This window comes from Geodermatophilus sp. SYSU D00867, assembly GCF_054050315.1.
In genome coordinates this window covers 335992-431354 of the sequence record NZ_JBJGZC010000001.1, presented here as the reverse complement: position 1 = coordinate 431354, position 95363 = coordinate 335992, and the positions used below count along the sequence as shown (strand labels likewise).

Below are 95363 nucleotides of genomic sequence, written 5' to 3'. Positions count from 1 at the left end.
AGCCCGGCCGCGCCCGATCCCCCCCACCCCGCCCCCAAGCGCGGCCACCCGCACCCAGCCCCCCCCGCGCCCGGGGGGGGGGCCCCCCCCCCCCCCCCCCCCCGGGGGGGGGGGGGGCCCCCGGTGCCGTTCGGAGTAGCGGGGGGACCGGCCGGACCACCGCTCTCGCTGTAGCGCCTCGGCCGTTCCCGGAGGTCACCAGCACCTGCCCACGCAGCTGCACACCCCCGGCGTGGTCCGGCTCCCGACCTGCCGTCCTGGAACGCCGGGACGCGGCGGTGACCACGACACCGCTGGCGGACAGTGCGATCTCGCCGGTGCGGCGGCACGTCCACCTGCCTCGCCGCCCCGTCGCGTCGTGTGGCGGTGCGGCTGCGGCCCCCGGCTACGGCTGGGCGACTCCGTGCCGGTAGGCCCATCGGACTGCCTGGGCGCGGTCGCGCGCACCGGTCTTGGCGAAGACCCGGTTGATGTGCGTCTTGACCGTCGCCTCGGAGACCACCAGCCGCGCTGCGATCTCCGTGTTGGAGAGCCCGCCGGCGATGAGCGCCAGCACCTCGGTCTCCCGGTCGGTGAGCGGGCCGCCGGGACGGCGCTCGCCGGCGAGGCCCTGCAGCAACCGGGCCTGCACCTGCGGGTCCAGCAGCGCCTGCCCGGCATCGGCAGCGGCGACGGCGCGGGCGATCTCGGCCATCCCGGCGTCCTTCGTCAGGTAGCCGCGGGCGCCGGCGCGGAGGGCGGCGAGAACGGAGTCGTCGTCGGCGTGCGTGGTGAGCACCACGACCTCGACGTCGGGGTGGTCCCGGCGGATCCGGCGGGTGGCCTCGACCCCGTCCATCACCGGCATCCGCAGGTCCATCAGGACGACGTCGGGCTGCTGTTCGGCGACCTGGTCGAGCGCCTGCGCGCCGTGCTCGGCGACGCCGACGAGCTCGAGGTCCTCGACCAGCTCGAGCAGCGCCGTCAGCCCCTCGCGCACCAGGCGCTGGTCGTCGACGACCAGGACGCGGATCACGCCGGGACCTCGAGGTGGACGTGGAACCCGCCGTCGACCGGCCCGGCGTGCAGCCGCCCGCCGAGCAGGGCCGCGCGCTCGGCCAGGCCGGACAGGCCGTGCCCGCCGCCGGTCCCGTGCAGCGCGGCCCGCTCGCGGCCGCCGCCGTCGTGGACCTCGACCACCACGCCGTCGGGCCGCCAGTCCAGCCGGACGCGCACCGGCGCGCCGGCCGCGTGCTTGCGGGCGTTGGTCAGCGCCTCCTGCACGGTGCGGTAGACGGCGAGGGACGCCTCGGGAGCCAGCGGCACCGGTTCGCCGCGGACGTCGAGCGCGCACGGCGTCCCGGTGGCCGCCTGGTGCTGCGCGAGCAGCTCCGCCAGCGCGTCGGGTCCGGGCACGACGCCCCCTCGCAGCGTGGACACCGCCCGCCGGGCCTCGACCAGCCCGCCGCGCGCCAGCTGGTGCGCGCGGGCCAGGCCGCCGGCCAGCGGGTCGGCCGCGCGCTCGGCCCGGACGGCGAGGGCCTCCAGCTGCAGGACCAGCGCGGACAGCGTGTGCGCGAGGACGTCGTGCATCTCCCGCGAGATGCGGGTGCGCTCGGCCAGCGCTGCGGAGGCCTTCTCCGCCTCCCGGCTGCGCTCGAGCTGCACGACCAGCTGATCGGCCCGCGCGCGCTGCTCCTGCTCGCTGCGCAGCAGCAGGCCGAACAGGAAGAACAGCGCCGCACCGCCGGTCACCACGGTGATGAAGACCCCGGCGTTCGGCGCCTCCAACGCCAGCACGACGTCGAAGAGGACCACGCTGACCGCGGCGACCGTCGCGGCCGTTCGGCGCGGCAGCCGCAGCGGCGCGTAGGCCACGCCCAGGTAGAGCCCGATGCCGCCGGTGCCGGTCGGGTCGCCGTGCCGGGCGGCGGCCGAGGCCACGGCCATCACCAGCAGCAGCACCACGGTGGTCCGGACCGGCGCGTCGAACCAGAGCAGGAAGACCAGGGCCGCCGCGGCGTAGACCGCCACCGACAACGTGACGACCAGCGCGTCGCCGGAGGTCCCGAGCCCGACGCTGCTGCCGGCGTTGGCGACCACCACCAGCGCGACGACGGCGAGCCCCACCGGGAGGACCCACCGCCGCTGCCCGTGCACGGGCGACAGTCTCCACCCACGGGTGGACGCCGGAGACCAACCCGCGCGCCGACGATCCGACGGCCCGACGGCGGCACCGTTTCCGCATGCTCACCGCAGCGCAGGACCTCAACCTCGCCGTCCGCTTCGGACTGGAGCTGGGACTGCTGGCCCTCGTCGCCGTCGCCGCCTGGCGAGGCGCCCGGTCGCCCGCCGCCCGGCTGGCCGCCGTCGTGCTGGTCCCCGGTGCCGTGGCGGTCGGCTGGGTGCTGCTCGTGCACGGCGGGTCCGTGCCGCAGCCGGTACGGGTGGCCGCCCAGCTGGGCGCCCTCGCCCTCGGCCTCACCGCCCTGCGGCGGCTCGGTGCCCGCCTGCCCGCCACCGCTGCGGTGGCCGCGCTCGCCGTCGGCAACGCCGCGCTGCTCGCCGTCTGGAACCAGTGACCATCCCGTCCCGGAGGAGATCCGCCGTGTCCACCACCGTCCCCGTCCCCGTCCCCGTCGCCGTGCGCTCGCCCAACGCCCCCGCGGTCGCCGCTGCCGCCTACGTGCTGTCCTGGATCGCCGGGCTGCTGCTGGCGCCGGCTGCGCCGGAGCGCGACGCGCCACCTGCGGAGATCGCCGGCTTCTACGCCGATTCCGGACCGGCCGTCGTGTCGTCCGCGCTGCTCGTGCACGGCACCGCCGGCCTCGCCCTCGCCGGACTCACGATCGGGCTCGCCCGGGTCACCGGCGTCCGCGGCGGACTGCGCCGGGCCGTGGTCGGCATCGGCATCACCGCCGCAGCGCTGTCCCTCCTGCAGTTCGCCCTCGCCGTCACCGCGGTCGTCGGCGAGCACGCCGCCACGACCAGCCGCACGCTGCTGCTCGCCATCGACTTCGTCGACGTGCTCAAGATCGCCCTGCTCGCCGCCTTCGCCGCGGTCGCGACCACCGCCGCCGCTCGAGCCGGCGCCGCGGCCCGCTGGCTGCAGGTCACCGCGGCCGTCCTGGTTCTGCTGCTGCTGGTGGGCAGCGCGGCGCTGGTCGGCGTCGACGCCCTGGTGCCGGTGCTCGAGATCTCCCTGCTGCTCCTGCTCGCCTGGGCGGCCGCGGTCGGCTACCTCGTCGCCCGCTCCGCCCGCTCGCAGACCCGGCCCCAACCGGCCCCCGGCGCCTGACCTGACCGCGGCACACGAGGAGGACCCCATGAGCCCCGGGACCCTGATCAACTGCTTCGAGGTCACCCCCGAGCGAGACGAGCGCTTCCTGCAGCCGTGGCGGCAGGCCGACGACCTGCTCCGCAGCACGGGCGGCTACCGCACCACCCGCCTGCACGAGGCGCTCGGACCGCAGGCCCGCTCCCGCCACGTCCACGTGGCCGAACTCGCCTCGGTCGAGACCTGGCGGTCCGCCGTCGCCGGCCCCGAGTTCGCCGCGCTCGCCGCCCGGATGACCGACCTCTCCCCCACTCCCGGCTTCCACACGGTGGAGATCGCCCGCAGCACCGCAGGTCCGGAGCAGGACCGGTGAGGACCGCGTCGGCCACGCTGCAGGGAGCGGTGGGGCCGGCCGCGCCCGCCGATCAGGGCACCCTCCCCGAGACAGTTCACCGCTGCGTCGACGTCGGCAGTCACATGGTGGCGGTCACCGTCCGCGGTACCCGTCCTACGCCGGCCTCGGCGGCCGCGGTCATCGTCACCGGGGCCGGTGACTGCCAGGCATCGTGGACACCGGCCGCCGACCTGCTGGCGAACCACACCCGCGTGATCACCTACGACCGGGCCGGCCTGGGCCGCGGCCGACCTGGCCCGGCTCCGACCGTGCAGGGCTACCTCGACGAGCTGCAGGCCGTGCTCGACGCCTGCCTGCCCGAGGGCCCCTACGTGCTGGTCGGGCACTCCCTCGGGGGCCTGATCGCACGCCTGCACGCGCAGCAGCACCCCGACCGGCTGGCCGGCCTCGTGCAGGTCGACGCCACCCCGGAGCAGATCGCGGACGACCGCGCGGTGCAGGTCGGCTTCGCCGTCTCCGGCGTGCTCGCCCACCTGCTGCGAGGCCTCGCGCCGTTCGGCGTGGTGCGGGCACTCCTGCGCCTGCGGGCGTTGCCCCTCTACCCGGAGCAACGCACGTTCGAGGCGCGGCTCAGCGCCGGCCAGCGCCGCGAGTGGGTCACCTCGGTCGCCCGCAGCTTCGGCCTCCGGGGTGCGGCCGGAGCGGAACTGCGCTCAGTCCTGTCCTGCGCCCGCGAGGCGCGGCGGCGCACCGCCGGTGTGGGACGGCCCCAGTTCGGCGACCTGCCGCTCGTGGTGCTGACCAGCCGCGCGTGGGGCGAGGAGTGGGTGGCGATGCACCGCGAACTGGCCACCCGATCCACGTGCAGCATCCACCGCGTCTTCGACGACCGCCGGCACAACATCCACATGGCCCATCCCGACGCAGTCGCCGAGGCAGTGACCTCCCTCCTCCGGCCCACGTCGCTCCGACCGAACGCTGGTCCCCCACCGCAGTGACCGCCTCGGCTGCGGCTACGCGGTTCCGGGCGTGCTGACCCGGCTCCAGCAACATGAGCGACGACCGCTCGGGCAGGCGGTGCTGGGCCGGGGCGGTGCCGCTCGTTCGGCGGAGACGCGTTGGCGGATCATGAACTGCTCGCGCTGGGACCGGGCCGCCGGATCGGCCTCTGACCTCGGCGACGACGTCCAGCACGGCGCCGGCGACCGTGTCGGGCGCGTCGGCGTGGGCGTCGCGCCCGGTGTCGGCCAGGAGGAGCCGGCCGTGGCCCGGGAGCGCCGCGAGTGCCCGTTGCGAGCCCTGCGTCAGGTCCTCGAGTCGGGCGGCCTCCATGCCGGCGAACTCGGCCGCTGCCGTGTGGAGGCTGCCGTGGCGCGCACCGAGCCGACGGGCCTGGGCGCGGTACGGCTGAGGCAGTCGGTCGACCGCTCCCAGCGGCACGGAGGGCAGCCGGGCCAGCAGTTGGGGAACGCCCCGACGGAGGCGGTGGCCAGCGCCGTCGACGTGCGGGAGGCGAGGGCGAGCGCGCGGGTGGACGCGGCCACCCGCGCGCGGACCGGTCCCCAGGTGATCGCCGGACCGCCAGCCCCGCCGATGAACACGACGGCGGGCGCGCCGGAGCCGCTGTCGACGCAGCTCACCGGCCCCGTCCGGGTCTGCAGCCGGCGACGACGGCTCCCGGTGGTGGACCCGGCCACGTGGCTCGCCTCCGCTTCCCTCCGGTGGTCGGGGCCGACGGCCACGGATCGCTCAGGCCGGCAGCGGCTCTGCGGCCGGGAGGCCACGGCCGAGGAAGCCCAGCAGCCGCAGGTGCACCGGGGCAGCAGCGGGTACGGGCACCGCAGGTCCGAACACCCCGGGCAACCGGAACGCATCGAACCCCATGCCCTCCATCAACGCGAGCAGCCACTCGGCCCGCGCCTGGTCGATCTGTTCGAGACGGTCGGTGGCGACGGCGAGGTCGAGTCCGTGGACGACGACCTCGGTCAGCTCGATGACCGCGCCCAGCGGCGCCGGCACCGGGCCGAGGGAGATCGTCAGCGTTCGCGCCACGGCGCCCGGGGCCCGCCAGGCGGCCAGGACGGCGTCGGCGGCGTCGCGGTAGGCGGCGGACGGGTGCCCGTGGAGCCAGTCGTCCGCTCCCCGGCGCCCTCCAGGACGGCCAGTGCATCGAGCGCCCGCCTGCCGTCGTCGGCCTCGCCGACCACCGTCATCCCCGGCTCGGTCGCCAGGTAGGCCGCCAGCCCGGTGCGGACCACCTTGTGGTCGTCGACCAGGAAGACCCGCGCCGGCCCTGCGTCGTCAGGCTGTGCTGCCACGGCCACGCATGCTGCCCGACGTCCGGCGGACGGGGGCGGGACCCCGCCCCTGTGTGGCGAGCATCCCCGGTGCGCCCGCGGTGAGGTGCATGCACATGCGACAGGGGCCCTCACAGTCATTGTGAGGGCCCCTGTCGTCTGGTAGCGGGGGCAGGATTCGAACCTGCGACCTCTGGGTTATGAGCCCAGCGAGCTACCGAGCTGCTCCACCCCGCGTCGGTGAGACCACCCTACACCCGGTCGCGGGGCGGGGGTGCACCGGGTCGGCACACCCCCGCCCGCGCGGCTCAGCCGGTCGGCGTGGCCGGCGCCGCGGCCGCGCCCTGGGCCGCCTCGTAGGCCTCGACCGCCCGCTGCAGGTCGGCCAGCGCCTGGCCCTGCGCGGCGAAGTCGCCGCTGCGCTGGGCCTCGGCCAGCCGCTGCAGCGCCGCGTCGAGGTCGGCGACCGCCTGGTCCAGCGCCGTGTCCGACCCGTCGGCCGGCGGCGTCGTCGGCTCGGCCGGCGTGGTCGGCTCCGCGGGCGTGGTCGGCTCGGCCGGCGTCGGCTCCTCGGTGTCCGGGGTGGTCCCGGCGTCGTCGGAGTCGGTCGCGGTGTCCCCCGCCCCGGCCCCGAAGACCTGGTCCAGCGCGTCGGAGAGGGTGTCGGCGTAGCCGACCCGTCCGCCGTAGTTGACCAGCACCTTGCGCAGCAGCGGGAACGAGTTCTGCCCGGTCCCCTCCACGTACAGCGGCTGCACGTAGAGCAGGCCGTTCTCCCCGATGGGCAGCGTCAGCAGGTTCCCGAACACCGCCTGCGAGTCCTCGCTGTTGAACAGCGTCAGGTCCCGGGCGACCTCGTCGTTGGTGTTGAACGACTGCTGCACCTGCTGGGGCCCGCGGAAGGGCGTGTTGCCGGGCAGCCGGAGCACCTGGATCGAGCCGTAGGTGTCCGGGTCGCTGGAGGCGGAGATGAACGCCGAGAGGTTCTGCCTGCGGAAGGCGTTCAGCGCGCTGGTCAGCTGGAACGTCGCGTCCGGCTCGCCCGGCCGCGCGGCGAGGATGTAGTACGGCGGCTGCGCCTCCTCGGTCTGCGTGTCCTGCGTCGGGTCGGCCGGCACCGCCCAGCGGTCGTTCTGGCTGTAGAAGTCGCCCGGGTCGCTCACGTGGTAGCGGGTGAGGACGTCCCGCTGCAGCTTGAACAGGTCCTCCGGGTAGCGGACGTGGCCGATGAGCTCGTCGCTCATCTCCGACCGCTCCTCGATCACGCCCGGGAACGCGGCCATGTAGGCCTTCAGCACCGGGTCGTCCTCGTCCCACTCGTAGAGCCGGACGGTGCCGTCGTAGGCGTCCACGGTGGCCTTGACCGAGTTGCGGATGTAGTTGAACTGCTCGTTCGGCAGCGCCGCGGTCCCCTGGCCGGTGAGCGCGTCCTGCGCCGCCTCGCCGAGCTCCATCCGCTCGGAGTACGGGTAGGCGTCCGACGTCGTGTAGCCGTCGAGGATCCACTGCACGCGGCCGTCGATCACCGCCGGGTAGGGGTCGCCGTCGACGGTGAGGAACGGCGCGGCCTTCTCCACCCGCTCGCGCGGATCGCGGACGTAGAGCACCTTCGAGGCGTCGTTGACCGCACCGGAGAGCAGGAAGTTGCGCTCGCGGTAGTAGATGGCGAACGTCAGCTGCCGGAAGAAGCTGCCGATCGCGACGCCGCCCTCGCCGTCGTAGGTGTTGTTGACCTCGCCCTCGGAGCCGTCCTCGGGCCGGTCGAACTCGCGGGCGTCGGCCCCCTCGGGCGCCCCGACGACGGAGTAGTCGTCGATCAGCTCGCCGTAGTAGATCCGGCCCTGCTCGACCTCGATGTCACCGGTGGTGGGCAGGTCGCGGCTGGTGAAGTTCGGCTCGCCGCCCTCCTGCCCGGTGACCACCTGGTTGGCCGGCGCGGCGACGAACCCGTTGCCGTGCGTGTAGACGGTGTGCCGGTTGATCCAGGTGTCCTGGTTCTCCGACAGGCTGCCGCTGTCGAGCTCGCGGACGGCGACGACGTAGTCGCGGGTCTCGCCGTCGATCGTGTACCGGTCGATGTCGAGCTTCTCGGGGAAGCCGTACACGTTGCGGATCTGCTGGCGCGCGGTGAACGTCCCGGCCAGCACGTTCGGGTCGAGCAGGCGGGCGTTCGGGATCGTCGCGTCGTCGTTGCGCAGCTCGGCCAGCGCGGCGTCGGTGTCGACGTCCTCCCCGGTGTTCTCCTGGGCGAAGTCCGTGTACTCGACCTCGGTGAGGTCGTAGGCCTCGCGGGTGGAGGCGATCGCCCGCTCGATGTAGTCGGCCTCGCGCTCGTTGGCGCTCGGGCGGACGACGAACTGCTGCACGATCGCCGGGTAGGCCACGCCGATCACCAGGCTGGACAGCAGCAGCAGGACCAGCGCGGCGGCCGGCAGCCGGAAGTTGCGGACGACCACGTTGGCGAAGAACGCGACGGCGCAGAACGCCGCCGCGAACACCAGGATCGTCTTGGCCGGCAGCAGCGCGTTGACGTCGGTGTAGCTCGCGCCGCTGAACAGCTCGCCGCGGTCGGAGTAGACCAGCCCGTAGCGGTCGAACCAGTAGGCGACCGCCTTGAGCGCCACGAACAGGCCGAGCAGCACCGACAGCTGCACCATCGCCGCGCCGGTGAGCTTCTGCCCCGGCGTCTGCAGCCGCAGGCCGCCGAACACGTAGTGGGTGAGCAGCGAACCGATCAGCGCCAGCAGCACGATGGCGAAGCCGAAGCTCAGCAGCAGCCGGTAGAAGGGGTACTCGAAGACGAAGAACGACAGGTCGAGGCCGAACTGCGGGTCGACGTCGCCGAACGGCGTCGAGTTGCGGAAGGTCAGCCAGGTCTCCCAGCTGCCCTGCGCGGTGAACCCGGCGAACAGGCCGACGACGACCGCGACCGCCGACAGCACCAGGGTGCGGCGGGGCTCGAGCGACTGCCGGTAGCGCTCCAGGTTCTGCTGCTCCAGCGACATCGGCCGGAACGCCGGGCGGAACCGGTAGGCCAGGTAGACCGCCAGCGCGGTGAGCCCGCCGGTGGCCACGCCGGCCACGGCGAACAGCAGGGCCCGGGTCTGGAGCTCGGTCCAGAAGACCTCGGTGTACCCGGTCTCGTCGAACCAGAGGTAGTCGACGTAGACGTTGGTCAACGTCCCGATGGCCGTGAACAGCACCAGCAGCACGGCGATGGACCCGATGACCACCTTCGCGCGCCGCGACAGCGTCGGCACGGACACGGGGGGCCGCATGGCCACGAGCGGTCTCCTTCAGTTGCAGGTGCGGCGGGCCCCGGGGGGCGCCGTCGCGGTGTGGCGACCGCGTGCGGTCGGACGTGTGGGGCGCCGGTCGGCACGGGCGCCGGGCTGGCGCACGAGCGGCCGGTGTCGCCCCTGACCAACGCTCGGCGCGGCACCGGGTTCCCCGGGGAGCCCGTGCTGGCCGACAGCATCCCCCACGCGGGCCGTCCCGGGACGGGTGGCGGTCAGCAGCCGGCGGGAGTGCGCCCCTCCCGCACGTCCTCGAGGGCGGTCAGGGCGTCGTCGAGGGTGGCCACCCGGGCCAGGGTGAGGCCGGTGGCCGGGGACCCGAGCGCGTCCGGGCAGTTGTCGGCCGGGACGAGGAACAGCTCGGCGCCGATCTCCTGGGCGGCGACCATCTTCAGCTGGATGCCGCCGATCGGGCCGACGGTCCCCTGGGCGTCGATCGTGCCGCTGCCGGCCACCACGGCGCCCTCGGTGAGGTCGGTGTCGCCGACCAGGTCGAGGATGCCGAGGGTGAGCATCAGGCCCGCCGACGGGCCGCCGACGTCGGCGACGTCGATGTCGACGTCGAACGGCGCCGAGGGCTGCTCGCCCACCACCACGCCGAGCACCGAGCCCTCGCGGTCGGAGGACCCGCCCGTGGTGACCGTGGCCGTGCCCGCCCGGCCGAGCCGGGTGTAGGCGACCTCCACGGTCGTGCCGGCCGGGATGGCGGCGAGGACGGCGGCCAGCGCGTCGGAGTCCGGCGTCGGCCGCCCGTCGACGGCCTCGATCGCGTCGCCCTCCTCGAGCAGCCCGTCCGACGGGGAGTCGTCGCCGGAGAGTCCCCGGACGACGACCTTCACCGGGTACCCGAGGTGGCCGAGCGCCGCGGCCTCGGCGGACTCCTCGGAGGTGAGGAAGGCCTGCCGGTTGGCCTGCTCGATCTCGTCCTCGGTCTGGTCCGGCGGGTACACCGACTCCTCGGGCACGACGCTGATCTCGTCGTCGAACCAGCCGCGGACAGCCTCGACCAGGCTCAGGCCCGCCCGGCCGACGCCGACGGTGGTGAGGTTGAGGTTGCCGGTGACGTCGTTGCGGTCGCGGCCGCGGACGGAGATGACCGGGTCGCCGTCGATGTCGCCGAGGGTGTTGAAGGTCGGGCCGGGCACCTGGGCGACGTAGGGCACCGGCAGGGCCGCGCCGAGGACGCCGGCGACCAGCAGCAGCACCACACCGACGGCGAGGACGGCGATCCGACGGGTCACGACCGGCCAGCGTAGAACCTCGGGCTGGCAGCGTCCGCCGAGAGCGGACGCCGGAGCCCGCGCTCGGGCTCCGGCGGGGTGATCACGCGTCTACCGTGGGGGCATGAGTGACGTGCCGTTCGGATTCGGGCTCCCCGACCGCGACCCCGAGCGCCGGGACCAGCCCGGTGCCGGCGACCCGTTCGGCTTCGGCGCCCTGTTCGGGTTCGGCGGACCGGGCGGTGCCGGGGGCGGCACCCCGGAGGAGCTGCTGGGCAAGATGCCGCTGTTCGCCGAGCTGCAGAAGCTCATGAACTGGTCGGGCGGGCCGGTCAACTGGGACCTCGCCCGGCAGGGCGCGATCAGCTCCCTGGCCACCGGCACCCAGCCGACGTCGGAGGCCGAGCGGGCCGCCGTCACCGAGGCGGTGCGCCTGGCCGACCTGTGGCTGGACCAGGTCACCGACCTGCCCTCGGGCGCCGACCGGGCGCTGGCGTGGTCCCGGGTGGAGTGGGTCGAGCAGACGCTGCCGGCCTGGGGCGCGCTCATCGACCCACTGGCCGAGAAGGTCGTGGCCGCCATGACCTCCGCGCTGCCGCAGGAGGCCATGGCCGTGGCCGGCCCGCTCGCCGGGATCATGGGGCGGATGGGCGGCCTGATGTTCGGCGCCCAGGTCGGGCAGGCCCTCGGCCGGCTCGCCGGCGAGGTGCTCACCGGCACCGAGGTCGGCCTGCCGCTGGCCCCGGCCGGCTCGGCGGTGCTCGTCCCGCAGAACGTCGCGGCGTTCGCCGAGGGCCTGGACCGCCCGGCCGACGAGGTCCGCCTGTTCCTCGCGCTGCGCGAGGCCGCGTCGCTGCGGCTGTTCGCCCACGTGCCGTGGCTGCGCCAGCAGCTGCACGACGCCGTCCACGCCTACGCCCGTGGCATCACCATCGACCGCGAGGCCATCGAGCGCGGGCTCAACGACGCGATGGGCTCGATGGGCGGCGGCTTCGACCCGTCCGACCCCGAGGCGCTGCAGGAGCTGCTGGGCAGCGGGCTGCTCGAGCCGGAGGAGACGCCGGAGCAGCAGATGGCGCTGCGCCGGCTGGAGACGCTGCTGGCTCTGGTCGAGGGCTGGGTCGACGCCGTCGTCGCGGCCGCGGCCGGCGAGCGGCTGCCCGGGCACGGGGCGCTGGCCGAGACGATGCGCCGCCGCCGCGCCTCGGGCGGCCCGGCCGAGCAGACCTTCGCCACGCTGGTCGGCCTGCAGCTGCGGCCGCGCCGGCTGCGCGACGCCGCCACCGTCTGGGGCGCCATGGCGCAGCAGCACGGCACCGGGGCCCGCGACCGGCTCTGGTCGCACCCGGACCTGCTGCCCACCTCCGACGACCTCGACGAGCCGCTGGACTTCGTCGCCCGCCAGGGCCTCGACGACGAGCTGCGCGCGCTGACCGACCCGGCCGAGGACACCGACGGCGGCAGCGGCGACAGCGGCGACGGCGGCGACAGCGGCGAGGGCCCGGACGGGGACTCCGCCACCCGCTGAGGACACCCCGCGAGGAGTGGGGGCCGGAGGCTCCCGCGATCGCGTGGCGGTCGGCCCCCCTCGCAGGTCGCCGCCGCGAGCCTGCCAGCGGCGGGGGGCGAGGGGTCCTCCGTCAGTCGACCAGGTCGCCGTGGTCCTCGCGGGCGCCGTCGGCCCGGGCCGACTCGACGCCCTCGAGGAAACCGCGGGCCCGCTCGGCCTGCGGGTAGCGGGCCACCAGCGCCCAGAAGCGCGCGTCGTGGGCGGCCTCGAGCAGGTGCGCCAGCTCGTGCACCAGCACGTAGTCGACGACGTACTCCGGCATCGACCGCAGCCGGCTCGACAGCCGGATGCTGCCGTCGGCGGGGGTGCACGAGCCCCAGCGGCGCTGCTGGTTGTCCACCCACCGCACGCTGGTCGGCTGCGGCACGCCGTCGAGGTGCGCGGCCGACAGCGCGCGGGCGCGGCTCATGAGCTCGTCGTCGCCGCCCAGGGAGCGGCGGCGGCGCTCCTCCCGGGTCTGCAGCTTGGCCACCATCTGGGCCACCCAGCGCCGCTCCTCGGCCGGCGTGAACGCCGCCGGGATGAGCACGATCGTCCGCCCCGACTCGCGGTAGGCGGTCACCGTCCGACGGCGGCGCGCGCTGCGGCGCACCTCGACCGGCCCGTCCGTGGACAGGGGGCCGCGCGAGGGGGCGGGGGTCGATCCGGGCACGGGAGGACGGTAGCCACCGGCCGCCGGCGACGCGCGGAGGGGCGCCACCCGCTCGGGTACGAGTCGCACGGACGGTGGACAGCCGGAGCCCGTCGGCGACGCGCCCCGTCCACAGCGGCGCCAGACGTGTCCGCGCAGGTGACGGGCGTGGAACGGGCCGGCGACGGGCGGGTGGGCACCGGCCCCTCCCCCGGCTGCACACAGCGACACGCCGCGGGGTCCCCACCGTCTCCACAGTGCTGTCCACAGGCTGTGGGCACCGCGGCGGGACGGGCTCCCCGGCCGGACGGGTCGGACGGGACCGCCCGGGTAGCGTTCGCGGAGGCGGCGCCCGGACGGGTGCCGAGCAGCTGGAAGAGGAGGCACCGTGGCGGAGAGCTACAACGGCTACTGCGTGAAGTGCAAGGAGAAGCGGGACTTCGACGGCGAGGTCAAGGTCAGCGAGTCCGGCCGCCGGATGGCCCAGGGCACCTGCCCGGTCTGCGGCACCAAGATGAACCGGATCCTCGGCAAGGCCTAGGCACTGCCTCCTGACGGCGGCGTCCCGCACCGCGGGCGCCGCCGTCGTCGTCCCCGGACCCTGTGGACGACGGCAGCGGGAGCCGGGCCGGTCCTGCCACCCTGCGCGGGTGTCCGACACCGCCCACCCCCTGCTGCCCCCGGGCACGCCGCTGCTGCGCCGCTCCCCCGACGCCGTCCAGGTCGGCGGGGTCGAGCGCGACGGCGTGCTGGTCGGCTCCGCCCCGGCCGCGGTGACCGCCCTGCTGCGCGGCCTCGACGGCCGGCGCCCCCAGCGGACCGTGCTGGCCGACGCCGCCGGCGACGGTCTCGACCCCCGCGCGGTCGCCGCCCTGCTCGACCACCTGCGCGCCACCGGCACGCTGGTCGACCTCGAGGCCGCGGACCTGCTGGCCTCCGACGCCGGCCCGGCCGCCGCGGCCCGCACCGCCGCGGAGCTGCCCGCCGCGCGGGACCCCGACGGCGCGGTGCGCTGGCACGCCCGGCGCGCCGCGACGGTCGTGGTCGAGGGCGCGACCCGGGTCGGCGTCCCCCTGGCGACGCTGCTGGCGGCCAGCGGCGTGGGCCGGGTCGACGTCCGCGACGACGGCGTCGCCACCGCGGCCGACGCGGTCGCCGGCGGGCTGACCGCGGCCGACGAGGGGCGGGCCCGCTCGCTCGCCGCCGCGGACGCCGTCCGCCGCGCCAGTCCGCTCACCGACCTGCGCCCGCTGCCGCCGGGCGCCGTCCCCGACCTCGTCGTCCTCGCCCGGCCGTGGGCGGCCTCCGACCCGCTGGTCGCCGGGTTGCGGGACGCCGGCGTCGCGCACCTGGTCGCCGCCGTCCGCGGCGAGACCGGCGTCGTCGGGCCGCTGGTGGTCCCCGGCGTCACCGGCTGCCTGCGGTGCGCCGACCTGCGCCGTCGCGACGCCGATCCGCACTGGCCGGTGCTCGCCGCCCAGCTCACCGCCGCCGACGTCCCCGGCGGGTCCACCCTCGCCTGCTGGGCGACCGCGCTGGCCGCGGCGCAGACGGCGCTGGCCTACCTCGAGGGCAGCGGCAGCCCGGCGGCGCTGGCCGGCACGGTCGAGCTGGCGCCCCCGGGGTTCGTGCCGCGGCTGCGCCGCTGGTCGCCGCACCCGTCCTGCGGGTGCGGCGACGTCCGCCCCTCCGGGTGACGCCCACCGCGGCTCCGTCAGCGGCCCGGGCTCCGCGTCGGGGACAATGGCACGGTGACCGACGACGCACGGGGGATCCCCAGGGGCTCGATCTCGCGCACCGCGCGGCTGGCCTCGCTCCCCCTGGGTGCGGCCGGCCGCGCCACGCTGGGGATCGGCAAGCGGCTGTCGGGGCAGTCGTCCGAGGCGGTCGCCGCGGAGCTGCAGCAGCGCACCGCCGAGCAGCTGTTCGCCGTCCTGGGCCAGCTCAAGGGCGGGGCGATGAAGCTCGGCCAGACGCTGTCGGTGTTCGAGGCCGCCGTCCCCGAGGAGGTGGCCGCCCCCTACCGCGAGGCGCTGGTCAAGCTCCAGGAGGCGGCACCGCCGATGCCGGTGCGCACCGTGCACGCGGTGCTCGCCCAGCAGCTCGGCGGCACGTGGCGCACCCGCTTCCGCGAGTTCGACGACCAGCCGGCCGCGGCCGCCAGCATCGGCCAGGTGCACCGCGCCACCTGGCGCGACGGCCGCGACGTCGCCGTGAAGATCCAGTACCCGGGTGCGGCCACCGCGCTGATGGCCGACCTCAACCAGCTGTCCCGCTTCGCCCGGCTGTTCGCCGCGCTGTTCCCCGGCATGGACGTCAAGCCGCTGATCGCCGAACTGCGCGCCCGGGTGATCGAGGAGCTCGACTACGGGCTCGAGGCCGACGCGCAGCGGCAGTTCGCCGCCGCCTACGCGGGCGACCCGGAGATCGTCGTCCCGCGGGTGGTGGCCAGCGCGCCGAAGGTGATCGTGTCGGAGTGGCTGGAGGGGCTGCCGCTGTCACGGGTCATCACCGAGGGCACCCGCGAGCAGCGCGACCGCGCCGGCCACCTCATGGCGGTGCTGCACTTCTCCGCCCCGCAACGGGCCGGACTGCTGCACGCCGACCCGCACCCGGGCAACTTCCGGCTCGTCGACGGCGGCCGCCTCGGGGTCATCGACTTCGGCGCCACCGCCCGGCTGCCCGACGGGCTGCCCGAGCCGATCGGCCGCCTGGTGCGCTGGGCGCTGGAGGGCCGCGCCGAGGAGGTGCTCACCGACCTGCGCGCCGAGGGGTTCGTGCGGCCGGGGATCGAGGTCGACGCCCAGGCCGTGCTGGACTACCTGCGGCCGATGCTCGAGCCGGTCGAGAGTCCGGGCTTCCGCTTCACCCGGGCCTGGATGCAGGAGCAGGCCGCCCGCCTCGCCGACCCCCGCAGCGAGGCGAACAAGCTGGGCCGCCAGCTCAACCTGCCGCCGGCCTACCTGCTCATCCACCGGGTGACGATCGGCTCGATCGGCGTGCTCTGCCAGCTCGACGCCGCCGCCGACTACCGCGGCGTCCTCGAGGAGTGGCTGCCCGGCTTCAAGGCCTGACCGGGGCCCGACGGTCCCCGACCGGGCCCGGGACGACGAGAGGCCGGGCTCCCGACGCACCGGGAGCGTCGGGAGCCCGGCCTCGACCGGGAGGGCCCGGCGTGCTGCCGGGCCCCTGAGGGGGCGCCGCCGTTCAGCGGACGGCGGCGCTGGCCCGCGCGGCACGCCGGCTGGCGTACTCCGCGCGGCGGGCCCACCGGCGGGCGGCCCGCAGCCGGCGCACGCGGCCGGCGGCGTCGGCCTCGGCGCGCAGCTCGCGCAGCCGCGTGGTGGCCAGGTCGTACTCGTACGTGGTCATCTCGGGTCCTCGGTGCTCGTCGGGCGTCGGTGCCCGATCGGATGGCTGTCGCTGTCGGCTGTCGCCGTCACGGCTCACGCCGCGACGACCTTGCGGGGACGGCCCCGCGGGCGCTTGCGCGGGATGACCACACCCCGCTCGAAGATCTCGCCGCCCCAGACGCCCCACGGCTCGCCGCGGTCCAGGGCGCCGGCCAGGCAGGCGTCGCGGACCGGGCACTCCCCGCACAGGACCTTGGCCTGCTCGAGCAGCGCGGGGCTCTCGGCGAACCACAGGTCCGGGTCGTCGGTCCCGCGGCACGGCAGGGGGCGCCGCACCGGAGCCGGGGCCAGGGGGACGTGCGGCGTCCTCGGGGTGGCGCCGCCGGTCCGGGGGAGCCCGGGTCGGCGGTGGGACGTCGGGCGGTCGATCGTCTGCTGCACTGCCGCTCCTCCTCGTACTCGTCGTCTGCGCGGCCGGCGGGGGCCCGCCGACCGGGTGGTCGGGGCCGGGTGCCGCGGAGGAAAGACGAAGGCCGCGGATCCCGGGGTTCGGGTTCCGCGGCCTCGAGGAGGACCGGTCGAGCGGCTAGCTCTGCGGTCTCCCCGGGGAGTGGATCCCGAGGGTGTGGCGCTGCTTGGAGATGTGGGTGCGGAGGGCATCGGTGCCGCCGACGCCGGGGCCGAACTCGCCGCCGGTGGGCAGACCGGTCCCCTGGACCGGAGCGGTGGGCGCAGCGACGGCGGTGCCGGTCAGGTCGAACGGCGTCATCGACCGGACCACGGCGTAGCGCGGCCGCGCGGACGGGACGGCGCCGGTCAGGGCCGGACGCACGTCGAGGGCGCCCCAGGCGGAGACCCCGGCGGGGGCGAGGACGCAGCGCATGTCGATCATCGGTACCCCTCCTCCCGGGGTCGGAGTCCGGCGGTCGGGCCGGGCTCGGTCTGGCGCGCCCGCGGTCGTCCGTCGGGCGCAGGCAGGACAGTAGGGAAGGTCACCGCAGCGGCGCAACGCAATTAACGGGCGCGTCCTCCGATGGCGTGGGACGCGCCGGTCCGGCCGTGCGGTGGGCACGGCCGGTGACCGGTCAGCCGCCGACGGTGGCGAGGACGTCCTCGCCGTACATCTCCAGCTTGCGGGCGCCGATGCCGGGGAGCCCGGACAGCTCGCGGATGCTGGTCGGCTTCGCCTCGGCGATGGCCTGCAGGGTGGCGTCGGTGAACACGACGTAGGCGGGCACCGAGGCGGCCTGCGCGGTGCTGCTGCGCCAGGCGCGCAGCCGCTCGAAGATCTCCCCGGCCTCCCCCTCGAGCACGACCTTGGCCCGCTTGGTCCTCCGGGGCGGCGGCGGGGCCGACGGCGTGGAGCCGGGCACCAGGCCGTCGAGGAAGCGGCTGCGCGGCCGGGCCCGCTTGGCACCGGGGTTGCGCGCCAGCGACCAGGAGAGGGTGAGCTGCTCGCGGGCGCGGGTGACCGCGACGTAGAGCAGCCGGCGCTCCTCCTCCACCGCCTCCGGCCGCGACAGCGACTGAGAGATGGGCAGCACGCCGTCGACCAGGCCGACCACGAAGACGGCGTCCCACTCCAGGCCCTTGGCCGCGTGCATCGACGCCAGCGTCACGCCCTGGACGGTCGGCGCGTGCTGGGCGTCGGCCCGTTCGGCGAGGTGGGCGACGAAGCGCGGGAGGTCGGTGGTCGGGTCCTCGGCCACCAGGTCGACGGCGAGGTCGACCAGCGCGGCCAGCGACTGCCAGCGGTCGCGGGCCGCTCCCCCGGCCGGCGGGCGGTGCTCCACCCAGCCGGTCGAGGCGAGCACGTCGCGCACCGTGGGCACCAGCGCGCCGGGCTCGTGGCCGCCGGCGGCCGCGCCGCGCAGCAGGACGACCGCCTCGCGGACCTCGGGCCGCTCGAAGAACCGCTCCCCGCCCTTGAGGACGTAGGGCACGCCGGCGTCGGCCAGCGCCGACTCGTAGACCTGGGACTGGGCGTTGATGCGGAACAGCACCGCGATCTCCGACGCCGGCGTCCCGCTCTCGACGAGCGCGCGGCAGGCCTGGGCGACCGCGGCGGCCTCGGCGGGCTCGTCGGTGTGCTCGAAGAAGCGCGGCTCGGGGCCCTCGGCCCGCTGGCCGAGGAGCTTGAGCCGGAAGATGCTCTTGCGTTCCGGCGCCTGCCCGATGAGCTTGTTCGCCAGCCCCACCACCTGCGGTGTCGAGCGGTAGTCGCGCTCGAGCTTGACCACCGCGGCGTCGGGATAGCGGTCGGCGAAGCCCAGGAGGTAGTCGGGGTCGGCCCCGGTGAAGGAGTAGATGGTCTGGTTGGGGTCGCCGACGACGCAGACGTCGGCCCGCCCGCCCAGCCAGGCGTCGAGCAGCCGCTGCTGCAGCGGGTTGACGTCCTGGTACTCGTCGACGACGAAGTGGCGGTACTGCGCGCGCACCTGCCGGGCGACGTCGGGGTGCTCCTCCAGCGCGAACGCGGTGACCAGGAGCAGGTCCTCGAAGTCCAGTGCGCCGTCGCGCTGCTTGGCCGACTCGTAGGAGGCGTACACGCGGGCGACGGCGGCGGCGTCGAACGGCGGCTCGCGCCCGGCGGCCGCGGCCCGGGCCGGGTAGTCCTCCGGGGTGGCCAGCGTGGTCTTGGCCCACTCGATCTCGCTGGCGAGGTCGCGCAGGCTGGTCCGGTCGGTGGTCAGCCGGTTGCGGGTGGCCGCCGAGGCGACGACCCGCAGCTTGTTCTCGATCAGCGGCGGCAGCGGGCCGCCGAGCACGCGCGGCGCGAAGTAGCGCAGCTGGCGCATCGCCGCCGCGTGGAAGGTGCGGGCCTGCACCCCGCCGACGCCGAGACCGGCCAGCCGGGTGCGCAGCTCCCCGGCCGCACGGGCGGTGAAGGTCACCGCGAGCACCTGCTCGGGGACGAACGCGCCGGTGTGCACGCCGTAGGCGATGCGGTGGGTGATCGTGCGGGTCTTGCCCGTCCCCGCACCGGCGAGGATGCACACCGGGCCGGTGACCGCCGAGGCGGCCTCGCGCTGCTCCTCGTCGAGCCCGGCCAGGACCGCCTCGGCGCCGGCGGAGGTCCCCGCGGACCCGGGGGTCGCCAGGGGCGCGTCGGCTGTCCGGGGCATGCGGCGGTTCCTCCGAGGGCACAGGGGACGGCGGCCGGCGGACCGCTCCTGCGAGTGTCCCAGCCCGGGACGACAGACGGCGGGGACACCCCGGCGCCTGGGGACGGCCGGTGCGCCCGGGGACGGGGAGGCCGGGAAGAGGCGACGGGCCCGCGGTGTTGGCCCCCTGGGACGTCGTCGCGTCCCCGCCCCGATCCCTGGAGGACCCCGAGTGACTGCCGCGCCCGCCGCCGTGACGATGTACACCACCACCTGGTGCGGGTACTGCGTGCGGCTCAAGAAGCTCATGCAGGTCGAGGGCATCGGCTACGCCGAGGTCGACATCGAGCGCGACGCCGCCGCGGCGGAGGTCGTCATGAACGCCAACGGCGGCAACCGCACCGTCCCGACCCTGGTCTTCGCCGACGGCAGCGCGCTGACCAACCCGAGCATCGACCAGGTCAAGGCGCGGCTCGCGCAGCAGTCGGACGCCTGATCGGCGGGTGCTGCAGGGGCCGCGGCCCCCGGCGGTGCATCATCGTCCCCCGGCGGGTCGCGACCGTGGCACGCCGACGTCCCCCCGGCCCACCGGCCGAGCACCCGCGGGAGCCGCTGTCGTGACCTCGGACGCCGTGCACCTCCCCGTGTCCGCAGCGACCTCGGAGGAGCCGCCCGCCGACCAGCCCTCCGTCGTGCTCGCCCGGACCGGCCGCGGCTGGAGCGTCCTGTCCCCCGGCCGCGCCGACGACGTCGCCGACCTGCTGGAGGGGCTGTCGCTGGCCGACCTCGTCGCCGAGGAGCTCGACGGCCCGGCCGATCCCGACCGCGCGACGCGCCGCGCCGCCCGGGGGACGGCCGACGCCGGGCCGGACGGCGACCCCCGGGACGCCCGGATCGCCGCGCTCGAGCGGACCGTCGCCCAGCTGGAGCACGCGCTGGCCTCCCGGGTCGCCACCGAGCGGGCCATCGGCGTGCTCGCCGAGCGGCAGGGCACCACGCCACGGGCGGCGTTCGAGGCGCTGCGCACCCAGGCCCGGTCGCTCGGGCGGCCGGTGCACGAGCTCGCCCGCGAGGTGCTCGAGCCCCTCGACGGGGTGGCCGCCGAGCCGGCCGCGGCCCTGCCGCCGGTCCCCCGCCGCCCGCCGGGCCGGCGGGTCCCGCACGCGCCGGGCCGCCCCGGCCCCGCCGTGCCCGCGGACGGCCGCCGCTGAGCGGTCCGCAGCCGCTGACCCCGGGCGCGCTGGCCGACCGGCTGGCCGCCCTCCTCGCCGACGTCGGACCGGAGCCGGGCGCGGCCGCCCTGCGCGTCGCCGTCGACGGGCCCGACGTCGCCGAGCCGGAGGGCCTGGCCCGGGCGGTCGCCGAGCGGCTGCCCGCGCTCGGCCGGCCGGCCGTCGTCGTCCCGGCCGCCGGGTTCCTCCGGCCGGCCTCCCTGCGGTTCGAGCACGGCCGCACCGATCCCGACGCCCGCTACACCGACTGGCTCGACGCCGGCGCGCTGGCCCGCGAGGTGCTCGACCGGGTGGGTCCCGGCGGGCCGGCCGAGTACCTGCCGGTCCTGTGGGACGTCGACCGCGACCGCGCCGCGCGGGCCGGCTACCGCCCGATGCCGTCGCGGGGGGTGCTGCTGGTCCCCGGCCCGCTGCTGCAGGGCGTGGGGCTCGCCTTCGACGTCGTCGTGCACCTGCGGGTGGCGCCGGCCGCGCGCAGGCGGCGCTTCCCCGCGGAGCAGGCGTGGGAGCTGCCCGCCTTCGACCGCTACGACGACGAGGTCGACCCCGTGCTGCTCGCCGACGCCGTGGTGCTGGCCGACCGCCCCGAGCACCCCGCGCTGGTCCTGCAGGGCCGCTTCGCCTGACTCAGTCGAGCTCGCCGGCCACCCAGCGGTCGATGATGTGCCGGGCGATCGAGACCGGCGGCGGCAGCGCGGCGGGCCCGCGGCCCGAGCGCAGCTCCTCGCGGGTCCACCAGCGGGCCTCCTCGATCTCGGTCGGGTCCAGCCGCAGCTCCAGGTCCCCCTCGGCGCGCGCCACGAAGCCGAGCATCAGCGACTGCGGGAACGGCCAGGGCTGGCTGCTCACGTAGCGGACGTCGGTGACCGCCAGCCCGACCTCCTCGGCGACCTCGCGGGCCACCGCGCCCTCGGCGGACTCCCCCGGCTCGACGAACCCGGCGAGGATCGAGAACCGCCCGGGCGGCCACACCGCCTGCCGGCCCAGCACGCAGCGGTCGCCGCCGTCGTGGACCAGCATGATCACCGCGGGGTCGGTGCGGGGGAACAGCTCGGTGCCGGTGACCGGGTCGCGCTGCACCCAGCCGGCCCGCTCGATCGTCGTCGCGGCACCGGACAGCGGGCTGAACCGGGCCCGCTCGTGCCACTCCAGGATGCCGACGGCCTCCGCGAGCAGGCCGGCGTCGAGGTCGCCGAGGTCGGCGCCCACCTCGCGCAGCCCGGTCCACAGGTCCACCGGGCGGCCGTTGACCGTCAGCGCCCGCTCGCCGCGGACCGCCGCGTAGGGGACGCCGCCGGCCTCGCCGAGGTACACCGCGCCCGCCGGCAGGGCCGGCTGCTCGTCCCACACCAGCTCGGGGCCGCCGTCGGTCTCGCGCACCGGGACGGCGCGGCGCTCGTCGACGGTGAGCACCCGCACCGGCCGCCCGCGGCTGGGGTCCTCCAGCGACCGGCCGAGGTGGTCGCGGTCGTGCGCCGAGCGGGACAGCACCGGCACCGTGCCCGTCGTGTCGGGCGTGCCGGCCGGCCAGAACCCGCGCACGGCCTCCGGCGAGGCGACGTCGTCGGGCGTGCTGCCGCCCGGCGGGACGCTCACGCCGGGTCCGGCGCGGCTGCGGCGCTGGCGGTGACGTCGACCGGGCCGAGGGCCCGCAGCGCGTCGGTGACCCGCTCGGCGTCCCCGACGACGACGGCGGTCAGCGCGGCCGGCGCCAGGTGGCGGCGGGAGGCCTCCTGCACCTGCTCGACGGTGACCTCGGCCAGCGCCCGCTGGTGCTCGGCCAGCCACTCCGCGGACAGGCCCGACCCGGCCAGCGCGGACAGCGTGCCGGCCAGCCCGGCGTGCGTGGCGGTCGACAGCGCCATGCTGCCGAGCACGTAGCGGCGGGCGGCGTCCAGCTCGGCCTCGGTGACCGGCGCCAGCGCCATCCGGCCCAGCTCGGCCCACGTCTCGAGGAACGCGGCGCCGGTGACCTCGGTGGCGACGTCGGCCTCGACGAGGAACGACGAGGCCGCGGCCAGGTGGTCGACGGCGCTGCGCGGGCTGTACGAGTAGCCGCGCCGCTCCCGGATGTTCTCGACCAGCCGCGAGGAGAAGTAGCCGCCGAACACCGTGCTCGCCAGCCGGACGGCGGGCAGGTCGGGGTCGGTGCGGCCGGGCGCCGGCCCGCCGAGGCGGATGTTGGACTGCACCGCGCCCGGCCGGTCGACCACCTCGAGGTGGCCCGGGGCGAGCGTCGGGGCGGGCTTGGCGCCGGCCGCGGCGCCCTCCCCCGTCCAGCCGCCGAGCGCCTCGGCGACGGCGTCGGTGGCCGCGGCGACGTCGAGGTCGCCGACGAGCACCAGCGTGCTGCCGGCGGGCAGCAGCCGCTCGCGGTGCAGCTTGCGCAGCGCGGGGGCGGTCACCTTGCCGACCAGCTCGGGCGCGGGGAGCTGCGCGGCGTAGGGGTGGGTGCCGTAGCGGCGGGCGGCCAGCGCGGTGCGGGCGATGACGCCGGGCTGGGAGCGGGCGATGGCGATCCGCTCGGCCACCCGGTCGCGCTCGGCCTCGACCTGGTCGCCCGGGTAGGCGGCGTCGGTGAGCACCTCGGCGAGCACCCCGAGGACCGGGGCCAGCCCCTCGGACAGCAGCGTGGTGGAGAACAGCAGCCGGTCGGGGTCGGCGGCCACGGTCAGCTCGGCGCCGTGGCCCTGCAGCGCCTCGGCGACGGCGGTGGCGTCGCGCCGCCCGGTGCCGAGCAGCACCGCGCCGGAGAGCACCGAGGACCGGGCGGCGTGCTGGAGGGCGCCGCGCGGGGAGGTCGCGGCGAACGGCACGCGCAGCCGCAGCTCGACCAGCGGCACGCCGGGCCGCGGCACGACGACGACGGCCAGCCCGTTGGGCAGCGTCGTCGTCGCGACCTCGGGGACCGGCTGCGGGCGCGGCTCGCCCAGCGGCGGGATCAGGCCCAGGTCGAGGACGGGGGCGCTCATCGGGCTCCTCCGGTGGCGCGCAGCTCGAGGATCGCGGCGGTGCCGGGATCGAGTCCCTTGGCGGCGACCTGCACCGCGTCGGGGGTGACCGCGGCCAGCCGGGCGGCGAGCTCGCCGGCCAGCTCGGCGCGGCCGTGGACGAGCTCGGCGCCGGCGAAGGCCAGGGTGCGGCCGAGCACCGAGTCGGCCTGGCGCAGCAGCTGCGCGCTGGTGCGGGCCTGCACCCGGGCCAGCTCCTCGGCGCTCACGCCCTCGGTGGCGACCCGGCCGATCTCCTCGTGCACCGCGGCCAGGACGTCCTCGACCGGGACGGCGGCCGGGTGGTGCACCTGGGTGGTGAGCAGCGTGGCGTCGCGGACGTCGAAGGGGTCGCCGAACAGGCCCACGTAGCTGCTCTGCGCCACGGCCAGGCGGTCGTCGTGCACCAGCCGGCGCTCCAGCCGGGAGGCGTCGCCCTCGCTGAGCAGCTCGGCGAGCAGCACGGTGCCCAGGTAGGTGTCGAGGTCGCCGACCGGGTCGGGCACCCGCCAGCCCAGGGCGACGGCGGGCGCGGGGGCCAGCCGGTCCTCGACGACGTCGCGGCGCACCGTCGTCGGCGAGGGCTCGCCGGTGTAGGGGATGGGCGGCACCTCGCGGGCCTCCACCGGGCCGAACCAGCGGCGGACCAGCCGTTCGGTCTCGCCGACGTCGAGGTCGCCGCCGATGCACAGCACCGCGTTGCCCGGTGCGTAGTAGCGGGAGAAGAAGTCCTCGGCGTCGGCGACCGTGGAGCTCTCCAGGTCGACGAAGGAGCCGTAGCCGTCGTGGGTGTTGGCGAAGCTCTCGAACGCGATCTGCGGCAGCTGCAGCCACGGGAAGGCGCCGTAGGGCCGGTTGAGCACGTTGACCCGGATCTCCTCCTTGACCACGTCGATCTGGTTGCGGAGGTTCTCCTCGGTGATGGCCGGGGCGGCCATCCGGTCGGCCTCGAGGAACAGCGCGCGCTCGAGCGCCTCGGCCGGCAGCGCCTCGTAGTAGTTCGTGTAGTCCTGGTGGGTCGAGCCGTTGAACGTGCCGCCGGCGGCCTGCACCAGACGGGCGTGCTCCATCTTCGGCACGTGTGCCGAGCCCTGGAACATGACGTGCTCGAAGAGGTGGGCGAAGCCGGTGCGGCCCTCCGGCTCGTTGCGCATGCCCACGTCGTAGGAGACGGTCACGGCGACGACCGGCACGCTGCGGTCGGGCGCGAGGACCACTCGCAGCCCGTTGTCGAGCGTGAAGCGCTCCACCGGGTGCCGCAGTGTCAGGTCGGCTCCCGCTGCTGTCACGGACCGACAGTAACCACGCGGGACGACGCCGCGCCGGGCGCCTACAGCACGTCGATGTCGGCGACGACCCGGTCGATGGTCCCGTACAGCTCGGCGTGCGTGTTGGGGATCGAGACGTAGAGCAGCGCGGGGTCGGGCCGGCCGACGTCGACGACCAGCAGCGCCGCCCGCTCACCGGTGGAGTCGTAGCCCTCGACGTCCCAGGTGAGCTGGAACTCGACCAGGTGCGCCGCGTGGCCGTCGACGGTCAGCGCCTCGTCGCGCAGCACCTCCCGCTCGTTCGGGTACGGGTAGTAGGCCGCGCGCACGCTGTCGGCCAGCGCCGTCACCGTCGCCTGCTCGCTGCCCGGGCCGGTCCAGCCGTAGCCGTCGGAGACCGGTCCCGACGTGCACTGGGCGATGAAGTTGCCGCCGTCGGGGGTCTGCTCCTGGGTGATGAAGTACTGCCCGGCGATGGTGCGGGTCTCGGGCATGGAGCCGAGGTCGTACTCGTACCAGCCGTTGCCGAGGAAGGGGTAGGAGATGCCCGCCTCCTCGTCGATGATCCGCACGGTGCCGGGCGGGAACGTCGGGCCGGCCGGCGGGGAGCCGGCGACCGGCGGGTCGGTCTCGGTGCCCTGCCCGGTGGCGCTGCCCCCGGACAGGCCGACGACCAGCGCGACGACGACCACGGCGACGACGGCCAGCAGCGATCCCCCGACCCACCAGGCCGTGCGGGGCCGCCGGACCGGCTCCGACGACGGGCCCGGCTGCCAGGACCCGCCGTCCCGGGGCGACGGGGGCGCGGCCACCGGCGGCGCCTGGACGGCGACCCCGGGTCCGGCCGGCGTCGTGACGTCGGACCACGTCTCCCCGTTCCACCAGCGCACCACCCCGGGAGCGCCGTCGGGGTCGGGGTACCACCCCGCGGGTGCGCGCGTCAGCCCAGGTCCGGTCACGGGGGGCAGCGTAGGGCGGGAGGCGCGCCGTCCCGGGCTGCCGCGGCGTGCAGGTCAGTCGTGGCCGCGGTCGGCGTCGTCGTCCCACCAGCCGCGCAGGGTGGAGAGGCCGTCCACGCCGCCGCCGCGCAGCTCGGCCACGGCGTAGGTCCCGAGGTCGTCCCACGTCCAGGCGAACACGGTGTCCCCCTCGTCGTCCACCCAGCAGGCCGCCCGGCCGACCTCGGTGCCGTCGTCGTCGAGGACGGGGAACCAGCCGGTGGGCCCGGGGGCGCCCTCGTACTCCGGTCCGCAGTCGAAGCGGTCGTCGAGCCGGTCGAGCCCCCGGGTGTCGGCGGCGAGGGCCCGTGCGGCGCCGTCGCCGTCGTGCGCCGCGTAGGTGACCGCGGACGGCCCGTCCTCCTCCGGGTCGCCCGGGCAGCTGAGCTCCCGGAGGACGCCGTCGGCGGGCTCCTCCGCGGTGCACGCCGCGGGGTCGGTGCCGGCCGCCAGTGCGGTGGCGACCAGCCGCTGGCCGGCCGCCCGGGCGTCCTCGCGGGCGTCGTCGAGCCGGAGGACCACCGCGGCCAGCGCCCCGGCGAGCGCGAGAGCGAGGACCGCGCCGAGCCCGGCGAGCACCCACGGCAGGCGGGCGGGCCGCCGCGGGACCGGTGGGCGCGGCCCGACGGGAGTGGGCGGCGCGGCCGGGTGGCCCGTCTCCTGCTGCCGGGTGACCGCGCGGGCCGGGGCGCCGTCGGCGGCCGGGCCCACCGCCGTCCCGGCGTCGCTCCCGGGGACGGGGACGCCGCTCTCGGCCAGCGCGGCGCGCGCGGCGGCGGCCATGGCCCCGGCCGTGGGCCAGCGCCGGTCGCGGTCCTTGGCCAGGCCCCGCAGGACCACCGCGTCCAGCGCCGGCGGGACACCCGGGGCCAGGGACGACGGCGGGGGCGGCGGCTCGTGGACGTGCGCGGCCATCAGCGCCACCGGGTCGTCGCCGGCGAACGGCCGCCTCCCGGTGAGCGCCTCGAACAGCACGCACGCCAGCGAGTAGACGTCGGCGCGGGCGTCGAGCGGGCCGGAGCCGAACCGCTCGGGCGCCATGTACTCGGTGCTGCCCACGGCCATGCCGGTGCCGGTCAGCGCCGGGCCGGTGGCGTCGGCCGAGGTGCGGGCGATGCCGAAGTCGGCGAGGTAGCAGAAGTCCTCACCGGGCGCCGACGCCGCCAGGTCGCCGCCGTCGGCGCGGGCGACCAGCAGCACGTTGGAGGGCTTGACGTCGCGGTGCACCAGGCCGCCGGCGTGCGCGGCGTCGAGCGCGCGGGCCACCTGGCCGACGACGTCGACCGCGCGGGCCGGGGACAGCCGCCCGGCGCGGCGCAGCAGCGAGGCGAGGTCCTCCCCCTCGACCAGCCGCATGTCGAGGAACAGCTGGCCGTCGACCTCGCCGTACCGGTGGATGGGGACGACGTGCGGCTCGTTCAGCCGCGCGGCGATGCGGGCCTCGCGGCGGAACCGCTCGCGGTAGCTCTCGTCGGCGGCCCACTGCGGGTGCAGCACCTTGAGGGCGACGTCGCGCTCGTGCTCGCCGTCGTGGGCGCGCAGCACCTGGCCCATGCCGCCGCGGCCGAGCACGCCGAGCACCCGGTAGGGGCCGAAGCGCCCGCCGCCCGCCGGCGCGGTCACCGCGCGGCCAGCTCCCGCCACAGGTGGGCCGCGGCCTCGGCGCCGCGGTGCAGCATCGGCAGCAGCACCCGCTCGTTCGGTGAGTGGATGCGGTCGGTGGGCAGGCCGGCGCCGAGGGAGACCAGCGGCGCGCCCAGCACCTCGACGAGGTCGGCCTCCGGGCCGCTGCCGCCCTCGCGGGTGAACAGCACGTCGTCCGGGGCGGTGTCGAAGGCCTGGCCGATGGCGCGCAGCAGGGCGCCCGTGTGGGGCGAGTCGAGGTCGCTCGCGCACGGGGCGACGCCGCCGGGCGGGGTGTGCACCTCGGCCGTGATCCCCTCGGGCAGGTGCTGCTCGACCCACGCGCGCAGCATCGGGCCGACGTCCTCGGGCCGCTGGTCGGCGACCAGCCGGAAGGTCAGCTTGGCGTGCGCCTCGGCCGGGACGATGGTCTTGTGGCCGGGGCCGGTGTAGCCGCCCCACATGCCGTTGACCTCGGCGGTCGGGCGGGCGCCGATCCGTTCCAGCGTGCTGAACCCGGCCTCGCCGGCGGTGGCGCGGGAGGCGGCCGGCCCGGCCAGCCAGGCGGCCTCGTCGAAGGGCACGCGGGCCATGAGCTCGCGCTCGCGGTCGGTCAGCTCCCGGACCTCCGCGTAGAAGCCGGGGAGGGTGACCCGGCCCTGCTCGTCGTGCAGCGCCGCGAGCAGGGACGCCATCGCGTGCAGCGGGTTGGGCACGCCGCCGCCGAAGGACCCGGAGTGCAGGTCGACGGCGGGGCCGCGCAGGGTGATCTCGGCGTCGGCCAGGCCGCGCATGGCGACGACGGCGCTGGGCACGTCGGGGGCGGCCATGCCGGTGTCGCTGACGACGACGACGTCGCAGGCCAGCCGGTCGGCGCGCTCGCGCAGCAGGTCGGCGAAGTGCGGCGAGCCGGACTCCTCCTCGCCCTCGACGAGCAGCTTCACCGTGACGGCCGGGGTGTCGCGGCCGGTGGCGGCCAGGTGCGCGCGGATGCCGAGCAGGTGGAAGGCGACGTTGCCCTTGTCGTCGATGGCGCCGCGCGCGTGCAGCTCGGGGCCGGCCGGGGTCTCGACGCGGGTCGGCTCGAACGGCGGGTGGTCCCACAGCTCCAGGGGGTCGACCGGCTGCACGTCGTGGTGGCCGTAGACCAGCGCGACCGGCGCGTCGTCGTCGGCGCTGGGCCACTCGGCGTAGACGGCGGGGGCGCCCGGCGTCGGCCAGATCTCGACGACGGGGAACCCGGTGCGGCGCAGCGCCCCGGCCAGCCACTCCGCGCTCGCCGCGACGTCGCCGGCGTGCGCCGGGTCGGCCGAGACGGAGGGGATGCGCAGCCAGGCGTCGAGGTCGGCGTGGAGGTCGTCGAGGTGGGCCTGCACGAAGTCGCGTTCCGGGCTCGTCACGAGCGCGACGGTAGCGGCGCACCGGCACCGGATACGTTGCGACCCATGGCCGGAGAACTGCTGCGGGTGGACGTCGGTGACCTGACCTTCGACGTGCGGGCCGACGGCCCCGGGGACGGGCGGCCGGTGGTGCTGCTGCACGGCTTCCCCGAGACCTCGGCGTCGTGGGCCGCGGTGACGCCGCGGCTGGCCGAGGCGGGGCTGCGCACCTACGCCGTCGACCAGCTCGGCTACTCCCCCGGCGCGCGGCCGCTCGACGTCGACTCGTATGCGCTGCCCCACCTCGTGCAGGTCACCGCCGACCTCATGACGGCGATGGACGTCCCGGTCGCCGACGTCGTCGGGCACGACTGGGGCGCCAACGTGGCCTGGGCGCTGGCCGGCTGGCACCCCGACCGGGTGCGGTCGCTGACCGCCGTCTCGGTGCCGCACCCGACGGCGTTCACCGCGGCGTACCGCTCCGACCCGGAGCAGAGGGAGCGCTCGTCCTACATCCGGCTGTTCTGGCAGGAGGGCAAGGCCGAGGAGGTGCTGCTGGCCGACGGCGCCCGCCGGCTGCGGCGGATGTACGGGGACGCGGTCGCCCCCGAGGCGGTCGACGAGTACGTGGCCGTGCTGTCCGCGCCGGGGGCGCTCACCGCCGCGCTCAACTGGTACCGGGCGATGAGCTCGTCGACACCGGTGGACGACGTGACGGTGCCGACCACCTTCGTGTGGAGCGACGCCGACATCGCCATCGGCCGGATCGCCGCCGAGGGCTGCGGGTCCTTCGTCGCCGGCGACTACCGCTTCGTGGAGCTGCCCGGCGTGAGCCACTGGATCCCCGAGCAGGCGCCCGACCAGCTCGCCGCCGCGATCCTGGACCGCATCGCCTCCTCGTGACCGTGCGGCTGCGCGTCCCCACCGCCGAGGACGCCGACGCCTGGACCGACCTGTTCGACGACGCGGAGGTCATGCGGTACGTCGGCAGCGGCGAGGTGCGGGACCGGGCGTGGTACGCGGCGTTCGTGGCACGGCAGCAGGCGCTGGCGGTGAGCACCGGCCTCTGCCTGTTCTCCGTGCTCGTCGGGGACGAGGTCGTCGGCTTCACCGGCGTCCAGCCCTGGGCGCAGCCGTGGGGACCGACCGGGGTGCCCGAGGTCGGCTGGCGGCTGGGCCGCCGGTTCTGGGGGCGCGGCCTCGCGACGGAGGCGGCGGCGATCGCGCTGGACCGGGCTCGGGTGCTCGGGGTGCCGCGGGTCGTCGCGATGGTGCACGCGGACAACGCCGCATCGCTGGCGGTCGCCCGGAAGGTCGGTCTCACCGAGGAGGCGGTCCTCCGGGCGCCGTCCGGGGTGCCCGTGCTGCAGTACGGCACGGCACCGGCCTCGGTGAGCACCGACACCCCGGACGCCGCCCCCGACGCCTGATGCCCGCCTGAGCCGTCCGTTCCCCGTCCACGGGCCCTGCCGCGCCACGCACCCGATCGCAGGGTCCGGTGCGCACCGGCCGGGCCCGCGTCCGCTCGGGGCACGTCGCCGTGGAACGGGCGGGGAGTCAGAGCAGCCGGTAGTAGCGGACCAGCGGGAGTGCGGTGAAACCGGCGGCCTCGTAGGTCCGCCGGGCCGGCGCGTGCCCCGGGTCGCCGCCGGTGCCGATCGCGACGATCCGGACACCGGCGCGACGCAACTGGTCGACGCCGTCGTCGAGGAGCGCACGCCCGATGCCGCGCCGCTGGACCACCGGGTCGACGGCGAGCATCTCGACCTCCCCGCCGTCCGGCTCGTCGTGCGTCTCGTCGTGCACCACGACGGCGACGAAGCCGACCGGCCGGCCGTCGTCGACCGCCACCCGCACGCGCATCCCCGCGTCGCGCAGCACCCGGGCGACGGCGGCCGCCTGGGAGGCCCGCCAGTCGGGGTACAGGTGCCGGTACACCGCCCGGCCGAGGACCGCCTCGAAGGACGCGAAGACCGGCGCCCACGCGCGCAGCGACAGGGCGACGACGCCGTCGACGTCGGCGTCCTCGAGGTCCCGGATCACGACGGTCACCCCGTCAGGCTGGCCCGCACGTCAACCGGGTCCCCGGACGGCAGGACCGGGCCGGCGACCCGGTCGGTCCCCGTCGAGGTCGAGGAACTCCCCGGACTGCGGGAGGTGCCGGCGCAGCTCCTCGACGGTCAGCGGCACCGACCAGCACCGGCGTCCCGGCGCGACGAGGTGCCGAGGAGCCGCTGCAGCAGCTCGCGGGCGGGCGGGCGGGCAGCCGATCGAGCACAGCCGGTGGCCCGTCCCGGTGCGGACCTCCTCGGCGACGTACCCGACGGCGAACGCCCGGAACGGCGTCTCCAGGACCTCCGGCCGGACGCCGCCGCGGTGGTACGGGATCGCGGTCTGAACACGGCGTCTCCTCCCCCGTGCGCCCCGCCCCGGGGCCGTCACGGGTTCCGGCGTCCGCTCACGTCTCCTCCTCGGGCGGCGGGGGCAGCTCCTCGTCGTCGGGCTCCGGCGGCGGGGGCAGCTCGTCGTCGGGCTCCGGCGGCAGCTCCTCGTGGGTGGCCTCCCCCGTGACCAGGGCGAGCAGGCCGGCCTCGTCGAGCAGGTCGACCGGGCGCACGGTGACGCCGGCGGCGACGTGGTGGAAGCCCGCGCTCACCTTCTCCACCGGGACGCCGGTCAGCCGCGACCAGCCCAGCCGGTAGGCGGCCAGCTGCACCGCTGCCGCCGAGAGCTCCGCGCCCGACGGCGGCGGGCCGGTCTTCCAGTCGACGACCTCGAAGCCGCCGTCGCCGTCGGCGAAGACGGCGTCGATGCGCCCGCGCAGGGTGAGCGGACCCAGCGGCGTCTCGAACGGCACCTCCACCTCGACCGGCTGCCGGTCGGCCCAGGGGCCGGCGAGGAACGCCGCCTGCAGGGCGCCCAGCGCGCCGTCGGGCGCCGCGGACCCGTCGCCGGAGCCGGGCAGCTCGTCGAGGTCGAGCAGCCGGGAGACGCCGAAGCGCTCCTCCAGCCAGGCGTGGAACGCCGTCCCCCGGCGGGCCAGCGGCGCGGGCGCCGACGGCATCGGCCGGCGCAGCCGGCGGGCCAGCTCGGCCGGGTCGCGACGCAGCGCGACCAGCTCCGACACCGACAGGTGGCTGGGCAGCGGCACCTCGACGGTCGGCCGCGCGGTTCGGCGGCGCTCGCGCAGCAGCAGGTCGGCCTCGCGCACCCACTGCTCGACCACCGGGTCGGACGTGCCCAGCGCGGCCGCCGGGTCCAGCGGGTGCGGGGCGGCGCCCGTGACCAGCTCCGCGGCGGCGGTGAGCGCGCGGCGGCGCGGCGGGGACAGCGGGTCGGCCGGCCACACCCCGACCGGCCACTCCTCCAGCGCGGGGTTGGTCGCGTCCTCCTCCGGCCGCTCGGCCCAGGCGACGACCACGCCCGCGCCGGCGGTGCACGCCCGCCGGACGGTGTCGAGCAGCACCGAGGGCCCGTTGGGCTTCACGCCCTCGCGCCACCAGCTGCCCGAGCACAGCAGCAGGTGCTTGGCGCGGGTGACCGCGACGTAGCCCAGCCGGATCTCCTCGGCCTCGCCGAAGGCCTTCCACTCCTCCACGTAGTCCTCGAGCGCCGCGCGCACCGCCGCCTGGTCGCCGGAGCCGGGCACCGGCAGCCGGAGCTGCGGCAGCTCGGCGCGGTCGGTGGTGCGCAGGTCGACCGGGATCGCGCCGGGGTCCTTGACCCAGGAGTCGCTGGTGTCGGTGCGCGAGGGGAACTGGTCGGCGGTCATGCCGGGCACGGCGACGACGTCCCACTCCAGGCCCTTGGCCGAGTGCACGGTGAGCAGCTGCACCGACTCGGGGTCGACCGCCACCTCGCCGGGCTCCAGGCCGCGCTCGCGCTCCTCGGCGTCGCGCAGGTAGCCGAGGAACGCCGGCAGCGAGGGCAGCTCGGCCAGCTCGGTGAACTCGGCGGCGACGGCGTGCAGCGCGTCCAGGTGCGCCCGCGCCGCCCCGGGGCTCACGCCGGGCGTGCTGGCCAGCTCGGTCTCCAGGCCGAGGGTCCGGGCGACCTCGTCGACCAGGTCCGGCAGCGACTCCCCCAGCCGCCCGCGCAGGTGGGCGAGCTCCCCCGCGAGCCGGCGCAGCCGGCGGTACGCCGCGCGCGAGTAGGCGCCGGGGTCGCCGAGGTCGTCGAGCGCCTCGACGATGCTGCCCCGCTCGGAGCGCCGGACCGGCTCGTCGTCGTCCCCGTCCGGCCTGCGCGCGTGCACCAGCGCGCGGGCGCGGGCCTCCAGCGCCGCGAGGTCGCGCGGGCCGATCCGCCACCGGGCGCCGGTGAGCAGCCGGCCCAGGGCGTCGCCGGCGGAGGGGTCGACCAGGACGGTGAGGGTGGCGACGACGTCGGACACCTCGGGCACCTCGAGCAGCCCGCCGAGCCCGACGACGGTCACCGGCAGCCCGCGGGCGCGCAGCGCGGCGGCGATGCCGGGCAGCTGCTTGCGGGTGCGGACGAGCACCGCCGTCGTCGGCGGGCGGCCGCCGGGCCGGGGCGGCAGCGCGGGGTCCTCGCCGCGCCAGCAGGCGGCCAGCCGGTCGGCGAGCGCCTCGGTCTCCTCGGCCACCGTCGCGTACAGCCCGGCGAGGACGGTGCCGGGCCCGGCGGCGGGCCGGGCGGTGAGGTCCGGCAGCGCCACGACCGGCGCGGGCAGGAGCCCGGCGACGGCGTTGGCGACGTCGAGCACCGCGCCGTCGTTGCGCCAGCTCGTGGCCAGCGTGAGCCGCTGCGCACCCTTCCCGCGGGCGCCGGGGAAGGTGCGGTCGAAGCGCTCGATCGTCCCGGACGAGGCGCCGCGCCAGCCGTAGATCGACTGGCGCGGGTCGCCGACGGCGAGCACCGCGTGCCCGGTGGCCCGCCCGAACAGCGCCTCGAGCATCCGCAGCTGGCCGACGCTGGTGTCCTGGTACTCGTCGAGGAGCACGATCCGCCAGCGCGCCCGCTCGCGGCGGCCCACCTCGGGCGCGGAGACGGCGATCCGCGCGGCCAGCGCGACCTGGTCGGAGTGGTCGATCGCCCCGGCGGCGCGCTTGCGCCCCTCGAACGCCTCGACCAGCGGCAGCAGCGCCACCCGGGCGCGCTGCCGGGCGAGCATCTCGACCACCGGCTTGTAGGGGCCGCGCTTGCCCTTCGCGTCGGGGTAGCCGGCCACCTGCGCCTCCAGGCGCGCGGTCCAGGTCCGCAGCGCCGCGGGGCTGACGTCGTGCTCGCCGAGCTCGGCGGCCAGCGCCAGCACGTCCTCGGTGGTGGTCAGCGGGCTCAGCGGGACGTCGTCCATGTCGCCGGTCCAGCCGGACACGACGGCGGCCGCCTGCCCCCAGCACATGGCGGGGCCGAGCACGCCGGCGCCGGGCTCGACGCCGATCCGCAGCCCGTGCTCGGAGACCAGCGAGGCGGCGTACCCGTGGTAGGTCGACACCGTCGGCACCGCGACGGCCAGCCGCTCCCTGAGCTGCGGGTCGGTCTCGGGGTGGCGGGCGAGGGCACCCAGCCGCAGCCGGATCCGCTCGTTGAGCTCGCTGGCCGCCTTGCGGGTGAACGTGAGCCCGAGGATCTCCTCCGGCGCGACCAGCTCGTTGGCGACCAGCCAGCACACCCGGGCGGCCATCGTCTCGGTCTTGCCCGATCCCGCCCCGGCGACGACGACCAGCGGCCGGTCGGCGGGCGCGGACACCACCCCGGCCTGCTCCGGCGAGGGCGCGTACGACAGCCCGCAGCGGGCCGCCACCTCGGCCGGGTCGAGCAGCCGCCTCGGCTTCACCGGCTCGGCGACCGCCGGGCCCAGGAGGTCGTCGAAGGAGAGCTGCTCGTCGGGCGTGGGCGCGCGCCGGCTCACCGGCGTCCCCGCCGGGTCACGCGGTGACCTGCCGGCCGCGCTCGTGCAGCGGGCAGCTGCGCCGCGCCGGGCACCGCCCGCAGTGGCTGCCGGTGCGCACCTCGAAGGTGGCCGCGCCCATGCCCTCGCCGACCTCGGCGACCAGTTGCCCCGCCCACGTCTCCCCCAGCGGCACGTTCGGCGGCAGCGCGTCCTGCGCCTGCTCCTTCGCCCTCGTCCCGGTACCCACCTGCAGCAGCGAGGCCCCGCCCGGGGCGCTGCCGTGGTCGCCGAACGCGCCGGCGGCCACCGCCACCTGGTAGGCGGCCAGCTGCCCGTGGGTGTCGACCTCCTTGGCGTGCGTGCGGCCGGTCTTGAGGTCGACGACGACCAGCCGGCCCGCGGCGTCGCGCTCCAGCCGGTCCACCTGGCCGCGGATGCGCGCCCGCCCGACGGTGACGTCGAAGTCGGCCTCGGCGGCGAGCAGCTCGCGGCGGTTGGCGGTGTGCCAGCCGAGGAAGCGCTCGAGCATGTCGCGGGCGGCGACCCGCTGCCGCTGGTCGGCCCAGCCGGGGCCGAGGTCGAGGGCGTCGAGCTCCTCGGCCAGCGCGGCCCGCGCCTCGGCGGGCGGCAGCCCCTCGGCCACCTTCTGCGCGACCGCGTGCACCGCCGAGCCGACCGTGCGGTGCGACTCCGGGGCGGCCTCGGCGCCGACCGCGCCGAGCACCCACTTCAGCGGGCAGCGCTGGAAGGTCTCGATCGCCGAGGGGCGCACCCGCACCACCTGGTCGTCGGGCACCAGCGGGGCGTCGTCGGACAGCGGCGCCAGGCCCCACCAGTCCTCCGGGGAGGCGCCGGGCACGCCCTCGGCGGCCAGCCGGCGCAGCACCGCCGCGGCCGCCGAGCGGCGGGCCGGGTCGGTCTGCGGGTCGCTGACCGCGCGGCGCAGCTCGGCCACCAGCGCCGGCAGCGTGAGCGAACGCGGCAGCGGCGTGAGCGGCCGGCCGTCGTCCGGCGGGGCGACGACGAGGTCGAGGAAGCGGGAGGCGGTGGCCCCGGCGTCGGGACCGTCCAGCGCGCCCTCGACGGCGGTGACCACCAGCCGCTTCCGGGCGCGGGTGGCGGCGACGTAGAACAGCCGCCGCTCCTCGGCGAGCATCTGCGTGCGCCGGTCCACCGACGTGCCGTCGATGCCGGCCACCCGCTCCACCAGCAGCTCGGTGCCGAGCAGCGTGCCGCGGTCGCGCAGGTCGGGCCAGATGCCCTCCTGCACACCGGTGACGCACACGACGTCCCACTCCAGACCCTTGGACGCGTGCGCGGTGAGCAGCCGGACGGCGTCGGTGGCGGCGTCGCGCTCGGCGCCGGTGAGGCCCGGCAGCTCCTGGGCCGACAGGTGCTCGACGAACGCGCCGACGGTGGCCGACGGCAGCCGGTCGACGAACCCGGCCGCGGCGTCGAACAGCGCGACGACGGCGTCGAGGTCGCGGTCGGCGGCGGCGCCGGCGGCTCCCCCGGCGGCGCTGGCCCGCGCCCACCGGCCCGCCAGGCCGCTGCGCTGCCACATCGCCCACAGCACGTCCTCGGCGGACCCGTCGCGGGCGAGCGCGACCCGGCCGGCGGCGAGCACCGCGGCCACCCGGCGGGCCGGGCGGGCCACCGCCTCGGGCAGCTCCTCCAGCAGCGGCGCGTCGGCCAGCGCGGTGGCCAGCGGGGTGCCGCGCTCGTCGGCGTCCACGCCGCGCTGGGCCTGCGCGATCCGCACCGCCCGGCGCAGCCGGCGCAGGTCGAGGACCGTGGCGCCGCCGAGCGGGGACGCCAGCAGCGCCTCGGCGCCGGGCTCGTCGAGGGCCAGCGCCCCGGGCTCGTCGCCGGGCCGGGGCAGCAGCGCGGTCAGCGCCGCCAGCAGCGGCGCGACGGCCGGCTGCGCGGCCAGCGGCAGGTCGTCGGTGGACACCTCGACCGGCACGCCCGCCGACGTCAGCGCGCGCCGCAGCGGGCCGATGGCCAGCACGGTGCGGACGACGACGGCCATGTCCGACCACGGGACGCCGTCGACGAGGTGGGCGCGGCGCAGGGTGTCGGCGACGTAGGCGGCCTCGACGGCGGCCGAGCCGAACACGTGCACCTCGGCGCGGCCCGCGTCGGCGCCCTCGACCGCCTGCAGGCGGCGGTGCTCCCACGGGCCGGGGAGCGCCTCGGCGACCCGGCGGCTGACCTCCAGCAGCGCCGGACCCGAGCGGCGGCTGACGCCGAGCGAGAGCCGCTGCGCGGGCCGGCCGTCGACGGTGCGGAACCGGTCGGGGAACTCGACGATGCCGCGCGGCTCGGCGCCGCGGAACGCGTAGATCGCCTGGTCGGGGTCGCCGACGACGACCAGGTCGCCGCCGCCCCCGGCGAGCAGCTCCAGCAGCTCGACCTGCGCGGGGTCGGTGTCCTGGTACTCGTCGACGAACAGCCAGCGGGCCCGCGCGCGCTCCTGGCGCAGCAGCTCGGGGTCGTCCTCCAGCTCGGCGATCGCGGCCCGGACCAGCTCGGCGGGGTCGTAGCCGGAGGCGTCGCCGCCGCCGGCCGTGGAGAAGGCGGTGACCGCCTCGTACTGCTCCTGGAACGCCGCGGCGTGCAGCCACGCGTCGGTGCCGGTCTCGCGGCCCCACGCGGCCAGCAGCTCGGGGTCCACGCCGCGCTCGGTGGCCCGCAGCAGCAGCTCGCGCAGCTCGCCGCGGAACCCGGCGGTGGCCAGCGCCGGCAGCAGCGACGCCGGCCAGCGGACCGCACCCTCCCCGGCGAGGTCACCGCGCAGCAGCTCGGCGACGACGGCGTCCTGCTCGGCGGCGGTGAGCAGCCGGGGCGGGGCCTCGCCGCGCAGCAGCGCCGCCCGCCGCAGCACGCCGTACGCGTAGGAGTGGAAGGTGCGGGCCAGCGGCTCGCGGATGGTGCGGGCGACCCGCGCGGTGATGCGGGTGCGCAGCTCGGCGGCGGCCTTGCGGCTGAAGGTCAGGACGAGGACCTGCTCGGGGTCGACGCCGCGGTCGATGCGGGCGGCGACGGCCTCGACGATCGTCGTCGTCTTGCCGGTGCCGGGGCCGGCGAGCACCAGCAGCGGGCCGCCGGCGTGGTCGACGACGGCCTGCTGGGTGGGGTCCAGCCGCGGCGGCGCCACCGGTTCCCGGTGCGGCTGCACGAGCCGGTAGACCGGCGCACCCTCGTCCCCCCGCAGTGCCACCCTCCGATGACACCACGACTCACCGACAGCGCCGCAGAGCGCTTCGTCACGCGGGCGGGTCCCCGACCCGGTACCGGTGCCCGGTCTGGCCGGGGAGGCGGTCCGGCAGCACCTCCTCCACCGGCCGCCGGAGGCGCCCTCCTGCCCGGTGCCCCGGTTCCGGTCGTCGCCGCCGAGGGTGCGGGCGCCGACCGGCACCGCGCCGGCGCGGGCCACGAGCCGGCCCGCCGTCGGGTCCGGGGCGGCCAGCTGCGGGGTCGGCCAGGCCGTGTCGCCGCCCGGGCCGGCGATGGAGCCGCCCGGCCTCAGGGCCAGGCGACGGCGGCCAGGTCGACCCGGCCGTCGCGTACCGGCACGCCCTCCCCGGCCAGGAGCTGCAGCTGGCGCACCCGCACCGGCTCGGCGCAGGTGCCGTCGGCGCGGACCACCCGGTACCAGGGCACCGCCGCCCCGCCGCCGCCACCGGACAGCGCGCGGGCCACCCGCCGGGGCCCGACGCCGACCAGCCGGCCGATCGCCCCGTAGGTGCTCACCCGGCCCGGCGGGATCGACTCGACGGCGTCGTACACCGCCTCGTCGACGTCGGCGGCGTCCACCGCGGACGGGCGGCGCGGCTCCCCGGGCGGCCGGGGGCTCACAGTCGGTAGTCGCTGTGCGCCTGCCACCAGGCGTAGAGCGCGGCGAGGTCGGCCTGCGTGCCACCCGGCGCCCCGACGATGCCCTCGACGAGGGCCGCGTCGTCGGTCCAGGTGATGACCACCGCGTTGTTCTCGGTGTCGATGGCGCACGCCACCAGGCCGCTGTTGCTCCCGCCGCCCCACGAGCCGATGCCGGTCGTCGCGGTGCAGTCCTGACCCTCGGGGAGCTGCGCCAGCCCCTGGTTCGAGGCGTCGTCCGTGAACACCGCGTCCATCGTCGCCTTGTCGGGGTACTGGAAGAACTCGGCCTGCTGCGGACCGGGCTGGGTGGTGCTCGCGCCGCACGACGCGTGGGCGACGTCGCCGTCGCCGGCGAGCGCGGCCTCCGTGCAGTCGGTGAAGTCGACCGGGAGGATCGCCAGCAGGTCCCCGCCGGGCCCGGACCCACCCGTCGTCGGGGCCGCGCTGGTCGACGACGACGGCGCACTCGGGGACGGGCGTGACGACGTGCCGGCCGACGACTCGGCCGAGGTGGTCGTGGCGCCGGCCGCGGGGGCCGGGTCGTCGTCCCGGAGGACGACGAACAGGACGACCGCGGCGGCGACCACGAGGACCAGAGCGGCGACGAGGCCGATGACCAGCCCGCGCCGGTTGCGTCCCGGTCCCGGGCCCCCGGGCTGCCCGTACGGGGCCGGCTGCCCGTACTGACCGGGCTGGCCGTACTGGCCCGGCGGCCCGTACGGACCGGGCTGGCCGTACTGGCCCGGCTGGCCCTGGCCGTACTGACCCGGCTGGCCGTACTGACCCGGCTGGCCCTGGCCGTACTGGCCCGGCTGGCCCTGACCGTACGGATCCGGCTGACCGGACGGGCCGTAGGGCGGCTGACTCATGGGGACCTCCCGCTGACGTGCCCCGGAGGATAGGGAGACGTCGGGTGCGGCGGACCCCTCCGACGCGTCGCGGCGGGCTAGGCCCGGCGGCCGAAGCGGGCCAGCAGGCGCCGCTGCGGGGCGGCGCCGTCGGGCAGCTCGACCTCCGGCGCGAACAGGCCGGGCACGCCGTCGGCGGGCAGCCGCGCGGCCATCGCCTCCGCCGCACGGACCAGTGCCGGGTCCAGCGCCTCGTCCCCGCCGGTGGCGCGCGCGAGGTCCCAGGCGTGCACGGTGAGGTCGGCGGTGAGCTCCTCGACGTACTCGCGGGCCGGCGTCGGGCCGCGGGACAGGTGCACGGTGCCGGCCGCCAGGTCGGCGGTGGCGACGGCGGCCAGCGCCTCGTCCGCGACGGTCTCCCACGCCGTGAGCGGGTCGTCGCCGAGCAGGGCGTCGGTCCCGGCCGGCACGCGCGCGGCGACGGCGTCGAGGGGCTCGCCGGCCAGCAGCCCGGGCACCCAGTGCGCCTCGCCGACCAGGTGCGCGACCAGGTCGGCCACCGTCCAGCCGGGCAGCGCCTCGAGGTCCCACTGCCCCGGCTCGACGGCGTCGACGCGGTCGGTGAACGTGGCCTGGGCGCGCTGGAAGAGCTCCAGCAGCTCGGTCGGTGACGTCGGCTCGGGCACCGGACCAGTCAACACGGACGCCGAGGGCCCGGCACCCGTGACGGGTGCCGGGCCCTGGCGAGGCGCTGGAACGGCCTCGTCCCCGGGTCCCGCGGCGCGCGCAGCGTGTCGTGGGGAGGGACGAGGTCCTCCTAGTAGGTGGGCAGCGCCTTGTCGATCCGCGTGGCCCACGCCGTCACGCCGCCCTGGACGTGCACGGCGTCCTTGAAGCCGGCGTTCTTGACCGCGGCGAGCACCTCGGCCGAGCGGACGCCGGTCTTGCAGTGCAGCACGATCGGCTTGTCGTTCGGCAGCCGCGACAGGGCGCGGCCGGAGAGGATCTCGTCCTTGGGGATGAGCGTCGCGCCCGGGATCGAGACGATCTCGTACTCGTTGGGCTCGCGGACGTCGATCAGCTCGAAGTCCTTGCCCGCGTCCATCATGTCCTTGAGCTCGTCGACGGTGATGGTCGAACCGGCCGCGGCCTCCTGGGCCTCGACCGACACGACGCCGCAGAAGGCCTCGTAGTCGATGAGCCCGGTGATCGGCTCGGCCTCGGGGTCCTTGCGCACCTTGATCGTGCGGAAGGTCATCTCCAGGGCGTCGTAGACCATGAGCCGGCCGAGCAGCGTCTCGCCGATGCCGGTGATCAGCTTGACCGCCTCGGTGGCCTGGATGGCGCCGATGGTCGCGCACAGCACGCCGAGCACGCCGCCCTCGGCGCAGGAGGGGACCATCCCGGGCGGCGGCGGGACCGGGTACAGGTCGCGGTAGTTGGGCCCGTGCTCGTTCCAGAACACCGAGACCTGGCCGTCGAAGCGGTAGATCGAGCCCCACACGTAGGGCTTGCCCAGCAGCACGCACGCGTCGTTGACCAGGTAGCGCGTGGCAAAGTTGTCGGTGCCGTCGACGATGAGGTCGTACTGGCTGAAGATGTCGAGGACGTTGTCGCTGTCCAGGCGCGTCTCGTGCAGCCGGACGTCGACCAGCGGGTTGATCTCCTTGATGGAGTCGCGCGCGCTCTCCGCCTTCGACCGGCCGACGTCGGACTGCCCGTGGATGATCTGGCGCTGCAGGTTCGACTCGTCGACGACGTCGAACTCGACGATGCCGAGCGTGCCGACGCCCGCGGCGGCCAGGTACATCAGCACCGGCGAGCCCAGGCCACCGGCGCCGACGGCGAGCACCTTGGCGTTCTTGAGCCGCTTCTGCCCGTCCATCCCGACGTCCGGGATGATCAGGTGGCGGCTGTAGCGGCGGACCTCGTCGATCGACAGGTCGGCGGCGGGCTCCACCAGGGGTGGCAGGGACACGCTTGCTCCTCGGGTCTCGACCAGCGGCCCCAGGACGGCGGGGCCTGCGTTCGACGGTCCAACAGGGTGGCACGCGGGTCTGTTCCCGCCCTCCCCGCCCCGGCGTCCGGGGCGGGCCGGGTCAGGGGTACGGCCAGGCGTTCTTGGCGCACCCCTCGAGGCCGAGGGTCTGCTGCTGCATCACGGGGGCGACCTGGCCGGGACCGGGGCAGTCCTGGTGGCCGTTGCCCAGCGCGTGCCCGACCTCGTGGTTGACGACGTACTGGCGGTACGTGGCGACGTCGCCCTGGTAGTCGGGGACGGCGGTCTCCCAGCGGGCCAGGTTGACGACCGCGCGCTCGCCGTAGCGGCAGGAGGTGTAGCCGCCGGTGCCCACGCCCGGGCAGTAGCGCTCCATGCTGCCGGGGCTGACGAGGCTGACCCGGAAGTCGTAGGAACCGGCGTCGGTGGTGTCCACGCGCTGGAAGGACATCCGGCCGCCGTTCCCCCACGAGCGGGGGTCGCCGAGGGTGGCCTCCACCGCGGCCGCGAACGCCGCCCCGTCGACGCCGATCCCGTCCTCGACCTCGACGACGAAGCGCTGCAGCGGCCCGGTGCCGTAGACCCCCGAGCTGCCGGGGACGACCGCCACGGTGCCCGCGCCCTGCTCCACGTACGTGCCGGCCGCGGGCGCCGGGAGGCCGGTCGGGCCGGCGTCGCCCTCCGCGGGCGCGGTGGGCGCGGGGGTGTCCGTCGGGGTCGCGCTCGGCGGCGAGGAGGCCGCCGACGTGGGGGTCGCCGTCGAGGAGGTCACCGACCCCGTGCTGCCGGCGGTCGCGCCCACCCGGGCCGGCGTGCCCGGACCGAGCAGGTCGAGCACCGTCAGCACGGTGGCGACGACGAGCAGCGGGATCGCGTAGGCGCGCCAGCCCCACCGGGCCACGAACCGGCCCACCGGGCCTCGCCGGCGCCGCTGCGGCCGCGCGGCCCGGCGACCGGCGGCCGGAGGCGCGCCCGGCTCCGCGGGCCGCGGGGGACGGGGCCGCGCCGGCGGGTCGCGGCGGTCGGCTGCCGGCGACGGGGGGCGCGAGGACGGCGGGCGGGCGGGCAGCGGCGGGAGCGGCGGGAGGCCGCGGGCCGCCTCCCGCCCCGTCCGGGCCCCGGGGGGCCGGCCGGGCGGAGGACCTGCCACGGTGCCGCCTCCTCGCCGTGTCGGGCCTCGCGGCCGCCGGGCTGCCGGTCGTCCTTCCGGTCACGCAGTGTCGCGGGCGGCGTCACCGCGCGTCCAGGTCAGGTTCTCACGCGTCACACGAGACCCGTGCGACCCGCTGGTGGCGCGTCGCGCGGTCCCGGCTCAGCCGGCCCGCGCCTCCGGCTCGTCGTCGTCCCCGGCCTCCGCGGCGCCGTGGCGGTCCCCCGCGTCGAGGTCCTCGAGCAGGCCGAGCACCGCCCGGGCGGTCTCCTCCGGCGCCTCGAGCATCGCCACGTGGCCGACGGTCTCCAGCACCAGCAGCCGCGCGTCGGGGACGGCCGCCGCCAGCCGCGGGGCCAGCCGCGGGTCGACCAGCCGGTCGCGGTCGCCCCAGACGACCAGCGTCGGCATCCGCAGCGCGCGGGCCAGCCGCCAGGCGTTGGCCCGGCCGACCCGCAGGTAGGAGGTGATCAGGCCGCGCATGCTGCGGGTCAGCGCCCGATTGGCCCACTCCTGCCGCGCCCGCTCGCGGGTCTCCGCGACGGCGGCGTCGATCCGCTCCGGCGGCACCCGCCCGGGCTCGCCGAAGCACATCTGCAGCATGCCGCGCACCGACTGCTCCGGCGTCACGCCGGCCAGCCGCCGCTCGGCGACGCCCGGCACGCCCGGCAGCAGGAGCAGCAGCAGCGCGCGGCTGAACGCCTGCGGCACGCGGTAGACCGGCATCGCCGGGGAGACCAGCGTCAGCGACGCGACGAGGTCCGGCCGGCGGGCGGCGACCAGCAGGCTGACCAGGCCGCCGAGGCTGTTGCCGAGCAGGTGCACCGGCCCGCCCTGCCCGTCGCCGGGCTGGTCCCGGACGTGCTCGAGGACCTCGACGACGGCGCGCACGTGGCCGCGGATGGAGTACGACCCGCCGGTCGGCGGCTGCGAGCGGCCGAACCCCGGCAGGTCCACCGCCCACCCCGCGCAGCGGACGGCGAGCAGCGCCGCCAGGTCGGTCCAGTTGGTGGACGCGCCGCCGAGGCCGTGGACGTACAGCGCGCGCTCGCGCGGCGCCCCGGGCGGACCGGCCCACGGGGTGGTGCGGACGTACACGGTGCCGCCGCTGACCGGCAGCTCCTCGCCGGGCCAGGCGTCCGGCGGCGCGCCGGGGACGGGCAGGGGCGCCGTCGACAGCCGGGCGGTGGACGACGGGGCGATCGACGGGGGCGCCGGCGGGCGGCGGCGCGCACGACGGACCTCGGGCACGCGGCGAACGGTATGCCAGCCGGAGGTGTCGCGTGTGGCGGGTGACCCGCCGGTAACATCCCCGGGACCATGCAGTCCTCCCGACCGGCCCCCGTCCGCCGCACGTCGCGGCTGCCCCGCGGCGCCCGGCGGCTGCAGCTGCTGCAGGCCGCCCAGGAGGTCTTCGTCGCGCACGGCTTCCACGCCGCCGCGATGGACGACATCGCCGACCGCGCCGGCGTCAGCAAGCCCGTCCTCTACCAGCACTTCCCGGGCAAGCGGGAGCTCTACCTGGCGCTGCTCGAGCAGCAGGTCACCGAGCTCACCGACCGGGTGCGCGAGGCGATGGCCGGCACCGAGGACAACCGGCAGCGCGTGCACGGCGCCGTCGGCGCCTACTTCGACTTCATCGACGCCGAGGGCGGCGCGTTCCGGCTGGTCTTCGAGTCCGACCTGCGCAACGACGACGACGTGCGGGCGCTGGTCGACCGCGGCAACCGGGCGTGCGTCGAGGCGATCGCCGAGGTGATCGCCGGCGACACCGGCAGCTCGCCGGAGCAGGCGCACCTGCTGGCCTCGGGACTGACCGGCCTGGCCGAGACCAGCGCCCGGTGGTGGCTGGCGCAGAAGGGCACGGTGTCCCGCGACGAGGCCGTGTCGCTGATGTCCGCGCTGGCGTGGCGGGGCATCTCCCGCTTCCCCCGGGTCGAGGGCGAGCCGGCCGCGGGCTGATCCGGTCCCGCGCCGTGCCTGTTCGCTGAGGGCACAGGCGCACGCCGGGGCCGGGCACCCGGCGCTGGACTAGCGTGGTCGGCAGCCGTGCAACCCGAGGAGGCATCCCCCGTGGAAGTCAAGATCGGTGTCCAGCACTCCCCCCGGGAGCTGGTCGTCGACAGCCCGAAGACCCCTGACGAGATCGCCGCCGACGTGGCCGCCGCCGTGTCCGGCGGCACGAAGGACGGGCTGTTGACCCTGGAGGACGAGCGGGGCCGCCGTGTCCTCGTCCCGGTCGACCGGATCGCCTACGTCGAGATCGCCCAGGCCGACCAGCGCCGGGTGGGCTTCGTCGCCGGCGCCTGAGACCCGCACGTCCCGACGGGGCGTCCCCGCACTGCGCGGGGGCGCCCCGTCGACGTGTCGCGGGACTCCACGACGTGAGCCGCCCCGCGAGGGTCGTGCCCGGTGGCGGGCCCGGAGGGTCCCCGCGGGTGCGACGGAACGGCTCAGCGCGACTGGGGAACGGCACGTGGCCGCGGTGCGATCCGGGAGGATCGCAGTGTCACGGTGTCAGGGGTTGAGGCCCAGGGTCTTCATGCGCTCGGTGTGCGCGGCGGTGATGCGGTCCACCAGCCGGACGACGCCGGTCAGGTCGCCGGTGCCGCCGATGATCAGCCGGGCCAGGCCGTCCCGCTCGGCGATGACCGCCTGCGACTGGGAGATCGCCTCCCCCACCAGCCGGCGCCCCCACAGCGCGAGCCGGCCGGCCAGCGTCCGCTGCGCGGCGATCGCGGCCCGGACCTCGCGGACGGCGAAGTCGGCGTGGCCGGTGTCGGCGAGCACCTCGAGGATCAGCGACCGGTCCGGCTCGGGCAGGGAGCCCGCGATCTCGCGGTAGAAGTCGGCGGCCAGGCCGTCGCCGACGTAGGCCTTCACCAGCCCCTCGAGCCAGGTGCGGGGCCGGGTGCCCTCGTGGAAGCCGTCGAGCGCGGCCACGAACGGGCGCATCGCCTCGGTCGGCTCCGCGCCCAGCTCGGTCAGCCGCTGCGCCAGCCGGTCGTGGTGGCCCATCTCCGCGGCGGCCATGCGCGCCAGCGCGGCGCGGCCGGCCAGGGTGGGCGCCATCCGCGCGTCCTCGGCCAGCCGGTCGAACGCGGTCAGCTCCGCGTAGGCGAGCACGCCGAGCAGGTCGACGACGGCTCGGGTGTCGACCGTGGTCACGTGCCACCTCCGGGTGGTGTCGGGGCGGACGGGGCCGCGCGGCGACCGAGGCTAGCCGCTGTCCGCGCTAGCATGGGGAACAGGCGGGCCGCCAGGCGCGCTGGTATCTGTGCGCTGACGAACGTCGGACGACGCCCTGAGGAGCCCCCACCGGGCACCGGGTGCGTCCCGGTCCTCCCCGGTCCGCTGGCCGCGTCGGCGCTGGAACGCATCCCGCGACACCCGACCGCGGAGCGCCCGGGCGACGACGCCGTCGCCCCCGGCAGCTCCCCCAGCCGACCAGAGGCGAGAGCACTGACCTCCACCGAGAACACCCCCACCGAGAACACCCCCACCGAGAACAGCCCCACCGGGACCGGCACCCCGAGCACCGAGCTCGAGCACGCCGAGACCGGCGCGCCGGCCCCCGAGCAGGTCGAGCAGACCGTCGAGGCGCTCGGCGGCGCTCCCGTCGAGGAGACCGCGCCGCTGTTCAGCGACTTCGACGTCCACCCCGACGTCGTCGCGGCGCTGGCCGAGGCCGGCATCACCCGGACCTTCGCGATCCAGGAGCTCACCCTCCCGCTGGCGCTGGCGGGCAACGACCTCATCGGGCAGGCCCGCACCGGCACCGGCAAGACCCTCGGCTTCGGCGTCCCGCTGCTGCAGCGCGTCGTCCCCGCCGCGGAGGGCGGCGACGGCGTCCCGCAGGCGCTGGTCGTCGTCCCCACCCGCGAGCTGTGCGTCCAGGTGGCCCGCGACCTCGGCACCGCCGGCGCCAGGCGCGGCATCCGCGTGCAGGCCATCTACGGCGGCCGTGCGTTCGAGCCGCAGGTGTCCGCGCTGCAGGCCGGCGTCGAGGTCGTCGTCGGCACCCCCGGCCGGCTGCTGGACCTGGCCGAGCAGGGCCACCTGATCCTCGGCAAGGTCCGCGTGCTGGTCCTCGACGAGGCCGACGAGATGCTCGACCTGGGCTTCCTGCCCGACATCGAGCGGATCCTCGGCATGGTCCCGGCCCAGCGGCAGACGATGCTGTTCTCGGCCACCATGCCCGGCCCGATCGTCACGCTGTCGCGGTCGTTCATGACCCAGCCGACGCACATCCGGGCGCACGGCAACGACGAGGGCTCGACCGTCCCGCAGACGACGCAGTTCGTGTACCGGGCGCACAACCTCGACAAGCCCGAGCTGCTCGCCCGCGTGCTGCAGGCCCGCGGCCGCGGCCTGGCGATGGTCTTCTGCCGCACCAAGCGCACCGCGCAGAAGGTCGCCGACGAGCTGGTCGACCGCGGGTTCGCGGCCGCCGCCGTGCACGGCGACCTCGGCCAGGGCGCCCGCGAGCAGGCGCTGCGCGCGTTCCGGAGCGGCAAGGTCGACGTCCTGGTCGCCACCGACGTCGCCGCCCGCGGCATCGACGTCACCGGCGTCAGCCACGTCGTCAACTACCAGTGCCCCGAGGACGAGAAGACCTACGTGCACCGGATCGGCCGCACCGGCCGCGCCGGGCGCGAGGGCGTCGCCGTCACGCTGGTCGACTGGGACGACATCCCGCGCTGGCAGCTGATCAACAAGGCGCTGGACCTGCCGTTCGTGGACCCGCCGGAGACCTACTCCACCTCGCCGTGGGTCTACACCGACCTCGACGTCCCCGAGGGCGCCAAGGGCCGGCTGCCGCGCGCGCAGCGGACCCGCGAGGGCCTCGACGCGGAGGTGCTCGAGGACCTCGGCGAGACGGGCAAGAAGACCAGGGGCGCCGGCCGCGGTCCCGCGCGGGAGGAGTCCCGCACCGAGGGCGAGCGCCCGGCCCGGTCCCGCTCGCGCCCCCCACGCGGGGCCGCCCCCGCGGCCGTGCCCGTGGCCGCCGCCCCCGCCCACCACGCTTCGGGTGAGGCGGGGTCCGGCGAGCCCCCCCCGACCCCGGCGGGGGCCGCGACCGACGGGTCCGGCGAGGGCGCGGCCAGGCCGCGCCGCCGTCGCCGCCGCGGCGGCCGGGGTCGCTCCGGCGCCTCCGCGGCCTCCGGCGCCGAGGGCCAGGACGGCGACGGCGGCGACTCCGAGTCCGCCGCGTAAGACGCCGCGTGGCGCTGCGTCCCCCGCCGCTGCGGGTGTGGGTCTGGACGGCGGCCGCGCTCGCGCTGGCCGTCGTCGCCACCCTGCTGTGGCGGGGGTCGAGCGTCGCCGCGACCGACAGCACCACCGCCGGCGAGCCGCCGGTCCCCTCGACCGCGCCGGCCGGTGAGCTCGCGCCCGCCTGGTCGGCCGACGTCGACGTCCCGCTGCCGGACGCCGTCGTCGAGGGCGGGCGGGTGGTCGTGCCCGTCGCCGACGGCGTCACGGCGCTGGACCCGGCCACGGGCGAGGAGGCCTGGCACTACCGGCGCACCGACGCCGCGCTGTGCGGGCTCTCCGCCGGCGACGGGCTGGTCGTCGCCGTCTTCCGCACCGCGGACCGCTGCGACGAGGCGCTGGCGCTCACCGCGGCCACCGGCGTGCGCGCCTGGACCCGCAACCTGAGCCTGCGCGGCGACGCCACCATCACCGGCGCCGACCAGGTGGTCCTCGCCAGCAGCGACACCGGCGTCGTCGTCCTCGACCCGGTCGGGGACAACGTCCGCTGGCGGGCGGGCGCGGAGTCCGGCTGCACGCTGCTCGACACCGCCGCGGGCAGCGCCGGCGTCGCGGTGCTGCAGCGCTGCACCGGCTCGGCCGCCGTCCAGCTGCGGCTGTTCGACTCCTTCTCCGGCGAGGCCCGCTGGACCCGCGACCTGGCCGCCACGGGCGGCGCCGACGTGCGGCTGGCCGGCGTGGACCGGCTGGTCGCCGTCGTCACCGGCGACGCCCTGCTGGTCCACCGCCCCGACGACGGCACGCAGCTGCAGGAGCTCGCGCTCCCGGCCGCGACCGACGGCGGCGCGGAGGGCGATCCCGTGCTGCAGTCCGGGACCGGCGACGTCGCGCTGGTGTGGGCGCGCGGCACCGTCCGGGCGCTGGACGGCACGAGCGGCGCCACCCTGTGGTCGCTGCCCGCCCTCGGCCTGCCCACCGCCTCCGCCGCCGGCAAGGGCGAGGCCGGGCAGGCCGGCGTCTGGGTGCCCGAGCCCGACGGCCTCGTCCTGCGCGACCCGGCCACCGGCGCCGAGCTCTCCCGGGTGGCGCTGCAGGACCCGCCGGCGCCCGGCGGGCGCGCCGCCGTCGCCGGGCCGGTGCTCGTCTACGCGCTCCCCGACCGGGTGCTCGGGTACGCGTAGTCCCCGCGTAGTCCCCGCGCGGCCCCCGCGCGGCGGCGCGGCCGCCGACGGCGGGGTTCACTGGGGACCATGGTCCTGCCCGGCACCTCGCACAGCCCCGACCTCGCCATCGCCGCCGACGACCTGCGCCAGCTCGCCGACCACGACGCGACGGCGCGCACCCTCCCCGGGCGGGCCGGGCCCCTGGCCGCGCTGGACACCGGCGGCGACGGGCCCAGCGGCACGGTGCTGCTGGTCGCCGGGTACACCGGCAGCAAGGAGGACTTCGCCCCGCTGCTCGCGCCGCTGGCCGCCGACGGCTACCGGGTGGTGGCGATCGACCAGCGCGGGCAGTACGAGTCCCCCGGCCCCGACGACCCCGCCGCCTACTCGGTCGCCGAGCTCGCCGCCGACGTCGTCGCCGTGGCCTCCCTGCTGCGCGAGGAGACCGGCACCCCGCACCTGCTCGGGCACAGCTTCGGCGGGCTGGTCGGCCGCGGCGCCGTCCTCGCCGACCCCGCCGCCTTCCGCTCGCTGACGCTGCTCGGGTCGGGCCCCGCCCGGCTGGGCGGCCGGCGCGCCGAGCTGCTCGAGCACCTCGGCCCGCTGCTGGACTCCGGCGGCGTCCCCGCCGTGCACGCCACGCTCGAGCAGCTGGCGATGACCGACGAGCGCGCCCAGGCGGTGCCCGCCCCCACCCGCGCGTTCTACGCCCGCCGGTTCCTCCGCAACACCGCGGCGGGGCTGCGCGGCATGGCCGACGCGATGACCACCGAGCCCGACCGCGTGGCCGAGCTGGCCGCCACCGGCGTGCCGGTGCTGGTCGCCCACGGCGTGGCCGACGACGCCTGGCCGCCGGACGTCCAGGCGGACATGGCCCGCCGGCTGGGCGCCCGGCACGAGGTCATCGACGGCGCGATCCACTCCCCCGCCGTCGAGAACCCGCGCCGCACGCTCGAGGTGCTCGAGGCGTTCTGGTCCTCGGTGCCGGAGGGGACCCGGTGAGCGCCGCCCGGCCCTCGGCGCGCGACTGGACGGCGGAGGAGGACCTGCTGGGGTTCTTCGGGCCCGACAGCGTCACCTGGCGGGTGCACGCCGACCCGGTCTACGGCGTCGGCGGGCTGCGCGCGCTGCTGCTGCAGGCGCTGCACCCGGTCGCGATGGACGGCGTGGCCCGCAACTCGGTCTTCCGCGCGTCGCCGTGGCAGCGGCTGGTGCGCACCGCCGAGTACGTCGACACGCTGACCTTCGGCACCCGCCGTGAGGCGATCCGCGCGGTGCGGCGGGTCCGCGGCGTGCACCGGCGCCTGGGCGGCACCGAGGAGACCACCGGCCGCACCTACCGCGTCGACGACCCCGACCTGCTGCTGTGGGTGCACAACTGCGAGGTCGACTCGCTGCTCGACGTCGCCCGCCGCGTCGGCGTCGTCACCCCCGCGGAGGCCGACCGCTACGTGGCCGAGCAGGTGACCGCCGCCGAGCTCATCGGGATCGACCGCGCCGACGTCCCCGACTCGGTGGCCGCGCTCGCCGGCTACTTCGAGCGGCTCCGGCCCGAGCTCACGCTCACCGCGGCCGGGCGGGAGGCGTGGCGCTTCCTCGTCGTCCCGCCGATGCCGCGCTGGGTGCAGTTCCTGACCCCGGCCCGGCCGGCCTGGGGGTCGCTGGCGTCGCTGGCGGTGGCCACCCTGCCGCCGTGGGCCCGCCGGATGGCCTCGCTGCCCGGGCTGACGCTGACCGACACGGCGGCGACGGCGGCGCTGCGGGCGTTCCGCACCGGGATGCTCGCGCTGCCCGAGCGGGCCCGGCACTCCCCGATCCGGCGCGCCGCCTTCGAGCGGACGGCGGGCGCGGTCGAGGTCGGCGCCTAGCCTCCACTCCCCGACCTCCACTCCCCGACCTCCACTCCCCGACCTCCACTCCCCGACCTCCACTCCCCGACCTCCGGTCCCCGACCTCCGGTCCCGGGCCCCCGGTCCTAGGCCCCCGCCGGGTCCCCGTCGGCGGGCAGGAAGCTCCAGGTCTCCCGCGGCGGCGTCGCCGCCTGCCCCACCGGGCAGCTGGGCCGGAAGTCGCACCAGCCGCACTGCCGGCCGGGGACGGCGGGGAACGCCTCGTCCGGCGGCACGCCGTCCTCCACCCGCCGGGTGGCGACGGCGATGTCCTCCGCGACGTCCTCGGCCCGGCGCACGAAATTGGCCAGCGACCGCTCGGTGTGCTCGAAGGAGGCGACCGTCCCGGTGGGCAGGTGGTGCAGCTCGACCCGGCTGCACGGCCGGCGCAGCGTGCGCCGCACGCCGAGCACGTAGGCCGCCAGCGCGGCCGACCCGCGCGCCTCGTCGTCGGTGCTGGGCACCCGGCCGGTCTTGTAGTCGACGACGACCAGCTCGTCGCCGCGCTGGTCGATGCGGTCGACCCGCCCGGTCAGCGCCAGCCGCTCGGTGGTGCACGAGACCTGCCGCTCCAGCCCGACCGGCTCCTCGGCGGGGTCCAGCGCCTCGACGTAGCCGGTGACCCAGCCGGCCGCGGTGGCGCGCCAGCGGGCGGCCTGCTCGTCGTCGCGGAAGCCGTTGGCCGACCAGACGCCGTAGAGCAGCTGCCGGGCGGCGACGGCGGTGCGGCGTGCCCGCGGCAGGTCCCACCACGAGCGCAGCGCGGCGTGGACGGCGGAGCCGACCGTGTTGTGCGCCCACGGCGGGCCCTTGGGCGGCGTCGGCCGGTCGACGTAGGCGAAGCGGTAGCGGCGCGGGCAGTCGGCGAAGGTGGCCAGCTTGCTCGGCGTCGCGGGGAACAGCCGGCGCGGCATGCCGGGCATCTCGAGCTGTGCGCCGTCGGACTGCCTCACCCGGCCACGCTAACCGGCGACGGCGCCCCTGTCGGCCAGGGGCACGCTGCCGGTGGACGCGGCCACCAGCGCCTCGTACTGCTCCGGGTCGGTGGTGCACGCGCCGAGCGGCGTCGCCTTGTTCGCGCCGTGGTGGTCGCTGGACCCGGTCACCAGCAGCCCGAGGTCGGCGGCCAGGCCGCGCAGGTGCTCGCGCTGGGCCGGGTCGTGGTCGGGGTGGTCGACCTCCAGGCCGACCAGCCCGGCGTCGGCCATCGCGGCGATCGCGGCGTCGTCGACCACCCGGCCGCGCCGGGTCGCCAGGCCGTGGGCGAACACCGGCACGCCGCCGGCCGCCCGGACCAGCCGGATGCCCTCGAGCACGTCGGTGTCGGCCTTGGTCACGTGGTACGGGCCGCCCTGGTGCAGCAGCGTGGTGAAGGCCTGCTCGACCGACGCGACGACGCCCGCCTCGACCAGCGCCCGGGCCACGTGCGGGCGGCCCACCACCGCGCCGCCGCTGGAGTCCAGGACCCGCTGCCACTCCACCGGGTAGCCGGCCGCGGCGAGCGCGGCGACCATCCGCTGGCCGCGGGTCAGCCGCTCCTCGCGCAGCCGCCGCAGCTCGCCGGCCAGCTCCGGGTGGTCCGGGTCGAACAGGTAGGCCAGCAGGTGCACGCTGACCGGCCGCCCCTCGGCGGGGAACCACCGCGCGGACAGCTCCAGGCCCGGGACGACGGTCAGCCCCTCCGGGCGGGCCGCGGCGGCCGCCGCCCACCCGTCGGTCGTGTCGTGGTCGGTGAGCGCGACGACGTCGAGGCCGGCGGCGCGGGCAGCGGCCAGGAGCCGGGCCGGGGTGTCGGTGCCGTCGGAGACCGACGAGTGGGTGTGCAGGTCGATGCGCATCGGCGTCCAGCCTCCCCCAGGCGGGCGCGCGCTGCTCAGGCCCCCGGCAGGCGCGGGATCGGCTGGGTGTCGTGCCGGGGCGGCGCCGCGGCGGGGCGCCCGTTGTCGTCCGGGTTGCCCTCGTCGTCGCCGGCCGCGGCGCCGCCCCCGTCACTGCCGAACAGCAGCTCGCTCACCTCGCGGTAGAGCAGGTCCGCGCGCGGCAGGTGGGTGATCTGCGACAGCGCCTGCTGCGAGCCGGCCGACTCGAACCGGAAGGTGCCGTAGCCGAGCAGCTGGCCGGGGACGGTCTCCTTCCAGGTCAGGTCGGTGATCCGGCGCAGCGGCAGCAGGCTGACCGTGCGGGCGACGATCCCCGAGGTCAGCAGCACGCGGCGGCGGGTGACGATGAAGTGCCGCATCCACCACTCGCCGGCCCGCAGCGCGAACCAGCCGAGGGCGCCGAGGACGACGAGCAGCCCGACGCTCGCGCTGACCCGGTTGCCGGGGTCGAGGGTGAGCACCCACAGCCCGGCGAGCAGGACGGCGACCGCCTTCGCGCCCGGCCAGAGCAGCACCGCCCAGTGCCGGCGGGTCGCCACGACCGCCTGCTCACCGGGGAGCAGGTACTTGGCGGCGTCCTTGGCCCACCGCGGCGGGCGGCCGCCGGCCGGGCCGCTCACGGCAGGGTCAGACGAGCGAGCCGACGAAGGCCGCGATCGACGACGCGGCGCTGCCGAGCGCCTCCCCGGCGCCGCGCACCACGTCGGCCGAGGCCTCGGGGCGCTGGATGACGTAGAACACGACGAAGGCCACCGCCAGCCAGACGAGCACCTTCTTCAGGTTCACCGCCACCCCCGGGGGATCCGCTCGGACCGGCGGACGACGTGCCCGCGCGGGTCGGCCCCGAGGGCCGGCCCCATGGGTAACACAGGCCCCAGTGCCCTCCGCCGGGACACGCCGGGCGGCGGACGGACGGGTCAGTCCCCCGGCAGCAGGTGCTCGCTCGGCGGGCCGAGCGGGAGGTCCGGGTAGAGCCGTTCGCGGAGGTCGAGCAGGCGCATCTCCTCCGCCAGCAGCCAGGCCGCCGACATCGGCCACATCACCAACCACAGCCACACGCCGAACGCCTCGCCGACGAAGGCGGCCCGGTCGTCGGAGGTGGGCACCGCCCACAGCGGCGCGTGCTGGCCGGCGGCCTCCACCGACGCCGACGAGGGGCCGGTGATGACGTCGCCGGGGTCCAGGCCCGGCAGGCCGGCGTAGCCGCAGCCCACGCCCATGCCCGGCTCCTCGGCGACCAGCACCAGCTCCGCCGACCCGCCCAGCGGCGCCGGGCCGGCGCAGCCGACGACGATCGCCCGCGCCCCGGGTTCCCCGCCCCAGGCCAGGCCGGTCACCGACCAGCCCGGCGGCACCGGGTCGGGCACCCACGCCGGCACCCGGGCGTCGGCGGTCACCGCCGCGATCGCGTCGTGGGCGATGAGCGTGGTGTGGTGCAGCGGGGTGACCGCGCCGTGCACGTGGCACCAGGCCACCGCCGAGTCCCCGGGGCGCACCACCAGTGGTTCGCCACAGCGGGGACAGACCGGGGAGGCGCTCATCGCAAGACACCGTCCTGTCACTCGGGGCTGACGTCAAGCGCTGGCGGACGGCGCCGTGCCGCCCGGCCGGGCCGTCCCGCCGCGGGCCCGGCCGTAGCCTGCCGTCGTGGCTCCCGACTCCCCCGGCGACCGGCTGCCGGTGCAGGCCTGCGTCGGCGCCGTGGTCCTCGACGGGGAGGGCCGGCTGCTGCTGGTCCGCCGGCGCAACGCCCCCGGTCGGGGGCTGTGGTCGGTGCCCGGCGGGCGGGTGGAGCCGGGTGAGACGCTGCCCGCGGCGGTCGCCCGCGAGGTGCGCGAGGAGACCGGGCTGGCGGTCCGGGTCGGCGCGGAGGTCGGCCGGGTGACCGTCCCCGGCGACGGCGTCGTCTACGACGTCGTGGACTTCGCCTGCACCCTCGAGGCCCTGGCCGCGACGCCGGTCCCGGGCGACGACGCCGACGCGGTCACCTGGGCCGGCGCCGCCGACCTCGGCCGGCTGGCCTGCACGCCGGGACTGGTCGCGACGCTGCGCGGCTGGGGTGCGCTGCCGTCCTGACCGGTCCGGCAGCGCACCCGCCCCTCAGGAGCGCGGCTTCGGCTCCGGGCGGCCGGGCTGCTCGCCGCCGCGGGCCTCGCCGTAGGAGCGCTTGGGCACCATGACCTTGCGCCGGAAGACGCAGACGACGGTGCCGTCCTGCTTGTAGCCGATCGTCTCGACGTACACGACGCCGCGGTCGTCCTTCGACTTCGACTCCGTCTTGTCCAGGACGGTGGTCTCGCCGTAGACGGTGTCGCCGTGGAAGGTCGGCGCCACGTGCCGCAGCGACTCGATCTCCAGGTTGGCGATGGCCTTGCCCGACACGTCGGGCACGCTCATGCCGAGCAGCAGCGAGTAGACGTAGTTGCCGACGACGACGTTCTTGCCGAAGTCCGTGGTCTCCGCCGCGTAGTGGGTGTCCAGGTGCAGCGGGTGGTGGTTCATCGTGATGAGGCAGAACAGGTGGTCGTCGTACTCGGTGACGGTCTTCCCGGGCCAGTGCTTGTAGACCGCCCCGACCTCGAACTCCTCGTAGTACCGACCGAACTGCATGTGCGCTCCTCCGACGTCGTCGTGCGGTGGACGGTGCCGACGTCGTGCGCGGGCGCAGGGGCCGTCCCGGGCCGGGCAGGCCAGTTGCCCACCACGCGGCGTCGGTGACCCATCTGGACGGGCGCCGATCCTACGATGCCCGGGTGGTCCAGCCGTCCCGCGCCGGCGACCCCGCGGAGGCGGACGTCGTCAGGCTCTCCACCGGCGGGCGCCGCGTCCGCCTCGCTGCCTCCCTGGCCGTCCTCGCGCTGCTGCTCGCCGGGACGGTCTGGGGCACCGACGCCTCGTTCCCGTTCGGCCCGTTCAAGATGTACTCGACCCGCGCCGAGGTGAACGCGCCGGTGGTCTCCACCCGCGTGGTCGGCCTGACCGGCGAGGGCGAGGAAGTGCGCCTGTCCGGCGGCGAGGTGGGGCTGCGCCGGGCCGAGTTCGAGGGGCAGCTCCCGCGGCTGGTCGACGACCCCGCGCTGCTGGTGACGCTGGCCGAGACCTACGGGCGCCGGCACCCGGACGCCCCCGACCTCGTCGAGGTGCAGGTGGTGCAGCGTCACTTCGAGCTCGCCGACGGGCAGCCGACCGGCGCGTGGACCGACCGCGTCCTCGTCGAGCAGGACCTGGGGGCCGGCGCGTGAGCTCCTCACCGGTCACCTCCCTCGTCTCCGCGGTCCGCGGCCTGCGCGGCTTCTGGACCCGCCCGGTCCCGCTGGCCCGCATCGCGGTGTTCCGCACCATCGCCTACCTGTTCGTGCCGGTCGACGTCTTCCTCACCACCGCCTGGGTGCGCGCGCACGCCGAGGTGCCGACCGTCTGGTACCAGCCCCTCGAGATCGCCCGCGTGCTGCACCTGCCCACGCCGACGTCGACCGTCGTCCACGTCGTGCAGTGGGCGCTGGTCCTCACCGCTCTCGCCGCGGCCACCGGCCGCGCCCCCCGTCTGCTCGGCACGGCCGTGTTCGTGCTGTACCTCGAGTGGATGGTCATCGCGATGAGCTACGGCAAGGTCGACCACGACCGCATCGCCTACCTCGTCGCGCTCGCCGTGCTGCCCACCATCGGCCGGGTCCGCTGGCGCGACCGCCGCCGGTCCGAGGCCGCCGGATGGGCGATGGCCGCCGTGATGGTGACGGTGATGCTCACCTACTTCCTCGCGGCCTGGGCGAAGATGCGCTTCGGCGGCTGGGACTGGGCGACCGGCTCGACCATCACCCGCGCGGTGATCCGCCGGGGCACCGCCCTGTCGGACTGGACGCTCGACGTCCCCGGCCTGCTGGTGACCGTGCAGTGGGTGATGCTCGTCTTCGAGTTCGCCGCGCCGCTGATGCTGCTCGTCCGGTCCGACCGGGCCCGCGTCACCCTCGTCGTGTTCCTGCTGGGCTTCCACCTCATGGTGTTCGGCGGGCTGCGGATCATCTTCCTGCCGCACTGCGTGGCGATCCTGTCGATCCTGCCGTGGGAGCGGGCACCCGAGGCCGTCGCCGCGGTGCGCCGGCGCCTGCAGCCCGGGCGGGCCGCCACGCTGTCCGCCGCGGCACCACCCGGCTGACCCGGCGTCAGATCAGCGCACCGATGCGGGCGGCCACGTCCGCCTCGTGCTGCTGGTAGGACGCGGCGACCGCGGTGAGCAGCCCGCCCATGCCGGTGAGCGCGTCGCTCACCCCCTGGGCCGAGACCCGCCACTGCTCGTAGAGCGCGCTGAACTGCACCGCGGCCTGGCTGTCGGTCCAGCCGTCGAGCACCGAGCTCGTGACCGTGCTCGACAGCGTCGCGTGCCGCGCGGCGGTCTCGGCCGCCTCCGCCTGGCACCGCCCGGCCATCGACTGCAGCGTCCCGATGTCGACCCTCATGGCTCCTCCTGTCCGTCCCGGGTCCCTCCCGGGTGGCTGCGGACGCTAGGCCGCACCCGTCCCGGAGGCGCCGACGCCGTCCACAGCCCCGGCCCCGTCCACAACCCCGGCCGGCGGGCACCGCGGCCGGCCCGCGGCCGGGAGCGTCGCGCCCGTGTCCGCTCCCCTCCCCGCCGGCGCCGAGGCCCGCTGCTGGACGGTGGTCGGCCCCGACGGCGCCGTCGACGTCGAGGTCCGCGCCTCCGACGACGCCCGGCTCGACACCGTGCTGGTCCCGCTGGCCGCCGCCCTCGGCACCGCGGCGGCGGGGCTGTGGTCCGGCAGCACCCGGCTGCCCGGGGAGCTCCTCCTCAGCGACGACCGCCTGGTCCACGGCGCGGTCCTGGGCCTGGGCCGCCCGGTCCCCCCGTCCGGCGAGCCGGCCGCCAGCCCGCTGGAGCTGCACGTGGTCGGCGGGCCCGCCGCGGGCACCGCCGTCCCGCTGGCCACCGGCCGGCACGTGCTCGGCCGCGGCGCCGGCGCCACGCTGTCCCTCCCCGATCCCGGGGTCTCCCGCCGGCACGTCGCGCTGGACGTCGGCGCCGGCGGCATCACCGTGACCGACCTCGGCTCGACCAACGGCAGCCGGCTCGACGACGCCGACCTCGACGGCGCGGCGCACCCGTGGCGCCCCGGGGCGGTGCTGCGGCTGGGCGCGAGCTCGGTGACCGTCACCGGACCACGGGACGGGCGCGCGGCGCTGCGGCCCGAGCCGGGCGGCCGCCGGCTCGTCCGCCCGGGCGTCCCGCCGCCCGCGCACCGCCCGGAGGTGGAGGTGGCGTGGCCGGACCCGCCCGCTGCCGCACCGCGGCGCCGGTTGGGCTGGGTGGCCGTCGTGCTGCCGGCGGTCGCCGGGGTCGCGCTCGCGCTGGTGCTGTCGGCACCGACCTTCCTGTTCTTCGCGCTGCTCGGCCCGCTGGTGGCGGTGGGCAGCTGGGCGTCGGACCGGTGGAGCGGGTCGCGCACCGGCCGGCGGGCGGCCGCGGCGCACGCCGGGGAGGTGCGGGAGACCCGCGCCCGGCTGGCCGAGGCGGTCCGGGCCGACGTCCGGGCGGCGTGGGCGGCCGCTCCCGACCTGGCGGCGCTGACCGCCGCGGCGCGCCGGCGGACCACCCTGCTGTGGTCCCGCCGCCCCGGGGACGCGGCGGCGCTGACCGTGCGGGTGGGGACCGGCGCGGGCCCCACGCGGGTGGTCCGCGTCGAGGCGGGCCGGCGGCTGCCCGAGGCGGCGGCCGACCTGCCGGTGACCGTCGACCTGCGCCGGACCGGGGGCCTGGCCGTGACCGGCCCGCGGGAGCCGGCGCTGGGGGTGGTGCGGGGGCTGCTGGCGCAGCTGGTCGCCCTGTCCGCACCCGGCGACGTCGACGTCGCGGTCCTCGCCTCCGCCGGGCGTGCGGCCGACTGGTCCTGGGCGCGGTGGCTGCCGCACCTGCCGGCGGGCGCGGTCTCGGTCCACCTCCCGGGGCCCGGAGCCGACCCGGCGCTGCCCTCGTGGCTGACCGGCCTGGCCGACGGGTGCGGGGACGCCGAGGGGACGCCGGTCCTCGTCGTCGACCGGCCGGTCGACCCGGCGCTCGCGGAGCTCCTGCGCCGGTGCCGCGAGCGGGGCGCGGTGCTGCTGGCACTCGCCCGCCGCGGCGAGGACCTCGGCGGCTGCGTCCCGGCCGTCCTCGAGGTCGGGGGCGAGACCGGCGACACCGGGCGGCTCGGCCTCGGCGACGGTGCCCTTTCCGCCGAGGTCGTCGTCGACCGCCTGCCCCTCGCCGCCGCGGCACGGCTCGCCCGCGCCCTGGCTCCCCTGGCGCCCGCCCGGCAGGGCGCGGGGCTGCCGCGCACCGTGCGCCTGCTCGACCTGCTCGCGGACGGCCGGGACCTGCCCGCCGGGGAGGTGCCGGTCGCGTGGTCGGCCACGCGGTCGTCGCTCACCGCCCGGCTGGGCGTGACCGCGGACGGCGCAGCCGAGGTCGACCTGGTGCGGGACGGGCCGCACGCCCTGGTGGCGGGGACGACCGGATCGGGGAAGTCCGAGCTGCTGCAAACGCTGGTCGCCGGGCTCGCGCTGGCGCACCCGCCCGACCGGTGCTCGTTCCTGCTGGTCGACTACAAGGGCGGCGCCGCCTTCGCCGAGGCCGTCGCGCTGCCGCACACCGTCGGCCTGGTGACCGACCTGGACGGCGCGGCCACCGCCCGGGCGTTGCGGTCGCTGACCGCGGAGCTCTCCCGCCGCGAGGCGCTGCTGGCCGCGGCGCGGGTCCCCGACCTCGCGGCGCTCCCGCCGGAGGTGGAGCTGGCGCGGCTGGTGATCGTCGTCGACGAGTTCGCGGGCCTGGCCGAGGAGCTGCCGGAGTTCGTCGCCGGCCTGGTCGGCATCGCCCAGCGGGGCCGCTCCCTCGGCGTGCACCTGGTGCTCGCGACCCAGCGCCCCGGCGGCGTGGTGTCCCCCGAGATCCGGGCCAACTGCTCGCTGCGGCTGTGCCTGCGCACCACCGACGAGGCCGACTCGCGCGACGTGCTCGGCAGCGGGGTCGCCGCGACGGTGCCGGCCGACCGTCCCGGCCGCGGGTACCTGCGCACCGGCAGCGGCCGCCCGGTCCCGTTCCAGGCGGCACGGGTGTCGCTCGGCCCCGCGGCGGCTGCCGGCCCGACGGTGACCCGCTGGTCCTGGCCGGCACCCCCGGCGGGGACCGCGCCCGGGAGGCCCGCCGGCCCGACCGACCTCGCCCGGGTCACCGCAGCGACCACCGGCCACGCCGCGGCGTCGGGCGCGCGGCGGCCGCACCGGCCCTGGCAGCCGGCGCTCCCGGAGGAGCTGAGGACGACCGACCTCCCCGTCGCGGGCGGCCCTCCGACGCGGCTGGTGGTGGGGCTCGTCGACCGCCCCGACCGGCAGGCGCGGGAGCCGCTGCTGCTCGACCTCGACCGCGGCGGCGGCTGGCTGGCCGTGGGCGGTCCACGCAGCGGCCGCACCACCCTGCTCCGCACGGTGCTCGCCGAGGCCGTGGAGCGGCTGTCCCCCGGCCGCCTGCACGTGCACGTCCTCGACCACGCCGGTGGCGCGCTGGCCGCCGAGGCCGCCGGCCTGCCGCACAGCGGGACGGTGGTCGGCGGCGGCGACGCGCTGCGCACCGTCCGGCTGGTGTCCCGGCTGGCCGCGGAGGTCGCCGGGCGGCGGGCCGGAGGAGGTGCGGACTCCCCGGCGGTCCTGCTCCTGGTCGACGGGGTGGACGCACTGCTGGCGCAGCTGGACGAGGCGGTCCCGGGGCAGGGCGCGGCCGAGTTCCTCCGGCTGGTCCGCGACGGCGGCGCCGCCGCGCTGACCTGCGTCCTGACCGCCGACCGCGCCGTGCCCGGGGGCCGGCTGGCCGCGGCCGCGGGGACCCGCCTGGTCCTCCCCCTGCCCGACCGCGCCGACTACGCCGTGGCCGGCGTGCCGGTCCGCGCGGTCCCCGGCGCGCGCCCGCCGGGCCGGGCGCTGCTGGGCGAGGAGGCGCTCGAGTGCCAGCTCGCGCTGCCCCGGCCGCTGTGCCGCACCGCGCCGGCCGCCCCACCGGGCGCCGGGCCGCTGGTCGTCCCCGAGCTGCCGCCGGACCCGCCGCCGGTGCAGCCGCCTCCCGGGGAGGGCACCGACCTGCTCCGCCGCGTGCCGCTGGGTCCCGGCGGCGACGAGGGCGAGCTGCTCACCGTCGACCTGCTGCGCACCGGCGGGCTGCTCGTCGTCGGCCCGCCCGGCAGCGGCCGCACCAGCACCCTGGCGGCGCTGGGAACGACGCTGACGGCGGTCGGCGTCCCCGTCGTGCGGGTGGCCCGGGGCGGCCGGTCCGCGCCGGACGGGCTGCCGGTGCTCCCCGCCGACGACGTCGCGGGCTGGCGGGCGTGGTGCGCGGGCCTGGGCGGGCGCCCGGGCGCGGTGCTGCTGGACGACGCCGGGACGCTCGCCGACTCACCCGTGGGCACCGCCCTCACCGGCGGCGACCGCACCGACGGCGACCGCACCGACGGCGAGGTGCTCGTGCTCGCCGCCGGGACGGCCGGGGAGCTCTCCCCCGCCTTCCGCGGCCCGGTCGCCGAGCTGCGCCGCGGCCGCAGCGGCCTGCTGCTGTGCCCGGGCCCCGGCGACGCGGACCTGCTGGGCACCCGCCTGCCCCGGACGCCGGTGCCGGTCCGGCCGGGGTCGGGCTGGCTGGTCACCGCCGGGACCCCGCAGCGGGTCCAGGTCGCCCGCGCGCGGCGGGCGGGCCGGTGACCGGCCGGTCAGAGCAGGTCGAGCGCCGGGCCGATCTCCTGCGTGGCGTACCAGGCCAGCTCGTGCCCCTCGGCCTGGTCGACGACGAACTGCGCCTCCTCGCTGCCGAGGTCGGCCTCGAGCACCACGGCGACCGCGGCGCGCACGTCCTCCTCGGCCTCGGCGCCGTCGACGTGCGCGCTGGCCACGTCGGCGAGCGCGACGTCGGCGGTGACCCGCACGGCGCCGGGGTCGGTGTCCGGGTCGTCGATCTCGGTGACCGCGCCGTCGGGGACGTCGGCGGCGAGCACCACGCGGCGGCGGGCGGCCGTGGGGTCGACGTCGACCAGCCGCAGGCTGGCCCGGGCGGCGGCGAGCAGCGCCGCGTACTCCAGCTCCTCGACGTCGGCCGCGGCGTCGCTGAGCGCGTAGTGGTCGCGCAGCCGCGGGGTGACCGCGAAGCCGGTGTGCGGCCCGCTCAGCCGGCCCTCGTCCACGAGCGTGCGGAGGACGCTCGTGGTCGCCGGCAGGTAGATCCGCACCCGGCCGCTCCTCTCCTGTCGGGGAAGGCGACCGTATCCCGCACCCCCGGCGCGGGTCCGCCGCCGGGTCAGCGCACGGAGTCGGCGAGCGCCCCGACCTCCTGCTCGACGAGGTCGGCCAGCACGTCCACGTCCCCGACGCCGTCCCGGTCGGCGTTGAGCCCGACGTAGACGTGCCCGTCGTAGCTGGTCATGCCGACCGCCAGGCCCTGCCCGCCGACGAGCGGGACCACGGGGAACACCTCGAGCATCCGGCTGCCGGCGGCGTACAGCGGCACCTGCGGGCCCGGGACGTTGGTGACGACGAGGTTGAACATCCGCCGCGACAGCCCCCGGGCCGCGCGCGCACCGAGCGCGTGCAGCGTCGGCGGGGCGAAACCGGTCAGCGCGACGAGCGTGTCGGCGCGGACCGAGCGGCCCGAGCCGGTCACCCCGCGCATCGCGTAGCTGAGGCGGGCCAGCCGCACCCACGGGTTGGGCTCCCCGACCGGCAGGTCGACCAGGTAGGCCGCCACGCTGCTGCCCGGCGCGTCCTGCTCCTCGCCCTGCACCGACACCGGCACCAGCGCGCGGACGGCGGTCGAGCCGAGCACCGGCTCGCCGCGGGACAGCAGCCAGTCGCGCAGGGCGCCGCTGAGCACGGTCAGCAGGACGTCGTTGATCGTGCCGCCGTGCGCCTTGCGGATTACCTTGAGGTCCTCGAGGTCGGCGCGCGCGACGGCGACCCGCCGCTGGTTGCCCAGCGTGCGGGCGAGCGGGCCGTGCGGTGCCGGGACGACCGCCGAGCGGGCCGCCCGCACCAGCCCTCCGGCCACGCCCCGCACCCGCGCCGCGGTGGAGCGCAGGTCACCGACCGCCGACCGTGCGGTCTCGAGCACCGCCGTCGGGCGCTGCACGTAGTCCCCGAGCGCGTCGCGGACCAGCTCGACCGGGCCGGGCACCCGCCGCGGCGCCCAGTCGTCGGCCGACGGGACCGGCGCGTCCGGCGAGGGGTCGAGCAGGACCTGCGCGATGTCCACGGCGCCCAGGCCGTCGACCAGCGCGGGGTGGGTCTTGGTGACCACCGCGACCCGGCCGCCGGACAGGCCCTCGACCAGGTAGACCTCCCACAGCGGCCGGCCGCGGTCCAGCGGGCGCGAGGTCACCCGGGAGACCAGGTCGAGCAGCTGCGCCTCGGTGCCCGGGCGCGGCACCGCCGACCGCCGGACGTGGTAGGCGACGTCGAAGTCGGGGTCGTCGGCCCACACCGGGTTGGCCAGGTGGCCCGGCACCGGCACGATCCGCTGCCGGTAGCGCGGCACCAGCGGCAGCCGCGCCTCGACCAGCTCGGCGAGGGTGTCGAGACCGCCCTCGACCGGCTCCAGGACCAGGACTCCGGCGACGTGGATCGGCACCCCGTCGTCCTCCAGGTAGAGGAACGACGCGTCCAGGGTGCTCAGCCGCTCGGCCATCGTCCTCCTCCGGATCGGGAGCCCACCGTACGTCGCGGGCGGAGGCCGGCACACCTGCAGGACGGGGAGGCGCCGGGCCGGGACGGCGGCGTCACCCGGCCCTCCGGCGGAGGCGGCCGCGCCGGCCCGCGGAGGGCTCGGGCACCCGTGCGAGCCCGGCGGCGAGCGACCGCAGGGCGGCGCGCAGCGGGGAGCCGGGGGCCACCTCGGCGAGCGTCCGGCCGGAGGCGAGGGCGGCGTCGGTGGCGCGGCGGTCGGCCGGCAGGAACGCGCGGACCCCGCGGCCGGAGAAGCGCTCGAGGGCGCCCGCGATCTCCTCGCGCGGGTCCCCGGGGACCGGCCCGCGGCGCACCTGGTTGACCACGACCGCCGGCTCCACCTCCGGCAGCAGGTCGCGCAGCTGGCCGAGGGCGCGGACGGTGCGCTGCAGCGCCACCGGGTCGGCGCCGCTGACGCAGAGGACGTCGTCGGCGGACTCGAGCACGGTCACCGTGGCGCCGTTGCGCCGGGGCGCGGCGGTGTCGAAGGACAGCTCCTCGTCCTCCTCGAGGTTGAACGCGCAGTCCACGACGACGAGGTCGGCCGCCCGCCGCGCCTCCGTGAGCACCGCGGCGACCGCGGCGGGCCGCAGCTCGGGCCAGCGGTCGGCGCGCGCCAGCCCGGTCAGCACGGCCAGGTGCGGGCGGACCGACCAGGCCAGCCGGGTGAGCGCGGCGCCGTCGAGCGTGCCGGCCGCCGCCTGCCGCGCCGCCCCGGCCAGCCCCGGCGACTCGTCGAGCAGCCCGAGCACCTGGGCGACCACGCCGCCGTAGACGTCGGCGTCGACCAGCAGCGTGGGGACGCCGAGGCGGGCGGTCTCGTCGGCGACACCGACCGCGACGGTGGTCCGGCCGGGCGCGCCGGTCGGGCCCCACACCGCCACGACCCGGCCGCGCGGGGGCCGCTGCTCCTCCGGCTCCGGCCCGGACAGCGCCGGGGCGGGCAGCGCCGCGCGCGGGTCGGCGACGTCGCGCCCGGCCGCCGGCCCGCCCGCGACGGCGTCCCGCAGCGCGCGCACGACGTCCTCGGCCGGGGCGTCGGCCGGCAGCACCGTCCCCACGCCGAGGGCGCGCAGCCGGTCGCCGGCGCGCTCGTCCCCGGGATCGGCCAGCCCGACGACGGCCACCCCCGCGGCGGCCAGCCGGGCGACCGCGTCGCCGTCGAGCCGGTGCAGGTCGGCCGACAGCAGGGCGGCCTGGGCGGTGCCGGTGGCCGCGGTGGCCAGCAGGTCCGAGGCGTCGACGCAGCGCCGCACGACGGTGACGCCGTGGTCGGCGCGGTCGAGCGCACCGACCAGCGCCGCCTCCCACGGCGCGCCGGTGACCGCGGTGACGACCTGCAGCGCCATCAGGCGGCGGGCGCGGCGGGGGCACCGGCCGCGGGGTCGACGGCCACCGGCGGGGCCACGGGCGCCACCGGCGCGGGCGCGGGCTGCACCGGCGGGACGGGCACGGGAGCCGGACTCGGGCCCGGCGTCGGGGTCGCAGGCGGCGACGAGGAGGTCGGCACCGACGACGAGGTGGCGGCCGACGACGAGGTGGCGGCCGACGACGAGGTGGCGGCCGGGGACCGGGGGACCGCGGGCGCACGGGTGTCGTCGACGGACCCGTGCACCACGACCACCAGCGGCCGGCCGCCGATCGCGGCCAGCACGTCGGGCGCCTCGTCGGCGGCCACGCCGACCACCACCTGCACGGTCGTGGTCGTCGTCGAGAGGACGCCCTCCGCCCGGCCGCTGACCGCCTGCACCGGTGCCGAGCCGACCACGAGCACGACGCCCTCCCCCGTCGCGGTGCCCGCCGGGTCGGTGACGCCGTAGACGTCGACGACCGAGCCGCGGACCAGGCCCGGCGGCACGTAGCCGGCCTGCACCGGCAGCGCGACCTGCACGAGGTCCTCCGGCTCCTCCAGCACGGTCCGGGGCAGCAGCTCGCCGGTCCGGACCGCCCGGGCGAGGGTCCGGCCCGCGGGGTCGGTGCCGGTGGACAGGTAGGCGCCGGCGGCGTCGCCGAGCCGGACGTCGACGGCGGCCAGGTCCTCGGGGCCGAGCACGGTGCCGGCGGCGAGGTCGGCGGTCACCGACCACACGGGCACGGTGGCGTCGGCGGCGGTGAGCACGCGGGCTCCCAGCAGCACCGAGCCCAGGACGAGCAGCACGCCGAGCACCAGGCGCAGGTCCAGCCAGCGGGGCGGGCGCACGCGGCGCGGCACCGGCCCGGCCGGCGTCTCCGCGGCGGGGCCCGCCGGCACCGTGCGCGTCGCAGCGCTCACCGGGCGCTCCTCCCTCCGCTGGCCGGGCATCCCCCGGCGGCCCGCCGACCGGCGGGCGTCCGTCCCGACCGGCACGGCGAGGCTCGGTCGGACGCAGATGATGCGGTACGGATGCGGATGCGTGCACCGGTTGTCCACACGTTCGGGTGTGGACGGGAAGCGTGCGGGTGAGTGCGTTCCTGACAGACTGGCGGGGACCGGACGGAGAGCCCCATGCCCACACCGCGCTTCCTGACCCTCGACGACGTCGCCGAGACGCTCAACGTCTCGTGGTCGCAGGCCTACGCCCTCGTGCGGCGGCGGGAGCTGATCGCCATCCAGATCGGCGGCCGCGGCCAGTGGCGGGTCGAGGTCGACGAGCTGGAGCGCTTCATCCAGCAGAAGTACGCCGAGGCCCGCGCCGGCGCGGTGCCCCCCGCCGACGAGGTCGCGGCCGACGGCGCGGAGGCCACCGGGGACGAGGTCCCGGCCGGCGAGGCGCCCGCCCGGGGACGGCGCCGCACCCGCTGAGGTCAGGCGGCGCCGGGTGCGAGCGTCCGCACCACGGCGACCGCCGAGAGCACCACCGCCCGCACGCCGCGCACCGCGCCGGCCCGGCGGAAGTCGTCGGCCGCGTGCTCGGCGAGCTCCACGAAGTCGGCCCCCACCCGGTCCACCGTCCCGGTCAGCACCCCGCCGTCGTCGAGGACGACGGCCACGGTGCTGCGGTCGCGCGCCAGCCCGCGCAGCGCCCGGCGCAGGTCCATCGCGGCCCGGACGGCCGACGGCGGCGCGGCGGCGGCCGTGGTCCGCACCAGCCCGGACACCGCGACGACGGCCGGCAGTGCCACCAGCACCTCGCGCCCGGAACCGTCGTCGAGCAGCGCCCAGTCCGGCCCCAGCCCGGTGAGCAGGCCGGCCACCTCCCCGGCGCCGCGGCAGCGCAGCGACACGTGTCCGCCCACGGCCCCGCCGAGCCGGTCCGCCAGCCGCAGCGCCCCGACCTCCGCGCGGGACCGGGACGGGAGCTCGGCCCGTTCCTCGGCCACCGCGGCCGCCTCGAACTCCGCCTGCAGGTCGGCGAACAGCTGCTGCCAGCGCACGTCGCCGAGCCTAGATCCACAAGGACTCTTGCGTTTGATCGCATTTGCTTGCTTCAGTACGCCGACGTCAACGCAAGGAGGGCTCGTGTCGGCACGTCGACTCGTCATCACGACGGCGGTCATGGCCGCGTTGGCCGCCGGGCTGCGTGCGCTCACCCCGGACCTCGCCGCTCTCCTGCGCAGCGGCGGCGACCTGCAGGCCCTCGTCGACACCGCCGGCCCCGAGGCGTTGCTGCTCGACGCGGTCGCGGCCGCCGCCTGGGCCGTCTGGGCCTGGGGCGCGCTGGGGCTGGTGCTCACCGCGCTGTCGGCGCTGCCCGGCCTGGCCGGAGCCGCCGCCGGCGTCCTCCTGCGGCGGGTGGTCCCGGCGTCCGGCCGGCGGGCCGCCGCGCTCGCCCTCGGCGTCGGCCTGGTCACGGCGCCGGTGCTGACCGGGTGCGCGACCGCGGAGCCCGTCGTCGTCGCGACCACCGGCGCGCCGGCCCCGCTGGCCGTCCCCGACTGGCCGGCGCCCATCCCCGACTGGCCGGCGCCCGTCCCCGCCCCCGCGGCGCCCGTCCCCGCCCCCGCGGCGCCCGTCCCCGCCCCCGCGGTGCCCGACTGGCCGATGCCTGCCCCCGGCGAGCACGTCGTGCTGCGCGGCGAGTGCCTGTGGACCATCGCCGCCGCCGACCTGCGCGCCCGCACCGGCGTCGAGCCCCCCGACTCCGCGACCGCCGCCGCCGTCGGCCGCTGGTGGGCGGCGAACGCGGCCGTCATCGGCCCCGATCCCGACCTGCTGCTGCCCGGTCAGGTGCTGCGCCCGCCGCCGTGAGGGCCGCACCCCGCCGAACCCGTCCGGCCGCTCCCCCGGCCCCCGTCGCCCCCACCCCGACCCGACCCCGGGAGCCCCCGTGACCGCGTCCACCCAGCCCGTCCCGCCGACCGCCGCGCCGCTGCGGACCCTGCGGCTGAGCCTCGTCCCGCCGCTGCACCCGCCGCTGACCGGACCGGCCGTCGCCCTGGTCGACCCCACCACGCCGCCGCCCCGTCCGCCGCACCGGCCCGGTCCGCGGCCGGCGCCGGAGGGACCCCGCCGCCGCAGGCCGGACCTCTTCGGCCCGGCCTGGTCGGTACGGGTCGACCTCCCCGACCCCCGCGCCACCGGGCGGCTGCTGTTCACGACCGTGCTCGAGGCGCTGGCCGGCCGCCGGCCGCTGGCCCAGGTGCAGCGGCTCGCCTCCCCCGGCGTGCACGCCGCGCTCGTCGCGGGACGGCGACCGGTCTGGTGCGCCGCCGGCACCGCGCCGCTGCTGCTCGGCCCGGTGCACGTGTGCGAGCCGGTCGACGGCGTGGCGGAGGTCAGCGCGGTGGCGCGGCGGGCCGGCCGCGCGCACGCGGTGGCCGCCCGGCTGGAGGGCATCGACGGCCGCTGGCGGTGCACCGCCCTGTCGATCGGCTGACGGTCAGGTCCGCACCCGCGTCGGGTGGGCCGCCGCGCCCGGACGGACCACGAGGACCCAGCGGAGACCGACGAACCGGGCGAGGCCCACCACGCCGCTGACCGCGATGACCGCGAGCGCCGACGCCAGCGGACCGGCGGAGACCGTCCAGGCGTCGAGCGCGGCCAGCGTGAGGCTGGAGGTCGCCAGCCCGGCCACGGCGATCCCCCCTCCGGCCCACTGCGCCGTCGCCCAGCCGACCCGGTCGCCGGCGCGGAAGGTCAGCCGGCGGTGCAGCTCGTTGGCCACGGCCGTCGAGGCGACCACCGCGACGAGGTTGGCCGGCTGGTCCCCGAGCCCGGACAACGCCAGGAACAGACAGGCGTAGACGACGTTCGCCGAGCCGCCGACCAGCACGAACCGGACGAACTGCGCCGGCACGCGGTCACTGCGGAGCCGGTCGAGCAGCGTCGGCGCCGGGGCCGCGGGGGTCCGCGTCCCCACCCGGTCGGGTGGAGGGGCGAGGACGGTCCCGGGCATGCGGCCAGGCTCCTCGCTCCCCGGCTCCGGCACATCAGGGAAGACCCTCATCCCGCACCTGATCCCGGGACGACGGCGCCCCGCCGACCACGGAGGTCGGCGGGGCGCCGGGGTGTGCGCGGGAGCGGTCAGCGACCGGCAGCCCCGTGGCAGACCTTGTACTTCTTGCCCGAGCCGCAGGGGCACGGCGCGTTGCGGGCCGGCTCCTTGGTCCCGGTGACCGTGGCGGTCTTGGCCGCCTTGGCCGGGCCGCTCTCCTTCGGCGAGGCGTCGAGCGAGGGCGCCGAGTAGCTCAGGTCCTCCTGCCGGCGCGGCTCGTCGAGGCCCTTGACCGCCAGCTGCGGCCCGGTGCCCGACGGCGCCGGGGCCTCCGCCTCGGGCGTCGCCGGGGCCGCGGGCCGGGTGCCGCTCTTGCGGGCGGTGGGCCGCCCGGCCGGGGCGCCGGTCGAGCGGCGGGCCGCCGGCCCGCCGGACGGCTTGGCCATCGACACGGGCGCGGCCCCGTCGTCGGCGGCGGAGGCAGCGGCCGGAGCGGGGGCAGGAGCAGGAGCAGGAGCGGGCGCAGCGGCGCCGTCGGCGGCCGGGGCGGGCGCGGCAGCCGCGCGGGCCGCGGCCTCCTGTGCCGCCCGCTGCCGGGCGAGCACGCGGGCGGTGCCCTCCTGCGCGGCGGCCAGCGCCTTGGCCTCGGCCTCGGCCTGCTGGGCCCGGGCCTCGGCCTCCTGCTGCTCCCTGGTCTTGACCTCCAGGTTGAACAGGAAGCCGACCGACTCCTCCTTGATGCCGTCGAGCATCGCGGTGAACATGTCGTAGCCCTCGCGCTGGTACTCCACGACCGGGTCGCGGTTGGCCATCGCGCGCAGGTGGATGCCGGCCCGCAGGTAGTCCATCTCGTAGAGGTGCTCGCGCCACTTGCGGTCGAGCACGGAGAGCAGCACCCGCCGCTCGAGCTCGCGCATGACCTCCGAGCCCAGCGCCGCCTCGCGCTCCGCGTAGGCGCGGTGCACGTCCTCGAGCAGCTCGGTGCGCAGCACGTCGGCGGTCAGGGCCGCCTGCTCGCCGTCGGCCACCCGGTCGATCAGCTCCTGGCGGTCCAGGCCCACCGGGTAGAGCGACTTGAGGCCGGTCCACAGCTGCTCGAGGTCCCAGTCCTCGGCGTAGCCGGTCTCGGTGGCGCCGTCGACGTAGGCGCGGACGACGTCGTCGAGCATGTGCTGCACCTGCTCGTGCAGGTCCTCCCCGTCGAGCACCTTGCGGCGCTCGTCGTAGATGACCGTGCGCTGCCGGTTGAGCACCTCGTCGTACTTGAGGACGTCCTTGCGGACCTCGAAGTTCTGCTGCTCGACCTGCGTCTGCGCCGAGCGGATGGCCCGGGAGACCATCTTCGACTCGATCGGCTGGTCCTCGGGGACCCGCAGCGTGGTCATCATCGACTCGAGCATCGGGCCGTTGAACCGGCGCATGAGGTCGTCGCCGAGGGAGAGGTAGAACCGCGACTCCCCCGGGTCGCCCTGCCGGCCCGACCGGCCGCGCAGCTGGTTGTCGATGCGGCGGCTCTCGTGCCGCTCGGTGCCCAGCACGTAGAGACCGCCGGCCTCGGCGACCTCCTCGTGCTCGGCCTTGACCTGGTCCTTGGCCGCGGAGAGCGCCTCGTCCCAGGCGGCCTCGTACTCCTCCGGGGTCTCCGACGGCGACAGGCCGCGGGCGCGCAGCTCCTCGTCGGCGATGAACTCGGGGTTGCCGCCGAGCTGGATGTCGGTGCCACGGCCGGCCATGTTGGTGGCCACGGTGACCGCGCCGAGCCGCCCGGCCTGGGCGACGATCGCCGCCTCCCGCGCGTGGTTCTTCGCGTTGAGGACCTCGTGCGGGATGCCGCGGCGCAGCAGCAGCTTGGACAGGACCTCGGACTTCTCGACGCTCGCGGTGCCGACGAGGACCGGCTGACCCTTCTCGTGCCGGTCGGCGATGTCGTCGATGACCGCCTCGAACTTGGCCTTCTCGGTCTTGTAGACGACGTCGGAGCGGTCCTCACGGACCATCGGCCGGTTGGTCGGGATCGGGACGACGCCCAGCTTGTAGGTCTGGGAGAGCTCGGCCGCCTCGGTCTGGGCGGTGCCGGTCATCCCGGAGAGCTTGTCGTAGAGCCGGAAGTAGTTCTGCAGCGTGATCGTGGCGAGGGTCTGGTTCTCGTCCTTGATCTGCACCTTCTCCTTGGCCTCGATGGCCTGGTGCATGCCCTCGTTGTAGCGGCGGCCGGCCAGCACGCGGCCGGTGAACTCGTCGACGATGAGCACCTCGCCGTTGCTGACGATGTACTGCTGGTCGCGGTGGAAGAGCTCCTTGGCCTTCAGCGCGTTGTTGAGGTAGCCGATCAGCGGGGTGTTGACCGCCTCGTAGAGGTTGTCGATGCCGAGCTGGTCCTCGACGAACTCGACGCCCTCCTCGGTGACGGCGACCGTGCGCTTGGCCTCCTCCACCTCGTAGTGCTCGTCCCGCTTCATCAGCGGCACGATGCGCGCGAACTCCACGTACCACTTGCCGGCGGACTCGGCCGGGCCGCTGATGATCAGCGGCGTGCGGGCCTCGTCGATGAGGATCGAGTCGACCTCGTCGACGATCGCGTAGTGGTGGCCGCGCTGCACGAGGTCGGCCTTGGACCAGGCCATGTTGTCGCGCAGGTAGTCGAAGCCGAACTCGTTGTTCGTGCCGTAGGTGATGTCGCAGGCGTACTGCTCGCGGCGGTGCGCGGGCTTCTCGCCGGACAGGATCGTGCCCACCGACAGGCCGAGGAAGCGGTGCACCCGGCCCATCCACTCGGCGTCGCGCTTGGCCAGGTAGTCGTTGACCGTGACCACGTGCACGCCCTCGCCGGTCAGGGCGTTGAGGTAGGCCGGCAGCACGCCGGTCAGGGTCTTGCCCTCACCGGTGCGCATCTCGGCGATGTTGCCCAGGTGCAGCGCGGCGCCGCCCATCAGCTGGACGCGGAAGTGCCGCTGGCCCAGCGTGCGGGTGGCCGCCTCCCGGACGACGGCGAACGCCTCCGGGAGCAGCTGGTCGAGGGTCTCGCCGTCCTCGTACCGCTGCTTGAACTCGTCGGTCTTCGCCCGGAGCTCCGCGTCGGTGAGGTCGGCGACGTCGCCCTCCAGGGACTCGATCGCGTCGGCGATCCGGTCCAGTCGTCGGAGGATCTTGCCCTCACCGGCTCGCAGGATTCTCGAGAACACCACGACACCAGCGTAGGCGGCCCGGCCAGCACCCCGGGGACGCCGCACGTACCCTCCGCCGGGTGGCCACCGACCCCGCCGCCCTCGGGCCCGGCGCGCTCGCCTTCCTGACCGAGCGCCACCTGGCCACGCTGACCACGCTGCGCGCCGACGGGAGCCCGCACGTGGTCCCCGTCGGCGTCACCTACGACCCGGACACCCGCACCGCGCGCGTCATCACCTCCGGCGGCTCGGCCAAGGCCCGGCACGTCCGCGCCGGGCAGACGCGGGTCGCCGTCTGCCAGGTCGACGGGCGCCGGTGGCTGACCCTCGAGGGGACGGCGGTCGTGCGCGACGACGCGGCCGCGGTAGCCGACGCCGAGGCCCGCTACGCGCGGCGGTACCGGCAGCCGCGGGAGAACCCGGCGCGGGTCGTCGTCGAGATCTCGGTCGACCGGGTGCTCGGCAACGCCTGAGGAAGGACCCCGTCCTCCCCACCCCTCGCAGGCCCGGCAGACGGACCCCTGCCCCCCACCGCTCGCACGCTCGCGGCGGACCCCTGCAGGGGGCCGGGGACGGGGCCGAGACAGACCACCGGACATGCACGACCCTGATCCCGTGGAGCTCACCGGCATCGACCTGACCACCGAGGTGGTCCGCACCGCCCGGCTGGTCCTCCGGCCGTTCACCCCCGACGACGCCGGCGCGGTGCACCGCGCCACCCAGGACCCGGAGACGCAGCGCTGGATCAGCGCCGCGCCGGTGCCCTACACGCTCGCCGACGCCCGCGCGTTCGTGGACACGGTGGTGCGCCAGCGCGCCGAGGGCACCGGACTGCCGGTGGTGATCGAGGCCGACGGCGAGTTCGTCGGCACGGCGGGTCTGGTGTTCGGCGGGCGGCACCTCGGCCCGGAGATCGGTTACTCGGTGGCGCCGTGGGCGCGGCGGCGCGGCTACGCCACCGAGGTCACCGACGGCCTGGCCGGCTGGGCCTTCGCCCACGGGGCGCCCCGGGTGCACCTGGTGGTCGACGTGGACAACCCCGCCTCGCAGGCGGTGGCGCTGCGGGCCCGGTTCACCCGCGAGGGCGTCGTCCGCTCGGCCCTGCCGCGGCGCGACGGCACCCGCGCCGACGCCGTGCTGTTCGGCCGGCTGGCCGCCGACTGAGGACCGGCCCTCCCCGACGGGCACCGCGGCCGCGGGGCGGACCGGCCGGGCGCGGCTCCCGGGGCCCGGACACGGCGGAGGGGCCGCGCCGGCACGGCACGGCCCCTCCGGGACGGTCAGCGCGGGACGGCGGCGGGCTCGGCCGGTGCCGCGACGTGGGAGGACCCGGTGCCCAGCGGCGGCTCCACCAGCCGGATCAGGCCGTAGTCGAACGCGTGCCGCCGGTAGACGACGGTCGGCTGGCCGGTGTCGGCGCACTGGAAGAGGAAGAAGTCGTGGCCCACGAGCTCCATCTCGTGCAGGGCCTGGTCGACGGTCATGGGCACGGCCGGGTGGTGCTTCTCCCGCACGATCCGGCCGGGCAGGTGCTCGTCGAGGTCGGTGACGAGGGGCTCCCCGGCGAACTGCTGCTCGACGTCGGGGATGCCGAGCGCCGGGGTCTCCAGCGGCGCGGCGGTGGGACCGGCGACCCGCACGCTGGGCGGGGTGCGCCGGCCGTGGTGCACGCGGCGGCGGTCGTTCGCCCGCCGCAGCCGGTTGTCGAGCTTGCCGCAGCACAGGTCGAGGGCGGCGTAGAAGTCCGGCGCCGCGGCCTCGGCGCGGACCACGGGTCCCTTGCCGCGCAGGGTGATCTCCACGCGCTGGCAGTTGGAGGACTGGCGGGGGTTCTTCTCGTGGAACAACTCGACGTCGATGCGCGAGAGCTTGCCGTCGAACCGTTCGAGCTGACCGACCTTGTCCTCCACGTGCTGCCGATAGTGCTCGGGCACCTCGACGTTGCGACCACGGACCACGATCTCCATCAGACCTCCCGGTCATCGGGTGTGATCGATGCAACGCTAGTCGCTGTCACGTGGGCCGGACAGTCGATCAGCGGGACTCCCGCGACGCCCTCGGGGAGCCGTCCGGGAAGCACCCAGGTGGCGCCGCGCGGACCGGCCGGGGGCCGGGACGGGGCGTCGCGGCGACGACGGCGGCCAGCACCGGCGTGTCACCGTCCGGGCGTGTCGCGGCCAGCGCGGCGGCCGCCTCGGTGAGCGTCGCGCCGCTGGTGACGACGTCGTCGACGACCACGAGCACCGCCCCGGCCGGGAGCCGGACCGGGCGGACGGCGAAGGTGCCGGCGAGGTTGGCCCGCCGCTGCGCCACCGACAGCCCCGCGGAGTCCCGCACCCGCCCGGTCCGGGTCAGCAGCCGGACGCACCCGGCGGGCACCCCCGCGGCGCGCAGGTCGCCGGCGGCGGCCGCGGCCAGCTCCCGGACGCAGTCGCGGCCGCGCGCCCGCAGCGCCGCCCGGGTCGGCGGGAGCGGGACCAGCAGCACCGGCCGGCCGGGCAGCAGCACCGCGTGCACGCCGACGGCCAGGGCCAGCGCCGCCCCGAGCGGGCCGGCGAGCTCCGCGCGGCCGTGCTCCTTGAACGCGGCGACCGCGGGGCGGACCGGCCCGGCGTAGGCGCCGGCGGCCACGGTGGGCGGCATGCCCGGCGGGAGCCGGCGCGGCGTCGCCTCGCGCGGTGCGCCGAGCAGGGCCGCGCACCGCCGGCACAGCGCCGGGCCGGGCACGCCGCAGCCCGCGCAGGTGCGCGGGAGCACGAGGTCGGCGAGCGCCGCGCCGAGACCTCCCACCACCCCAGCCTGCGGCTCCTGGCTCCCCGGCACCCGGGTCCGACCACATCTGTGGAGAGCGGCCCCTCTGCGGGCAGAAGGACCTCGTCCTCCTCCCCGCTCGCGAGCTCGCGGCGAGCCTCTGCACGAGGTCTGGCGCGAGCCTGCGAGTGGCGGGGGCAGAGGGGTCCTCCCGCTACACCGGGTAGAAGGGCTCGGTGCCCGGTACCGGCTGCTGGCCCCGCAGCAGCGTCACCCAGGTGCCGCCGACCAGCAGCCACATCGTCCCGCCGGCGCTGACCAGCGGCAGCTGGCCCGGCGCCGTCGCCAGCGCCGTCGGCGCGCTCGGCAGGCCGGCGGTGGGCACCGTCGCCAGCCCCCACCCGTCGACGCCGACGACGTAGGGCACCACGCCCTCCTCGCCGTCGGCGAGCACCATCAGGCTGCCGGCGGTGCGCCAGCCGACGTCGACCACGGCGGTCAGCGACGGCGCCACCTCGCGCAGGTCGCGCAGCGCCACCTGGCCCTCGTCGGAGCGCACGACCGTGCCGACCAGCAGCACGGCGTCGTCCCCGCGGGTGACCACCGCGGCGGCGCGGACGCCGTCGGGCGAGAGCTGCAGCGCCGTCGCCCGGCCCTGCCCGGGCAGGGTCGGGGCGTTCACCGGCTGCGGCTGCCCGGAGGCCGGCACCCGGACGACGGTGCTCTCGTCGCGGACCACCCAGAACTCCGGCCGGGTGGCCGCGACCGTCGGCACCGACAGCCGGCCGGCGCCGGTGATCACCGGGGCCAGGGGCTGGCCGTAGGGGCCCGCCAGCAGCGACGCGGTGCCCCCGCTCACCGAGACGCCGGCCATCGCGGTCAGGGCGCTGGTGCGCGGGTCCGCGGACACCGCCGCGCCGGTCAGCCCGTAGGCGCCCTCGCCGGCCGGCCCGGGTGCGGGCTGCCCGTCGACGGTCATCAGCCGGCCGGCGTCGAGGTAGTGGCCGTCGGCGTCGGCGGGCACCGAGTCCGGGCTGTAGGAGGCCCAGTCGTCGGTGCGCTGGACGGTGGGGACGCCGTCGATGGCGACCGGCTCGCCGTTGCTGGTCACCTCCACCGAGTTCGTGCCCTCGAGCTGGTCCAGCGTCCACACGAGCTGGGCGGCGAGCTGGGCGAGCTGGTTGGGCGCGAGGTCGTCGAGGCCGGCGAGGTCGACGGTGACCGTCGCCCCCGAGACGGTCACCGCGCGGGTCAGGGTCACGCCGCCCAGCGCGTTGGTGACGCCGGCGGCCAGGGCCGGCGAGGGGCCCTCGACCAGCCGCTGCACCAGCGTCGTCGGCTGGGCGTCCCCGGAGACGAGGTACCGCGGGTCGGGCACCACGCGGGTGCCGGTCGGGTCGACGAAGTAGACGGCGAGGTCGTCGTAGAGGCGCTCGAAGTCGGGGACGAGCATGACCAGGCCGTCCGGCGGGTTGGTGATCCGCCACTCGCCGCCCACCTCGGCCAGCGTGAACTCGCGGGTGAAGACCGTGTCGTTCGGGGCCGAGAAGACGCCGCGCGGGTCGACGGTGCCGACCAGGTCGCCGGTCATGACCACGGCGCCCGAGCCGGTGGTCACCGTCGCGTAGTCCGGGCCCACGAGGGTGATGCCGGACTCGTCGGACCAGGTCGCGGCCGCCTCGGGGGTCAGGTGCTCGACGGCGACGGGGTGGCCGTTGACGGTGCTGGCGGCGGCGTCGATGAAGCCGCGGACGATCTCCTCCGGCGGCGCCCCGGCGCGCGGGCCGAGCGGCTCGATGCCGACGTCGCCGGTGGGCCGGGCCTGGGCCTCGGTGATCGCCTGCGGCGCGGATCCGGTGGGCACGGTCGAGCACGCGGCGAGCAGCCCCACCAGCAGGGCGGCCAGCGCGGCCGGCAGCCGCCTCACCGCCGCTCCCCCGGCCGGCGGACGATCGTCGGCCGCAGCGGCAGCGGCGAGCTGGTGAGGTCGGTGCCGGCCACCAGCGGGACGGTGAGCCGGAACTGCGCGCCCAGGCCCGGCTGGCCCCAGACCTGCAGCCAGCCGCCGTGCAGCCGGGCGTCCTCGAGGCTGATCGACAGGCCCAGCCCGCTGCCGCCGACGGTGCGGACCCGCGACGGGTCGGCCCGCCAGAACCGGTCGAAGACGTGCGCCGCCTCGGCCGAGGACAGCCCGACGCCGTGGTCGCGGACGGTGACCGCCGCCGCCGTCCGGTTGGCCGCGAGCGTCACCTCGATCGGCTGCCCGCTGCCGTGCTCGACGGCGTTGCCGACCAGGTTGCGCAGGATCCGCTCGACCCGCCGCGCGTCGACCTCGGCGATGACCGGGTCGGCCGGGCCGGTGACCCGCAGCTCGCAGCCGTGCCGCTCGGCCAGTGCGGTCATCCCGTCGGCCACCCGGCCCACCAGCGCGCCGAGGTCGGTGGGCGCCCAGTCGAGGACGGCGGCGCCGGCGTCGTAGCGGCTGATCTCCAGCAGGTCCGACAGCAGCCGCTCGAAGCGGTCGAGCTCCTCGTGCAGCAGCTCGGCCGACCGCGCCACGTGCGGCGGGAAGTCCCCGCGCGACTCGTGCAGCACGTCGGCGGCCATCTGCACCGTCGTCAGGGGGGTGCGCAGCTCGTGGCTGACGTCGGAGGTGAACCGCTGCTGCAGCTGGGACAGCGCCTCCAGCTGGGTGATCTGCTGCTGCAGGCTGTCGGCCATGGCGTTGAAGCTGGTGGCCAGCCGGGCCAGGTCGTCCTCGCCGCGGACGGTCATCCGCTCCTCGAGCTGGCCCTCGGCCAGCCGCTGCGCGGTGCCGGCGGCGCGGCGCACGGGGTCGACGACCAGCCGGGTCACCAGCACGCCGATCCCGGCCACGAACAGGGTGAGCGCGATGCCGCTGATCGCCACGGTGCTGCGGATCAGCGACAGCGTCTCCTGCTCCTGGTCGAGCGGGAACGCGTAGTACAGCTCGATCGCCTCGGAGGAGGAGACGTCGCCGGGGACGGGCACCCCCACCAGCAGCGTGGGCTGCGGCTCGCCGGTGTCGTCGGGGACGAGCGCGTACTGCGTGTACTGGCCGCCGCCCTGCACGCCCGCCCGGAGGTCGTCGGGCAGCGCGGGGTAGACGCCGGGCCGGCTGATCGCGGGCGGCCGCTCGGCGTTGCCGGTGCGGTAGACCATGACGACGTCGAAGTCACCGGCCGAGCCGCCGCGGGTGAGCAGCCCGTTCACGGTGCGGCCCAGGGTGGCGCGGACGCTGGCGGCGTCACCGGCGGCGATGCCCACCACCTCCGACCGGGCGTAGACGACGCCGGCCTGGGCCTGGTCGATCGCGGCCTGCTCCTTGACCGACAGCAGCTGGGTCCGGATCTGGCTGAACAGCACGAGGCTGACGATCACCACGACCGTGCCGGCCACGACCATCGTGATCGCGCCGATGCGCACGTGCAGCGACCGCCGCCAGGTGGTGACCGCCCGCCCGGCCAGCCGGCGGGCGCGGATCCGCGCCCGGACCGCCCGCCGGCGGAGACCGCGGCGCAGCGCGGGCAGGTCGGCCGGCCGCCGCCGGGACGCGCGGGCCGGGGCCGGGCGCGCCGGCGCCGGGGCGGTGTCGCGGTCGTCCGCCGGTGCCGCCGGCGCCCGCTCGGTGGTGCTCACGGGATCACGGGGGGCCGGCCTTGTAGCCGACGCCGCGGACGGTCAGGACGATCTCCGGCTTCTCCGGGTCGCGCTCGATCTTGGCCCGCAGCCGCTGCACGTGGACGTTGACCAGCCGGGTGTCGGCGGCGTGCCGGTAGCCCCACACCTGCTCGAGGAGCAGCTCGCGGGTGAACACCTGGCGCGGCTTGCGGGCCAGGGCGACCAGCAGGTCGAACTCCAGGGGCGTCAGCGGGATCGGCGAGCCGTCCCGGGTGACCTGGTGCGCCGGGACGTCGATGTGCACGTCGCCGATGGACAGCGTCTCGGCCTGGCCGGTCTCGCCGCGGCGCAACTGGGCGCGCACCCGGGCGACCAGCTCGACGGGCTTGAACGGCTTGGTGACGTAGTCGTCGGCGCCGGCCTCGAGCCCCTGGACGACGTCGATGGTGTCGCCCTTGGCGGTGAGCATGACGATCGGGACGGTCGACTGGCTGCGGATGTCCTGGGCGATCTGCAGGCCGTTGCGGCCGGGCAGCATGAGGTCGAGCAGGACGATGTCGGGCCGGGTCTGCTGGAAGACCGACAGCGCCCGGTTGCCGTCGGAGACGAAGGCGGGGTCGTAGCCCTCGCGCCGCAGGACGATGCCGAGCATCTCGGCGAGGGCGGCGTCGTCGTCGACGACCAGGACGCGGCCGCGACTGGGCCCGTTGTTCGCTGCGGTCGGAGGCACGTGACCATTCTGCGACGTCACGACCGGATAACGGTGGCGCCGGACCGAATCACCGGTCCGGCGCCACCGTCCGTCCCATCCTCCCCGCCCGCAGGGCGAGTCCTCCCCTGCCCGCAGGGCGGGGTGAGGGGCTGGAACGGCCCCTCTGCAGGGCCCCCGCCGAGCCTGCGAGGCGGGGGGGCAGAGGGGTCCTTCGTCAGTAGCGGTAGTGCTCGCTCTTGTACGGGCCCTCGACCGGCACGCCGGTGTAGTCGGCCTGCACCTTGGTGAGCTCGGTGAGCTTCACGCCGAGCGCGTCGAGGTGCAGCCGGGCCACGTGCTCGTCGAGCTTCTTGGGCAGCACGGTGACGGTGGGGGTCCTGCCCTCGTAGGCGGCGCGGTTGCCCCACAGCTCGATCTGGGCGAGCACCTGGTTGGAGAACGAGGCGCTCATGACGAAGCTGGGGTGCCCGGTGGCGTTGCCCAGGTTCAGCAGCCGGCCCTCGGAGAGCACGATGATCGTGTGGCCGTCGGCGAAGCGCCACTCGTCGACCTGCGGCTTGATCTGGGTCCGCTGGATGCCCGGGGTGCGGGCGAGGCCGGCCATGTCGATCTCGTTGTCGAAGTGGCCGATGTTGCCGATGATCGCCTGGTGCTTGGTCCGCCCGAGCTGCTCGGCGGTGATGATGTCGCGGTTGCCGGTGGCGGTGATGACGATGTCGGCCTTGCCGATGACCTCGTCGAGCGTGGTCACCTCGTAGCCGTGCATCGCCGCCTGGAGGGCGTTGATCGGGTCGATCTCGGTGACGATGACCCGGGCGCCCTGGCCGCGCAGCGACTCCGCGCAGCCCTTGCCGACGTCGCCGTAGCCGCAGACCACGGCCACCTTGCCGCCGATCATGACGTCGGTGGCGCGGTTGATGCCGTCGATGAGCGAGTGCCGGCAGCCGTAGAGGTTGTCGAACTTGCTCTTGGTGACCGAGTCGTTGACGTTGATCGCCGGGAACAGCAGCCGGCCGTCGCGGGCGAGCTCGTACAGCCGCATGACGCCGGTGGTGGTCTCCTCGGTGACGCCCTGGATGCCCTGGCCGATGCGGGTCCAGTAGCCGGCGTCGGTGCCCAGGCTCTCGCGCAGCGCGGTGAGGATGACGCCGTACTCCTCGGAGTCGGCCTCGGTGGTGTCCGGGACGGCGCCGTCGGCCTCGAAGCGGGTGCCCAGGTGCACGAGCAGCGTGGCGTCGCCGCCGTCGTCGAGCAGCATGTTCGGGCCGACGACGGTGCCGTCCTCGTCGCGGAACTCGAACAGCCGCTGGGTGCACCACCAGTAGTCCTCGAGGGTCTCGCCCTTCCAGGCGAAGACCGGGACGCCGGCGGGCTGCTCGGCCGTGCCCTCGGGGCCGACGACGATGGCGGCGGCGGCGTGGTCCTGGGTGGAGAAGATGTTGCAGGAGACCCAGCGGACGTCGGCGCCGAGCGCGACGAGGGTCTCGATGAGGACGGCGGTCTGCACGGTCATGTGCAGCGAGCCGGCGATGCGGGCGCCGGCCAGGGGCTGCTCGTCGCCGTACTCGGCGCGCAGCGCCATCAGTCCGGGCATCTCGTGCTCGGCGAGCTGGATCTCCTTGCGGCCGAACGGCGCCAGGGAGAGGTCGGCGACCTTGAAGTCGCCGTCGGTCAGGACGCGGGTGCCGGTAGAGGCGGTCATGTCGCTCCAGGGTCGAGGCCCCCACCGGCGGCGGGGACTCGGGGTCACTGAGGTGAGCGAGCATGCCGAGGCTTCGGCGGGGCTCGTGCCGTCGTCCAGCCTAACGCAGCGGGCCCGGCGGGCTCAGCCCTCGCAGCCGACGCCGTCGCCGTCGCCGTCCAGGGACGGGTTCCAGCCGGGGTCGCCCTCACGGAGGGGTGCGGCGCCCGCGGCGCGCACCGCGGCGCAGTCGGGATAGGGCGTCGCCGGCGCCGGCGGCGCGCTCCCCGGCGCCTCCTGGCCCGGGAGCGGGCCGCGCCCGGGCAGCGGCTCGTCCGGGCAGGCGTCCAGCACGCCGGCGACGGCGTCCCGCTCGGCGCGGGTCATCCACAGCCCGTAGGTCACCTTCACGGCGACCTGCCGGGCCACGTACGCGCACCGGTAGGACCGGGCCGGCGGCAGCCAGGTGGCGGCGTCGGAGTCCCCCTTGGCCTGGTTGAGCGGGCCGTCGACGGCGAGCAGGTTGAGCGGGTCGTTGGCGAACTCGGTGCGACGGTCGGCGTCCCACTGCTGGGCGCCCTTCTGCCAGGCGTCGGACAGCGCCACGACGTGGTCGATCTGCACCGCCTCGCTGGTCCCCTCGCCGCGGCGGAACGCGATGGTGCGGCCGGAGTACGGGTCCACGAGGGTGCCGCTGACGACGACGCAGTCGCGGGTGCCCGGCTCGAAGCGCTCCCCGGTGAGGTCGCGGGCCAGGACGTCGTTGCGGGTGTCGCAGCCGTTCTGGTCGGTGTCGACCCAGCCGTCGCCGAACTCGTCGCGGGAGTACCCGGTCTGCGGCGCGCGGCCGCGGACCTCGACGGAGTCCAGCGCCTCCAGCGCGCTGCCGGCGGACGGGACGGCGGGCGGGTCGCCGAGCAGGGCGGCGCACCCGGACCCCAGCGCGGCCACCAGGCCCAGCGCCAGCGCCGCCCGCAGCGGGGCGGGGCGGGGCCGGGCCGGTCGGAGGTGCACGACCGACGCTACGTCCGCGGCCGCGTCCCCGGCAGCCGCGACACGCGCCGCGTCAGCGCGGGTTCGTCAGCGCGGGTTCGTCAGCGCAGGTTCGTCAGCGCAGGTTCGTGGTCGCCCGGTAGAGGACCGCGGGGCCGCGGGCGGTGACCGGGGCGCCGGCCGGCACGAACGCCGACCGGCCCCTGGTCAGCCGGACCTCGCCGTCCGTGGACTCCAGGACCGCCTCCCCCTCGGTGCACAGGAGGACCTGCGGGCCGCGGGTGGTCAGGGACCCGGCCAGCTCGTCGAGCTGGCAGCGGGTGAGGTCGAAGTCGTCGACCGGCACCGGGTAGCGCAGCCCGCCGGGGCCGAGCACCGGGTGCAGCACCGGGATCTTGCCGTCGGAGAAGTCGAGCACCTCGATGAGCGCCGCGAGGTCGACGTGCTTGTTCGTCAGCCCCCCGCGCAGCACGTTGTCCGAGCTGGCCATGACCTCGACGCCGGCCCCGGACAGGTAGGCGTGCAGGTTGCCCGCCGGCAGGAAGACCGCCTCACCGGGGGCGAGCTTGAGGTGGTTGCACATCAGCGAGATCACCACGCCGGGGTCGCCCGGGTACTTCTCGGCCAGGGTCGTGGCCCAGCGGTAGGTGTTGATGAACTCCGGGTCGTGCGCGGCGACGAACGCGGCCGCCCTGAGCGCGACGACCTCCACCAGGTGCGTGCGCCGCTTGCCCGACAGCGCGAGCAGCTGCGGGATGGCCGCCTGCAGCCCGCCGCGGGCCAGCGCCGCGATGGTCGGCTTGAGCTCGGGCAGCTGCAGCTTGGCCAGGCAGTGCAGCGACTCCTCGACCGGCCGGAAGCCGCACAGCGCCTCGAAGGTGGTCAGCGCGAGCAGCAGCTCCGGCTTGTGCCACGGGTCCTTGAAGGTGCGGGTCGGGTCGTCCTTCGGGACCCCGGCCGCCTCCTCCGCGGCGAAGCCGGCCCGCGCCTGCGCCATCGTCGGGTGGGCCTGCAGTGACAGCGGGCTGTCGGCGGCCAGCACCTTCATGAGGAACGGCAGCCGCGGGCCGAAGCGCTCGTGCACCGCGGGCCCGAGCAGGGCGTCGGGCCGCTCCTCGATCGCCTTGTCCAGCGGCGTGCCGTCCGACAGCGTGCTGGGCAGGTCGGGGTGCCCACCCATCCAGAGCTCCGCGTAGGGCTGCTCGGCCGGGACGGTCTCGCCCAGCAGTTCGGGGATGACGGTGCGGCTACCCCAGGGGTAGTGCCGGACCGCGCTGGTCATCTGCCACATCACCGGGCAGGTTAGTGCCGGGTGGCCCGCGTGTCCGGTCCTCCGCCCCCTTGTCCTCCCCTGGAGTGGTGCCCGGGCTCAGTGGGCGGCGGCCCCGTGCGCGGCCCGCTCCTTCCTCCGGTGGAACAGCAGGGTCACGACGGCGACGACCACCGCGCCGACGACGAGCCCGACCAGAGCGCTGGCGAACGTGTTGACCAGCCACCCCACGACGCCGCCCAGGGCACCGGTGGCCTCGTGTGCCGCCTCCTCCAGGTGGTGCACCGCGCCGTAGACGGCGTGCAGCCCGAGCTCGTCGCTGCCCACCAGCAGGATGTGCCCGCCGACCCACAGCATCGCGGCGGTCCCCACGACGGTGAGCCCGGTGAGCAGCTTCGGCATGCCCTTGACCAGCCCGCGGCCGAACCCGGCCACGCCCTTCCTGTCCGACCGCGACAGCCGCAGGCCGGCGTCGTCCATCTTCACGATGAGCGCGACGACGCCGTAGACCAGGACGGTGATCGCCACGCCGACGACGGCGAGGATGGCCAGCCGCGACCAGAAGCCCTCGCTCGCCACCTCGTTCAGCGAGATGACCATGATCTCGGCCGACAGGATGAGGTCGGTGCGGACGGCGCCGCGCACGAGGGTGTTCTCGTCCGGCGGCTGTCCCTCGGCGTCACCGTGCGCGGCGGAGTGGCCGCGCAGCCGGTGCCAGACCTTCTCGGTGCCCTCGTAGCAGAGGAAGGCGCCGCCGAGCATGAGGATCGGCGTGAGCAGCCACGGCAGGAACTCGCTGAGCAGCAGGATCGCGGGCAGGATGATCAGCAGCTTGTTGCGCAGCGACCCCGTCGCGATGCGCCTGACGATCGGGATCTCGCGCTCGGCGGCGATGCCCTGCACGTACTGCGGCGTCACCGCGGTGTCGTCGACGACGACACCGGCGGCCTTGACGCCGGCCTTGGCGGCGGCGGCCCCGACGTCGTCGATGGAGGCGGCCGCGGCGCGGGCCAGGAGTGCCACGTCGTCGAACAGGGCTACGAGTCCACCGGCCACGGGAGGTCCTTCCAGTCGGTCAGCAGTCGGGTGCGCTCACGGTCGATCGCGGTCCGGTACCCCGGACCGGCCGCCCGGACACCGGCCGGTCCGGGCTCAGCGCCGCAGCGCCCGCTCCTGGTCCAGGGCCAGCGCGAGGTAGACGGCGGTGAAGTCGGCCACCGCCATCTGCCGCGCCAGGCGGGGCAGCCGGCCGTGGCGCTCGGGCTCGCCGTGCTCGGCCAGCCCGCTCACCGGCACGTTGTTGGCCGCGGCGGTGCGCAGCACCTCGCTCATCGCCTCGTGCGCCGAGCGGGGCTCCCGCTCGCCGGCGCCGTCGTGGTCGGCGGCGTCGGTGTCGCGGATGGTGAGCAGCCGCAGCCGGCGGCCGGTGTCCTCGGCGCGGTCGCGGAAGAAGTCGTCGACGTCGCGCGGCGCCAGCGGCCCGCCGAGCACCGCGCAGGCGGCGACGCGCTGGTCGGGCAGCCGGAACCCGCTGGTCGGGAGGCCGGCGAGGGTGGCCAGCTGGTCGGCGAAGCGGGCGGCCGCGGTGCCGGCCAGCGGCCCCTCGGCGGCGATGACCGGGAACGCGTCGAGCAGCTCGAGGGCGAGGGTCTTGGCCGGGTTGGTGAACGACTCGCGCGCGGGGCCGCACTCGGCGGCGACCTCGTCGAGGGCCGCGGCGATCGCCTCGGGGTCGGCCGCCTCGGCCCGCAGCAGCCCGAGGTCGGTGGCCAGCCGCAGCAGCGGGGTGAGCAGCGACCACAGGGTGGTGTGCCGCACCCGCGAGCGCGGCAGCGGCACGTAGGGCATCCGCGCGGTCGAGCAGGCCGCCCGCAGCGGGGCGTCGTCGGCGCCGATGCCCAGCAGGGTCACCCCGCGCCGGGCCGCCTCGTAGGCCGGGGTCACCGCGTAGCGGCCGGCGCCGGTCCGGGTGGCGACGACGGCGATGTCGGTCGGGCCGGTCCACACCGGCAGGTCCGGGCCGGGGACCACGTCGACGGTGACCGGGCTGGACGGGCCGAGCAGCGCCCGCAGCACCGACGCCGCCACCGCCCCCTCGCGCCGGGCGACGATCACCAGCCCGCGCGGGCGGCCGCCCTCGGTGACCCGGCCCAGCCCGGCCTCCTCGGTCAGCCGCGCGGTCTCGCGCACCTGCGCCCCGGCGCCGGCGACGGCCGGCAGCAGGCCGCGCGGGTCGCGGGCGCGCAGCACGTCGAGGTCGTCGAGGACCTCCTCGGCCAGCTCGGGCGAGGTCATCGGCCCGTCGTCCCCCCGCCGCCCCGCACCCGCGCCTCGTCGAGCAGCAGCACCGGGATGCCGTCCCGGACGGGGAAGGCCCGGTCGCACGTCGGGCACACCAGCTCGCTCGCCGCCTCGTCGACGGTCAGCGGGCTGTGGTGGGTGTCCGGGCAGGCGAGGACCTCCAGCAGCAGCGGGTCCAGGCCGAGCGGCCCCTGCGTCGTCCCCTGTGTCATGCGCGCACCATCCCCAGCACCCGGTCCCTGAGCTCTTCCATCCGCGCCCGGTCGGGCGCCTCGACGTTGAGCCGCAGCAGCGGCTCGGTGTTGCTGGCCCTCAGGTTGAACCACGAGCCGTCGGGCAGGTCGACGGTCAGCCCGTCGAGCTCGTCGACCGTCGCGCCGTCGGCCTCGAACGCCTCCCGGACCACCTTCGTCCGCTCCGCGGCGTCGGCCACGGTGGAGTTGATCTCCCCGGAGGCGGCGTAGCGGCTGTAGGCGGCCGTCAGCTCCGACAGCGGCCGGCTCTGCTCGCCGAGCGCGGCCAGCACGTGCATCGCGGCGAGCATCCCGGTGTCGGCGCGCCAGAAGTCGCGGAAGTAGTAGTGCGCGGAGTGCTCGCCACCGAACACCGCGTCGGTGCGGGCCATCTCGGCCTTGATGAACGAGTGCCCGACCCGCGTGCGCACCGGGGTGCCGCCGTGCTCGCGGACGATCTCGGGCACCGCCCGCGAGGTGATCAGGTTGTGGATCACCGTCGTCCCGCGGCCCTTGGCCAGCTCCCGGACGGCGACCAGCGCGGTGATCGCCGAGGGGCTCACCGGCTGGCCGCGCTCGTCGACGACGAACACCCGGTCGGCGTCGCCGTCGAAGGCCAGGCCGATGTCGGCGCCCTCGCGGCGGACCGCCTCCTGCAGGTCGACCAGGTTGGCCGGGTCCAGCGGGTTGGCCTCGTGGTTGGGGAAGGTGCCGTCGAGCTCGAAGTACAGCGGGACGACGTCGAGCGGCAGGCCCGCCAGGACGACGGGGACGGTGTGCCCGCCCATGCCGTTGCCGGCGTCGACGACCACCCTGAGCGGGCGGATCCGCGACAGGTCGACCAGTCCGCGCAGGTGGGCGGCGTAGTCGGGCAGCAGGTCCCGCCGGCCGATCTCGGCGACGCGGTCGGGCACGCGGTCGTAGGAGTCGCGCTCGGCCCACTCGCGGACCGTGACCAGCCCGGACTCCTGACCCACCGGGGCGGCCCCGGCGCGGCAGAGCTTGATGCCGTTGTACTGCGCCGGGTTGTGGCTGGCGGTGAACATCGCGCCGGGCACGTCCAGCGAGCCGGCGGCGAAGTAGAGCAGGTCGGTGGAGCCCAGGCCCGCCTCGAGGACGTCGACGCCGCGGGACAGGACGCCCTCGGCGAACGCGCGGGACAGCGGCACCGAGGACGGGCGCATGTCGTGCGCGGTGACGACGGCGGTGGCACCGCTCTCGGTGGTGACGAACTCGGCGAAGGCGGCGCCGATGCGCCGCGCGACGTCCTCGTCCCACTGGTCGGGGACCACGCCCCGGACGTCGTAGGCCTTGATGATCGCCGACAGGTCCGTCACTGCACACCCTCGCCTGGACTGGCCGGGCGCGTCCCCCGGTCCGGCCGACCCTATCCGCGGGCACCGGCTCGGGCTCCCGGAGGCCGGTGCGGATCCCTCGGAGGTGCGAGCGGCGGAGCCCCTCAGTCCAGGTCGGGGAGGACGCGCAGGTGGCCGCGGCGGGTGCCGCGGCCGTCGTCGGCCGGGGCGCGCGGCGGCTCGGGGCGGGCCGCCTCGCGGACGGCGTCGGCCAGCGCGAGCAGGTCGTCCCCGGTCGGGCCGGAGTCCTCGACGTCGATCTCGTGCCGGACGACCTCCCAGCCGCGCGGCACGGTCAGCCGCTCGGCGTGGAACTCGCAGAGGTCGTAGCTGTGCGGCTCGGAGAACGTGGCCAACGGGCCGACGACAGCGGTCGACTCGGCGTAGACGTAGGTCAGTGTCGCCGCCGCCGGTTGCGCGCAGCCGCTGCGACTGCAGCGACGTGACTGCCTCACCACCGGTTCCTCACGCTGGGCACAGTAGCCGCGTACCCGGGGAGTCGGCGACAGGCACACCGGACCGGCGCCCCTCCGTTCCCATCCAACCCGACGTCCCCGCGCGCCCCGTCACCGGGGGCACGGCAACGCCCCGCTGCCCCGTCCCGGCGATGCGCCGTACGCTCGCCCCGCCATGAGCCGACCCGTCCGTCCCGACCGCTCCCGGCCCGCACGGTCCCGCCGCGACCGGCACGGCCGGGGCCTGCGGGGCCGCCTCGTCCCCGACGAGGTCCCCCTCGCCCGCAGCCGCGCCGAGCAGTTCGACGACCTGGTGCTCGACGCGGTCGAGGACCTCGAGCGCCGCTGGGAGCGGGAGCTGGCCGGCGTCGAGTTCGCCGTCGAGGACGTGCCCTGGGTCGACCACACCAGCCCCGACGAGGTGGTGCTCGACCCGGACGTCCTCGACGACGGCACGGTGCCGCTGGCGCGGGTGCTGCCGGCGCACCGCGAGGACGGGCGGGAGGTGCCGGCGCGGATCGTCGTCTACCGGCGGCCGCTGGAGATCCGGGCGCACGACCGCGACGACCTCGCCGACCTCGTGCGCGACGTCGTCGTGGACCAGGTGGCGGTGCTGCTCGGCCGCGACCCGGAGGAGATCGACCCCACGGGGTAGGAGGAGGACCCCCTCGCCCCCCCGCTCGCAGGCTCGCCGCGGGCCCCTGCGAGCGGGCCGTTCCATCAGGTCGACAACGGGCTGCCCAGCTCGGCGGCCATCGCGCGGGCCTCGGTGAGGCGGGCGCGGGCGAAGGCGGTGTCCAGGCCGTCGCCGCGGTCGGCGCGGGTCAGCCGCGCCACCAGCTGCTCGAGGGCGACGGCGTGCCACAGCAGCCCCACGTCGGGCTCCTCCCAGCCGGCGGTGCGGGAGAGCACCACCTCCCCGATCTGCGCCCGGTCCTGCGCGTCGGGCGTGGTGGCCCACAGCGTCAGCAGGTCGCGGTGCCGGGGCGCGGGCCGGACGCCGGACCACTCGAGGACCACCAGCCGGCCCTCCCCGTCGGGCCCGCCGGAGTCGACGACGACGTTGGCGGCGCGCAGGTCGCCGTGCGCCACCTCGGACAGCGGCAGCTGCGCGGCGGCCGCGCGGACCGCCCGCAGCTCCCCCAGGCGCACGCCGCCGCGCACCAGCCGGGAGGCGTCCTCGACGGTGGCGCGGGCGCGGCGCAGCGACCCGCCGGCCGGCGGCTCCCACGGCTGCCCGGCCGGCGCCGGCAGCGGCGCGATCCGCACCGCCGCCTCGACCGCGGCGGCGGTCCACCGCGGCCCGCCGGAGGGGCCGGGGTGGACGCGGCGGGACAGCAGCCACCGGCCGTCGTCGGCCGCGGCGACCACCTCGGGGACGCCGACCTGCCGCTCCTCGGCCCACCGCCGGCCGCGCAGCTCGGCCTGCAGCCGGCCCCGGCCGCTCTCGGTGACGGCGAGGTCGAGCACCCGGTCGGCGAGCACGCCCTGCACGACGCCGACCCGCGCGGACAGGTCGGTGACGGCGAGGACCGGGTCGGACACCCCCAGCTCGGCGAGCAGCGAGACCACGCGGTCGCGGGCTGCGGACACCGTCCCCGACGCCGTCGCTCCCGGGTTCTCGGCCACGCCGGGATCGTGTCAGGCGGCCCGGTGTGCCGCACGGGATCCCCCCGGGCGGCCCCTGGGATGCTCGGGGGGATGGACTCCCCCGCGCCGGTCGCCCCCTGGGTCGTGCTCGGCGTGGCCCTGGTGGCGCTGGTGGCGGTCGTCGCGGGGCTGGCGCTGAGCCGGCGGAGGGCGCCGGCCCGGCCGCGGCAGGAGGAGCGGCCCCCGCCGCCGGAGCGGCCGCCCGGTCCCCACTGGGCCGTCGACGACCTGCCCGCGTTCCTCGAGGCGCCGCCGGGCACCCCGGTCCCGGAGACGCGACCGGCCGCGGCCCCCGCGCCGGCGGCACCGCCGGGACCCGACCCGTCCGCCCGCACAGTGGCCGCGCTGGCCGCCGCGGGCCTCGCGCTGGTCGCCGTCCTCGCGGGCGTCGCGCTGGGCAGCGACCGCGGGGAGCCGGTGGCCGCTGGCGCGCCGCGACCGGCCGTCCCCGGGCCGTCCACGCCGCCCGCCTCCCCCACTCCCGCGCGGCCCGAGCTGCCCCCCGTCCCCGCCGACCCGCTGCCCGGCGAGCGCGGAGCGGGGCTGCTCGCCGCGCGGTCGGTGCCCCTCGGTGACGCCGGCGTCGCCGCCCGGCTGGCCCTGGGCGGGCTGGTGCTCGAGCGGCGCGCGGTCGGCGTCACCGTGGGCTACCCGTCGGTGAGCGTGAGCGTCGGGACCGACGGGACGGCACTGGCGCACGTGCTGCTGCCCGCCTGGAACTGCCTGGGCACCACCGCGCCCGCGGACCCGGAGGCGGCCGGGTGCACGCCGGTCCCCACCGAGTACGCCGACCTGCCCACCCCGGCGCTGACCGTCACCCGCGACGGCGACGCGCTGCGGCTCGCCGGCCGCTTCCCCACCTACACCCGGCCCACCGCGACGCCGCCGGCGTACACCGGCCGGGTCTACGACCTGAGCGTCACCGTGGCCCCGGCCGGTGGGCTCGACGGCGGCGAGGCCCCGGCGGACGGGACGCTGTTCCTCGGCACCGAGCGGGCCGAGGCGCTGCCCGACCCGTCGCTCAGCCGGATCCGCGTCGCCGGCTGACCGGCAGCGCGGGGACCAGCCGGGCCGCGCGGTCCAGCACCGGCCGCAGCACCCGGCCCCGGCCGGACACCGCGACGCCGACCAGCGGCGCGCCCCGGACGGTGCCCAGCCCGCCGATCCCGGAGCGGCCCCACCACGGCAGCCGGTCCGCGCCGTCGACCAGCGTGAGCAGCCCGGCGCTCAGCCGCCCGCCGTCGGTGACCGTGGCGACCTCGACCCGGCCGAGGGCGGCGTGCAGCCGGGCGGCCGCGCGGACGAGGTCGCGGGCCCGCGCGTCGGGCGCGGTCGCGAGCAGGGCCGGCAGCGCGCGGTCGAGGTCGCGGGGGTCCCGGCTGCGGACGACCCGGCCGGGTGCGACGTCGTCCAGGCCGTCGACGAGCAGCGTGCTGCGGGAGGTGGCGACCCGGGCGTCGGGGCGCAGCCGGGCCAGTGCCCGCACGGTCGGGTCGCCCAGCGGCAGCCCGACCAGCCGCAGCCGCCAGGGCCGGCGCAGCCCGGTGAGCAGGCCGAGCACGCCCGCTGCCAGGCGCTCGGCGGCGTCGTCGTCACGGGCCAGCAGCCGCGCCGGCGGCCGGCCGCCGGGGACCGGGAGGCCGTCGCCGAGCAGGGTCGCGGTGACCACCGGGCCGGCGGTGGCCAGGGCGAGCAGGGCCAGCGCGTCGGGCCGGCCCGACCAGCGCGGCTCGACGACGACCGCGGCGGGCACCAGCCGCGGTCGCGGGTGCGCCGACTGCACCGACAGCACGGTGGTCAGCCAGGGCGCCGCGGCGGTCAGCGGCGCGGCGAGGTCCCGGGCGAGCGGGACGGCGGCCCGGACCTCGCGGACCACGCGGGCCCGGCCCAGCGCCGTCCGGGTGTCCCTGTCCGCTCCGGTCACCGGGTCATCCGACCACACCGCCGTCCGGCCGCCGGGACGCCGCCGAGACGCCGCCGGGACGCCGCCGGGACGACGCAGCCCCCGGCGGCACTGCCGTCGGGGGCTGTGGTCGGGGGCTGTGGGAGGGGTCGGGGGACGTCGCACGCCGGTGTGCTGGGCGGTCCCGTCCGTCCCCGGACGCCGGGGGTCAGATGGCGCGGCGGCGCAGGCGGCGGCGCTCCCGCTCGGAGAGCCCGCCCCAGATGCCGAACCGCTCGTCGTTGGCGAGCGCGTACTCCAGGCACTCGGCCTTGACCTCGCAGCCGGTGCAGATCTTCTTCGCCTCGCGCGTGGAACCGCCCTTCTCGGGGAAGAACGCCTCCGGGTCGGTCTCGGCGCACAGCGCGCGCTCCTGCCAGGACGCGACGTCGTCGGCCAGGCCCATGCCGAGCAGCCCCATCAGGCCCTGGTCGGCCGGCCCGCTGTTGCGGGAGCCCCGCTCCGACCCGCCGACGTAGTCACTCAGCCACGAGACCTCTGCCATGACGATGCGTCCCCTCTCGCTCTCGTCCCGGACGCGGTTGCTCCGCGCCGCACACCGCGGGAATTACACGCGTGTCGTTGCCCGAGCGTCAACTTCGCCCGGTGTAAGCGGTTGACCACACGGGCCACACCCGTCACACGCCGTTCGTCACTTCTCGTCCACGCAGCCGACACGCCCGTCGAACAGTGGACAAGTGCCCATGGGGCACGATGACTTTCGTGGAGATCGTCGTGCTCGCCGGTGGCGTCGGCGGGGCCCGGTTCCTGACCGGTCTGCGGGAGGTGGCACCGCCCTCGTCGGTCACCGCGGTGGTCAACACCGGCGACGACGTGACGATGCACGGGCTGCGGATCTGCCCGGACCTCGACACCGTCGTCTACACCCTCGGCGGGGGCATCGACCCCGAGCGCGGCTGGGGCCGGGCCGGCGAGTCCTGGACGGTCAAGGAGGAGCTGGCCGCCTACGGCGCCGAGCCCACCTGGTTCGGCCTGGGCGACCGCGACCTGGCCACCCACCTCGTCCGCACCCGCATGCTCGACGCCGGCTACCCGCTCTCGGACGTCACCGCCGCGCTCGCCGACCGCTGGCAGCCGGGGGTCACCGTGCTGCCGATGAGCGACCAGCGGGTCGAGACGCACGTCGTCGTCGACGACCCCGGCAGCGGGCGGCGCAGCGCGATCCACTTCCAGGAGTGGTGGGTGCGCCACCGCGCCGGGCTCGAGCCGCACGCCTTCGTCCAGGTCGGCGCCGAGCAGGCCCGCCCGGCACCGGGCGTCGTCGAGGCGCTGGCCCGCGCCGACGCCGTCGTGCTGGCGCCGTCGAACCCGGTGGTGTCGATCGGCACGATCCTGGGCGTCCCCGGCCTGCGCGACGCGCTGCGCGCCACCCCGGGCCGGGTCGTCGGGATCTCCCCCGTCGTCGGCGGCGACGTCGTCCGCGGCATGGCCGACCGCTGCCTGCCGGTGCTCGGCGTCGAGGTCAGCGCCGAGGGCGTCGGGCGGCACTACGGCGCGCGGTCCGACGGCGGCCTGCTCGACGCCTGGCTGGTGCACACCGGCGACCGCGCCGAGGTGCCCGGCGTCGACGTGCGCGCGGTGCCGCTGCTCATGAGCTCCCCCGAGGCCACGGCCGCGATGGCCCGGGCCGCGCTGGACGCCGCGGGCGTCTCGGTCGATGGCTGAACCGGCCGGGGGTCTGCGGGTCCTGCCCGTCCGGGGGCTGCCGGAGTTCACCGCCGGGGACGACCTGGCGGGGGCGGTCGCCGGCGCCGCGCCGTGGCTGGCCGACGGCGACGTCGTCGTCGTGACCTCCAAGGTGGTGTCCAAGGTGGAGGGCCGGGTGGTCCCGGTGCCGCCGGGCGCCGACCGCGAGGCGGTGCGGCAGCGGGCGATCGACGAGGAGAGCGTCCGCGTCGTCGCCCGGCGCGGGCCGCTGAAGATCGTCGAGACGCGGCACGGCTGGGTGGTCGCCGCCGCCGGCGTCGACGCCTCGAACGTGCCCGGCGACTCGCTCGTCCTGCTCCCCGCCGACGCCGACGCCTCCGCCCGCGGGCTGCGCGACCGGCTGCGCGCGCTGCTCGGCGTCGAGGTGGCGGTGGTCGTCAGCGACACCTTCGGCCGCACCTGGCGGGAGGGGCTGACCGACGTCGCCGTCGGCTCGGCGGGGATCGCGGCGCTCACCGACCACCGCGGCGCGGTCGACGCGCACGGCAACCGGCTGGAGACGACGCAGACGGCCGTCGTCGACGAGGTCGCCGCGGCCGCGGACCTGGTCAAGGGCAAGCTCGACGGTGTGCCGGTCGCCGTCGTGCGGGGGCTCCGGTTCGAGGTGCCCGCCGAGGACACGGGCACCCGGCCGCTGGTGCGGCTGGGCCCCGGCGACCTGTTCCCCTACGGCAGCCGCGACCTGGTCGCCAGCCGGCAGCCGGTCCGCGACCTGGTGCCGCGGCCCGGGGACCGCGAGGCGGTCGCCGAGGCGTTCCGGGTGGCCAGCGCCGCGCTGCCGGAGTTCCCGGTGGTGCTGCGGCACGGCGGCGAGGGCGACGGCGTGGTCGACGTCCACCTCCCCGAGCGCGCCACGGTCACCGCCGCGCTGAACCTCGGCGCGCACATCGGGGCCGTGCTCGTCCAGCTGCACGCCGAGGGCTGGGCCACCCGGTGGGAGCCGGTCGGCACGCCGGGCGGGTCCTCACTCGTCGGGAGGTTGTGGCTGGGCTCCCCCCGGGCCTGACCGGCGCGCAGTCGCTAGCGTCGCCGGTCATGCGGGGGATCATCCTGGCCGGAGGCACGGGGAGCCGCCTGTTCCCCATCACCCAGGCGGTGAGCAAGCAGCTCATGCCGGTCTACGACAAGCCGATGGTGTACTACCCGCTCTCCACGCTGATGATGGCCGGCGTCCGCGAGGTGCTGGTGATCACCACCCCGGGCGACCAGGCCGCGTTCCGGGCGCTGCTCGGCGACGGCAGCCGGCTCGGGATGCGGATCGAGTACGCCGTGCAGGAGAAGCCCGAGGGCCTGGCACAGGCCTTCCTCATCGGCGCCGGTTTCGTCGGTGACGAGGCCGTGGCGCTGGTCCTGGGCGACAACATCTTCTACGGCGCGGGTCTCGGGACGGCGCTGGGACGGCTGCCCGCCCCCGACGGCGGGCACGTGTTCGCCTACCACGTGGCCAACCCGCAGGACTACGGCGTCGTGGAGTTCGACGGCAGCGGCACGGTGCTCTCCATCGAGGAGAAGCCGGCGAGGCCCAAGAGCTCCTACGCCGTGCCCGGGCTGTACTTCTACGAGTCGTCGGTGGTCGAGGTGGCCCGCGGCATCCGGCCCAGCGCCCGCGGCGAGCTCGAGATCACCGCGGTCAACGAGCACTACCTGCGGCAGGGCCGGCTGACCGTCACCGTCCTCGACCGCGGCACCGCCTGGCTGGACACGGGGACGTTCGCCTCGCTGCGTCAGGCCACGGAGTTCGTCTCGGTGGTCGAGGAGCGGCAGGGCCTCAAGATCGGCTGCATCGAGGAGGTCGCCTGGCGGCAGGGCTGGCTCGACGACGACGGCCTGCGCCGCGCCGCCGGGCCCCTGGGCAAGAGCGGCTACGGCGACTACCTGCTGCGCCTCCTGGACGACCCGCGCCCCTGAGGACGGCGCCCGGCGCGACCGGGGCGGCGCCCGGGAGTGCACTTCGCGGGGCCTCCAGGGCCCGGTGTGTGCACACAGCGCGCCCGCGACGGCCGGGCAGCCGCGCCTCGTGCACACGGCGACCGGCCGGCCGCGGTCAGAAGCGGCGGTAGTCCGTCGGCGCCATCCGGGGGCCGCGGCGGGGCGGCATGCTCCCGCCGACGTGCAGCAGCCGCACCACCCGCTGCCGGTGCCCGCGCCAGGGCTCGAGCAGCTCCATCATCCCGTCGTCGTCGGTCCTCCGGCCGGCCAGCGACCAGCCCACCAGGTTCTTCAGGTGGTAGTCGCCGTAGCTGACGGTGTCGGGGCAGCCGTGCGTGCGCTGGACGACCTCGGCCGCCGTCCACACCCCGATGCCCGGCACCGTGCGCAGCTTGCGCTGGAGGGTCGGCGAGTCGCAGCCGTCGTCCGGCTCGAGCGCGTGGGCCACCGACGCCACGTGCAGCAGCGCCCGCCGGCGGGCGCCGTCGAGGCCGCAGCGGTGCCACTCCCAGTCGGTGACCTCCCGCAGCCGCCGCGGCGAGGGCAGCACCCGCATGCCCTCGGGGGCGGGGCCGGGCGCGGGGTCGCCGGCCAGCCGGAGCAGCGCCCGCCACACCCGGTGCGCCTCGACGACGGTGACCTTCTGCTCCAGCACCGCCGGGACCAGCGCGTCCCAGGTGCGGCCGGTGCGGCCCAGCCGCAGGTCGGGCGTGCGCCGGGCGATCTCGCGGACCAGCGGGTGGCAGTCCGGGTCGAAGTCCGCGCAGTCGTCGTGGGCCCCGAGCCAGCCGGGCACCGCCGTGCCGGCCCACTCCGCGCCCGGGCCCCACGCCTGCACCCGCACCTCGCCGCCGCGGTGGGTGACGCGCACCGTGGCGGGCCCGCACGGGGTGGTCGTCGTCCGCCAGACGGCGTCCCCGTCCCACTGCATCGCGGGGTCCCCGGCGCTGCGCTGGTGGGGGCGCAGCACCGCCTCCAGGTCGAAGCGCCAGTCCGGCCGCCA

90 protein-coding genes, 1 tRNA gene and 1 pseudogene (1 of these 92 running past the window's edge) are annotated in these 95363 nt (G+C 76.9%); 33 read left to right on the top strand and 59 right to left on the bottom strand.

What is annotated here, in order from left to right; genetic code table 11:
- Positions 1–385: 385 nt before the first annotated feature.
- Entirely contained in the window at positions 386–1015 is a 630-nt protein-coding gene (locus ACI8AK_RS02115; RefSeq protein WP_387990301.1) for a response regulator transcription factor, read from the bottom strand.
- Positions 1012–2139 (bottom strand): sensor histidine kinase, encoded by a 1128-nt coding sequence (locus tag ACI8AK_RS02110; RefSeq protein WP_387990304.1) that lies wholly within the window; start codon positions 2137–2139, stop codon positions 1012–1014. Before ACI8AK_RS02110 ends, ACI8AK_RS02115 begins: the two co-directional genes overlap by 4 nt.
- 86 nt (positions 2140–2225) lie before the next feature.
- On the opposite strand from ACI8AK_RS02110, the gene ACI8AK_RS02105 reads away from it, so the two are divergent.
- The 4 genes from ACI8AK_RS02105 to ACI8AK_RS02090 are packed head-to-tail and all read left to right on the top strand — an operon-like array spanning position 2226 to position 4609.
- Positions 2226–2561: a DUF2568 domain-containing protein gene (locus ACI8AK_RS02105; RefSeq protein ID WP_456954948.1), complete on the top strand. Its 336-nt coding sequence runs from the start codon at positions 2226–2228 to the stop codon at positions 2559–2561.
- Positions 2562–2587: 26 nt separating this feature from the next.
- Positions 2588–3277 carry a hypothetical protein gene (locus ACI8AK_RS02100; protein WP_456954947.1) on the top strand — a complete coding sequence of 230 codons (690 nt, stop codon included), beginning with the start codon at positions 2588–2590 and terminating at the stop codon, positions 3275–3277.
- Positions 3278–3305: 28 nt separating this feature from the next.
- A complete protein-coding gene (locus ACI8AK_RS02095; RefSeq protein WP_456954946.1) occupies positions 3306–3629 on the top strand; it encodes an antibiotic biosynthesis monooxygenase family protein in 324 nt (107 codons plus the stop codon).
- Positions 3626–4609 carry an alpha/beta fold hydrolase gene (locus ACI8AK_RS02090; protein WP_456954945.1) on the top strand — a complete coding sequence of 328 codons (984 nt, stop codon included), beginning with the start codon at positions 3626–3628 and terminating at the stop codon, positions 4607–4609. The genes ACI8AK_RS02095 and ACI8AK_RS02090 overlap by 4 nt, the downstream gene beginning before the upstream one ends.
- Positions 4610–5360: 751 nt before the next feature.
- Here ACI8AK_RS02090 and ACI8AK_RS02085 read toward each other — a convergent pair.
- From ACI8AK_RS02085 to ACI8AK_RS02065, 5 genes and pseudogenes are all read right to left on the bottom strand, one after another.
- Positions 5361–5705: pseudogene (locus ACI8AK_RS02085) on the bottom strand (TIGR03086 family metal-binding protein); the annotation flags it as partial.
- Positions 5648–5929, bottom strand: coding sequence for a response regulator transcription factor (locus ACI8AK_RS02080; RefSeq protein ID WP_387990316.1), 282 nt, complete (start codon positions 5927–5929; stop codon positions 5648–5650). The gene ACI8AK_RS02080 and the pseudogene ACI8AK_RS02085, both read right to left, overlap by 58 nt.
- Positions 5930–6068: 139 nt before the next feature.
- A tRNA-Met gene (locus ACI8AK_RS02075) sits at positions 6069–6145 on the bottom strand.
- Between the two features lie 71 nt (positions 6146–6216).
- Complete coding sequence (locus ACI8AK_RS02070) at positions 6217–9186, bottom strand: UPF0182 family membrane protein (protein ID WP_456954954.1); 2970 nt, start codon at positions 9184–9186, stop codon at positions 6217–6219.
- A 233-nt stretch (positions 9187–9419) separates the two neighbouring features.
- Complete coding sequence (locus ACI8AK_RS02065; protein WP_456950852.1) at positions 9420–10445, bottom strand: YlbL family protein; 1026 nt, start codon at positions 10443–10445, stop codon at positions 9420–9422.
- A 103-nt stretch (positions 10446–10548) separates the two neighbouring features.
- On the opposite strand from ACI8AK_RS02065, the gene ACI8AK_RS02060 reads away from it, so the two are divergent.
- Entirely contained in the window at positions 10549–11952 is a 1404-nt protein-coding gene (locus ACI8AK_RS02060; RefSeq protein WP_456954944.1) for a zinc-dependent metalloprotease, read from the top strand.
- 112 nt (positions 11953–12064) lie between these two features.
- Here ACI8AK_RS02060 and ACI8AK_RS02055 read toward each other — a convergent pair whose 3' ends face one another.
- Positions 12065–12646 (bottom strand): M48 metallopeptidase family protein, encoded by a 582-nt coding sequence (locus ACI8AK_RS02055; RefSeq protein WP_456950854.1) that lies wholly within the window; start codon positions 12644–12646, stop codon positions 12065–12067.
- A gap of 367 nt (positions 12647–13013) precedes the next feature.
- On the opposite strand from ACI8AK_RS02055, the gene ACI8AK_RS02050 reads away from it, so the two are divergent.
- From ACI8AK_RS02050 to ACI8AK_RS02040, 3 genes are all read left to right on the top strand, one after another.
- A complete protein-coding gene (locus ACI8AK_RS02050) occupies positions 13014–13166 on the top strand; it encodes a DUF5679 domain-containing protein (protein WP_012950213.1) in 153 nt (50 codons plus the stop codon).
- Positions 13167–13275: 109 nt separating this feature from the next.
- Positions 13276–14322 carry a ThiF family adenylyltransferase gene (locus tag ACI8AK_RS02045; protein ID WP_456950855.1) on the top strand — a complete coding sequence of 349 codons (1047 nt, stop codon included), beginning with the start codon at positions 13276–13278 and terminating at the stop codon, positions 14320–14322.
- A 54-nt stretch (positions 14323–14376) separates the two neighbouring features.
- Positions 14377–15699 (top strand): ABC1 kinase family protein, encoded by a 1323-nt coding sequence (locus ACI8AK_RS02040; RefSeq protein ID WP_387990333.1) that lies wholly within the window; start codon positions 14377–14379, stop codon positions 15697–15699.
- A 133-nt stretch (positions 15700–15832) separates the two neighbouring features.
- On the opposite strand, the gene ACI8AK_RS02035 is transcribed toward ACI8AK_RS02040, so the two are convergent.
- The 4 genes from ACI8AK_RS02035 to ACI8AK_RS02020 form a co-directional block, all read right to left on the bottom strand.
- Positions 15833–15997, bottom strand: a complete 165-nt coding sequence (locus ACI8AK_RS02035) for a hypothetical protein (RefSeq protein WP_456903407.1) — start codon at positions 15995–15997, stop codon at positions 15833–15835.
- A gap of 74 nt (positions 15998–16071) precedes the next feature.
- The gene (locus ACI8AK_RS02030; protein WP_456950856.1) at positions 16072–16419 is read right to left on the bottom strand and encodes a WhiB family transcriptional regulator; all 348 of its coding nucleotides are present in this window, start codon (positions 16417–16419) and stop codon (positions 16072–16074) included.
- A 145-nt stretch (positions 16420–16564) separates the two neighbouring features.
- Positions 16565–16870: a hypothetical protein gene (locus tag ACI8AK_RS02025; protein WP_456950857.1), complete on the bottom strand. Its 306-nt coding sequence runs from the start codon at positions 16868–16870 to the stop codon at positions 16565–16567.
- Between the two features lie 193 nt (positions 16871–17063).
- Entirely contained in the window at positions 17064–19103 is a 2040-nt protein-coding gene (locus ACI8AK_RS02020) for an ATP-dependent helicase (protein WP_456950858.1), read from the bottom strand.
- A gap of 211 nt (positions 19104–19314) precedes the next feature.
- On the opposite strand from ACI8AK_RS02020, the gene ACI8AK_RS02015 reads away from it, so the two are divergent.
- From ACI8AK_RS02015 to ACI8AK_RS02005, 3 genes are all read left to right on the top strand, one after another.
- Complete coding sequence (locus tag ACI8AK_RS02015) at positions 19315–19578, top strand: mycoredoxin (protein ID WP_456950859.1); 264 nt, start codon at positions 19315–19317, stop codon at positions 19576–19578.
- Between the two features lie 121 nt (positions 19579–19699).
- Positions 19700–20293, top strand: a complete 594-nt coding sequence (locus ACI8AK_RS02010) for an ANTAR domain-containing protein (RefSeq protein WP_456954943.1) — start codon at positions 19700–19702, stop codon at positions 20291–20293.
- A gap of 299 nt (positions 20294–20592) precedes the next feature.
- Entirely contained in the window at positions 20593–20940 is a 348-nt protein-coding gene (locus ACI8AK_RS02005) for a hypothetical protein (protein WP_456954942.1), read from the top strand.
- Position 20941: 1 nt separating this feature from the next.
- Here ACI8AK_RS02005 and nudC read toward each other — a convergent pair whose 3' ends face one another.
- From nudC to ACI8AK_RS01975, 6 genes are read right to left on the bottom strand one after another with little or no spacing between them, the layout of a single operon-like run.
- The gene (gene nudC, locus ACI8AK_RS02000) at positions 20942–21910 is read right to left on the bottom strand and encodes an NAD(+) diphosphatase (RefSeq protein WP_456950862.1); all 969 of its coding nucleotides are present in this window, start codon (positions 21908–21910) and stop codon (positions 20942–20944) included.
- Complete coding sequence (locus tag ACI8AK_RS01995) at positions 21907–23286, bottom strand: M16 family metallopeptidase (protein WP_456950863.1); 1380 nt, start codon at positions 23284–23286, stop codon at positions 21907–21909. The genes nudC and ACI8AK_RS01995 overlap by 4 nt, the downstream gene beginning before the upstream one ends.
- Complete coding sequence (locus tag ACI8AK_RS01990) at positions 23283–24593, bottom strand: M16 family metallopeptidase (RefSeq protein WP_456950864.1); 1311 nt, start codon at positions 24591–24593, stop codon at positions 23283–23285. The genes ACI8AK_RS01995 and ACI8AK_RS01990 overlap by 4 nt, the downstream gene beginning before the upstream one ends.
- Before the next feature lie 41 nt (positions 24594–24634).
- Entirely contained in the window at positions 24635–25531 is an 897-nt protein-coding gene (locus ACI8AK_RS01985) for a DUF2510 domain-containing protein (RefSeq protein ID WP_456950865.1), read from the bottom strand.
- 54 nt (positions 25532–25585) lie between these two features.
- A complete protein-coding gene (locus ACI8AK_RS01980; protein ID WP_456950866.1) occupies positions 25586–27193 on the bottom strand; it encodes a serine/threonine-protein kinase in 1608 nt (535 codons plus the stop codon).
- On the bottom strand, positions 27190–28593 hold the full coding sequence (locus tag ACI8AK_RS01975; RefSeq protein ID WP_456954941.1) for a M20/M25/M40 family metallo-hydrolase: 1404 nt from the start codon (positions 28591–28593) through the stop codon (positions 27190–27192). Before ACI8AK_RS01975 ends, ACI8AK_RS01980 begins: the two co-directional genes overlap by 4 nt.
- A 45-nt stretch (positions 28594–28638) precedes the next feature.
- On the opposite strand from ACI8AK_RS01975, the gene ACI8AK_RS01970 reads away from it, so the two are divergent.
- On the top strand, positions 28639–29475 hold the full coding sequence (locus ACI8AK_RS01970) for an alpha/beta fold hydrolase (protein ID WP_456950868.1): 837 nt from the start codon (positions 28639–28641) through the stop codon (positions 29473–29475).
- Positions 29472–30002, top strand: coding sequence for a GNAT family N-acetyltransferase (locus ACI8AK_RS01965; protein WP_456950869.1), 531 nt, complete (start codon positions 29472–29474; stop codon positions 30000–30002). The genes ACI8AK_RS01970 and ACI8AK_RS01965 overlap by 4 nt, the downstream gene beginning before the upstream one ends.
- 127 nt (positions 30003–30129) lie before the next feature.
- On the opposite strand, the gene ACI8AK_RS01960 is transcribed toward ACI8AK_RS01965, so the two are convergent.
- The 9 genes from ACI8AK_RS01960 to ACI8AK_RS01920 all read right to left on the bottom strand — a co-directional run bounded on the left by ACI8AK_RS01960 (position 30130) and on the right by ACI8AK_RS01920 (position 43559).
- Positions 30130–30624 (bottom strand): GNAT family N-acetyltransferase, encoded by a 495-nt coding sequence (locus ACI8AK_RS01960; RefSeq protein WP_456903396.1) that lies wholly within the window; start codon positions 30622–30624, stop codon positions 30130–30132.
- Positions 30625–31030: 406 nt separating this feature from the next.
- On the bottom strand, positions 31031–34447 hold the full coding sequence (locus ACI8AK_RS01955) for an ATP-dependent helicase (RefSeq protein WP_456950870.1): 3417 nt from the start codon (positions 34445–34447) through the stop codon (positions 31031–31033).
- Positions 34448–34463: 16 nt separating this feature from the next.
- Positions 34464–37652, bottom strand: a complete 3189-nt coding sequence (locus ACI8AK_RS01950; RefSeq protein WP_456954940.1) for an ATP-dependent helicase — start codon at positions 37650–37652, stop codon at positions 34464–34466.
- A 305-nt stretch (positions 37653–37957) separates the two neighbouring features.
- Positions 37958–38290: an MGMT family protein gene (locus ACI8AK_RS01945; protein ID WP_387990390.1), complete on the bottom strand. Its 333-nt coding sequence runs from the start codon at positions 38288–38290 to the stop codon at positions 37958–37960.
- Positions 38287–39180 carry a hypothetical protein gene (locus tag ACI8AK_RS01940; protein WP_456954939.1) on the bottom strand — a complete coding sequence of 298 codons (894 nt, stop codon included), beginning with the start codon at positions 39178–39180 and terminating at the stop codon, positions 38287–38289. Before ACI8AK_RS01940 ends, ACI8AK_RS01945 begins: the two co-directional genes overlap by 4 nt.
- A 77-nt stretch (positions 39181–39257) precedes the next feature.
- Positions 39258–39845: a TIGR03086 family metal-binding protein gene (locus ACI8AK_RS01935; protein WP_456954938.1), complete on the bottom strand. Its 588-nt coding sequence runs from the start codon at positions 39843–39845 to the stop codon at positions 39258–39260.
- 131 nt (positions 39846–39976) lie between these two features.
- Complete coding sequence (gene moeZ, locus ACI8AK_RS01930) at positions 39977–41137, bottom strand: adenylyltransferase/sulfurtransferase MoeZ (RefSeq protein WP_456950873.1); 1161 nt, start codon at positions 41135–41137, stop codon at positions 39977–39979.
- A 121-nt stretch (positions 41138–41258) separates the two neighbouring features.
- Positions 41259–42071, bottom strand: a complete 813-nt coding sequence (locus tag ACI8AK_RS01925; RefSeq protein ID WP_456954937.1) for a DUF3152 domain-containing protein — start codon at positions 42069–42071, stop codon at positions 41259–41261.
- A gap of 399 nt (positions 42072–42470) precedes the next feature.
- A complete protein-coding gene (locus ACI8AK_RS01920) occupies positions 42471–43559 on the bottom strand; it encodes an alpha/beta fold hydrolase (RefSeq protein ID WP_456954936.1) in 1089 nt (362 codons plus the stop codon).
- Positions 43560–43628: 69 nt separating this feature from the next.
- Between ACI8AK_RS01920 and ACI8AK_RS01915 the strand changes: the two genes are divergently transcribed.
- Both ACI8AK_RS01915 and ACI8AK_RS01910 read left to right on the top strand, forming a co-directional pair.
- Entirely contained in the window at positions 43629–44270 is a 642-nt protein-coding gene (locus tag ACI8AK_RS01915; protein WP_387991603.1) for a TetR/AcrR family transcriptional regulator, read from the top strand.
- Positions 44271–44381: 111 nt separating this feature from the next.
- Positions 44382–44618, top strand: coding sequence for a DUF3107 domain-containing protein (locus tag ACI8AK_RS01910; protein WP_387991600.1), 237 nt, complete (start codon positions 44382–44384; stop codon positions 44616–44618).
- 207 nt (positions 44619–44825) lie between these two features.
- Here the strand turns inward: ACI8AK_RS01910 and ACI8AK_RS01905 are convergent, their stop codons facing one another.
- Positions 44826–45476 (bottom strand): ferritin-like fold-containing protein, encoded by a 651-nt coding sequence (locus ACI8AK_RS01905; protein ID WP_387991597.1) that lies wholly within the window; start codon positions 45474–45476, stop codon positions 44826–44828.
- A gap of 72 nt (positions 45477–45548) precedes the next feature.
- On the opposite strand from ACI8AK_RS01905, the gene ACI8AK_RS01900 reads away from it, so the two are divergent.
- The 4 genes from ACI8AK_RS01900 (at position 45549) to ACI8AK_RS01885 (ending at position 50553) form a co-directional block, all read left to right on the top strand.
- A complete protein-coding gene (locus ACI8AK_RS01900; RefSeq protein WP_456954935.1) occupies positions 45549–47525 on the top strand; it encodes a DEAD/DEAH box helicase in 1977 nt (658 codons plus the stop codon).
- An 8-nt stretch (positions 47526–47533) separates the two neighbouring features.
- On the top strand, positions 47534–48703 hold the full coding sequence (locus ACI8AK_RS01895) for an outer membrane protein assembly factor BamB family protein (protein WP_456954934.1): 1170 nt from the start codon (positions 47534–47536) through the stop codon (positions 48701–48703).
- A gap of 69 nt (positions 48704–48772) precedes the next feature.
- Positions 48773–49687 carry an alpha/beta fold hydrolase gene (locus ACI8AK_RS01890; protein ID WP_456954933.1) on the top strand — a complete coding sequence of 305 codons (915 nt, stop codon included), beginning with the start codon at positions 48773–48775 and terminating at the stop codon, positions 49685–49687.
- Complete coding sequence (locus ACI8AK_RS01885) at positions 49684–50553, top strand: oxygenase MpaB family protein (protein ID WP_387991590.1); 870 nt, start codon at positions 49684–49686, stop codon at positions 50551–50553. Before ACI8AK_RS01890 ends, ACI8AK_RS01885 begins: the two co-directional genes overlap by 4 nt.
- 107 nt (positions 50554–50660) lie before the next feature.
- On the opposite strand, the gene ACI8AK_RS01880 is transcribed toward ACI8AK_RS01885, so the two are convergent.
- The 5 genes from ACI8AK_RS01880 to ACI8AK_RS01860 all read right to left on the bottom strand — a co-directional run bounded on the left by ACI8AK_RS01880 (position 50661) and on the right by ACI8AK_RS01860 (position 53995).
- Entirely contained in the window at positions 50661–51527 is an 867-nt protein-coding gene (locus tag ACI8AK_RS01880) for a RecB family exonuclease (protein WP_456954932.1), read from the bottom strand.
- Between the two features lie 9 nt (positions 51528–51536).
- Positions 51537–52412: a PHP domain-containing protein gene (locus tag ACI8AK_RS01875; RefSeq protein ID WP_387991586.1), complete on the bottom strand. Its 876-nt coding sequence runs from the start codon at positions 52410–52412 to the stop codon at positions 51537–51539.
- Between the two features lie 35 nt (positions 52413–52447).
- The gene (locus ACI8AK_RS01870) at positions 52448–53074 is read right to left on the bottom strand and encodes a PH domain-containing protein (RefSeq protein ID WP_387991583.1); all 627 of its coding nucleotides are present in this window, start codon (positions 53072–53074) and stop codon (positions 52448–52450) included.
- A gap of 7 nt (positions 53075–53081) precedes the next feature.
- On the bottom strand, positions 53082–53246 hold the full coding sequence (locus ACI8AK_RS01865; RefSeq protein ID WP_387991580.1) for a hypothetical protein: 165 nt from the start codon (positions 53244–53246) through the stop codon (positions 53082–53084).
- A gap of 125 nt (positions 53247–53371) precedes the next feature.
- On the bottom strand, positions 53372–53995 hold the full coding sequence (locus ACI8AK_RS01860; protein WP_387991578.1) for a DUF6758 family protein: 624 nt from the start codon (positions 53993–53995) through the stop codon (positions 53372–53374).
- 106 nt (positions 53996–54101) lie between these two features.
- Between ACI8AK_RS01860 and ACI8AK_RS01855 the strand changes: the two genes are divergently transcribed.
- Positions 54102–54530: an NUDIX hydrolase gene (locus ACI8AK_RS01855; RefSeq protein WP_456954931.1), complete on the top strand. Its 429-nt coding sequence runs from the start codon at positions 54102–54104 to the stop codon at positions 54528–54530.
- Positions 54531–54554: 24 nt separating this feature from the next.
- On the opposite strand, the gene ACI8AK_RS01850 is transcribed toward ACI8AK_RS01855, so the two are convergent.
- Positions 54555–55064, bottom strand: coding sequence for a MaoC family dehydratase (locus tag ACI8AK_RS01850; protein ID WP_456954930.1), 510 nt, complete (start codon positions 55062–55064; stop codon positions 54555–54557).
- 143 nt (positions 55065–55207) lie between these two features.
- On the opposite strand from ACI8AK_RS01850, the gene ACI8AK_RS01845 reads away from it, so the two are divergent.
- Positions 55208–55696 (top strand): hypothetical protein, encoded by a 489-nt coding sequence (locus tag ACI8AK_RS01845; protein WP_456954929.1) that lies wholly within the window; start codon positions 55208–55210, stop codon positions 55694–55696.
- Positions 55693–56607, top strand: coding sequence for an HTTM domain-containing protein (locus ACI8AK_RS01840; protein WP_456954928.1), 915 nt, complete (start codon positions 55693–55695; stop codon positions 56605–56607). Before ACI8AK_RS01845 ends, ACI8AK_RS01840 begins: the two co-directional genes overlap by 4 nt.
- Before the next feature lie 7 nt (positions 56608–56614).
- Here ACI8AK_RS01840 and ACI8AK_RS01835 read toward each other — a convergent pair whose 3' ends face one another.
- Positions 56615–56908 (bottom strand): WXG100 family type VII secretion target, encoded by a 294-nt coding sequence (locus tag ACI8AK_RS01835; protein WP_387991564.1) that lies wholly within the window; start codon positions 56906–56908, stop codon positions 56615–56617.
- A 154-nt stretch (positions 56909–57062) separates the two neighbouring features.
- On the opposite strand from ACI8AK_RS01835, the gene ACI8AK_RS01830 reads away from it, so the two are divergent.
- Positions 57063–61190 (top strand): FtsK/SpoIIIE domain-containing protein, encoded by a 4128-nt coding sequence (locus ACI8AK_RS01830; RefSeq protein WP_456954927.1) that lies wholly within the window; start codon positions 57063–57065, stop codon positions 61188–61190.
- 8 nt (positions 61191–61198) lie between these two features.
- On the opposite strand, the gene ACI8AK_RS01825 is transcribed toward ACI8AK_RS01830, so the two are convergent.
- From ACI8AK_RS01825 to ACI8AK_RS01810, 4 genes are all read right to left on the bottom strand, one after another.
- On the bottom strand, positions 61199–61711 hold the full coding sequence (locus ACI8AK_RS01825; protein WP_387991558.1) for a DUF6912 family protein: 513 nt from the start codon (positions 61709–61711) through the stop codon (positions 61199–61201).
- Between the two features lie 68 nt (positions 61712–61779).
- Positions 61780–63162: a WS/DGAT/MGAT family O-acyltransferase gene (locus ACI8AK_RS01820; protein ID WP_456954926.1), complete on the bottom strand. Its 1383-nt coding sequence runs from the start codon at positions 63160–63162 to the stop codon at positions 61780–61782.
- Between the two features lie 91 nt (positions 63163–63253).
- Positions 63254–64549 carry an AAA family ATPase gene (locus tag ACI8AK_RS01815; protein WP_456954925.1) on the bottom strand — a complete coding sequence of 432 codons (1296 nt, stop codon included), beginning with the start codon at positions 64547–64549 and terminating at the stop codon, positions 63254–63256.
- Positions 64549–65472: an SAF domain-containing protein gene (locus ACI8AK_RS01810; protein WP_387991549.1), complete on the bottom strand. Its 924-nt coding sequence runs from the start codon at positions 65470–65472 to the stop codon at positions 64549–64551. Before ACI8AK_RS01810 ends, ACI8AK_RS01815 begins: the two co-directional genes overlap by 1 nt.
- A 213-nt stretch (positions 65473–65685) precedes the next feature.
- On the opposite strand from ACI8AK_RS01810, the gene ACI8AK_RS01805 reads away from it, so the two are divergent.
- Positions 65686–65982, top strand: a complete 297-nt coding sequence (locus ACI8AK_RS01805) for a helix-turn-helix domain-containing protein (protein ID WP_387991546.1) — start codon at positions 65686–65688, stop codon at positions 65980–65982.
- Positions 65983–65984: 2 nt separating this feature from the next.
- Here the strand turns inward: ACI8AK_RS01805 and ACI8AK_RS01800 are convergent, their stop codons facing one another.
- On the bottom strand, positions 65985–66554 hold the full coding sequence (locus ACI8AK_RS01800) for a hypothetical protein (protein WP_456954924.1): 570 nt from the start codon (positions 66552–66554) through the stop codon (positions 65985–65987).
- A gap of 85 nt (positions 66555–66639) precedes the next feature.
- Between ACI8AK_RS01800 and ACI8AK_RS01795 the strand changes: the two genes are divergently transcribed.
- Both ACI8AK_RS01795 and ACI8AK_RS01790 read left to right on the top strand, forming a co-directional pair.
- Complete coding sequence (locus ACI8AK_RS01795; RefSeq protein ID WP_456954923.1) at positions 66640–67368, top strand: LysM peptidoglycan-binding domain-containing protein; 729 nt, start codon at positions 66640–66642, stop codon at positions 67366–67368.
- 79 nt (positions 67369–67447) lie between these two features.
- Entirely contained in the window at positions 67448–67996 is a 549-nt protein-coding gene (locus ACI8AK_RS01790; RefSeq protein WP_456954922.1) for an Rv3235 family protein, read from the top strand.
- A 3-nt stretch (positions 67997–67999) separates the two neighbouring features.
- Here the strand turns inward: ACI8AK_RS01790 and ACI8AK_RS01785 are convergent, their stop codons facing one another.
- Positions 68000–68515: a GtrA family protein gene (locus tag ACI8AK_RS01785; RefSeq protein WP_456954921.1), complete on the bottom strand. Its 516-nt coding sequence runs from the start codon at positions 68513–68515 to the stop codon at positions 68000–68002.
- Between the two features lie 128 nt (positions 68516–68643).
- Complete coding sequence (gene secA, locus ACI8AK_RS01780; protein WP_456903287.1) at positions 68644–71739, bottom strand: preprotein translocase subunit SecA; 3096 nt, start codon at positions 71737–71739, stop codon at positions 68644–68646.
- A gap of 59 nt (positions 71740–71798) precedes the next feature.
- Here secA and ACI8AK_RS01775 point away from each other — a divergent pair, with 59 nt between their 5' ends.
- Together ACI8AK_RS01775 and ACI8AK_RS01770 are read left to right on the top strand one after the other, a co-directional pair.
- Positions 71799–72191, top strand: a complete 393-nt coding sequence (locus ACI8AK_RS01775) for a TIGR03618 family F420-dependent PPOX class oxidoreductase (protein ID WP_387991528.1) — start codon at positions 71799–71801, stop codon at positions 72189–72191.
- Between the two features lie 142 nt (positions 72192–72333).
- Positions 72334–72882 (top strand): GNAT family N-acetyltransferase, encoded by a 549-nt coding sequence (locus ACI8AK_RS01770; RefSeq protein ID WP_456903288.1) that lies wholly within the window; start codon positions 72334–72336, stop codon positions 72880–72882.
- A 116-nt stretch (positions 72883–72998) separates the two neighbouring features.
- Here the strand turns inward: ACI8AK_RS01770 and hpf are convergent, their stop codons facing one another.
- The 13 genes from hpf to ACI8AK_RS01705 form a co-directional block, all read right to left on the bottom strand.
- Positions 72999–73685, bottom strand: a complete 687-nt coding sequence (gene hpf / locus ACI8AK_RS01765) for a ribosome hibernation-promoting factor, HPF/YfiA family (protein WP_387991522.1) — start codon at positions 73683–73685, stop codon at positions 72999–73001.
- A 67-nt stretch (positions 73686–73752) separates the two neighbouring features.
- Positions 73753–74508: a ComF family protein gene (locus ACI8AK_RS01760; protein WP_456954920.1), complete on the bottom strand. Its 756-nt coding sequence runs from the start codon at positions 74506–74508 to the stop codon at positions 73753–73755.
- A 175-nt stretch (positions 74509–74683) separates the two neighbouring features.
- Entirely contained in the window at positions 74684–76396 is a 1713-nt protein-coding gene (locus tag ACI8AK_RS01755) for an LpqB family beta-propeller domain-containing protein (protein WP_387991516.1), read from the bottom strand.
- Entirely contained in the window at positions 76393–78129 is a 1737-nt protein-coding gene (mtrB, locus tag ACI8AK_RS01750; RefSeq protein WP_456903290.1) for an MtrAB system histidine kinase MtrB, read from the bottom strand. Before mtrB ends, ACI8AK_RS01755 begins: the two co-directional genes overlap by 4 nt.
- A 4-nt stretch (positions 78130–78133) precedes the next feature.
- On the bottom strand, positions 78134–78841 hold the full coding sequence (gene mtrA / locus ACI8AK_RS01745) for an MtrAB system response regulator MtrA (RefSeq protein ID WP_387991509.1): 708 nt from the start codon (positions 78839–78841) through the stop codon (positions 78134–78136).
- A gap of 196 nt (positions 78842–79037) precedes the next feature.
- Entirely contained in the window at positions 79038–80525 is a 1488-nt protein-coding gene (gene ahcY, locus ACI8AK_RS01740; RefSeq protein ID WP_456954919.1) for an adenosylhomocysteinase, read from the bottom strand.
- A gap of 123 nt (positions 80526–80648) precedes the next feature.
- Positions 80649–81518, bottom strand: a complete 870-nt coding sequence (locus ACI8AK_RS01735; protein WP_387991503.1) for a GmrSD restriction endonuclease domain-containing protein — start codon at positions 81516–81518, stop codon at positions 80649–80651.
- Between the two features lie 94 nt (positions 81519–81612).
- Positions 81613–82779 carry a mannose-6-phosphate isomerase, class I gene (gene manA / locus ACI8AK_RS01730; RefSeq protein ID WP_456903291.1) on the bottom strand — a complete coding sequence of 389 codons (1167 nt, stop codon included), beginning with the start codon at positions 82777–82779 and terminating at the stop codon, positions 81613–81615.
- An 87-nt stretch (positions 82780–82866) separates the two neighbouring features.
- The gene (locus ACI8AK_RS01725) at positions 82867–83823 is read right to left on the bottom strand and encodes a DUF808 domain-containing protein (RefSeq protein ID WP_456903292.1); all 957 of its coding nucleotides are present in this window, start codon (positions 83821–83823) and stop codon (positions 82867–82869) included.
- A gap of 96 nt (positions 83824–83919) precedes the next feature.
- Positions 83920–85062 (bottom strand): SIS domain-containing protein, encoded by a 1143-nt coding sequence (locus tag ACI8AK_RS01720; RefSeq protein WP_387991494.1) that lies wholly within the window; start codon positions 85060–85062, stop codon positions 83920–83922.
- Positions 85059–85280, bottom strand: coding sequence for a Trm112 family protein (locus ACI8AK_RS01715; RefSeq protein WP_387991491.1), 222 nt, complete (start codon positions 85278–85280; stop codon positions 85059–85061). The genes ACI8AK_RS01720 and ACI8AK_RS01715 overlap by 4 nt, the downstream gene beginning before the upstream one ends.
- On the bottom strand, positions 85277–86638 hold the full coding sequence (locus tag ACI8AK_RS01710) for a phosphomannomutase/phosphoglucomutase (protein ID WP_456954918.1): 1362 nt from the start codon (positions 86636–86638) through the stop codon (positions 85277–85279). Before ACI8AK_RS01710 ends, ACI8AK_RS01715 begins: the two co-directional genes overlap by 4 nt.
- Before the next feature lie 122 nt (positions 86639–86760).
- Positions 86761–87111 carry a DUF3499 domain-containing protein gene (locus ACI8AK_RS01705; RefSeq protein ID WP_089402638.1) on the bottom strand — a complete coding sequence of 117 codons (351 nt, stop codon included), beginning with the start codon at positions 87109–87111 and terminating at the stop codon, positions 86761–86763.
- A 175-nt stretch (positions 87112–87286) separates the two neighbouring features.
- Here ACI8AK_RS01705 and ACI8AK_RS01700 point away from each other — a divergent pair, with 175 nt between their 5' ends.
- Positions 87287–87766, top strand: coding sequence for a metallopeptidase family protein (locus tag ACI8AK_RS01700; RefSeq protein WP_387991485.1), 480 nt, complete (start codon positions 87287–87289; stop codon positions 87764–87766).
- A gap of 65 nt (positions 87767–87831) precedes the next feature.
- Here ACI8AK_RS01700 and ACI8AK_RS01695 read toward each other — a convergent pair whose 3' ends face one another.
- Positions 87832–88740, bottom strand: a complete 909-nt coding sequence (locus tag ACI8AK_RS01695) for an aminoglycoside phosphotransferase family protein (protein ID WP_456903294.1) — start codon at positions 88738–88740, stop codon at positions 87832–87834.
- 72 nt (positions 88741–88812) lie between these two features.
- Here ACI8AK_RS01695 and ACI8AK_RS01690 point away from each other — a divergent pair, with 72 nt between their 5' ends.
- On the top strand, positions 88813–89808 hold the full coding sequence (locus ACI8AK_RS01690; RefSeq protein WP_456903295.1) for a hypothetical protein: 996 nt from the start codon (positions 88813–88815) through the stop codon (positions 89806–89808).
- Here the strand turns inward: ACI8AK_RS01690 and ACI8AK_RS01685 are convergent.
- Both ACI8AK_RS01685 and ACI8AK_RS01680 read right to left on the bottom strand, forming a co-directional pair.
- The gene (locus ACI8AK_RS01685) at positions 89783–90685 is read right to left on the bottom strand and encodes a hypothetical protein (protein WP_456954917.1); all 903 of its coding nucleotides are present in this window, start codon (positions 90683–90685) and stop codon (positions 89783–89785) included. The genes ACI8AK_RS01690 and ACI8AK_RS01685 overlap by 26 nt on opposite strands.
- A gap of 187 nt (positions 90686–90872) precedes the next feature.
- Positions 90873–91124 carry a WhiB family transcriptional regulator gene (locus ACI8AK_RS01680; protein WP_387991615.1) on the bottom strand — a complete coding sequence of 84 codons (252 nt, stop codon included), beginning with the start codon at positions 91122–91124 and terminating at the stop codon, positions 90873–90875.
- A 302-nt stretch (positions 91125–91426) separates the two neighbouring features.
- Here ACI8AK_RS01680 and cofD point away from each other — a divergent pair, with 302 nt between their 5' ends.
- Genes cofD through rfbA form a run of 3 tightly spaced genes read left to right on the top strand, consistent with a single transcriptional unit; the run spans position 91427 to position 94339 of the window.
- Entirely contained in the window at positions 91427–92389 is a 963-nt protein-coding gene (cofD, locus tag ACI8AK_RS01675) for a 2-phospho-L-lactate transferase (RefSeq protein WP_387991474.1), read from the top strand.
- The gene (locus ACI8AK_RS01670) at positions 92382–93437 is read left to right on the top strand and encodes a coenzyme F420-0:L-glutamate ligase (protein ID WP_456954916.1); all 1056 of its coding nucleotides are present in this window, start codon (positions 92382–92384) and stop codon (positions 93435–93437) included. The genes cofD and ACI8AK_RS01670 overlap by 8 nt, the downstream gene beginning before the upstream one ends.
- Before the next feature lie 29 nt (positions 93438–93466).
- Complete coding sequence (gene rfbA, locus ACI8AK_RS01665) at positions 93467–94339, top strand: glucose-1-phosphate thymidylyltransferase RfbA (RefSeq protein WP_387991469.1); 873 nt, start codon at positions 93467–93469, stop codon at positions 94337–94339.
- A gap of 136 nt (positions 94340–94475) precedes the next feature.
- Here the strand turns inward: rfbA and ACI8AK_RS01660 are convergent, their stop codons facing one another.
- Positions 94476–95363 carry the 3' portion of a DNA-3-methyladenine glycosylase family protein gene (locus ACI8AK_RS01660; RefSeq protein ID WP_456954915.1) on the bottom strand. The gene runs 81 nt beyond the window's last position, so 888 of the gene's 969 nt are visible here — the last part of the coding sequence; its start codon lies off the right edge, out of view; the stop codon is at positions 94476–94478.

Bases quoted from the DNA above. Each gene is read 5' to 3' on its own strand.
- ACI8AK_RS02105 (WP_456954948.1), top strand. From the start codon at position 2,226: ATGCTCACCGCAGCGCAGGACCTCAACCTCGCCGTCCGCTTCGGACTG.
- ACI8AK_RS02095 (WP_456954946.1), top strand. From the start codon at position 3,306: ATGAGCCCCGGGACCCTGATCAACTGCTTCGAGGTCACCCCCGAGCGA.
- ACI8AK_RS02070 (WP_456954954.1), bottom strand. From the start codon at position 9,186: ATGCGGCCCCCCGTGTCCGTGCCGACGCTGTCGCGGCGCGCGAAGGTG.
- ACI8AK_RS02060 (WP_456954944.1), top strand. From the start codon at position 10,549: ATGAGTGACGTGCCGTTCGGATTCGGGCTCCCCGACCGCGACCCCGAG.
- ACI8AK_RS02035 (WP_456903407.1), bottom strand. From the start codon at position 15,997: ATGACCACGTACGAGTACGACCTGGCCACCACGCGGCTGCGCGAGCTG.
- ACI8AK_RS02025 (WP_456950857.1), bottom strand. From the start codon at position 16,870: ATGATCGACATGCGCTGCGTCCTCGCCCCCGCCGGGGTCTCCGCCTGG.
- ACI8AK_RS02020 (WP_456950858.1), bottom strand. From the start codon at position 19,103: ATGCCCCGGACAGCCGACGCGCCCCTGGCGACCCCCGGGTCCGCGGGG.
- ACI8AK_RS01995 (WP_456950863.1), bottom strand. From the start codon at position 23,286: ATGAGCGCCCCCGTCCTCGACCTGGGCCTGATCCCGCCGCTGGGCGAG.
- ACI8AK_RS01970 (WP_456950868.1), top strand. From the start codon at position 28,639: ATGGCCGGAGAACTGCTGCGGGTGGACGTCGGTGACCTGACCTTCGAC.
- ACI8AK_RS01940 (WP_456954939.1), bottom strand. From the start codon at position 39,180: ATGAGTCAGCCGCCCTACGGCCCGTCCGGTCAGCCGGATCCGTACGGT.
- ACI8AK_RS01915 (WP_387991603.1), top strand. From the start codon at position 43,629: ATGCAGTCCTCCCGACCGGCCCCCGTCCGCCGCACGTCGCGGCTGCCC.
- ACI8AK_RS01900 (WP_456954935.1), top strand. From the start codon at position 45,549: ATGGGGAACAGGCGGGCCGCCAGGCGCGCTGGTATCTGTGCGCTGACG.
- ACI8AK_RS01890 (WP_456954933.1), top strand. From the start codon at position 48,773: ATGGTCCTGCCCGGCACCTCGCACAGCCCCGACCTCGCCATCGCCGCC.
- ACI8AK_RS01875 (WP_387991586.1), bottom strand. From the start codon at position 52,412: ATGCGCATCGACCTGCACACCCACTCGTCGGTCTCCGACGGCACCGAC.
- ACI8AK_RS01860 (WP_387991578.1), bottom strand. From the start codon at position 53,995: ATGAGCGCCTCCCCGGTCTGTCCCCGCTGTGGCGAACCACTGGTGGTG.
- ACI8AK_RS01850 (WP_456954930.1), bottom strand. From the start codon at position 55,064: ATGCAGTTCGGTCGGTACTACGAGGAGTTCGAGGTCGGGGCGGTCTAC.
- ACI8AK_RS01835 (WP_387991564.1), bottom strand. From the start codon at position 56,908: ATGAGGGTCGACATCGGGACGCTGCAGTCGATGGCCGGGCGGTGCCAG.
- ACI8AK_RS01820 (WP_456954926.1), bottom strand. From the start codon at position 63,162: ATGGCCGAGCGGCTGAGCACCCTGGACGCGTCGTTCCTCTACCTGGAG.
- ACI8AK_RS01815 (WP_456954925.1), bottom strand. From the start codon at position 64,549: ATGGCGCTGCAGGTCGTCACCGCGGTCACCGGCGCGCCGTGGGAGGCG.
- ACI8AK_RS01805 (WP_387991546.1), top strand. From the start codon at position 65,686: ATGCCCACACCGCGCTTCCTGACCCTCGACGACGTCGCCGAGACGCTC.
- ACI8AK_RS01785 (WP_456954921.1), bottom strand. From the start codon at position 68,515: ATGCCCGGGACCGTCCTCGCCCCTCCACCCGACCGGGTGGGGACGCGG.
- hpf (WP_387991522.1), bottom strand. From the start codon at position 73,685: ATGGAGATCGTGGTCCGTGGTCGCAACGTCGAGGTGCCCGAGCACTAT.
- ahcY (WP_456954919.1), bottom strand. From the start codon at position 80,525: ATGACCGCCTCTACCGGCACCCGCGTCCTGACCGACGGCGACTTCAAG.
- manA (WP_456903291.1), bottom strand. From the start codon at position 82,779: ATGACCAGCGCGGTCCGGCACTACCCCTGGGGTAGCCGCACCGTCATC.
- ACI8AK_RS01720 (WP_387991494.1), bottom strand. From the start codon at position 85,062: ATGACCTCGCCCGAGCTGGCCGAGGAGGTCCTCGACGACCTCGACGTG.
- ACI8AK_RS01715 (WP_387991491.1), bottom strand. From the start codon at position 85,280: ATGACACAGGGGACGACGCAGGGGCCGCTCGGCCTGGACCCGCTGCTG.
- ACI8AK_RS01700 (WP_387991485.1), top strand. From the start codon at position 87,287: ATGAGCCGACCCGTCCGTCCCGACCGCTCCCGGCCCGCACGGTCCCGC.
- ACI8AK_RS01690 (WP_456903295.1), top strand. From the start codon at position 88,813: ATGGACTCCCCCGCGCCGGTCGCCCCCTGGGTCGTGCTCGGCGTGGCC.
- ACI8AK_RS01680 (WP_387991615.1), bottom strand. From the start codon at position 91,124: ATGGGGCTGCTCGGCATGGGCCTGGCCGACGACGTCGCGTCCTGGCAG.
- ACI8AK_RS01670 (WP_456954916.1), top strand. From the start codon at position 92,382: ATGGCTGAACCGGCCGGGGGTCTGCGGGTCCTGCCCGTCCGGGGGCTG.
- rfbA (WP_387991469.1), top strand. From the start codon at position 93,467: ATGCGGGGGATCATCCTGGCCGGAGGCACGGGGAGCCGCCTGTTCCCC.